Origin of the sequence: Rhodoferax sp. PAMC 29310 (genome assembly GCF_017948265.1) — a bacterium.
Taxonomy (GTDB): Bacteria; Pseudomonadota; Gammaproteobacteria; order Burkholderiales; family Burkholderiaceae_C; genus Rhodoferax.
In genome coordinates this window covers 3,193,923-3,308,839 of record NZ_CP072852.1, presented here as the reverse complement: position 1 = coordinate 3,308,839, position 114,917 = coordinate 3,193,923, and the positions used below count along the sequence as shown (strand labels likewise).

The 114,917-nt window shown below is 59.8% G+C and carries 103 protein-coding genes, 1 tRNA gene and 3 pseudogenes (2 of these 107 cut by a window edge); 51 read left to right on the top strand and 56 right to left on the bottom strand.

All coding sequences use genetic code 11. The features are described 5' to 3' along the window. Together J8G15_RS15420 and J8G15_RS15415 are read left to right on the top strand one after the other, a co-directional pair. Positions 1-678, top strand: the final stretch of a protein-coding gene (locus J8G15_RS15420; RefSeq protein ID WP_210543170.1) for a bifunctional diguanylate cyclase/phosphodiesterase. 1,467 nt of this gene lie to the left of the window's left edge; the window shows 678 of its 2,145 coding nt (coding positions 1,468-2,145); the start codon falls outside the window, past its left edge; its stop codon occupies positions 676-678. Between the two features lie 537 nt (positions 679-1,215). Continuing rightward, the gene (locus J8G15_RS15415; RefSeq protein WP_210542891.1) at positions 1,216-1,629 is read left to right on the top strand and encodes a GFA family protein; all 414 of its coding nucleotides are present in this window, start codon (positions 1,216-1,218) and stop codon (positions 1,627-1,629) included. 411 nt (positions 1,630-2,040) lie between these two features. Here the strand turns inward: J8G15_RS15415 and J8G15_RS15410 are convergent. Next, a tRNA-Met gene (locus J8G15_RS15410) sits at positions 2,041-2,117 on the bottom strand. A gap of 321 nt (positions 2,118-2,438) precedes the next feature. Continuing rightward, on the bottom strand, positions 2,439-3,641 hold the full coding sequence (locus J8G15_RS15405) for an ammonium transporter (protein WP_210543169.1): 1,203 nt from the start codon (positions 3,639-3,641) through the stop codon (positions 2,439-2,441). Positions 3,642-3,651: 10 nt separating this feature from the next. Here J8G15_RS15405 and J8G15_RS21890 point away from each other — a divergent pair, with 10 nt between their 5' ends. The 15 genes and pseudogenes from J8G15_RS21890 to J8G15_RS15340 all read left to right on the top strand — a co-directional run bounded on the left by J8G15_RS21890 (position 3,652) and on the right by J8G15_RS15340 (position 24,651). Beyond that, positions 3,652-3,786 (top strand): hypothetical protein, encoded by a 135-nt coding sequence (locus J8G15_RS21890; RefSeq protein ID WP_255555726.1) that lies wholly within the window; start codon positions 3,652-3,654, stop codon positions 3,784-3,786. 212 nt (positions 3,787-3,998) lie between these two features. Further along, positions 3,999-5,168 (top strand): homoserine O-acetyltransferase, encoded by a 1,170-nt coding sequence (locus J8G15_RS15400; protein ID WP_210543168.1) that lies wholly within the window; start codon positions 3,999-4,001, stop codon positions 5,166-5,168. Next, on the top strand, positions 5,165-5,746 hold the full coding sequence (metW, locus tag J8G15_RS15395; RefSeq protein WP_210543167.1) for a methionine biosynthesis protein MetW: 582 nt from the start codon (positions 5,165-5,167) through the stop codon (positions 5,744-5,746). Before J8G15_RS15400 ends, metW begins: the two co-directional genes overlap by 4 nt. Positions 5,747-5,824: 78 nt before the next feature. After that, positions 5,825-9,874 (top strand): response regulator, encoded by a 4,050-nt coding sequence (locus J8G15_RS15390; protein ID WP_210543166.1) that lies wholly within the window; start codon positions 5,825-5,827, stop codon positions 9,872-9,874. 367 nt (positions 9,875-10,241) lie between these two features. Further along, complete coding sequence (locus tag J8G15_RS15385) at positions 10,242-11,834, top strand: PAS domain S-box protein (RefSeq protein WP_210543165.1); 1,593 nt, start codon at positions 10,242-10,244, stop codon at positions 11,832-11,834. A gap of 14 nt (positions 11,835-11,848) precedes the next feature. Continuing rightward, on the top strand, positions 11,849-12,475 hold the full coding sequence (locus J8G15_RS15380; protein ID WP_210543164.1) for a response regulator: 627 nt from the start codon (positions 11,849-11,851) through the stop codon (positions 12,473-12,475). Between the two features lie 87 nt (positions 12,476-12,562). Next, positions 12,563-13,528 (top strand): annotated as a pseudogene (locus J8G15_RS21645) (IS481 family transposase); the annotation flags it as partial. A gap of 9 nt (positions 13,529-13,537) precedes the next feature. Then, complete coding sequence (locus J8G15_RS21640) at positions 13,538-15,196, top strand: response regulator (protein WP_240538572.1); 1,659 nt, start codon at positions 13,538-13,540, stop codon at positions 15,194-15,196. Beyond that, positions 15,187-16,848 carry a bifunctional diguanylate cyclase/phosphodiesterase gene (locus J8G15_RS15370; protein ID WP_210543162.1) on the top strand — a complete coding sequence of 554 codons (1,662 nt, stop codon included), beginning with the start codon at positions 15,187-15,189 and terminating at the stop codon, positions 16,846-16,848. Before J8G15_RS21640 ends, J8G15_RS15370 begins: the two co-directional genes overlap by 10 nt. 141 nt (positions 16,849-16,989) lie before the next feature. Then, entirely contained in the window at positions 16,990-17,817 is an 828-nt protein-coding gene (locus J8G15_RS15365) for a chromate resistance protein ChrB domain-containing protein (RefSeq protein ID WP_210543161.1), read from the top strand. Then, positions 17,814-19,229, top strand: coding sequence for a chromate efflux transporter (gene chrA, locus J8G15_RS15360; RefSeq protein ID WP_210543160.1), 1,416 nt, complete (start codon positions 17,814-17,816; stop codon positions 19,227-19,229). The genes J8G15_RS15365 and chrA overlap by 4 nt, the downstream gene beginning before the upstream one ends. 58 nt (positions 19,230-19,287) lie before the next feature. Then, positions 19,288-20,112 carry a 2-oxo-tetronate isomerase gene (gene otnI, locus J8G15_RS15355; protein ID WP_210543158.1) on the top strand — a complete coding sequence of 275 codons (825 nt, stop codon included), beginning with the start codon at positions 19,288-19,290 and terminating at the stop codon, positions 20,110-20,112. Positions 20,113-20,255: 143 nt separating this feature from the next. Beyond that, positions 20,256-22,274 (top strand): methyl-accepting chemotaxis protein, encoded by a 2,019-nt coding sequence (locus J8G15_RS15350; RefSeq protein ID WP_210543156.1) that lies wholly within the window; start codon positions 20,256-20,258, stop codon positions 22,272-22,274. Then, positions 22,271-23,755, top strand: a complete 1,485-nt coding sequence (locus J8G15_RS15345) for a M20 family metallopeptidase (protein WP_210543154.1) — start codon at positions 22,271-22,273, stop codon at positions 23,753-23,755. Before J8G15_RS15350 ends, J8G15_RS15345 begins: the two co-directional genes overlap by 4 nt. 35 nt (positions 23,756-23,790) lie before the next feature. Continuing rightward, on the top strand, positions 23,791-24,651 hold the full coding sequence (locus J8G15_RS15340) for an alpha/beta hydrolase (RefSeq protein WP_210543152.1): 861 nt from the start codon (positions 23,791-23,793) through the stop codon (positions 24,649-24,651). Between the two features lie 25 nt (positions 24,652-24,676). On the opposite strand, the gene J8G15_RS15335 is transcribed toward J8G15_RS15340, so the two are convergent. The 4 genes from J8G15_RS15335 to J8G15_RS15320 are packed head-to-tail and all read right to left on the bottom strand — an operon-like array spanning position 24,677 to position 28,570. Further along, positions 24,677-25,504, bottom strand: a complete 828-nt coding sequence (locus J8G15_RS15335; protein ID WP_210543150.1) for an ABC transporter permease — start codon at positions 25,502-25,504, stop codon at positions 24,677-24,679. A 5-nt stretch (positions 25,505-25,509) separates the two neighbouring features. Continuing rightward, complete coding sequence (locus tag J8G15_RS15330; RefSeq protein WP_210543148.1) at positions 25,510-26,319, bottom strand: ABC transporter ATP-binding protein; 810 nt, start codon at positions 26,317-26,319, stop codon at positions 25,510-25,512. 1 nt (position 26,320) lies between these two features. Beyond that, positions 26,321-27,346, bottom strand: coding sequence for an ABC transporter substrate-binding protein (locus J8G15_RS15325; RefSeq protein WP_210543146.1), 1,026 nt, complete (start codon positions 27,344-27,346; stop codon positions 26,321-26,323). Positions 27,347-27,403: 57 nt separating this feature from the next. After that, positions 27,404-28,570 (bottom strand): MFS transporter, encoded by a 1,167-nt coding sequence (locus tag J8G15_RS15320; RefSeq protein WP_210543145.1) that lies wholly within the window; start codon positions 28,568-28,570, stop codon positions 27,404-27,406. Positions 28,571-28,708: 138 nt separating this feature from the next. Between J8G15_RS15320 and J8G15_RS15315 the strand changes: the two genes are divergently transcribed. Then, entirely contained in the window at positions 28,709-28,948 is a 240-nt protein-coding gene (locus J8G15_RS15315) for a DUF2249 domain-containing protein (protein WP_210543143.1), read from the top strand. Positions 28,949-29,131: 183 nt separating this feature from the next. Then, a pseudogene (locus tag J8G15_RS15310) lies at positions 29,132-29,382 on the top strand (peptidase U32 family protein); the annotation flags it as partial. Positions 29,383-29,586: 204 nt separating this feature from the next. Here J8G15_RS15310 and J8G15_RS15305 read toward each other — a convergent pair. The 13 genes from J8G15_RS15305 to soxC form a co-directional block, all read right to left on the bottom strand. Beyond that, complete coding sequence (locus J8G15_RS15305; protein WP_240538318.1) at positions 29,587-30,021, bottom strand: DsrE family protein; 435 nt, start codon at positions 30,019-30,021, stop codon at positions 29,587-29,589. 84 nt (positions 30,022-30,105) lie between these two features. Further along, positions 30,106-30,480, bottom strand: coding sequence for a metalloregulator ArsR/SmtB family transcription factor (locus tag J8G15_RS15300; protein ID WP_210543141.1), 375 nt, complete (start codon positions 30,478-30,480; stop codon positions 30,106-30,108). Next, positions 30,468-31,049 carry a TlpA disulfide reductase family protein gene (locus tag J8G15_RS15295; protein WP_210543139.1) on the bottom strand — a complete coding sequence of 194 codons (582 nt, stop codon included), beginning with the start codon at positions 31,047-31,049 and terminating at the stop codon, positions 30,468-30,470. The genes J8G15_RS15300 and J8G15_RS15295 overlap by 13 nt, the downstream gene beginning before the upstream one ends. Next, on the bottom strand, positions 31,046-31,954 hold the full coding sequence (locus J8G15_RS15290) for an MBL fold metallo-hydrolase (protein ID WP_240538571.1): 909 nt from the start codon (positions 31,952-31,954) through the stop codon (positions 31,046-31,048). Before J8G15_RS15290 ends, J8G15_RS15295 begins: the two co-directional genes overlap by 4 nt. Before the next feature lie 38 nt (positions 31,955-31,992). After that, positions 31,993-33,075, bottom strand: a complete 1,083-nt coding sequence (locus J8G15_RS15285) for a YeeE/YedE family protein (RefSeq protein WP_210543136.1) — start codon at positions 33,073-33,075, stop codon at positions 31,993-31,995. A gap of 25 nt (positions 33,076-33,100) precedes the next feature. Beyond that, positions 33,101-33,514: a DsrE family protein gene (locus tag J8G15_RS15280; protein WP_210543134.1), complete on the bottom strand. Its 414-nt coding sequence runs from the start codon at positions 33,512-33,514 to the stop codon at positions 33,101-33,103. 38 nt (positions 33,515-33,552) lie between these two features. Next, entirely contained in the window at positions 33,553-35,295 is a 1,743-nt protein-coding gene (soxB, locus tag J8G15_RS15275) for a thiosulfohydrolase SoxB (RefSeq protein ID WP_210543133.1), read from the bottom strand. A 20-nt stretch (positions 35,296-35,315) separates the two neighbouring features. Continuing rightward, positions 35,316-35,960 carry a sulfur oxidation c-type cytochrome SoxX gene (gene soxX, locus J8G15_RS15270; RefSeq protein WP_210543126.1) on the bottom strand — a complete coding sequence of 215 codons (645 nt, stop codon included), beginning with the start codon at positions 35,958-35,960 and terminating at the stop codon, positions 35,316-35,318. A 12-nt stretch (positions 35,961-35,972) separates the two neighbouring features. After that, positions 35,973-36,671 carry a sulfur oxidation c-type cytochrome SoxA gene (gene soxA / locus J8G15_RS15265; RefSeq protein ID WP_370627550.1) on the bottom strand — a complete coding sequence of 233 codons (699 nt, stop codon included), beginning with the start codon at positions 36,669-36,671 and terminating at the stop codon, positions 35,973-35,975. Between the two features lie 117 nt (positions 36,672-36,788). Continuing rightward, positions 36,789-37,100 carry a thiosulfate oxidation carrier complex protein SoxZ gene (gene soxZ, locus J8G15_RS15260; RefSeq protein ID WP_210543124.1) on the bottom strand — a complete coding sequence of 104 codons (312 nt, stop codon included), beginning with the start codon at positions 37,098-37,100 and terminating at the stop codon, positions 36,789-36,791. A 48-nt stretch (positions 37,101-37,148) separates the two neighbouring features. Continuing rightward, the gene (gene soxY, locus J8G15_RS15255) at positions 37,149-37,616 is read right to left on the bottom strand and encodes a thiosulfate oxidation carrier protein SoxY (RefSeq protein ID WP_210543123.1); all 468 of its coding nucleotides are present in this window, start codon (positions 37,614-37,616) and stop codon (positions 37,149-37,151) included. Positions 37,617-37,698: 82 nt separating this feature from the next. Next, positions 37,699-38,805, bottom strand: coding sequence for a c-type cytochrome (locus J8G15_RS15250; protein ID WP_210543121.1), 1,107 nt, complete (start codon positions 38,803-38,805; stop codon positions 37,699-37,701). Next, positions 38,789-40,159 carry a sulfite dehydrogenase gene (soxC, locus tag J8G15_RS15245; RefSeq protein WP_210543120.1) on the bottom strand — a complete coding sequence of 457 codons (1,371 nt, stop codon included), beginning with the start codon at positions 40,157-40,159 and terminating at the stop codon, positions 38,789-38,791. The genes J8G15_RS15250 and soxC overlap by 17 nt, the downstream gene beginning before the upstream one ends. A 79-nt stretch (positions 40,160-40,238) precedes the next feature. Between soxC and J8G15_RS15240 the strand changes: the two genes are divergently transcribed. The 3 genes from J8G15_RS15240 (at position 40,239) to J8G15_RS15230 (ending at position 43,432) form a co-directional block, all read left to right on the top strand. After that, on the top strand, positions 40,239-41,360 hold the full coding sequence (locus J8G15_RS15240; protein WP_210543118.1) for a YeeE/YedE family protein: 1,122 nt from the start codon (positions 40,239-40,241) through the stop codon (positions 41,358-41,360). 439 nt (positions 41,361-41,799) lie between these two features. After that, positions 41,800-42,663: an SHOCT domain-containing protein gene (locus tag J8G15_RS15235; RefSeq protein WP_210543117.1), complete on the top strand. Its 864-nt coding sequence runs from the start codon at positions 41,800-41,802 to the stop codon at positions 42,661-42,663. 583 nt (positions 42,664-43,246) lie between these two features. Further along, the gene (locus J8G15_RS15230) at positions 43,247-43,432 is read left to right on the top strand and encodes a CsbD family protein (protein ID WP_210543116.1); all 186 of its coding nucleotides are present in this window, start codon (positions 43,247-43,249) and stop codon (positions 43,430-43,432) included. Positions 43,433-43,492: 60 nt separating this feature from the next. Here J8G15_RS15230 and J8G15_RS15225 read toward each other — a convergent pair whose 3' ends face one another. Continuing rightward, positions 43,493-44,722, bottom strand: a complete 1,230-nt coding sequence (locus J8G15_RS15225; protein ID WP_210542233.1) for an IS256 family transposase — start codon at positions 44,720-44,722, stop codon at positions 43,493-43,495. Between the two features lie 131 nt (positions 44,723-44,853). Between J8G15_RS15225 and J8G15_RS15220 the strand changes: the two genes are divergently transcribed. The 3 genes from J8G15_RS15220 to J8G15_RS15210 all read left to right on the top strand — a co-directional run bounded on the left by J8G15_RS15220 (position 44,854) and on the right by J8G15_RS15210 (position 49,607). Continuing rightward, positions 44,854-45,594 (top strand): transglutaminase family protein, encoded by a 741-nt coding sequence (locus J8G15_RS15220; RefSeq protein ID WP_210543115.1) that lies wholly within the window; start codon positions 44,854-44,856, stop codon positions 45,592-45,594. A 472-nt stretch (positions 45,595-46,066) separates the two neighbouring features. Continuing rightward, entirely contained in the window at positions 46,067-47,323 is a 1,257-nt protein-coding gene (locus tag J8G15_RS15215; protein ID WP_210543114.1) for an iron-containing alcohol dehydrogenase, read from the top strand. A 46-nt stretch (positions 47,324-47,369) separates the two neighbouring features. Further along, positions 47,370-49,607 (top strand): saccharopine dehydrogenase NADP-binding domain-containing protein, encoded by a 2,238-nt coding sequence (locus J8G15_RS15210; RefSeq protein ID WP_210543113.1) that lies wholly within the window; start codon positions 47,370-47,372, stop codon positions 49,605-49,607. A gap of 287 nt (positions 49,608-49,894) precedes the next feature. On the opposite strand, the gene J8G15_RS15205 is transcribed toward J8G15_RS15210, so the two are convergent. From J8G15_RS15205 to J8G15_RS15130, 16 genes are all read right to left on the bottom strand, one after another. Next, complete coding sequence (locus J8G15_RS15205) at positions 49,895-50,479, bottom strand: SDR family NAD(P)-dependent oxidoreductase (protein ID WP_210543112.1); 585 nt, start codon at positions 50,477-50,479, stop codon at positions 49,895-49,897. Continuing rightward, a complete protein-coding gene (locus tag J8G15_RS15200; RefSeq protein WP_210543111.1) occupies positions 50,479-50,640 on the bottom strand; it encodes a hypothetical protein in 162 nt (53 codons plus the stop codon). Before J8G15_RS15200 ends, J8G15_RS15205 begins: the two co-directional genes overlap by 1 nt. Then, positions 50,637-51,713, bottom strand: a complete 1,077-nt coding sequence (locus J8G15_RS15195) for a LacI family DNA-binding transcriptional regulator (protein WP_210543109.1) — start codon at positions 51,711-51,713, stop codon at positions 50,637-50,639. The genes J8G15_RS15200 and J8G15_RS15195 overlap by 4 nt, the downstream gene beginning before the upstream one ends. A gap of 5 nt (positions 51,714-51,718) precedes the next feature. Continuing rightward, a complete protein-coding gene (locus J8G15_RS15190; RefSeq protein ID WP_210543107.1) occupies positions 51,719-53,002 on the bottom strand; it encodes a TRAP transporter large permease in 1,284 nt (427 codons plus the stop codon). Between the two features lies 1 nt (position 53,003). Next, positions 53,004-53,537, bottom strand: coding sequence for a TRAP transporter small permease (locus J8G15_RS15185; protein WP_210543105.1), 534 nt, complete (start codon positions 53,535-53,537; stop codon positions 53,004-53,006). Between the two features lie 78 nt (positions 53,538-53,615). Beyond that, the gene (locus J8G15_RS15180) at positions 53,616-54,593 is read right to left on the bottom strand and encodes a TRAP transporter substrate-binding protein (protein WP_210543103.1); all 978 of its coding nucleotides are present in this window, start codon (positions 54,591-54,593) and stop codon (positions 53,616-53,618) included. A 319-nt stretch (positions 54,594-54,912) separates the two neighbouring features. Continuing rightward, on the bottom strand, positions 54,913-55,728 hold the full coding sequence (locus J8G15_RS15175; RefSeq protein ID WP_210543102.1) for an SDR family oxidoreductase: 816 nt from the start codon (positions 55,726-55,728) through the stop codon (positions 54,913-54,915). Then, positions 55,725-56,999, bottom strand: coding sequence for a trans-acting enoyl reductase family protein (locus J8G15_RS15170; RefSeq protein ID WP_210543099.1), 1,275 nt, complete (start codon positions 56,997-56,999; stop codon positions 55,725-55,727). The genes J8G15_RS15175 and J8G15_RS15170 overlap by 4 nt, the downstream gene beginning before the upstream one ends. A gap of 311 nt (positions 57,000-57,310) precedes the next feature. After that, positions 57,311-57,523, bottom strand: coding sequence for a hypothetical protein (locus J8G15_RS15165; RefSeq protein WP_210543097.1), 213 nt, complete (start codon positions 57,521-57,523; stop codon positions 57,311-57,313). Next, positions 57,502-57,897 carry a barstar family protein gene (locus J8G15_RS15160; RefSeq protein WP_240538570.1) on the bottom strand — a complete coding sequence of 132 codons (396 nt, stop codon included), beginning with the start codon at positions 57,895-57,897 and terminating at the stop codon, positions 57,502-57,504. The genes J8G15_RS15165 and J8G15_RS15160 overlap by 22 nt, the downstream gene beginning before the upstream one ends. 113 nt (positions 57,898-58,010) lie before the next feature. Continuing rightward, a complete protein-coding gene (locus J8G15_RS15155; RefSeq protein WP_210543093.1) occupies positions 58,011-58,403 on the bottom strand; it encodes a ribonuclease domain-containing protein in 393 nt (130 codons plus the stop codon). A gap of 155 nt (positions 58,404-58,558) precedes the next feature. Beyond that, positions 58,559-60,892, bottom strand: coding sequence for an NADP-dependent malic enzyme (locus tag J8G15_RS15150; protein ID WP_210543091.1), 2,334 nt, complete (start codon positions 60,890-60,892; stop codon positions 58,559-58,561). A 187-nt stretch (positions 60,893-61,079) separates the two neighbouring features. Further along, a complete protein-coding gene (locus J8G15_RS15145) occupies positions 61,080-62,288 on the bottom strand; it encodes an FAD-dependent oxidoreductase (RefSeq protein WP_210543089.1) in 1,209 nt (402 codons plus the stop codon). A gap of 2 nt (positions 62,289-62,290) precedes the next feature. After that, a complete protein-coding gene (locus J8G15_RS15140; protein ID WP_210543087.1) occupies positions 62,291-62,455 on the bottom strand; it encodes a rubredoxin in 165 nt (54 codons plus the stop codon). An 84-nt stretch (positions 62,456-62,539) separates the two neighbouring features. Next, positions 62,540-63,022 (bottom strand): rubrerythrin family protein, encoded by a 483-nt coding sequence (locus J8G15_RS15135; protein WP_210543085.1) that lies wholly within the window; start codon positions 63,020-63,022, stop codon positions 62,540-62,542. 134 nt (positions 63,023-63,156) lie between these two features. Then, entirely contained in the window at positions 63,157-63,996 is an 840-nt protein-coding gene (locus J8G15_RS15130) for a phytanoyl-CoA dioxygenase family protein (RefSeq protein ID WP_210543083.1), read from the bottom strand. 160 nt (positions 63,997-64,156) lie between these two features. On the opposite strand from J8G15_RS15130, the gene pip reads away from it, so the two are divergent. Continuing rightward, entirely contained in the window at positions 64,157-65,116 is a 960-nt protein-coding gene (gene pip / locus J8G15_RS15125) for a prolyl aminopeptidase (protein WP_210543082.1), read from the top strand. Between the two features lie 17 nt (positions 65,117-65,133). On the opposite strand, the gene J8G15_RS15120 is transcribed toward pip, so the two are convergent. After that, complete coding sequence (locus J8G15_RS15120) at positions 65,134-65,574, bottom strand: hypothetical protein (protein ID WP_240538317.1); 441 nt, start codon at positions 65,572-65,574, stop codon at positions 65,134-65,136. 205 nt (positions 65,575-65,779) lie between these two features. Further along, a complete protein-coding gene (locus J8G15_RS15115; protein WP_210543079.1) occupies positions 65,780-67,117 on the bottom strand; it encodes a glutamine synthetase family protein in 1,338 nt (445 codons plus the stop codon). A 326-nt stretch (positions 67,118-67,443) separates the two neighbouring features. On the opposite strand from J8G15_RS15115, the gene J8G15_RS15110 reads away from it, so the two are divergent. From J8G15_RS15110 to J8G15_RS15075, 8 genes are all read left to right on the top strand, one after another. Beyond that, complete coding sequence (locus J8G15_RS15110; RefSeq protein WP_210543077.1) at positions 67,444-68,448, top strand: tripartite tricarboxylate transporter substrate binding protein; 1,005 nt, start codon at positions 67,444-67,446, stop codon at positions 68,446-68,448. 94 nt (positions 68,449-68,542) lie between these two features. Further along, on the top strand, positions 68,543-68,974 hold the full coding sequence (locus tag J8G15_RS15105) for a tripartite tricarboxylate transporter TctB family protein (RefSeq protein WP_210543076.1): 432 nt from the start codon (positions 68,543-68,545) through the stop codon (positions 68,972-68,974). Between the two features lie 24 nt (positions 68,975-68,998). Beyond that, positions 68,999-70,543, top strand: coding sequence for a tripartite tricarboxylate transporter permease (locus J8G15_RS15100; RefSeq protein ID WP_210543074.1), 1,545 nt, complete (start codon positions 68,999-69,001; stop codon positions 70,541-70,543). Between the two features lie 62 nt (positions 70,544-70,605). After that, positions 70,606-71,277 (top strand): response regulator transcription factor, encoded by a 672-nt coding sequence (locus tag J8G15_RS15095; RefSeq protein ID WP_210543072.1) that lies wholly within the window; start codon positions 70,606-70,608, stop codon positions 71,275-71,277. Beyond that, positions 71,274-72,002, top strand: coding sequence for a sensor histidine kinase N-terminal domain-containing protein (locus J8G15_RS15090; RefSeq protein ID WP_210543071.1), 729 nt, complete (start codon positions 71,274-71,276; stop codon positions 72,000-72,002). The genes J8G15_RS15095 and J8G15_RS15090 overlap by 4 nt, the downstream gene beginning before the upstream one ends. A 135-nt stretch (positions 72,003-72,137) precedes the next feature. After that, entirely contained in the window at positions 72,138-72,539 is a 402-nt protein-coding gene (locus tag J8G15_RS15085) for a HAMP domain-containing sensor histidine kinase (protein WP_210543070.1), read from the top strand. Further along, the gene (locus tag J8G15_RS15080; protein WP_210543069.1) at positions 72,540-72,821 is read left to right on the top strand and encodes an ATP-binding protein; all 282 of its coding nucleotides are present in this window, start codon (positions 72,540-72,542) and stop codon (positions 72,819-72,821) included. Between the two features lies 1 nt (position 72,822). Further along, a complete protein-coding gene (locus J8G15_RS15075; protein WP_240538316.1) occupies positions 72,823-73,815 on the top strand; it encodes a tripartite tricarboxylate transporter substrate binding protein in 993 nt (330 codons plus the stop codon). Between the two features lie 193 nt (positions 73,816-74,008). Here the strand turns inward: J8G15_RS15075 and J8G15_RS15070 are convergent, their stop codons facing one another. The 5 genes and pseudogenes from J8G15_RS15070 to J8G15_RS15050 all read right to left on the bottom strand — a co-directional run bounded on the left by J8G15_RS15070 (position 74,009) and on the right by J8G15_RS15050 (position 81,651). Continuing rightward, positions 74,009-74,404, bottom strand: coding sequence for a hypothetical protein (locus J8G15_RS15070; protein WP_210543068.1), 396 nt, complete (start codon positions 74,402-74,404; stop codon positions 74,009-74,011). 137 nt (positions 74,405-74,541) lie between these two features. Then, positions 74,542-76,890, bottom strand: a complete 2,349-nt coding sequence (locus J8G15_RS15065) for a bifunctional diguanylate cyclase/phosphodiesterase (protein WP_240538315.1) — start codon at positions 76,888-76,890, stop codon at positions 74,542-74,544. Further along, positions 76,887-79,910: a chemotaxis protein CheB gene (locus tag J8G15_RS15060; protein WP_210543067.1), complete on the bottom strand. Its 3,024-nt coding sequence runs from the start codon at positions 79,908-79,910 to the stop codon at positions 76,887-76,889. The genes J8G15_RS15065 and J8G15_RS15060 overlap by 4 nt, the downstream gene beginning before the upstream one ends. A gap of 355 nt (positions 79,911-80,265) precedes the next feature. Then, positions 80,266-80,812: pseudogene (locus tag J8G15_RS15055) on the bottom strand (DUF2182 domain-containing protein). A gap of 236 nt (positions 80,813-81,048) precedes the next feature. Further along, positions 81,049-81,651: a DUF1326 domain-containing protein gene (locus tag J8G15_RS15050; protein ID WP_210543065.1), complete on the bottom strand. Its 603-nt coding sequence runs from the start codon at positions 81,649-81,651 to the stop codon at positions 81,049-81,051. A gap of 149 nt (positions 81,652-81,800) precedes the next feature. Here J8G15_RS15050 and J8G15_RS15045 point away from each other — a divergent pair, with 149 nt between their 5' ends. After that, on the top strand, positions 81,801-83,780 hold the full coding sequence (locus J8G15_RS15045) for a hypothetical protein (RefSeq protein ID WP_210543064.1): 1,980 nt from the start codon (positions 81,801-81,803) through the stop codon (positions 83,778-83,780). A 136-nt stretch (positions 83,781-83,916) separates the two neighbouring features. Further along, positions 83,917-84,537: a flavin reductase family protein gene (locus J8G15_RS15040; protein WP_210543063.1), complete on the top strand. Its 621-nt coding sequence runs from the start codon at positions 83,917-83,919 to the stop codon at positions 84,535-84,537. A gap of 174 nt (positions 84,538-84,711) precedes the next feature. Here the strand turns inward: J8G15_RS15040 and J8G15_RS15035 are convergent, their stop codons facing one another. Beyond that, entirely contained in the window at positions 84,712-85,140 is a 429-nt protein-coding gene (locus J8G15_RS15035) for a YccF domain-containing protein (protein ID WP_210543061.1), read from the bottom strand. 21 nt (positions 85,141-85,161) lie between these two features. Between J8G15_RS15035 and J8G15_RS15030 the strand changes: the two genes are divergently transcribed. Continuing rightward, a complete protein-coding gene (locus J8G15_RS15030) occupies positions 85,162-85,437 on the top strand; it encodes a hypothetical protein (RefSeq protein ID WP_210543058.1) in 276 nt (91 codons plus the stop codon). A 120-nt stretch (positions 85,438-85,557) separates the two neighbouring features. On the opposite strand, the gene J8G15_RS15025 is transcribed toward J8G15_RS15030, so the two are convergent. The 3 genes from J8G15_RS15025 to J8G15_RS15015 form a co-directional block, all read right to left on the bottom strand. After that, the gene (locus tag J8G15_RS15025) at positions 85,558-87,042 is read right to left on the bottom strand and encodes a CYTH and CHAD domain-containing protein (RefSeq protein ID WP_210543056.1); all 1,485 of its coding nucleotides are present in this window, start codon (positions 87,040-87,042) and stop codon (positions 85,558-85,560) included. A 30-nt stretch (positions 87,043-87,072) separates the two neighbouring features. Then, a complete protein-coding gene (locus J8G15_RS15020) occupies positions 87,073-87,297 on the bottom strand; it encodes a YdcH family protein (protein WP_210543054.1) in 225 nt (74 codons plus the stop codon). Positions 87,298-87,405: 108 nt separating this feature from the next. Beyond that, the gene (locus J8G15_RS15015; RefSeq protein WP_210547609.1) at positions 87,406-88,803 is read right to left on the bottom strand and encodes an aminopeptidase P N-terminal domain-containing protein; all 1,398 of its coding nucleotides are present in this window, start codon (positions 88,801-88,803) and stop codon (positions 87,406-87,408) included. Between the two features lie 254 nt (positions 88,804-89,057). On the opposite strand from J8G15_RS15015, the gene J8G15_RS15010 reads away from it, so the two are divergent. From J8G15_RS15010 to J8G15_RS15000, 3 genes are all read left to right on the top strand, one after another. Continuing rightward, a complete protein-coding gene (locus J8G15_RS15010; RefSeq protein ID WP_370627428.1) occupies positions 89,058-90,191 on the top strand; it encodes an ABC transporter substrate-binding protein in 1,134 nt (377 codons plus the stop codon). 9 nt (positions 90,192-90,200) lie between these two features. Beyond that, entirely contained in the window at positions 90,201-90,389 is a 189-nt protein-coding gene (locus J8G15_RS15005) for a hypothetical protein (RefSeq protein ID WP_210543050.1), read from the top strand. Positions 90,390-90,557: 168 nt separating this feature from the next. After that, positions 90,558-91,349, top strand: a complete 792-nt coding sequence (locus J8G15_RS15000; RefSeq protein ID WP_210543049.1) for a triacylglycerol lipase — start codon at positions 90,558-90,560, stop codon at positions 91,347-91,349. 73 nt (positions 91,350-91,422) lie between these two features. Here J8G15_RS15000 and J8G15_RS14995 read toward each other — a convergent pair whose 3' ends face one another. After that, positions 91,423-94,980: an L-glutamate gamma-semialdehyde dehydrogenase gene (locus tag J8G15_RS14995; protein WP_210543047.1), complete on the bottom strand. Its 3,558-nt coding sequence runs from the start codon at positions 94,978-94,980 to the stop codon at positions 91,423-91,425. Positions 94,981-95,244: 264 nt separating this feature from the next. Between J8G15_RS14995 and J8G15_RS14990 the strand changes: the two genes are divergently transcribed. Then, complete coding sequence (locus J8G15_RS14990; RefSeq protein WP_210543045.1) at positions 95,245-95,535, top strand: hypothetical protein; 291 nt, start codon at positions 95,245-95,247, stop codon at positions 95,533-95,535. Between the two features lie 207 nt (positions 95,536-95,742). Here J8G15_RS14990 and J8G15_RS14985 read toward each other — a convergent pair whose 3' ends face one another. Further along, positions 95,743-96,474, bottom strand: a complete 732-nt coding sequence (locus tag J8G15_RS14985; RefSeq protein WP_210547608.1) for a sugar phosphate nucleotidyltransferase — start codon at positions 96,472-96,474, stop codon at positions 95,743-95,745. Between the two features lie 80 nt (positions 96,475-96,554). Next, complete coding sequence (locus J8G15_RS14980; RefSeq protein WP_210543043.1) at positions 96,555-97,676, bottom strand: NADH:flavin oxidoreductase/NADH oxidase; 1,122 nt, start codon at positions 97,674-97,676, stop codon at positions 96,555-96,557. 168 nt (positions 97,677-97,844) lie between these two features. Between J8G15_RS14980 and tkt the strand changes: the two genes are divergently transcribed. The 3 genes from tkt (at position 97,845) to J8G15_RS14965 (ending at position 102,128) form a co-directional block, all read left to right on the top strand. Then, positions 97,845-99,905 carry a transketolase gene (gene tkt / locus J8G15_RS14975; protein ID WP_240538314.1) on the top strand — a complete coding sequence of 687 codons (2,061 nt, stop codon included), beginning with the start codon at positions 97,845-97,847 and terminating at the stop codon, positions 99,903-99,905. Positions 99,906-99,959: 54 nt separating this feature from the next. Next, positions 99,960-100,958 (top strand): type I glyceraldehyde-3-phosphate dehydrogenase, encoded by a 999-nt coding sequence (gene gap / locus J8G15_RS14970; protein ID WP_210543041.1) that lies wholly within the window; start codon positions 99,960-99,962, stop codon positions 100,956-100,958. A gap of 222 nt (positions 100,959-101,180) precedes the next feature. After that, a complete protein-coding gene (locus J8G15_RS14965) occupies positions 101,181-102,128 on the top strand; it encodes a mechanosensitive ion channel family protein (RefSeq protein ID WP_210543039.1) in 948 nt (315 codons plus the stop codon). Here J8G15_RS14965 and J8G15_RS14960 read toward each other — a convergent pair. The 3 genes from J8G15_RS14960 to J8G15_RS14950 form a co-directional block, all read right to left on the bottom strand. Then, positions 102,125-103,813, bottom strand: coding sequence for a TrkA family potassium uptake protein (locus J8G15_RS14960; protein WP_210543037.1), 1,689 nt, complete (start codon positions 103,811-103,813; stop codon positions 102,125-102,127). The genes J8G15_RS14965 and J8G15_RS14960 overlap by 4 nt on opposite strands. Beyond that, a complete protein-coding gene (locus tag J8G15_RS14955) occupies positions 103,810-104,190 on the bottom strand; it encodes a DUF6394 family protein (RefSeq protein WP_210543035.1) in 381 nt (126 codons plus the stop codon). The genes J8G15_RS14960 and J8G15_RS14955 overlap by 4 nt, the downstream gene beginning before the upstream one ends. A gap of 110 nt (positions 104,191-104,300) precedes the next feature. After that, a complete protein-coding gene (locus J8G15_RS14950) occupies positions 104,301-104,729 on the bottom strand; it encodes a CBS domain-containing protein (protein WP_210543034.1) in 429 nt (142 codons plus the stop codon). 179 nt (positions 104,730-104,908) lie between these two features. On the opposite strand from J8G15_RS14950, the gene J8G15_RS14945 reads away from it, so the two are divergent. From J8G15_RS14945 to J8G15_RS14935, 3 genes are read left to right on the top strand one after another with little or no spacing between them, the layout of a single operon-like run. Beyond that, entirely contained in the window at positions 104,909-106,480 is a 1,572-nt protein-coding gene (locus tag J8G15_RS14945) for a GGDEF domain-containing protein (protein ID WP_210543033.1), read from the top strand. Between the two features lie 13 nt (positions 106,481-106,493). Next, positions 106,494-107,072, top strand: coding sequence for an NnrU family protein (locus tag J8G15_RS14940; RefSeq protein ID WP_210543032.1), 579 nt, complete (start codon positions 106,494-106,496; stop codon positions 107,070-107,072). A 19-nt stretch (positions 107,073-107,091) separates the two neighbouring features. Beyond that, positions 107,092-109,767 (top strand): bifunctional acetate--CoA ligase family protein/GNAT family N-acetyltransferase, encoded by a 2,676-nt coding sequence (locus tag J8G15_RS14935; protein WP_210543031.1) that lies wholly within the window; start codon positions 107,092-107,094, stop codon positions 109,765-109,767. Here the strand turns inward: J8G15_RS14935 and J8G15_RS14930 are convergent. Both J8G15_RS14930 and J8G15_RS14925 read right to left on the bottom strand, forming a co-directional pair. Continuing rightward, the gene (locus J8G15_RS14930) at positions 109,760-109,972 is read right to left on the bottom strand and encodes a DUF2788 domain-containing protein (protein WP_210543030.1); all 213 of its coding nucleotides are present in this window, start codon (positions 109,970-109,972) and stop codon (positions 109,760-109,762) included. The genes J8G15_RS14935 and J8G15_RS14930 overlap by 8 nt on opposite strands. Further along, on the bottom strand, positions 109,972-110,832 hold the full coding sequence (locus J8G15_RS14925; protein WP_210543029.1) for a DUF2189 domain-containing protein: 861 nt from the start codon (positions 110,830-110,832) through the stop codon (positions 109,972-109,974). The genes J8G15_RS14930 and J8G15_RS14925 overlap by 1 nt, the downstream gene beginning before the upstream one ends. Before the next feature lie 127 nt (positions 110,833-110,959). Between J8G15_RS14925 and J8G15_RS14920 the strand changes: the two genes are divergently transcribed. After that, positions 110,960-111,334 (top strand): glutaredoxin domain-containing protein, encoded by a 375-nt coding sequence (locus J8G15_RS14920; RefSeq protein WP_210543028.1) that lies wholly within the window; start codon positions 110,960-110,962, stop codon positions 111,332-111,334. Between the two features lie 73 nt (positions 111,335-111,407). Here the strand turns inward: J8G15_RS14920 and J8G15_RS14915 are convergent, their stop codons facing one another. Then, positions 111,408-111,959, bottom strand: coding sequence for a Spy/CpxP family protein refolding chaperone (locus tag J8G15_RS14915; RefSeq protein WP_240538313.1), 552 nt, complete (start codon positions 111,957-111,959; stop codon positions 111,408-111,410). A 186-nt stretch (positions 111,960-112,145) separates the two neighbouring features. Between J8G15_RS14915 and J8G15_RS14910 the strand changes: the two genes are divergently transcribed. From J8G15_RS14910 to J8G15_RS14900, 3 genes are all read left to right on the top strand, one after another. Beyond that, entirely contained in the window at positions 112,146-113,057 is a 912-nt protein-coding gene (locus J8G15_RS14910) for a recombination-associated protein RdgC (protein WP_210543026.1), read from the top strand. A 100-nt stretch (positions 113,058-113,157) separates the two neighbouring features. After that, positions 113,158-113,772, top strand: coding sequence for a TetR/AcrR family transcriptional regulator (locus tag J8G15_RS14905; RefSeq protein ID WP_210547606.1), 615 nt, complete (start codon positions 113,158-113,160; stop codon positions 113,770-113,772). Positions 113,773-113,869: 97 nt separating this feature from the next. Then, positions 113,870-114,917, top strand: partial view of an iron-containing alcohol dehydrogenase gene (locus J8G15_RS14900; protein ID WP_210543024.1) — the 5' portion only. 113 nt of this gene lie beyond the right edge of the window; only the first 1,048 of its 1,161 coding nucleotides appear in the window; it begins with the start codon at positions 113,870-113,872; the stop codon falls past the right edge of the window.

Below are 114,917 nucleotides of genomic sequence, written 5' to 3'. Positions count from 1 at the left end.
GCCGAGGCCTTGGTGCGCTGGCAGCACCCGCGGCGCGGCTTTGTGTCACCGGTCGAGTTTGTGCCCTTTGCCGAGCAAACCGGCTACATCGGTCTGGTCACCCGCTGGATGCTTCAGCAAGCGATGCAAACACTGGCACAGTGGGCGCCAACGCAACCCTCCCTCAGCATCGCGGTGAATATCAGCACGCGCGACTTGCGAAACCCGCAGTTTTGCGCCGACATTCACGCCTTGATGAGCGAACACGGCGTGAACCCCGAGCGACTTCGGCTGGAGATCGTCGAAAGCGGACTGATGGAAGACCCCAAAAGCAGCATTGCCGTACTGCAAGGGCTGCGCGATTTGGGCGTGCAGTTGTCAATTGACGACTTTGGCACCGGCTACTCCTCACTGGCTTATCTGCAAACCCTGCCGGTGAGTGAACTCAAAATTGACCGCAGCTTTGTCGACCGAATTGACCAGCTGCCCGGCACCCAGCGCCTGTTCAAAACCATGGTGGAAATGGGCCACAGCATGGGCTTGATGGTGACGGCAGAAGGGGTGGAGACCGAGGCCGAGCGCGCCACCATCACCGCGCTGGGCTGTGACGTGATGCAAGGCTACTTGGGCAGCCGCCCCTTGCATGGTGCGGCGCTACAGGCTTGGTTTGAACAATTGCCTGCCCACCCCCTCCATTGAAGCTCCTGCGGTATTTTTGTATAGAAAAGGCCTCTAGACCCCGCAGAATAATCGCAAGTAACTATATAAAACATAGCAACCATGGCTTCAGGTTCAGCGTGACGCCTGTTTCGAGCAATTGAAGTCGCCAACACTCATTCAATTGATACCCGATCAATCTGCGGTCAAGCCCGGCAAGGTGCAGCTGGCTCAGGCCCAAAGCGAGTCCTCATAGACACCGACCGAACGGCGGGTCAGTGCCCGAAGCTGCCTTTCAGAAGTAGCTTTCGTAAGTCACGTGCGCAGGCGATACCGGTCAGTCGGGGAGGTGGTTCAGTTCGAGAAATAACCCGCGTGCCGCCTAGATTCGAGCAGAATCCGAGTGCGGGGTTTGTTGGATTTTTATACCTGTATAAAAAGGTAAAAAATTCGAAAAAACCTAAGCTGCAAGCCACTCTCAGGAGGAATCGAGGTCCAGCTTATCCGGCAGTGCCAAGATGTATCGACCGTCTTTGCCATCTACATTTCGTTATGCCCCATTTCAGGAAAACCCTTCCCATGTTTAGCGGTAGTTGTTTGTGTGGCGGCATTCGCTTTGAAATCCGCTCTTCGCTTGCGCCAATTCAGGTCTGTCATTGCTCTCTTTGTCGCAAAGCTCAAGGCGGGCCTTTTGCCACAAACATTCCTGTCGAGTTGTCTGCGCTTCATTTCTTGTCCGGCGAAAACCTGCTCACTTCTTACGAGTCGTCGCCGGGGAAACAACGTTGCTTTTGCAGCCGCTGCGGCTCACCAATCTTCAGCCGCAAAGATTCATTGCCAAATATCGTCCGGGTTCGCGCTGGTCTCATCAATGAGCCATTACTCGTCAAACCCGAGTTTCATGCATTCGTTGGTTCCAAATGTATTTGGTGGCAAATCAACGACACTCTCCCACAGTTCTATGGCCTTCGGGTTGCAACGCCAGGCGCATAACATTGCGATCAAAGCCGCTCCGGCTTTCAGCCTCCGCTGGACGTCCCGCAAGCGGGCCGCCCGTTACCTACAACGTTAACGACTGTTTTAAAGAGACGCGTCTGACCGCAATGGGCCACTTCCTATTTTTTTTCGAGTGCCGCAGCTGAACGTCCGCTCCTGGTCGGACATGACCTTTGCGGAGCAGCATCTACTGACAGCTCCCAGTCTCGGGACAAAACCACAAGCCGTGGGGCGAGACGCAGGCCCTGGACCGAGTGGATTGCGAGCTCTCAAGGCAGCATTTGCCGCAGCATGTGCTGGAGTTGACCGTTGCGCCCGCCCAGAGGAATCCATGTTACAGGCCGTCTATAAAAACTCAAAAAACAAAAAAGCGCTCCAGTCAACGACGAGAGCGCTTCAGCCAATTTTTGGTTGCGCGAGTAGGATTTGAACCTACGACCTTTGGGTTATGAGCCCAACGAGCTACCAGGCTGCTCCATCGCGCGTCAAGAGCTGGACTATAGCACTTTCTGCGACAGCATCAGGTCTTGCCGTTGTGCCAATGTGGCTATGAACAACGGCCGCCATACTGCGCAATCAAAATGCATGGACTTCGGCCGCGTTCGCAGGCGTCAATCATCGTCAAGTTCGACGTTGCCCGAATGCAAACTGACGCAGTTCGTTGGGTGTTCTCACTGTCTGCTTCTGGTCGGGAAGAGGCATTGGCAGTCGTAGACTCTATGACCGCCTCCGCCCGCATAGGAGTCAACTGTCGCGCCCCCTTTGAAGCGGGTTTACCACCTTAATTGTTCGGAACAGACGCCTGCTTACCAGTTGGCCTCGCGCTCAGGCGTGGCGCTAATGCGGTGGATTGACAAATCCGCCCCGTCGTATTCTTCTTCCTGACTCAGGCGCAGACCCATGGTGAGTTTCAGTACGCCGTAAACCAACAGGCCACCAAACACAGCCCACGCCACCCCCATGGTCGTGCCAATCAGTTGGGCACCCAAGGTCACGCCACCCAAGCCGCCCAGCGCCTTGCTGCCAAAAATACCGGCAGCAATGCCGCCCCAGGTGCCGCACAGGCCGTGCAGAGGCCAAACGCCCAACACATCGTCAATCTTCCATTTGTTTTGGGTCAAGGTGAACATGTAGACAAAAATGCCGCCTGCCACACCACCCACCACCAGCGCGCCCAGCGGGTGCATCAGGTCAGAGCCGGCGCACACGGCCACCAAGCCGGCCAGTGGGCCGTTGTGCACAAAGCCGGGATCGTTTTTACCCACCAACAGCGCCACCAGCGTGCCACCCACCATGGCCATCAGGGAGTTCACGGCCACCAGGCCCGAGATTTTGTCCAGGGTTTGTGCGCTCATCACATTGAAGCCAAACCAGCCCACGGTCAGAATCCACGCGCCCAGCGCGAGAAACGGAATGCTGGAAGGTGGGTGCGCCGAAATGCCACCGTCTTTACGGTAGCGGTTGGCACGCGCTCCCAGCAAGATCACGGCGGGCAGTGCAATCCAGCCGCCCACGGCGTGCACCACGATGCTGCCGGCAAAGTCGTGAAACTCGGCACCCGCCACCTGGTTGATCCAGGCTTGCACGCCGAAATGCTGGTTCCACACAATGCCTTCGAAGAAGGGGTAGATGAAACCGACGATCACGGCGGTGGCAATCAGCTGTGGCCAGAACTTGGCCCTTTCGGCAATCCCACCCGAAATGATGGCCGGAATGGCGGCGGCAAAGGTCAATAGAAAGAAGAACTTGACCAACTCGTAACCGTTCTTGGCGGCCAACTCCTCGGCTCCGACAAAGAAGTGGGTGCCGTAGGCCACCCCATACCCCACGGCGAAATAAACCACCGTGGACACCGAGAAGTCCACCAAAATCTTGACCAGTGCGTTGACCTGGTTCTTTTTACGAACCGTGCCCAGCTCCAGAAATGCAAAACCGGCGTGCATGGCAAGCACCATGACCGCGCCGAGAAGGATGAACAAGGCATCCATGCCCTGTTTTAGTGCTTCCATGAGAACCTCTTTGGATGAAATGAAATTAAATGGTGCGTTTTTCTCTATTTTGAGAAAAACGCACCAAGAAAAAGCAAAAATCGGGCCAGAAGCACCGCTTTGGTTCAAATGCCAGCGCGCCCGTGGCGAAGTGGCGCAAGGATGAGGGGTTAACGGTGTCCCGAATCTCCTCAAATGAGCTCATGAGCGCCGCTGAACCGGGGTTGATATACTGACCCAGCGCCGATTTGCCACAGCTTGCGGGCGCGTAACAAGTACAGCTAAAGACGCGCACCTACCTGGTCTCGCTTTTAGCGACGCCAGGTTTTTTGCTTTTTGGAGCCCTTGCAGGACCACCCGCCACCGGCCCTTACGCTTATGAACGCCACGCCACAGTCCATGCACTTTGCCGCCACCTTGCCTTTGCAAAGCGGCGCCTCTCTTCGCGACTATTCGTTGAGTTACGAGACCTATGGCACCTTGAATGCCGACCGCTCCAACGCGGTGCTAATTTGCCACGCCCTGAACGCCTCCCACCATGTGGCCGGGGTGTACGAGGGCCAAGACAAGTCCGAGGGCTGGTGGGACAACATGATTGGCCCTAGCAAATCGCTGGACACCAACCGCTTCTTTGTCATTGGCGTGAACAACCTGGGCTCTTGTTTTGGCTCTACCGGGCCCATGCACACCAACCCCGACACCGGCCACGTGTACGGCGCCGATTTTCCGGTGGTCACGGTCGAAGACTGGGTCAACTCCCAGGCACTCTTGCTGGACGCGCTGGGCATTCAAACCCTGGCCGCCGTCATGGGCGGCTCCTTGGGCGGCATGCAAACCCTGAGTTGGGCACTGCAGTACCCAGAGCGCGTGCGCCACGCGGTGGTGGTCGCCAGTGCGCCCAATCTGACAGCCGAGAACATTGCCTTCAACGAGGTGGCGCGCCGGGCCATCGTCACCGACCCGGACTTTCACGCCGGGCACTTTTACCAACACAACACGGTGCCCAAACGGGGCCTGCGCATTGCCCGCATGATCGGCCACATCACCTACCTGAGTGATGACGTGATGAATGCCAAGTTTGGCCGCCAGTTGCGCACGGCCGCCCAGCGCGATGTGGACGCGCCCCAAGCCGCGGGCAGCCATGTGCAGGACTATCTCTACAGCACGCAAGACGTGGAATTTCAGATTGAGAGCTACCTGCGCTACCAGGGCGACAAGTTTGCCGAGTACTTTGACGCCAATACCTATTTGCTGATCACCCGCGCGCTGGACTACTTTGACCCGGCCCGCCATCACGGGGGCGACCTGACTCGCGCCTTGGCGGGTGCCACCTGCAAGTTCCTGCTGGTGAGCTTCACCACCGATTGGCGCTTCTCGCCCAAACGCAGCCGGGAAATCGTCAAAGCCTTGCTCGACAACCGCCGGGACGTGAGCTACGCCGAGATTGATGCGCCACACGGGCATGATGCCTTTTTGCTCGATGACCCCCGCTACATGGGCGTGATCAGCTCTTATTTTGATAGCGTTGCAAAAGAGATGACTGTATGACCGATCAAGCAACCCAACACGCCATTGGCCAACTTGTGCCACAAGGCGCCCGCGTGTTGGATCTGGGCTGTGGCGACGGAGCCATGCTTCAGTACCTGCAAACCACACGGGGCTGCACCGGCTACGGCGTGGAGATTGACGATGCCAACCTGCAGGCCTGCGTCAAGCGCGGCGTCAACGTGATCCAGCTCAACCTGGACGAAGGCCTGGCGATGTTTGAAGACGCCACGTTTGATGTGGTGCTGCAGCTGGACACCTTGCAGCACCTGCGCAACGCCGAAGTGATGCTGCGTGAAACCGTGCGGGTGGGGCGCGTCGGTGTGGTGGCCTTTCCCAACTTTGCCCACTGGCCGAATCGCTTGAGTGTGCTGCGCGGTCGCATGCCGGTGACCCGCCGCCTGCCCTACCAGTGGTATGACACGCCCAACATTCGTGTCGGCACCCACGCCGACCTGGCCGTGCTGGCGCGCAACAACGGCCTGAAGGTACTGGACAGCTTTGGCCTGCAAGACGGACAAACTGTGCGATTTGCGCCCAACCTGCGCGCGGGCACCTCGGTGTACAAGCTTTCGCGCTAACGTACCCCATTAGCAAGGTGAGGCTGTCGGAATGAGCGCCACGTTTGCAATTCGACAAACACTAATTTCGACTGACCCATGGCAACAATAACATCTTGGCGGCGGGTTTTGAGTGGCTGGTACCTCAGCCCAGAGCGCACGATTGTTGTTTTGTCGGTGGTCGGACTCGTCTTGAGCGCACTGATCTTTGTCGATCTACAAAGCGAATACAGGGAACGGATCGAGGCCGCCAGCTCAAAAACCCAAAGCCTGACGCTTGTGCTGGCAGAGCATGAGCGTCAAACCATGCTGCGCCTTGAGCGCATCCTAAGGCAGGCAGCCGTCAATCTTTCCGGCGCCGTCAATGCTGGCTCGGCCGACCCCGTTTTGATGCAATTGCAGTTGCGGCTATTACTACCCCTGGATGGCCTGATTAGTGAGTTGACCGTGATTGACGCCAGTGGGAAAGTTGTACTGTCAACCGCCGCGATCGCGGTCCAGGAGCGGCCTTCCGAGTCCGAGCGGGACTATTTTGTGCAACATCAGGGCTCCCCGGATCATGGCCTGGTGCTCGGTGCGGCCTTCAAACAACCAGAAACTGGCAAATGGCACACACCCGCCAGTATCCGGCGGGAGACGCCCGAAGGTGGATTTGATGGCGTCATCTTGGCCACCATTGATCCTGCATTTTTTCAAAAATTCTTTGATGCCATCGACACCGGAAAAAATGGCTTCATCACCTTGTTCAACCGCCAAGGCTGGGTGCTGGCTCGCTCACCCTTCATTGGCGGACTTTTTGAACGCAGTTGGGAAAACTCGCCCATGTTCAAAGAGCACCTGCCCGGAGCGAGTGACAAGACGGTGCGTCAAGTCATCGCAGCTGATGGCGTCGAGCGCATCTATACCTACCGTGCACTGAGAGATTTTCCGGTCATCGTCGCGGTGGGCGTTTCACTGACGGACAGTCTGGCGCCGTGGCGCAGCCGCGCAATGGCCGAGGGCATTGCCTTGTTTCTGGTGCTGTGCGCGCTGGCCGCAGCCACTTGTACCCTGCTGCGTCAACTCGGACAACGTCGTCTCACAGAACAAGCCCTTAAGCTCGTAGAAATGTCCATTCAGAAAGCCTCTGTGGCCACACTGTGGATTGGGCCAGTTGGGGAAATCCTTCGCGTGAACCCGGCGGCTTGCGAGTTGGAGGGCTATACCGAAGAACAGCTGCTGAACATGACCGTCAGCGACCTAGATCCGGGCTTTCCTGCCGAACGGTGGCCGGCACACTGGCAGGAATTGCGCAGCCTCAAGAAGATGTCGTTTGAAACAACCCATGTGGGGGCCGATGGTCACCGCTTTCCGGTTGAGGTCGACCTTCACTGGATTGGGTTCGAGGGGCAGGAATACAACTTTGCATTTATTCGTGACATCAGTGCAGCCAAGAAAACGGAGGGCTTGCTGGAAAGCGAGCGCCGTCGGATGCAAAACATCATTCATGGCGCCAATGTCGGTACCTGGGAGATCAATTACCTGACCCAGGAGAGCTGGTTTGACGAGCGTTGGGCCGCCATGATTGGCTACCCGGCCGACGAGCTCTTGCCCATGAACGGGAAAAAGTTCAGCTCAATGATTCATCCGGACGATGTGCGTCTGGTCAACAGCCAGATGCTTGCGCATGTCATGGGCAGTGCGCCTCACGTTGAATGCGAATTCCGGATGAAGCACAAGGATGCTCATTGGGTTTGGATTCTTTCCCATGGGGCTGTATCTGCCTGGACCGCCAAAGGCAAGCCCGAGTGGATTTCGGGCACCCATCTCGACATCAGCCAACGCAAAGCGTACGAACAGTCATTGAACGAGGCCCGTGACAAAGCTGAGCAGGCGACCAAGTCCAAGAGCGAGTTTCTGGCCAACATGAGCCATGAGATTCGCACGCCCATGAACGCCATTCTGGGCATGCTCAAGCTGCTGCACAACACAGAACTCTCAACCCGCCAACTGGATTACGCCAGTAAAACGGAGCGCGCGGCGCAGTCGCTCTTGGGCTTGCTCAACGATATTCTTGATTTTTCAAAGATCGATGCCGACAAGATGGCGCTCGACCCGCAGCCGTTCAAGCTGGATCGCGTGATGCGCGACCTGTCAGTCATCCTTTCAGCCAACGTGGACCACAAGCCGCTGGAGGTGCTTTTTGACATTGACCCGGCAACCCCCAAAAACCTGGTGGGAGATTGGCTAAGGTTGCAGCAGGTGCTTCTCAACCTGAGCAGCAATGCCATCAAATTCACAGACCAGGGCGAAGTCGTCATTCAGGTCAAGGTGATCGACCACTCCGCCGGCAGTGCAACCCTTCGCTTTGCCGTGCGCGACAGCGACAGCGGCATCGGCATTGCGCCAGAGCACCAGAAGCACATTTTTGATGCATTCTCTCAAGCCGAGGCATCCACCACCCGTCGCTTTGGGGGCACCGGCCTGGGTCTTTCCATTTCCAGACGCCTGGTCGAGATGATGGGTGGAGAACTGGCGTTGGACAGCGTGCAGGGCAAGGGAAGCACCTTTCACTTTGCAATCACGTTGCCCGTGAACGAGCAGCTGTCCCACGGCGAGGAAGCACCCGCACCCCAACCATTGAAGTCGCTTGACGTTCTGGTGGTCGACGACAACCTGGTGGCACGCGAGCTCTTGGCAGGCATGGCGACCTCTTTGGGTTGGCGGGTTGAAGTGGCTGCCAACGGCGCTCAGGCGCTTGCCTTGGTCGATCAGCGCGTCAAAGCCACCCTGCCGCCTTTCGAGGTGATCTTCATGGACTGGGAAATGCCGGGTATGGATGGTTGGGAGACCTATGCCGCCATGCACAAGATAGGTCCAGAAGCGCGCTCGCCCATCCGGGTCATGGTCACCTCCCATGGCCGGGAGTGGCTTGAGCAACGCACGCAGCAAGAACAGTCGAGTTTGCACAGCTTTTTGGTTAAACCCATTACTGCGTCCATGTTGTTAGATGCTGTGGCGGATGCGCGGGCAGGCCTCAGCAACCTTCGCTCTCATCCAAGAACTGAAGCCGACAAACCCAAGCGTTTGCAAGGGTTACGCTTGTTGGTCATCGAAGACAACCTGATCAACCAGCAAGTGGCAAGTGAGTTACTCAGTGCAGAAGGTGCGTTGGTACAACTGGCAGGCAATGGTCGGCTGGGCGTGGACGCGGTGGCGCAGGCCAGCCCGTCTTTTGATGCCGTTCTGATGGACATTCAGATGCCCGTGATGGATGGCTATGACGCCACCCGCGCCATTCGCCATGAGCTGGGCTTGAGCACATTGCCGGTGATTGCCATGACGGCCAATGCCATGGCCACCGATCGTGAGGCCTGTCTGGCGGCAGGGATGAATGACCATGTAGGCAAACCATTTGATTTAACGAATTTGGTCAATGTTTTGCTGAAGCACACAGGCCGCAACAAGCAGGGGCCCGCATCGTCAGAGACATCCGCAGAAGCCCTGTCACCCATTGGGGCAGAGACTACCGTTGACGCCGCGGACACCCTTCCAAAACCAGACGCAGTTGACACGGAAGGGGCTCTGGAGCGTATCGGCGGCAACAAGGCGCTGTATGCCCGAATCCTGAAGTCTTATCTGGACGACATCGCTGCGCTGCCGGACCAGCTCGATGCGCAGATGCAGGTCGGGGACCGGACCAGTGCGACCCGACTGTTGCATACGGTCAAGGGCCTGTCCGCCACCGTGGGCGCGAGTTTTTTGACCGCTGTGGCGCGAATCGCTGAACGCTCTGTGGCGAATTCTTCAAACAACTTCCCAGACAAAGCGCTGGCGGACAGGTTTCGCGCAGCCGTCAATGCAACCGGGCAGGTCATGCGCCAAGTCGCCGACGATCTGGCCCAAGGAGCGCCAGTCGACAAACAACCGGCGCAGGTGTCTGGGAGGGATCTTGGGAGTCTCCTCTCCGATCTCCAAAAACTGCGGGTCTTGCTCAAGAACTCGGACATGAGCGCCATCGAGGCTCATCAACAGTTGACCGCCGCACTGGCTGAAACGCACCGCGGCCTGTTCAAGGATCTTGATCTGGCCATGACCTCGTTTGATTTTGCAGCGGGTGCCACACAGTGTGAAACGCTGATTCAAACGCTGACGCCAGCGAAAACCTAGCCACGACTCGCAAAGCCAGCAGCACTTGCGACGTCTTGGATCGGGTGAGATCTTTCTGCACCCGGGGTTCCAGCGGCCCGACATTGATTTTCAAGAAGTCCGAGACGGTCAACCCCTGCGTTTGCGCCACTCCAGCGCGCGGGCACCGAGACTTGCGAACTCTCTCGCTGAGGCCGGGGCAGCTTGATGCCCCTTGGGCGCCAGCGGCCCGTTCCTACCGTAGCCCCGCACGATGCTTCTGTTCGCCATTCATGAGGAGTAATATAGAACGAGCAGAAGTCAATGACTCATAAGAAGTCATGGCTTTATCCTTGCTGAAGAGATAGAAGAATAGAGGTTCTATGCTCACTCCCGTTGTACTGCTACCGTGAAAGCTGCATGGCCGCCCCAGGAGATCCAACGCATTCAGGCACTTCGGTCCTATGCGGTCCTGGATACGCCGAATGAGTCGTCGTTTGACGACTTGGTGCAACTTGCGTCCTTTATTTGTGAAACCCCGATTGCACTGGTCTCTCTGATCGACGAGCAACGCCAATGGTTCAAGTCACGGGTCGGGCTGGACGTGCCAGAAACGCCGCGCGAAATGGCCTTTTGTGCGCACGCCATTTTGAAACCCGATGAGGTGTTGCAAGTGTGTGACGCGCAACTGGACCCACGCTTTGCCGACAACCCCCTGGTCACGGGGGACCCCCATATTCGGTTTTATGCCGGCATACCGTTGGTAACCTCAAGCGGCCTCGCGCTGGGTACGCTGTGTGTGATTGACCGCACGCCCCGTGAATTGAATGCGTCGCAACGCCAGGCCTTGCGGACGCTGGGACGGCAGGTTATGGCCTTGTTGGAATTGCGGCTCACGCTGGCGCAACGCGACCATGACCCCTCGCTCAACCGTAAACTGGCCCGCGCGGTCGAGCAAAGCCCTGTCTTCATTGTGATTGCAAATGTCAAAGGTGAGATTGAATACGTCAACCCCCAGTTTGCAGCGCTTACCGGCTACGAGTTGCAGGAGGTCATAGGCCGCAATCCGCGCTTTCTTCAGTCTGGCGATAAAACGCCCGACGAGTACAAGGTGCTATGGAAAACCATCACCTCTGGCAACACTTGGCGGGGCCAGTTTCGGAACCGGAAGAAAAACGGCGCCATCTTTTGGGAACAAGCCTCCATCTCACCCATTACTGATGTTTTTGGAGAGATTTCTCACTATGTCGCGGTCATGGAAGACATCACGGAACGTCGCCAAATCGAGGCCCAGTTGCGCGCCAAAAATGAGGAGCTCAAGGGGTTTACTTATACCGTGTCCCATGACCTCAAGGCCCCCCTTCGAGGCATCACCGGCTACGCGCAGGAACTATTAAGAAAACATCAAGAAGGCTTGGGCGAACGCGCCCGGTTTTGTCTGACCCAAATTGAAACTGCAGCTGGCAATCTTGATACGCTGATTGAAGACCTGCTGAAGTACTCCCGGTTGGAGTCAGACACCCCCACACCCTCTGACTTCAATCTGGACACCATGGTGCTAGTCCTGCTGAATGACCGTGAATTCACTTTGAACGAATACGGAACGGTGATTACCAACGCTGTTCCCGCACTGCGACTGCGTGGCTGGGAACGCGGTTTGCAGCAGGTCTTGAGCAACCTGATCGGTAATGCCATCAAATTCAGCCGAAATGCCATACCGCCCAAAGTCACGGTGACGGCTCTCATGGAGGCAGGGTATTGCCACATCAGCGTCTCTGACAACGGCAGTGGTTTTGACATGAAATACCACGACCGAATTTTTGGCCTGTTCAACCGCCTCGTTCGCGCTCATGAATTCGAAGGCACCGGGGCTGGCCTGGCTATTGTGAAAAAGGTGCTGGATAAAGTGGGGGGCAGTGTCCGCGCTGAATCAGCGCCAGATCAAGGGGCTGTCTTTTATGTGAGCGTTCCCTGCCAATTGGTTGAAGAGGAGCGGCCGTGATTGCCTTGTGTGTTATGAATCCAGATTCACCTCTGCGCGCCATTTTGGTGGTGGAGGACAACGACATGGATCTTGATTTTTGTCTTCAGGCTTTTGAGGAGCATGCCATCACCAACCCGGTCTACGCCTGCCGCGACGGTGACGAGGCCATGGCCTACGTGGACACCTATCGGGATCCATCAGACCCGCATTTTCCCCTACTGGTTTTGCTGGACTTGCGCTTGCCCAAGATCGATGGCATTGACGTCCTTCGACACGCCCGTGCGCGCGCCCACTGGGACACGATACCCATCATCGCGCTAACCACCTCCACCCAAGATGATGACCGTCGTACCGCCTTTGAAAATGGTGTGAGTGCCTTTGTCACAAAACCAGTCAGTTTTGACGCTTTTTCAGCCGTCATCCAGCGTGTCAAGGCCGCCTGGATGGGGGGCGCCTGCAATGACCGCTCCTCTAGGCGAGGCGACACCGTGACAGCCGTGATTCGTCTTTTGTACGCAGAGGACAACGCCCTCGATGCGGACCTGACACGCACTTCTTTTGCGCACGCCGCGCCCGATATCAGACTGGAGGTGGTTGGAAACGGCGCAACCTGTCTGACCCGACTGGCCTTGGGTACTTATGTGTCGCGTCCCGTGTGATCATGTTCCCGTCCGCAGCTGGCCCTTATTCAAAGCTCGCCAGTTGATGCGGGGCGTGATTGCGTCCTTACAAGGAGAGAAGACGTCATGAGTCAAGTCCATCCCTGCGCCCGAACCACCCCTCGCACACGCGCTGAGATAAGGACCTCGCCCGCTGGTGCCAGTGCGCTGGCCGACCGATACAACATCACGCCCGCCACCGCTCGCAAGTGGAAAGAGCGCGAAGATTCAGAGGATCGCTCCCACCGCCCGCGTACGCTGAAGACGACGCTCAGTCCAGCGCAGGAGCAACTTGTTGTCGAGCTTCGGCGCACAGTTCTACTGCCCCTGGACGACCTGCTGGCGATCACCCGCGAGTTCATCAATGCCGCTGTTTCACGCTCAGGCTTGGACCGTTGTTTGCGCCGCCATGGCGTCTCCGATCTGAAAGGCCTGCTGCCACAAGTTGAGGGGGAGCCTGCGCCACTGAAAACCTTCAAGGACTACGAGCCTGGATTCATACACATTGACAGCAAGTACCTGCCGCAGATGCCTGATGAGACGAAGAGGCGCTACCTCTTTGTGGCCATTGATCGAGCGACACGGTGGGTCTATTTCCACATTTACAACGACCAGACTGACGTCAGCAGTACCGATTTTTTGTGCCGGTTGAGAAAAGTCTCGCCCATGAGAATTCAAAAGATTCTGACTGACAACGGAAGTCAATTTACCGACCGTTTTACAGCCAAGAGCAAACAAGCCACGGGCAAGCATACGTTCGACATCAGCTGTGCCGAGATGGGTATCGTGCATCGCCTGTCGCCCCCACGCCATCCGCAAACCAATGGCATGGTGGAGCGCTTCAATGGGCGCATCAGCGACTTGGTTAAGCAAACACGTTTCTCATCAGCGGCTGAGCTGGAGACGACTCTGACGCTCTATTTAAAGACCTACAACCACCATATCCCGCAGCGGGCTTTGAAGCACCAAGAACCTATTCAAGCTTTGCAGAAATGGCGCGCAGGAAAACCTGATTTGTTTGTCAAGCGAGTTTATGAACAGGCGGGACTTGACACTTATGACGTGTTGCTGCTGGACAACCGCCTGCCTGACATGGATGGACTGGAAGTTCTCGCCCAGATGCGGACGCTCGGCCTGGGGTTGCCGGTCGTCATGGTGACAGGTGCGGGCGATGACGAAACGGTCGCAAGCGCCTTGCGAGCAGGGGCCGCAGACTACATCTCAAAAAGTGGGGACTACCTCAGTGACTTGCCGGCTCTGCTGCGTACCTTGCTCACCGGTCGTCGCAAACGCTCTCGCATTGAAGGGGCTGAGGCCCCCCGGACGCAACGCATTCTCTATATTGAACCCAATGCGATGGATGCAGAGCTGACCCTGCATCACTTCTTGGTCCACGCGCCGCAACTGGAACTTCAGGTGGTGAGCAGTTGCTCTGACGCCCTATGGCTGCTGTCCGCACCTCACCACATTGATCTGGTCCTGACGGATCTGCGTGTACCTGGCATGGATGCACTCGAGTTTGTCCATGAATTCAATCTGCGCGATATTGATCTGCCGATCGTCGTGATCACGGGGCGCGGTGACGAGGCCACCGCCGTGGCCTTGCTGCGGTTGGGCGCGAGTGATTATCTGGTTAAGCGCAACGACTATCTGGTTCAGCTGCCGCACGCGATCGACCATGCGCTCATGCGCTACCGGCTCGAAAAGACTTCGCAGCGCTTATACGCCGAACTCGAGGAATTGAACAACACATTGGAAGTTCAGGTCGTCGAACGCACCGCGCAACTGCAGCTGGCGCAGGCCCAACTCAAGGCCACCTTTGATGCCATTCCCGACCTCATCTGGCAAAAGAACCTGCAAGGCAACTACCTGGCCAGCAATCCATCGATGGCCCGTCTCACTGGACTGACCCAGTCCGACCTGCTCGGGCGCATGGATGACTGTGTGTTTGACGCCAAAGTGGCCCAGGCGCTTCGCGAACACGACCGGGAGGTGGTTCAGGAGAAGCGCCCGGTGACCCGAGAGCATTGGCTGACCAGTGCCGAAACGGGGCAACGCATCCTCTTTGAGGTGGTCAACACGCCGGTGTTTGACCCGCAATACCAACTGACCGGCGTGCTGGCCGTGGCGCGCGACATCACGGAGCGCAAGGCCGCGCAGGAAAAAATCCGCCGCATGTCGCAACTCTACGCGGCGTTAAGCCAGTGCAACCAGGCCATTGTGCGCTGCGCCTCCTCAGACGAATTGTTCCATCAGGTGTGCCTGGATTCCGTGCGCTTTGGTGGCTTGAAAATGGCCTGGATCGGCCTGGCGGACGTACCCAACTCCCGTGTCAACGTGGGCGCCGGCTTTGGCGAGGGATCCGAAGGCTATTTGCAGGACGTCGCCGTGTCCCTGGACCCAACCAGCCCCCGAAGCGGCGGGCCGGTAGGCACCGCCGTTTTGACCGGCGAGCCGGTTTGGTGCCAAGACTTTATCAATGACCCCCGAATGGCCCCCTGGCGAGAGAGCGGCCTGCAGTTTGGCTGGCGCTCATGCGCCGCTCTGCCGCTGTTTCTCTCGGGCGAAACCGTGGGTTCGTTCAATTTGTACGCTGATGAAGCACATGCGTTTGACGACGCGACAAAACGCTTGCTGATCGAGATGGCGGACGACATCAGCTTTGCACTGAACAACTTTGATCGGGACGCGGCGCGCGCGCCGAAGATGCCTTGCGCCTGACGCGGATTAGTGTCGAGGCCGCCTCAGAGGCCTTGTTTTGGGTGACACCCGATGCGCGTATCGTTGACGTGAACCAGGCCGCTTGCCGATCACTTGGCTACGAGCGTCATGAACTACTCACGATGGAGATGTCCGCCGTGACGGTCGCTGGCGATTTGGCAGACTGGCGAGCCCATTTTGACGATGTTCGCCGCATCGGCTCGCTGACCTATGAAACCCACTACCAGACACGAGTTGGTCGCACCTTCCCCGTAGAGGTGGTCGCCAACTACGTCCAGTTTGGTGCCGACGAGCGAATTTGCGCCTTTGTTCGTGACATTTCAGAGCACAAAGCGCGAGAGGCCCGTATTCAACAGTTGGCGCACTTCGATTCGCTGACAGGATTGCCCAACCGGGTCTTGCTCAATGACCGAATCACTCATGCTCTGAGTACGGCCCAGCGTAGCCAAACGCCACTGGCCGTGCTGTTGCTGGACCTGGACCTGGATCATTTCAAGAATGTCAACGACACACTGGAACACCGCATAGGGGATCTGCTGTTGGTTGAGCTGGCAGGGCGCCTGAGTTTGGCAGTGCGGGAGGAGGACACGGTATCCCGCCTCGGCGGAGACGAGTTTCTGCTGCTGCTGCCCGGCAACAACGCTGCCGCAGCCGCGCACGTTGCGGAGAAGTTGATGGGCTTGCTGTCACGCCCCTGCCAGTTGGAGCAACACGAGTTAATCGTGACGCGCTCTATTGGCATCGCGATGTACCCCGGTGACGGCATGGATTTCGACACCTTGTCCAAGTGCGCCGATGTAGCCATGTACCGAGCCAAACAGGAAGGCCGCAATAATTTTCGGTTTTTCACGCCCGAGATGCAGGCCCTATCTGCCCGCACCTTGTTGCTGGAGAACGCCCTGCGCTTCGCGCTCCCCCGAGATCAGCTCAGTCTGAAATACCAGCCCCAACAATCGTTGGCTTCGGGCGCCATCGTCGGGGTCGAAGCGCTTTTGCGCTGGCGGCACCCGGAGATCGGTTCGGTGACGCCAATGGAATTCATTCCGGTGGCGGAAAGCAGCGGGCAGATCATCGAGATAGGGGAGTGGGTGTTGCGTGAAGCCATAGCGCAGCTCAGGCGCTGGATCGATGACGGCGTACCCCCCATCACCATGTCGGTGAATCTTTCAGCGGTGCAATTCCGTCACCCAAAATTCCCGGAACTGGTCACCCAATTGCTGGAGGAAGCCAATGTACCGCCCCACTTGCTGGAGCTGAAACTGACCGAGGGGGTGGCGATGGAAAACGCCATGGCCGCGATTGGGGTCATGGACGAGTTGCATGCGCATGGCGTTTCCTTGGCCATTGACGATTTCGGCACGGGGTATTCCTCATTGGCGTACCTAAAACGCTTCAAGGTCAGCAGGTTGAAAATTGACCAGTCCTTTGTGCGCGACATTGCACTGGACGATGATGACCGCGCTATCGTCGTCGCGGTCATCACCATGGCGCAAAGCCTGGGCATTGAGACCATTGCCGAAGGTGTGGAAACACAGGAGCAATATGACTTCCTTCGCAGCAAGGGGTGCGGGTATATTCAAGGTCAATTGCTCAGCCAACCCCTGCTGGCAGCCGAGGCTCGCACCCTCTTCGGAGCCGATATGGCGCAGTGAATTTGGGGCTGGGCAGCCTTGTCCGTCGCGGAAGTTTGCTGCTATATTCATCTGCTCGGGGTTTCAGCGCCCCGGTATCGGTTTTGCAAGAAACCCAAGACGGTGTCCCGTCCAACAGCTGCAACTTTCGATGGACTCATCATGGACACCACAAAACCGCCTGTTTTCTCCTGCTCGCCTGCCGAGTTGTCAGCACAACTCTGCTCCAACGACGCGCCCTTGCTAATTGACGTGCGTAAAAACGAGGCTTACCAGGCCTCGCCTCACTCGCTGCCTGGCGCTTTGCGGCGAGGGCCCTTTGAGGTTGAGGCGTGGGCTGCCACCCTGCCACCCGCCACCCAGGTGGTGGTCGCCTGCGTCCATGGTCACGAGGTGAGCCAGACCACCATGACGGCGCTGCGCAGCCGGGGCATCAACGCCATTTTTCTGCAAGGCGGCGTGGAAGCCTGGCGCGAGCAGGGCTACCCCACAACGGCCAAAGTAGCAGGCAGCGCCACCCGCTGGATTACGCGGGCCCGCCCCAAGATTGACCGCATTGCCTGCCCCTGGCTGATTCGCCGTTTTGTGGACACCCAAGCCCAGTTTCTCTATGTGCCCACTGAGCAGGTCGCTGCCGTGGCCCAACGCGAAGGCGCGGTGGTGTACGACGTCGCGCCAAGTGTGGCTGCGACCGAGTTTTCTCACGACGGTGACCTCTGCAGTTTTGATGCCTTCATCAAACACTACCGGCTGGGCAGCGATGCGGCGCTGGCGCGGCTGGCCTTGATCGTGCGGGGTGCGGACACGGACCGGCCGGATTTGGCGCCGCAGTGCGCCGGGTTGGTCGCGTTGTCGGTGGGCATGTCCCACATCCAAGCCGATGACCACATCATGCTGGAAACCATGATGCGGGCTTATGACGCGCTGTACGCATGGTGTACCCAAGCTGTGGCCGGGCAAGACGAAAAACACAACTGGAAACCGCTATGAGCGCTAACCTCAACACCGGGCCCGTCCCGGCACCCACGTTGACGCCCCCTGAGGCCGTGGCTGCCGTGCCTTTTTGGGAGGCGCTCAAATTCTGGCTGAAGCTGGGGTTCATCAGCTTTGGTGGCCCGGCTGGGCAAATTGCCATCATGCACCGCGAGTTGGTGGAGGAAAAACGCTGGATTTCCGAGCGTCGCTTTCTGCACGCGTTGAATTACTGCATGGTGCTGCCAGGCCCCGAGGCGCAGCAACTGGCCACTTGCATTGGCTGGCTCATGCACCGCACCTGGGGCGGCGTGGTGGCGGGCGCATTGTTTGTGCTGCCGTCCCTGTTCATCCTGACGGGGCTGAGCTGGATCTACGTGGTGTTTGGCAGTGTGCCGTGGGTAGCCGGTTTGCTGTACGGCATCAAACCGGCAGTGGCAGCCATTGTGTTGCAAGCGGTCCACCGCATAGGTTCTAAAACATTGAAGAAACCGGCCACAGCGCCCGTTCTATGGGCGGTAGCTACTCTGAGTTTCATAGCAGTGGCGCTGCTGAACATTCCCTTTCCCTGGGTGGTGCTGGGGGCTGCGCTTACCGGCTGGCTGGGCCAGCGCTGGGCGCCGGCGCAGTTTGCCGCCGGCGGCGGCCATGGTGCCAAGGGGGCCGCGCCAGCGGTGCGCGTCGCCTCGCTGATTGACGACGACACCCCCACGCCAGCGCACGCCCAGTTTCGCAAGGGCCGCCTGGCCGCCGTGGTGCTGGTGGGGGCCTTGCTGTGGCTGCTGCCGATGGCCGCGCTGGTGGGCTGGCAAGGCGCGCAAAGCACGCTGACGCAGATGGGTCTGTTCTTCACCAAGGCGGCGCTGCTGACTTTTGGCGGTGCTTACGCGGTGCTCCCTTATGTCTACCAAGGGGGCGTTGAGCACTTTGGCTGGCTCACCGGGCCGCAGATGATGGACGGTTTGGCGCTGGGGGAAACCACGCCGGGGCCGTTGATCATGGTGGTGGCCTACGTCGGTTTTTTGGGCGGATGGGTCAAGCAGGTGCTGGGGCCAGACAGCTTGTTTCTGGGCGCCGCGCTGGCAGCGACGGTGGTGACCTGGTTCACGTTTTTGCCGTCTTTTCTGTTCATTCTGGCGGGCGGGCCGCTGGTGGAGTCGACCCACGGCAAGCTCAAGTTCACAGCGCCGCTCACCGCCATCACCGCCGCCGTAGTCGGAGTCATTGCCAGTCTTGCTCTGTTTTTTATAGTGCATATCGCTCACCAACCGGGGGCTAGCGGCCTGTTTGGCCTACCCATCGACTTCGCTGCCCTGGCGCTGGTGGCTTTGGCTGCGTTGGCCTTGCTGCGCTTTAAGTGGGGGGTGATCCCCGTGATCGCCGCTTGCGCGCTGACCGGGCTGGGTTTGCGGCTGATGGGTTTGGCCTGAGCACCCAACTCCAGGGCTATGCGACACTGTTTTCCTCTTCAAATCCGGTGAATCGCCCATGCCCCGTTTTGCTGCCAACCTGTCCATGCTGTACCCGGAACTGCCCTTCATGGCGCGTTTTGAGGCGGCGAAAAACGACGGATTTGAGGCTGTAGAGTACCTGTTTCCCTATGCCTTCCCTGCCCATGAACTTGCGGCGGCCCTGAAGGCGAACGCGCTACAGCAGGTCTTGTTCAACGCCCCGCCCGGTGGCGCCGACCCAGTAACCTGTGCCCAGGCCTGGGACGCAGGCGAGCGCGGCCTGGCTTGCCTGCCCGGGCGTGAGGCGGACTTCCAGTTCGGTGTGCAATTGGCGCTGGACTATGCCCAGGCGCTGCACTGCCCGCGCATTCATGTGATGGCGGGTCTCGCGTCCATCGACACTGACCCGGCGCAGCTTCGCACCACTTATGTGAACAATTTGCGCTGGGCCGCCCGTCTCGCGGCCCAGCAGGGTGTGGAGGTGTTGATCGAGCCCATCAACCCACGTGACATGCCACGCTACTTTCTGAACCGGCAAGACCATGCCCATGAGATCGTGCAGGAGGTGGGCGCGCCCAACCTCAAGGTGCAAATGGACCTCTACCACTGCCAGGTTGTGGAAGGGGACCTGAGTCGCAAACTGCGCCAATACCTGCCCACCGGGCGAGTGACGCATATCCAGGTCGCGGGCGTGCCTGAGCGGCACGAACCCGACCAAGGGGAGGTGAACTACCCCTATCTCTTCGCGCTGCTGGACGAATTGGGCTACACCGGCTGGGTCGGCTGTGAGTACCGGCCCCGGCTGGGCGCAGTGACCGGCGGTACCACGCAAGGCCTGGGCTGGCGCCCACACCGGGAATAGCCTGTCATTTTGGAGCACTAAGCACCTCGAGTTCCGGCTAGACTGATGCGTCGTTGCAACCGGTGGATCAACGCCACCACCCGGTAAGGCCCTGCACCAAGACGGCATTCCGGGTTTTAAATAATTACGAATTGGACGCCCTGATGAATACACCAACTTCTCGAACCCAATCCGTCGCAGGCCGGCTGGCCTTGCTGTCCCTGGTGGGTCTGGCCCTGGTCTTGCTGACCGTCAGCGTGGCCATTGGTGTGATCGAACACCGCAGCACCCATGCGTTAATGGTGCGCTCGGTGGCAGACCGCTTGCAAAGTGTGGTGACCGTCGCAGAGGCGGCTGACAAGACCGGCCGGGAACTGGTTCTGCAGTCCTACAACAACAACTTTCGCCATGACTTTGACCCCACCCCGATGTGGAACAAAACCACCTCTGAGCTGCTCAGTTTTGGACTAGTGATCAACAACGATTTCAGCACCGTGGACCGGTTTTCCAAGGACACGGGCGGTGTGGCCACGGTATTCGCACGGGAAGGCGACGACTTCAAGCGCATCACCACCTCACTCAAGAAGCAGGACGGAGAGCGCGCCATGGGCACTTTGCTGGACCGCGCGCACCCAGCCTATGCCCGCATGCTGGCCGGACAGCCCTACACCGGGCCCGCCCTGTTGTTTGGCAAGTCCTATATGACCCATTACGACCCCATCAAGGATAGCGCAGGCGCTATTGTGGGCATTTTCTTTGTAGGTACCGACACCACTTTGCAAGTCGCCTCACTGGAGAAGCAGATTGCCGAGACCCAGTTTTTCGAGACGGGAGGTGTTTACTACATGAACGCACCAAGCGGGCCAGACTCCGCGGTGTTCAAAGTTCACCCGGCAGCACAAGGAAAAAAGGTCCTAGAGACCTACCCGGACGCTCAAGCTTTTCTCACCGCCATCTCCAGCTCAGCGGACAGTTATGTGCGCGACGCCCTGCCCCTTTTGAACACGAAAAAAGTAGACACCTGGGCGGTCATGCGCAAAACCAGTTCTGGCAGCGGGTGGTTTGTCGCCGAGGTACCGGAGGCCGAATCCATGGCGCAGTACTGGGCCAATATGCGCATCATCTGGGCCTTGATGGCTGGCACGGCAGTGCTGCTGGGCGTGGGCCTGTTTTTGCTTGTCCGACGTAGCGTGAGCCGCCCCTTGGGCGAGTTGACGGCGGCGGTCACAGCCGTTGCGCACGGTGATCTGACGCAGTCGTTTCATACCACGCGCCAGGATGAGATTGGCACTCTGGTGAACGAAGTCGAAGGCATGCGCCAACGCTATCTGAGCATCCTAGGTCAGGTGCGCGAAGCCGTTGAGAGTGTCGGTACAGCCAGCGCCGAGATCGCCAGCGGCAATCAGGACTTGAGCGTGCGAACCGAACAAACCGCCAGCAACTTGCAGCGCACGGCCGCGAGCATGGATCAGCTGACCGGCACCGTGAAGCAGTCGGCCGATGCGGCCCGCCAGGCCAACCAATTGGCCAATACTGCCGCCACGGTAGCGGCCCGGGGTGGTTCTGCCGTGGGAGAAGTGGTCAGCACCATGAACGACATCAACCAAAGCTCGCGCAAGATCGCGGACATTGTGGGCGTTATTGACAGCATTGCCTTTCAAACCAACATCCTCGCGCTGAACGCCGCAGTAGAGGCTGCCCGGGCGGGTGAGCAGGGACGCGGCTTTGCCGTGGTGGCCAGTGAGGTGAGAAGCTTGGCGCAGCGCAGCGCCGAAGCCGCCCGAGAGATCAAGACCTTGATCGGCGCCTCGGTGGAGAAGGTCGAATCGGGCTCGCGTCAGGTTCAAACTGCCGGTCAGACCATGGACGAAATCGTCGGATCGGTGCAGCGGGTGAGCGACATCATTGGAGAAATCACGGCGGCATCGCTCGAGCAATCCGAGGGCATTGACGCGGTCAACGGCGCCATCGGGCAGCTTGACCAGATGACCCAGCAAAATGCAGCGCTTGTGGAGCAATCTGCCGCCGCCGCCGAGAGCCTGCGCGACCAGGCCAACCGCTTGACGGAGGCCGTGGCGGTGTTCAAACTGGCAGGTCCGTCGACCCCTCGTCTTTCCAACCAAAGCAACCGCCAACCCGCGACCCAAACCGTGGGCCACACCCAAGCCAAGAGATTGTCATGAACGCACCCATCCCCGCCTCCCTGTTCAACGCAGCGCAAGCACAAGCCGAGATCAATCAGGCCTGGGACGACGACATTGTTCACCGCATCAAGGACTACATCCAGATTCCGGCCAAGTCACCCATGTTCGACCCCAACTGGGCGGCCAACGGTTTCATTGACACCGCGCTGTGGGACGCAGCCACCTGGGTTCAGTCACAAAAGGTAGAGGGACTGACGCTGGAGGTCATCCGTTTGGAGGGTCGCACCCCGGTGCTGTTCTTCGAAGTGCCAGCCTCCGCCGGCCAAGAGTCAGGGGTCGAAAAAGCGCCCTTCAGCCAGACGGTGTTGATGTACGGTCATTTGGACAAACAACCCGAATTCAACGGTTGGCGCAAAGACCTAGGGCCCTGGACCCCAAGTTATGAGGACGGCAAACTTTACGGCCGGGGCGGCGCCGATGATGGCTATGCGGTGTACGCCAGCCTGGCGGCCATTCAAGCCCTTAAAGCGCAAAAAGTCGCGCACCCGCGCATCGTCGGCTTGATTGAGACTTGTGAAGAAAGCGGCTCCTACGACCTGCTGCCCTATGTGGACGCCTTGCGGGCCCGCATGGGCGATGTGGGCCTGGTCATTTGCCTGGACTCGGGCGCCGGCAACTACGACCAACTGTGGCTGACCAGCAGCCTGCGTGGCATGGCCAGCGGTGTCTTGAAGGTGGAAATTCTGACCGAGGGTGTGCACTCTGGTGATGCCAGCGGGCTGGTGCCGTCGAGCTTTCGCGTCATGCGCCAAGTGCTGGACCGCCTGGAAGACAGCGCCACCGGGCGCCTGCTGCCCGCGTCGTTTCACTGCGAGGTGCCCGCCGAGCGGCTGGAGCAGGCCCGCGCCACGGCGGCGATTTTGGGCGAAGAGGTATACAAACGCTTTCCATGGGCGCACTACGACTGCGGCGGCTCCACCCAGTTCTCCCTGCCCACCACCACTGACCCGCTGCAAGCGCTGCTCAACCGCACCTGGCAACCCACACTAAGCGTCACCGGTGCAGAAGGTTTTCCCAGCCTTCAGGACGCCGGCAATGTGTTGCGGCCCTACACCGCGTTCAAGCTCAGCCTGCGGTTGCCCCCGTTAGTTGAGGCGGTAACCGCAGTGGCCCAACTTAAAACCCTTCTGGAAGACAACGCCCCTTACCAAGCCAGGGTAACGTTTGAAAACGCCGCCAGCGCAACTGGCTGGAATGCGCCCGCCACCGCGCCCTGGTTTGCGGACGCGCTCAACGCCGCCTCACGTACCTACTTTGGCGCCTCCTGCGGCCACATTGGCCAGGGTGGCACGATTCCCTTGATGAACATGCTGTCCAAGGGCTTTCCCAAAGCCCAAATGATGGTGTGCGGCGTACTGGGCCCCAAGAGCAATGCTCACGGCCCCAACGAGTTTCTGCATGTGCCCTATGCCAAGAAACTCACTGCAGCCGTCGCTCAAGTGATCGCCCAAGTGCCCTGAGTCCACGAATCCTTCAACCTTCACCGAGATTGACCATGCCCCCTCACCCCGTCGCAAACCCGGAAAGCACGCTGTCGCCCTTTGTGGCCCGTGACGGAGAAAACATTGCGGTCCAGGACTGGCCGCTGGCAGCAGACGTCCCCAACCGGGGAACGGTCTTGATCGTGCATGGACTTGGAGAGCATGCCGGCCGCTACGACGCCGTGGCACGCGGCTTGAACGACTCGGGCTTTGTGGTGCGAGGATACGACCAGTATGGCCATGGCCGCTCAGGTGGGCCGCGCGGGGCGTTGACCAGCGCCACCCGACTGCTTGACGACCTGGCTGACCTGGTGGACGACACCCGGGGCCACATGCCTGCCTCTGCCCCGTTAATCTTGCTCGGACACAGCATGGGCGGGCTGGTGGCGGCCCAATTTGTAGCCCATCAGATTCGCCCCGTGAATGCGCTGATACTGTCCTCGCCCGCGCTGGACGCCGGACTCAATATGGTGCAAAAGGCCTTGCTGGCGGTACTGCCCAAAATTGCCCCCGATCTGCGCATCGGCAACGGGCTCACCCACAGTTTCATTTCCCATGACCCCGCGGTGGTTGCAGCCTACAAGGCGGACAAGCTGGTGCACGACCGCATTTCGGCACGGCTGGCACTGTTCATTGCAGAAGGTGGACCCGCCGTCGTAGCCCAAGCCTCAAAGTGGAAGACACCCACGCTGCTTCTCTATGCGGGCGAAGATCGGCTGGTCAACCCAGCGGGCAGTCGCTCCTTTGCGGCAGCCGCCCCGCAAAATGTGGTGACGACCCAATGCTTTGACGCGCTGTACCACGAGATTTTCAACGAACTCAAGTCGGGCCCGGTTTTCGTGGCCCTGAAACGCTGGCTGGACGCGCGGTTTTAATCGGCGCCCACCCCACCCCGGTGGCTCAGAGTTTTTCAGTCTCGCCGTTGCGGGGCTGCCACTTCATCAGGTGTTTTTCAATGCGGCCCACCAGCGCGTCCAGCGCCAGAGCAAAAGCCGTCAACACCAGAATGCCCGCCATGACGGTGTTGATGTCAAAACTGCCTTCGGCCTGCAAGATCAGGTAGCCCACGCCTTGGCTGGACCCCAGATATTCCCCCACCACCGCGCCCACAAAGGCCAAACCGACCGAGGTGTGTAGTGAGCTGAACACCCAACTGGTGGCACTCGGCAAGTAGACGTGGCGCAACAGTTGACGCTGGCTGGCACCCAGCATGCGGGCATTGGCCAACACCACCGGGCTGACTTCCTTGACGCCTTGGTAGACGTTGAAAAAGACAATGAAAAACACCAGCGTGACCCCCAAGGCCACTTTGGAGCCCATGCCCAGACCGAACCAGACAGAAAATATAGGCGCCAAAATAATGCGCGGCATGGCATTCATGGCCTTGATGTAAGGCTCCAGAATGGCCGACGCCATGGGTGCCAGTGCCAACCAAAGACCGCCTCCCAGACCCAGCCCCGAGCCAATGGCAAAGGCCATCAGGGTCTCGGCCAGCGTCACACCCAAGTGCTGGTAAATGTCGGCATCGACCACAAACCAGTCCCAGATTCGCACCATCATCTTGAGCGGTTCGCCAAAGAAGAAGGCCGCCTGGCGGTCGTTCTCGAACATGAAAGGCGGAATCAGGCCCGGCACCGTCATCACATGCCAGAACACAAAAAGCAATATCAACAAGCTGAGCTGCCAAAGCCACAGCGTGCTGCGGCGAGGTTTGATCAAGTTCCACATAGGGGTCAGGCCACCTGAAGTTGTTGTTGATAGCCCTTGAGCACTTCACCGCGCAAGACGTCCCAAATGGCCGAGTGCAGCGCCATGAAACGAGGCGTCATCTTGACCTCCGCCACATCGCGCGGACGGGGGAGGTCGATGGCGAATTCGCCCATGGGGTGGCTGCCAGGACCCGCGCTGAGCACCACGACGCGGTCGCTCATGGCAATGGCTTCGTCCAGATCGTGGGTGATGAAGAGCACCGCCTTTTTCTTGGCCGCCCACAGTGCCAGCAACTCGTTTTCCATGAGTTGGCGGGTCTGGATGTCCAGCGCCGAAAACGGCTCATCCATCAAAATAATGTCAGGGTCCAGCACCAGCGTTTGGGCCAAGCTGACCCGTTTGCGCATGCCGCCCGACATCTGGTGCGGGTAGCGGTCGCCAAACCCGCCCAGGCCCACCCGGCGCAGCCAGTCCTGCGCCTCGCTGGTGGCCTGCTCGACGGGCATGCCGCGAAAGGACAAACCGGCCATCACATTGGCCAACGCCGTGCGCCAGGGCATCAGACTTTCCGCTTGGAACATGTAGCCGGCCCGGGCGTTGATACCCACCAAGGGTTGGCCAAACACCTGCACCGACCCCGTGCTGGGCGCCAACAAACCGGCCGCCACATTCAACAAGGTGCTCTTGCCACACCCAGTGGGGCCAACCACGCTGACAAACTCGCCAACACCCACGGTCAGGTCCACGTTTTGAACTGCCGTGTAGCGTTGACCCGGGTTGTTTTTGTCAATGAAGATGCAAGCGACGTCTTTCAGCTCAAGCGCAGCGCTCATGTCAGCCTTTAGGGTACTTTGCGTTGGCTATTTTCGCGAAGGCGTTGGTGTAGACCAACGACAGATCCAGTTTGGCCGCGCCCAGTTTGTCGTCCACACTGGCCAAGGCGTTGAAGGCGGTCTGAGCCCCCTTTTCGGGAATCAGCCCATCGGGCGAAAGCGCGCCCTTGGTTGCCAAAAAGGCGTCGATGTACACCGCCCGGTCGCCCAGCAAGTAACTCTCGGGAACGGCCTTGATGATCTCGGCCGCACCGGCTGCCTGAATCCACTTGTTGGCGCGCACGATGGCATTGGCCAACGCTTGGGTGGTGTTGGGATTCTTGTCGATGAAAGTTTGAGGCGCGTACAAGCAACCGGCGGGCATGGGGCCACCAAAAATCTTCTCGGACTGCGCCAGGATGCGGGTGTCAGACACGATCTTGAGATCGCCCGAGCGCTGCAACAGGGTGATCACCGGGTCCAGATTGCTGATGGCATCAATCTGGCCTGAACGCATGGCGGCCACGGCACCGTTGCCTGCGCCCACCCCCACAATGCTGACATCCGAGGGCTTCAGGCCCGCCTTGGCCAGCACAAAGTTGACCATGACATTGGTCGAGCTGCCCGGCGCGGTTACGCCAATTTTTTTGCCTTTGAGGTCTGCAATGGTTTTGAAGTTGGCCATGGTCTTGGGGTTAACGCCGAATACGATCTGCGGCGCCATGCCCTGCAGGACAAAAGCGCGCAGGTACTGCCCTTTGAACTGCATGTTGATCGTGTGCTCAAACGCACCCGACACGACATCGGCGCTGCCACCGACAACCGCCTGAAGCGCCTTGGAGCCACCGGCAAAGTCCACCACCGTGACGTCCAAGCCTTCTGCCTTGAAATAACCCAGTTGTTCGGCCACAGTCAATGGCAGGTAGTACAGCAAGTTTTTGCCACCGACCGCCAAGGTCACTTGTGTCTTTTCAAGTGATTGAGCGTGGGTCCAGAGGGGCAGAGCAGCGGCGGCCACGCCGCTGGCCAAGAGTTGTCGTCTTTGCATGGGTTTGTCTCCTGTCAGTTGATGAACGCGGGGCATACATGGCACCCCGTCTGTGATTCATCTTACTTCGGTTTGGCGTCGCATCTTCAGCCAGATCAAGGCAGATCCGGTGAGCGCGACCGGAACCAATGAGCCCCAGTTCAACAAGGCCCACCCTTGGGTGGTGACCAACATGCCAGAGGCAAAGGAGCTGACGGCCAAGGTAGCAAACACGAAGAAGTTCAACGCACCCTGGGCCTTGTCTTTTTCAGCAGAGGTATAGGTTGACAGGGACAAGGTCGTGCTGCCCGTGAACAGAAAATTCCAACCCACCCCGAGAAACAACAAGGCCAGCAGAAACTCCTGCAACTCGACGCCTGAAAGTGCCACGCCAATACACAACGCGAACAGCGCCACACCTACGCCCATGATGGGCAACGCACCAAATCGTTTGATAAGGTGTCCGGTGAAAAATCCCGGCGCGAACATGCCAATCACATGCCACTCCAGTACCAGCGCGGCGTCTGAAAACGGCAAGCCGCATTGCTGCATGGCCAACGGGGTGGCCGCCATCAACAGGTTCATCACGCCATAGCTCAATGCGCCCGTGGCGGCAGCCACGATGAAGGCAGGCTGGCGCATAATTTCGCTCAAAGGGCGGCCACCATCGAGCACATTTTTTGGTGGCGCTGGGGGAAACTCAATCTGGCTCAGCACCGCCATGGAAATCAATGCCACCATGGCCAGCGCAATGTAGGCACCGGCAAAAGGGACATCCATGATCGTGCGGGTGTATTGTGCCAAATTGGGGCCCAGCACGGCGCCAATCAGCCCGCCTGCCATCACCATGGACACCGCCTTTTCCCGCCATTGAGGAGTCGACAACTCAGCCGCCGCAAAGCGGTACAAGCCGGCGTTGGCGTTGTAGTAGCCGGCAATCAGCGTCGCCGTACACAGCAACCAAAAGTTATGAGACAGGGCGGCGTAAGCGCACAACAGCGCCGCCCCCATGGCGACCAGCAAGCCAAGCTGGAACGAGCGTTTGCGACCCAGGTGGTGTTGGGCTTTGGCCACCAGCCCCGTGGACAAGGCGCTGCCCACCACATAACCCATGACCGGCAAGGTGGCCATCCAGCCCAAAGGGGCCATGCTCAAACCCACCAAGCCATTGATGGCGATAAACGTAACGTTGTTGGTCAGGAACAAGCCCTGGCAAATGGCCAGCAGCCAAAGTTGTCGGTTCATGAGGTAAGTTTGATCCGGATTAAGGCCGCGCAAGATACCTTGCTCACGGCCCAAGTGTTGCATTACATTAAATAAACATCATAAATACATCTTTAAACTATTCCCGTGCACTTGTCACTCCCATTGAAAGACTTTGCCATGCCAACCCCTCTTGTCAGCAACATCGATTTGCGTCAAATTTCTCCCGCTAAGCGTCACGCCATGGTGTTCAGGCGGTTTGCCGATATGCAACCCGGTCAAACGCTGGAACTGACCAATGACCATGACCCCTTGACACTGAGCGCCCAGCTGGAAGTTCGTTCGCCCGGGCAGTTTAGCTGGGAGTATCTGGAGGCTGGCCCTCAAGTTTGGCGCGTGGCGATTGCCAAGCGGGCCTAGGCACCGGCCAAAGCAGGTGGTGGCTGCTGCGGCGGCTGAGCCTCAGGCGCTCATTGAAAAAGTGGCGTGTCTGTTTTTACTTTGATTGACCTGTGTCAGCGGGTTCGCCTGCGGCATTTGATGCCTTTGTCGCGCTATAGCCGGCTCCAGCCCACTGACCGAGTCCACCACCCTTGCCCCACCATGAATTCCATCGTCGATCGCTCTGTTGCTTCCGCACCGCCCATGGATCTGGTTTGCCCCGCGGGCAGCCTGCCGGCACTCAAAGCCGCCATTGACCATGGGGCAGATTGTGTCTACCTGGGGTTTCGGGACGCCACCAACGCCCGCAACTTTGCCGGACTGAACTTTGACGAAGCGGCGATCAACACCGGCATTCGCTACGCGCATGAGCGAGGCCGAAAGGTCCTGCGGCGCTGAACACCTATCCCCAAGCCGCCAGCGCCAAGATACCTTGGGCATCGAGAGGCAGTGCGTGCTCAGTGCTTGCGGTATTTTTTATGGGCAGATAGTGCTGTGCCGGCCCGTCGAACTCAGCACACCAACGTTCCCCGCCAAATGGGTCGCCTGCGCAAAAACAACAGAATCAACCGTGTCAGTAAGACTGCCGGACACCCGGCGGACATGGGTCTAGCTCATCAGGGGCGGATGTAGGCCCAACCTTCGGACTGTCGCTTCATCAGCTCCACCACGCCGGCGGGCACATAGCCGATTGACTTGTTCATATCTGCTTTTGTCAGCTTCAGGGCTGTCATCGTGTTTTCGCAGGCCACCACCTGAACCCCAGACTGCACCGCCTCGGAAACCCGGTTCGCCGTGGTGGCGTCGTCCTTGAGCATGCCGATGCCGGGCCCGTAGGCGACGATTTCAATCTGCACTTTAGAGGCACCGAGTTCCTGCTGCACGTTCTTCGCGTTGTTCAAGGCAAGGTTCCATTTGGCAGCATCGCCATCGCTCACCTGAAATACTACTTTCGCAGGGGGTGGGCTGGCCGTCTGTGCCATCGTACCGGTGGCGAGACTGGCACCGATGGCCAAAAGACCGGTTTGAAGAAATTTCCGCAATGTCATCATGGCTTGCTCCTGTTGAGTGACGGGTTTGCATGGCGCGCCATCGTCATCGGACGGCGCTGCGAGTGCTCGAGTGGGGGACTGCCATCAGGAGGCCTCGACGTCTGCCGACGTGGCCGTCTTTGTTAAACGGTCTGCCACATCAATCGGGGCGTTGTCATCCAGCTCGATCGCGACCTGCGTACACACGGCACGGCACAAAGTGGCGACTCGCTCACTTTGCAAGCCATAGAACACCTGGGCCCCTTCCTTGCGTCTTGACAGCACGCCTTTGCGGTACAGCGCGGAAAGATGCTGCGACATATTAGGCTGCGTCGTGTCAATCAAGGCCAGCAGCTCGGACACGTTTTTTTCTTTTTCGCATACCGCGCTGATGATTTTGAGCCGCAAGGGCGTAGAGAGCAGCGAAAAGAGCTGCGCTGCAGATTCAAAAACGCGGTCTTCGCTGCTTAACTCGCCCATATCAAGTCCCGTGTCAAAAGTGAAACAGCTTCAATTCTAGGTTTAGCCGCGCCCAAGGTCACAGCGAGCGACATCACGTCGTCTTCCTGCATCTCGCCAGCCATCGTCTGCATTAGACGACCATCTGCACCCACCAAGCAAGTCAGGGGAATAACATTGCGACTTGTAAACTGCGCCCGAAAACCGGGCTGTGCCATGGCGATCGGAAAATGTATCTGATTGGCCAGCACATGGTTTCTTATTTTTTCTCGATCGTTCTCGCTGCTCACCCCCAGCACCCGAAAAGCTTTGCCCCGGCTGAACTGGTACAACTTTTCAATGTGGGCATTGTGGCGTTTGCAGAACGGGCACCAAGTGGCCCAGAACACGACGACGACCGGCAATCCGACCCACCTGGCAGGGCCATCGCCATGCTCATCCAGCAAACGCAGTGCAGACCAATCGATCGGGGCAGGCAGCATGGCGGGAGCAGCCATTGCATCCTTTAGAGGCGTCGCCAGTGTGATGGCAGCGCCCGCCAGTACTTGTCGGCGCGACCACCCTGCGCGGGCGACGGCTTGTGGTTTCATTTGTCGCCCTGCTGTTCCATGAGCAAATAGGTGTTGTAGGCGTTCATGCGATTTGCTGCGCGGAACAGGGGCATGCCACTGAATCGGGACCAGTCGGCTTTCGCATAGGCCTCGTCAAAGGGCTCCAGGTTGCTGGCCGCCGCGCCCATGGTGGTACGCAGGTACGTCAGGTAGTCGCGGGTCACGGCCATGTCCGCCATGGGGTCGGTTGACGCCGGGCCATGTCCCGGGATGACGACTTTGGGCTGGTACTGCATCAGTTGAGTGATCGACGCAATCCACAAGCGACTGTCCGCCTGGCCGACGAATGGAATACGGCCCCGAAAAAATAGGTCTCCCGCAAAAAGTACACCGAGCTGCGGTACAAACACGACCAAGTCTTCCGGCGTGTGGGCGGGCCCGGCATGACTGATTTGAAAATCGTAGGAACCCACTTTGAGAGACGTTTTCGGCTGGACTAGCCAGCGGTCGGCTTCGACCAAGTGGGTCTCTGTGTTGATCCATGGCGCCAGTTCCATGCGACTGGCCTCCAGGCGTTTTTTGGCGGTGTCCGAGTTCAGGTACTCGCGACCTTCGGCATGCGCCCATATGGTTGCACCAGCCGCTTTGAAAGCCTGGAGGCCATAAATGTGGTCGGCGTGATAGTGGGTCGCAATCACATAACGTACCGGCTGCGGCGTCACCAACTTGATCTGCGCCAACAATTCCTCCGCCAGGGCAGGGGAGCCCAATGCGTCCACCACCACGACGCCGTCATCGGTCACAACAAAACCGGCATTCGAGATAAAGTTGCGGTTTTCCGGGGTACCAAGCGCCGCTTGGCCCTGGACAAACCAGACCCGATCGGCCACCTGCACGGCCTTGAGTTGCGACTCACCTGCCTGGGCCGCCCCACCCAACCACATCGTGGCTAGAAAAAGCAGAATAGCAGCGAGATGTTTTGTCATGGTTGATCCAATATTGCTGCCGCCGGACGTTGGTCCAACAAGCGATCCGTCAGCGCAGCGGCAATCCACATTGCCGTGAGTGTCGTGAAGGCGGTGATGGTGAAAACCGACGTGCCGGACAAACCGGCCCCCACTGCACAACCGCCAGCGAGCATGCCGCCAAACCCCATGCACATGGCGCCAATCAGATAGCGACGCATGCCCGCGCCGCCCTGGAAACCTTCGAGCTTTAATTCGCCGAACAAGGCGGCTGATAGGAATGCGCCCAGAAACACACCAGGCACCAGCCCCAGGTCAAATGTCAGCGGTTTGTCGGTGGTGAACAGCACGCGCGACAGGACGTCAGCGGAGGTGCCCGTAAAGCTCAGTGATTGAACGGGATGCGGGTCAAACGACACCAGGCTGATGACGTAAGTTGCCCACCATGCGCCCGCAATGGTCAGTCCGACACCAATGGCGCCCGCCCAGGCCCAAGTGGTCACGCATTGGCGTCGCGCCCACACGACGGCAGCGATGAGCCATATCAAGCCGAGACCGATGGCTCCGACGTGTCCGATACCACTGCGCGCAAGGATGTCCCTGGAGGTGCCGCCGTCCACCGTCCACCACGCCGAAATAATTTCACGCACAGGCGCCAGAAGACCGGTCCAGGCCGCTTGAGCCGCCACTGCGAACACCAAGCCGGACATCAGCGAGCGCAAATTACCCTGGGCGGCCAACACCAACAGGCGACTTGAACACCCCCGCGCCAGAATCATGCCCACACCAAACAGCGCACCACCGATGGCCGCGCCGGACAGGCTGCCGCGTGCGGCAATCTGCCTGGACACGCTGGCATCAAACCAGCCCAACTGCGCCAGAATTTGCGTGGCCAATATGGCAGTGGAAAACGCAAACAACCAAACGGTGAGCTTGCCACCGCCATGGTTGCGTGAAAATTCTATGACCGCAGAGCGCAGGCAAAACCGGGAGCGCTGGGCCAAGAAACCGAAGAGTGAACCAACGACCATGCCCGTCACCGCCAACGTCGGTCCCTCACCCAGGTATTCGGTACCGCGCTCCAGAATCGTGAGTGGCATGCAAGCCTTTCAGGCGATGGGTCAGTTACGGGCGTATGTAGGCGTAACCTTGCAACTGCAACTTGGTCAGCCGCACCACTCCCGACGGGGTGTACTCCGCGTCCAAAATAAACTTCTCGCGCTGGAGATCGCGCAATTTCAGCGTGATTTCGCACACCTCAAAGCGCACGCCTCGTCCCAGCAGCGCAGACACCGGTCCGGCGAAGTCACTTCCATTTTTGTCTTTTGCGCCTTCCATCAAAAAGTCGACACCATTGCCGATGGCAACGACCACGATTTTTGCGGTCGGATCGGTATCGAGGTGGTTGCGCACGCTGCGCAGGCCAGCCAGCGCCTGCGAATCTGTTTCACTGATGTGATAGACCACCTTGTCCTGGCTCCAGGCCACGCCTGAGACCAATAGCGCACACACAACGGCAAATAACCTGAAGCATTTCATGAGAACTCCTTCTGTGTGAAAAAGTGCAAGCCGCTCAATCAGCTGCGAGCCAATCCAGGGTTGCCCGCCATACCCAACAGGGTTGGCGTATTGATGGTTCGGGCTTTGACATGGCCGCCCGGCTGGGACTTGAGCCACGTCTCAACGACGTCCCAGATCGGTTTGTTGCCAGGTGCCGTGCGCGCCGCTTCCGCAACCGGTGCCCATCCGGCCACCTTGTAGGTTTTTGACGCCTCCAATGGCTTGCCGGCGACCGTCAACCGGGTGATGCGCTGCCCCATCTTTTGAGTGGGTTCACAGGTGTAGGAAAGGCCGCCGACCCGTACCATATCACCACCCTGTTGGTAATAAGGATCGGGATTGAAAAGGTTGTCGGCCACATCTTCGAGGATCGTCTTGATGGCCTCACCGGTCATCGTGGTCAGCGTGGCGTACGGGTAGGTAATGGCCAGTTGGTCCATCATCAATTCCCGGGTAATCGTGTCGCCCGGCAACAGCGTGGTGCCCCACCGGAAGCCCGGACTCAGCGCAATGTCTGCGCCCTGTACATCCATCAGCGCATCGCACACCAGCTGATCCCAGCTGCCATTGAAGTTGCCACGGCGGTACAGCAAGCCGTCGGTCACCGCCAGCTTTTCGGCCAATTGGCTGGCGTAGGGCAACCGAATTTTTTCAATCAGCGCGGTCATGGCCGGGTCTGCGGGAATTTGGTTGGAAAAGACCGGCAACAGACGGTAGCGGAAGTCGCTCACGCCGCTGCTTCCGACCTCGAAATCCATGACGGCCAAGAACTTGCCATTGCTTCCTGCATTGGTCACCAAGGTTTTTCCGCCCGCGTTGGAAACCGGCACGGCAATGGGTACACCGTCATGGGTGTGGCCGCCAAAAATGGCATCCACACCACGCACGCGCGATGCCATTTTCAGATCGACATCCATGCCGTTGTGCGACAGCACGACAACAAGTTTCGCGCCCTTGGCACGGACCTCGTCAACCATCTTTTGCAGGTTGTCGTCCTGAATGCCGAAGGTCCAGTCTGCCACCATGTAGCGAGGGTTGGCAATCGGCGTGTAGGGAAAGGCCTGTCCAATGATGGCAACCGAGACACCGTTGATCTGGCGCAGGATATAGGGTTTGAATACCGGGTCGCCAAAGTCATTGGTCTTGATGTTCTGGGCAATAAAGTCAATCGAGCCGGCAAAGTCTTTTTCGACAATTTCCTTGACGCGCTCCATGCCGTAGGTGAACTCCCAATGCCCGGTCATCACGTCCACGCCCAGCAGCTTGGAGGCATCAACCATGTCTTGCGCCTGGGTCCACAACGACGTGGCCGATCCCTGCCAAGTGTCGCCGCCATCAAGCAACAAAGCACCGGGGCGACTGCCTTTGAGCTGCTTGACCAAGGTCGCAAGATGGGCGAAACCACCGACCTTGCCGTAGCGGCGAGCCGCTTTGGCAAAGTCGATGTTCGTGAAAGCATGGGCTTGGGCCGTGCCAGGCCAGATACCGGCCGCCTTCAGCAGGTTGTCCCCCACAAGGTGCGGCAGTTGGCCCCGCATGTCACCTACGCCCATGTTCACGCTGGGTTCACGAAAGTGAATGGGCATGAGCTGCGCATGGCAGTCCGTCATGTGCAGCAGCGACACATTGCCAAACGACGGAATGTCGTACAAGCCCTTCTGTGCCGTGGCCGCATCGGCATTGGCAAAACGACTCAGCGGCAGGCCCGCCGCTGAGGCAGCGCCCAGCAACTGGATGAATTCACGTTTGGAAAGGTTCATGTCGCAGCGACCTGTTGAGCTTATTGGTTGACGGGCGACTTGGGGTCCAGCAACAGCGCCATCAAGTCTTTCATCTGAGTCTCATCCAGCAAGCCTGCGTGGCCAAACCGAGGCATGTTAGAGCAAGCATTGGTCGCCCGGGGGTTGTAGATCTTGCCCCAGGTGTATTCGACTATGGGACGTGCCTCAGCGCTTTGCACATCGGTCACGCCGCGGTTTTTGCCGAACTGGTAGAGACTGGGTCCAATCGTTCCAAACGAGATTTCCTCCTTGGTGACCTGGTGGCAATTCAGGCAGTTTCCACCATTGGCACTGGTTGCGGTGGATTTATCGGTCCAGGTCATGCCGCGACCGTTTTGCGCCAACTTCTCTCCTTCGCGCCAGTCGCCAATGAATTTCCCGTCTGCCGGAAAGCGAACGGTTTTCATCGCGTCCTTCTCGATCGAGCTCGCCACGTCTGCGGGCAAGTCTGCCCCCATCGCCTGAGAACAGGCCGCGTTGGCAGGGTCTTGCACCAAACGATCGGTCTTGGCGATGCCTTCATCGCGGAACGAGTTGCGCATCATTTCGGAAACCATGGCGCCATAGTCAGGCGCGGGCGCCACGGAGGCACAACCAGCCAGCACGATAGCCGCCGCACCCCAAACAAAAGTTTTTGATTTCATGACAGGAGTCCTTTAGCGTTTGAGGGCAGGTGCAACAGACTCTGCACCTTTCGCGTTGACGCCCATGAAGACACCCAAGGCAATGGTGACATCCGAGGCGAAACCAGGGTAAGGAAAGCGTTGCTGGCGGAAGCAGTCGTTCAGGCGCTGCTGCATGCCCCACAGCTGCCCGTTGCTCAGCCGGTAGGCGGGCCAGGCGGCAAAGCCAACCCCGTCGCCCGGGTTTCCAGTGAGGTTTGGCAGATCTTGCATGCGAATGCGTTTGTCCGACTCACCGTGGCAGGACGCACAAGAAAAGTCATGCGAGCCGCCGCGGTAATAAAACGCACGCTTGCCCAGTTCGTAGTTCTTTTGCTCTTGCGCATGGGCTTGTGGCAGATTGAAACGCATGCCTTTGGACTCGGCGGAAATCCAGGCCACCAGCGCAGACATATTGGCCTGCTCGCCTTTTCCGAATGGCGTGTTGGCTATGGCTTTGGCATCAAAGCCTTGAAAGTTCTCCATGCAGGTCAACAGCCGGGACTCCAGGTCTTGCACCTTGGCGGTGTCCGCGAACCAGCGTGGCAACTCCACGAAGGCCCCCTTGACGACGCCCGGTCCCTTGCCCAGGTTGCATTGCTCCAGGGTGGCGGCTTTCGGACCCCGTTTGGACTTCCACAACTCCTCCCCCTTGGCCTCAAAGAGCTCAGCGGGGTTGCCGTCGGCCAACATGGCACGGTATTCATTGATGGCGTCAGCCGCCGATTTTGACTGCGCAAAGACAACAGTTGAGATGGCACAAGCCGCAATGACAAGCAGTTTGAAGGGTGTTCGCATGGTCGTCCTCCTTTAGGAAACAGTGGCTTCGTCAGTGCGCTTGTCGCCTTTGTTATCGGTCCAGGATATGGTGACTTTGTCACCCGCTTTGGCGCCCCGAACGTTGAATTGCAGGAACGGATTTTTGGCCACAGAGGGCCCCCACTGGGCCGTCATCACGGTCTTCCCGTTCAGAGCCGCGACCACCTCCTGAATGTGCCAAGCGGGAATAATTTTGCCGGCGCCGTCTTTGCGTTGACCGGTCTCCATTTCGTGGCTCATCAGCACGCGAATGGTTGCCTTGTCACCTGCTGACTGTGCACGAATGCGCATCGGATCTGCCATGTTGTTCTCCTCAATGAATGATGAATGGAATAAGGGCGGGCGCCAGCGTTAGCCGCCACAGCCTCCCAAGGTGACCTTGATTTCTTTGACGGCGTAAAGCACTTTTCCGTCAGCCATCATGGCGACGGCAAACACGTTGGATGACTGCCCCATCTTGACGCGTGTCAAAAAATTAGCCTCCACGGCGTCGGTGACATCGAACATGGCAGACAGCATGGTCGGATTCTTTTCAACCAACAGCAACAAGCGCTTGACGCCTGGAAGCGCGGTGGACGCGCCCACTGGGACCACCGCACCGTTCTCGGCAATGTCAGGACCAGTGATAGTCACGTCCTTGCTTTCAGCAGGGGCACTGCCGCCTAGGGCCTTCATGAGATCGGCCATGTTTTTTGCATCGAAGGCCGCTGTGTTGTACCCCGCGACCTGAGCTTGCGCAGCACGGGGCAACAGGCTCAATGTCGCCATCATGGCGGTCAATTGGGCGGATTGTGATAACAGTTCTCTACGGTTTTTCATCAAAGTCTCCTGGGTCACTGAATGCGTTAATTTGAGCGGGTGATAAGTCGCGGAAAGAGCGGATGGCGAGGGATCGTCGAGGTCATTTGGGTGAGCCGGCGATCAACCACTTCGCGATCGCAGTGGCCTCCACACCTTTCAAGCTTTGGGGAGGCATGGGTATATCTCCCCAAACTCCAGAGCCACCCGCGCGTATCTTTCCTTCTAGGTAGGTCACCGCATCAGCGCGACTCTCATATTTCTTGCCAATTTCCTTGAATGACGGGCCCACAATTCGGGCATCCACACCGTGACAGGCCACACAGCTGTAGGTTTTGGTCAACGCAATGGCCGCCGCCGATGCCGTTTTTACGACAGGCAGCGCAGGCTTGCTACTGTCAGCAGTGGCGCGGGCCTGCGCCATGGTCGCTGCGGGCGCAAGGGTGGTATCCACGCCGTGTTGCGCACCCACTATCCGGTTTTGCTCTGCAAGGTTCCCGTGGGCGTTGCGCGCAAAATCCGGCAATGAGGATTTAATCGCCACGTCCGTGTTGCAATCCTTCATGCAGGCGACGGCCTTGACGTCGGGCTTGCCCCCGTTGCCGATCAACTTTCCTGGCCACAGGCCGTGGTCGGTCGTCATACCGTTCCTGTTGGGCAAAAGTTTTTGCACCTGTGCCATGTTGGAATTGGACAGCACCAAGTCCTCGGGGACGATGTTTCCCAGATTGAGCAGGTAAGCCACCACGGCATAGACTTCGTTCGTGGTCAAGGACTTTGGCTCAGTCCATGGCATGGCACGGTTGATGTAGTCCCACAAGGTCGACAGTGTGGACGCCTTCATCAACGTCGTGCGGCCCGGGTACGCGGGGTCGTTCAAACGCTGCACATGGCCACTCTGAATGTCTTGCGCCGTAGTGCCCCCCACCAAAGGGGAAAACGTCTGGTTGCTTTCGCCAAACACGCCGTGGCAACTGGCGCATTTTCCTTCCCAAACCACCATGCCCTGGGCGACCGAACCCTGGCCTGCAGGAAGCCCTTTGAAGTCGGGTCTGACATCAATGTCCCAAGCGGCTACTTCTTGCGGTGTCGCGGTCCGCCCAATGCCGGAAAAAGAGGTGTCGCCGAATGCGTTGAAACTCAGCAGGGCGCCCAGACACGCCAGGCTGACCACTGCTTGGTTGCGCGCCGAGTTAAGAGATCTGAACATTTTTCACCTCGCCGTTTTCCTGCACCAGCCAGGTCTGTATCGCATTGTTGTGATAGATCGAGCGGGTCCCGCGCACGGCGCGCAGTTGGCGTTTGTCCGGTTGCACATAGCCAGTGTCATCGGTGGCCCGGCTCTGGATGAGTGCCGGCTTGCCGTCCCACACCCAGTCCAGGTTGAAGCGGGTCAAGCACTTGTTCAACACCGGCGTCTCCTGCCGTGCCTTTCGCCAATTTCTCCCCCCGTCCACAGACACGTCAACCCGAGCGACCTTGCCGCGCCCGGACCAGGCCAGGCCGCTCACGTTATAGAAGCCCTTATCCATCAACAATTGACCGCCCGATGGCGTGGTCACCACACTCTTGCACTCCTGGGTGCTGGTGTACTGGCGATGCTGGCCGGAAGGCATAAGGTCAACATAGTGAATGGACTCGTCTTTGGCGCCGTAGGGCTGGTCGCCCACTTCGATGCGTCGCAGGTATTTGACCCAGCTGACACCTTGAACCCCTGGCACGACCAGCCGCAGGGGGTAACCATTTTCCGGACGCAACATTTCACCGTTTTGTCCGTAAGCCACGATGACCTCACCGCTCTCAACCAACTCCATGGGCACGGTGCGGGTCATGGAAGAGCCATCTGCCCCTTCGGCCAACACATAACGAGCGCGCTTGTAGTCCACGCCGGCACGATCCAGCAAGAGCTTGAGCGGCACGCCAGTGAACTCGCTACAGCTGAGCATGCCGTGGGTGTACTGGCAGGTGGGCACGGCCACATTGCCCCACTCCATGCCGGTATTGGCACCGCACTCGATGAAGTGAAAGCGGCTCACGGACGGCAAGCGCATCAGTTCGTCCATGGTGAACACCATCGGCGTGCGCATGATTTTTTCGTCGGAGCCGTTGAGCATCAGACGGTGCTTGGAGGGATCAATGTCCCACCAGCCCTGATGGTGGCGCTCAAAGTGCAGCCCACTGGGGGTCACGATGCCAAACAGCGACTGCAAGGGCGCAAACGAGACTGAAGCCTGCGTGGTTTGTGTCAGCCCCGGGCTGGTGCGCCGCTGCACATTGCCCTCGAAGGTGGACGGCTTGCCGTAGCCGTCATTGGCGACCGGCCGACCCAATCCGCGCGAGTGCTCCGGCAGGTTGAGGATGTTGGCATCGCCAGCAGAACTGGTTTGGGCCATGGCGGGCGCGGCAGCAGCCATGCCCGCAGCAGCAAATGCTTTGCGGAGAAAGTCCCGGCGCGCAGTGGCTGGTGCTTTAAAGACATGCTGAACGTCTTGCGGGGCAAGAAAATTTTCAGGGGCCTTGACCAGACGCCCTGCTTGGACATTTTCTGAATTTATCTTATTCATATTGGCTAATATAAATAGATACTGATATTTGCAATATAGGGAAAACCCTGCAACCGGCGCGCTGCGCTACAGTGCGCGGATGCAATTTCCACTCAATCCTCAAGATGCCACGCAAGCGGTTATTTGGGGCGGCCTCGTCTTGGGGCTGGCACTGGGTGCAATCGCTCAGGTCTCGCGCTTTTGCACCATGGGGGCATTGGCTGACTGGTTCGCCTACCGGGGCACCAGCCGTCTGATGATGTGGGCGTTGGCGGTAGCCGTCGCGGCCGTGGGTTCTTTGCTGCTGATGCAAGCTGGCCTGTTGGATGCCACGCACACCCTGGCGTGGAGCAATCGGCTTTTATGGCTGTCCTACCTGGTGGGCGGCACCTTGTTTGGGATTGGCATGGTGTTGGCCTCGGGTTGCCCGCAGCGCAATCTGGTGAAGCTTGGTAGCGGCAGCTTGAAAGCCTTGGTGACGCTCTTGGTGGCGGGGGTCACGGCACAAATGACCCTGCGGGGGGTCTTGTCCGAAGTGCGGGTGAACCTGTTGGACCCGACCAGCATTCTGTTGGCCTTTCCGCAAGACTTGGGGTCAATACTGGCCCATGTGTTGGGCCTGGGTGCGGCGGCGTTGCGGTGGCTGGTGCTTGCCGCAGCGCTGGCGTTGTCAGCGCCTTGGTGGTGGAAAAACCGCCACAGCATGGATCGCCAGCAATGGCTGGCCGGCGGCGCGATTGGGCTGCTAGTGGTGGTCGCCTGGTGGCTGACCGGCCACGTGGGCTACATCCCGGAGCACCCCGAGACGTTGGAGACCCTCTGGGCGGGCACCTACTCGCACCGGCCGGAGGCGTTCACGTTTGCGGCGCCCATCGCGCACAGCCTGGACCTGCTCACCCTGTGGTCTGACCGCAATACAACACTCAGCTATGGTGTCATGGTGAGCCTGGGCACCTTGCTGGGCAGTGCTGTGCTGGCGCTGGCACGCAAAGAATTTCGCATCGAGTCGTTTCAAAATTCCAGAGACATGCTGAACCACCTGGTTGGCGGCGCATTGATGGGATTTGGGGGGATCACCGCCATGGGCTGCTCCATTGGGCAGGGCGTAAGCGGCTTGTCGTTGCTGTCAGCAGGGGCTTGTCTTGCGGTCTCGGGCATTGTCTTTGGCACTTGGCTGGGCTTGCGTTTTCAGACCTGGCAAATGGAGCGCAACACGCCGTAACAGATCCGCTCGCGTCGCTCCGTTCTGAAAAAATAGCAGTCAAATTGACCACCAGCGCAGGCTGGGTATGCGCAAAGCACTATCAATACCATAGCAATTCGAGACAACCTGAGTGACGCGCACTGCGGGTGCGCGGATTGTCAGACCAGGTTTCGTCCGCCTGACATGGCCGCAGCGCATCACCGGCAGGTCTGGTTTTTGCAGTCGCCTTGCTAAATCGGCCACACGAAATGCTTGAAGGCGGACCAGCCCATTCAGTGACTCTGACGGTCCAATCACGGTGCTTGCGCGTGTCTTGATTCGCACCGCGCGACGTCGTCATTGAACCCAATAATCACCCAATGAAGCCCAAAAGTGGTGAATGAACTACATTGAAGGGGTCTCACGGTCGTGCAACGCGGTCGTTTTCTCTCCTTTTTTTGCTCAACCTGGGTTACTCATGGCACAACTCTCCCCCGCTGGCATCCGTGCCGTACAAGATATCGCCCAACGCCACGGCTTCAGCTTTGATGCGGTGCAAAGCATGCTCATCTCCGTCATCAACGGCAACGGCAGCATGGCGCAATTCAGCCACCCTGAGTTCGGTGGTTCCGGCCAATGGATGCAAGGGGGCATGACCATGGTCGGTGACATGTTCAACGGCTACCTCAAAGGCCGGGTCGACAACCTTTGTTCCGAGTTGTCCCGTTTGATCCAGAACCAGCCCGAGTTGATGCGCACCGGCAGCTTTCAGAGCCAGACCCAGAACGGCAACACGTCTTACAACAGCTTTGGCGGCGGCTCGGGCGAGAACACCAACGCCAACAGTCTGTTTGTCCCAGCGCCTGCACAGGCCAACTGGTGGGGCCCGGACTTGAAGTGGCCTAACAGTTCGGGTGGACAAAACGGCATGCGCTATGCCTGGTTTTCACAGGCGCGTCGCCTCGCCATGGAAGTCAACGGTCAGGTCATCATTTACGACACGCTGGATCACCAAATTGGCGGCGTCTCTCAGCAGCAAAGCGGCGGCTACTCGGTGACTTTTTCCAGTCAATATGGCTATGTGGATTTGTCGAGCTTGCCAGTGGTCAGCATCAATGGCCTGCCGCCCTTGGCGCCAACACCGCCGCCGCCCGCGCCCAGTTACAACAACCCGCAGAGTGATTTCGCACCCGCCAAAACTTCAGGGACCTCTGGGACCTCGTCGGTCAGTTCACACGATATTTTCGCCAGCATTGAAAAACTCGCCGCCCTGCAAAGCCGGGGGTTTTTGACTGAGCAAGAATACGCTGACAAAAAGGCGGAGCTGCTGAGCCGTCTTTAAGGTTTTGGACGGCCCACGCCTGCACGCTGACAGGAAAAGGCGCTCAGGGTTGCGTTGTTTACACCGCATCCAACCCCAACCTGCCTGTCAACCGGTCATTCAAACTCTCAAAGCAGGCGATCGATGCAGAGTTGACATACGGTAGTCATGACATTACTAGCGCCGCACGACACCTTGAACCGGATCGAATCACACGTGATGAAATGGAGCCCACCAAGGCCGTCGCCGGCAACGAGTGAACACTCGTCGTGAATGGTATCTGGCGGATATCAAGGCCACCGCAGTCTGAGCGAGACCTGCCGCGGTGCTCTCGACGGGGCCATCATTGTCAGCTTGTGGTCGTGCCCTGGAAGCGACCGTCTGCGGTTGGTCAAGGTGCGCTGAGAAGCCGGTCTCACGAGTGTGTGGACTGCCATTCACGCGAGTTTGGCAGTGGGGCGGTTCAAGCAGGGATAAATCGCACCCCCCTGGCAGTCAGTCGAGTGCGCTAGCGCACAGACACAGATAATCATCGGGGCTATCGTGACAGGAGGGGGGCCAGCGAGTCCCCCCGTGTCTTTTGAACAACCCATGAGGTCGCGCGATGAACAAAGATCAGATTAACGGTGCTGTCATAGAAGCGGCAGGCAAGGTGCAGGCGCAAGTCGGCAAGGTCGTCGGAAATACGGCGCAACAGGTGAAGGGGCATATCCGGGAAGCCGAAGGCAAGGCCCAGCATCTTGTTGGCAACGCGAAGACATTGGCCACGGATGCGACCCATAATCTATGAATGCAAATGTGATGGCGCCCAACGGAGGGTGTCCCGAATTTTGTGTAAACGGCGGTTAAGTTAGACGCGCGGCATGCGCTCGTCAAACTGAATGGTAAAGCGGTTCAGAGCAGCCTTCCAATCCCGAATCGGCATCGTCCATTTCTGGCTGATGTTGTTCAGTGCCAGATAGAACAGCTTGAACACTGCGTCCTCAGATGGGAACGAGCCGCGGGTCTTGGTTATTTTGCGCAGGCTCATGTTCACGGACTCAATGGCGTTGGTCGTGTAAATCACTTTTCGGATGTCTGGCGGGTATTCAAAGAACGGTATCAAGTGTGTCCAGTTGCGCCGCCAGGAGCGCCCAATCGGAGCGAAGGAATCGTCCCATTTGACCTCGAATGCCGTGAGTTGTCGCTCAGCTTCGGATTCAGTGGGCGCAGCGTAAATCAGCCGCAAATCCGCGGCGACTTCCTTGCGCTGTTTCCACCCCACGAAGTTCAGGCTGTGACGCACCATGTGAACAATGCAAAGCTGCACCGTCGCCTTGGGGAAGACTGCCTCAATGGCGTCAGGGAAACCTTTGAGCCCATCTACGCAGGCGATAAAGATGTCAGCCACGCCCCGATTCTTCAGTTCAGTCACCACCTGCAGCCAGAACTTGGCCCCTTCGGTTTGGGCCATCCACAGGCCCAGTACCTCTTTGAGGCCGTCCAGGTTGACGCCAATGGCCAAGTACAGGGCCTTGACCCGCACAGTACCGTTGTCGCGCACCTTGACGTGAATGCAGTCCATGTAGACGATGGGGTACAGCGCCTCCAAGGGGCGCGACTGCCAGGCTTTGACCTCGTCCATGACGGCGTCGGTCACGGATGAAATCAGGGTAGGAGACACTTCGGCGCCGTACATCTCCTGCAGATGGCCTTGAATCTCGCGTACCGTCATGCCTCGGGCATACAGCGACAGTATCTTGTCGTCAAAGCCGCTCCAGCGGGTCTGGTGTTTGCCAATCAGTTGGGGCTCGAAGGTGCCGGCGCGGTCACGGGGGATTTCTATGGGTAGCTGGCCAAAATCGCCTTTGAGCGTTTTCTTGCTGCACCCGTTGCGGGTGTTGCCCGCTTCATTGGCAACCAACTGGTTCTTGCCGTGACCCAGGTGGCCGGTCAATTCGGCTTGCAAAGCTCGCTCGACCAAGGCTTTGGTGAGCTGCGTCAAGAGGCCATTCTGGCCAATCAGGTCTTCGGGCTTTTTGTAGTCGGCCAACAGGGCGTCAATCAGCTCGGCGGGTAAGGGTTTCATCTCTACGGTCATCTCGGCTCCATGCAAGACAGCAGTTTCCTGCCAAATAACCGTTTACACAAAACTTCTTACACCCTCCGCCCACTCAGGCCGGCGGTCAGGAATTCCTGGTCGATTGCTTGCTCACCTATGAGGTTAACGGCATGACTGACTTCGTGTTTCAGATTCACGCGCTGAATGGGCGTGACCAGGTTGTGTTGTCTGAGTCGCTGACCCTGACGCCGCCCATGCCCGTGCATATCTACAACGACCCGGCAGAATTGCACCGCTGTACTCGGTTGCAGGTGGCGTCGGGAATCTTCCAATTGCACTACCAAGCCAGCGTGCGCCGTACCGTCGAAGCCAACGACCTAAACGCGGGCGAAGTGCCGATTTGGCAATTGCCCGACGAAGTGCTGCAGTACCTGATGCCGACGCGTTATTGCGAGTCGGACTTGCTCTCGCATGCGGCGCAAAAGCTGTTTGGCAGCATGCCACCCGGACACGCGCGCGTAATTGCTATCTGCGACTGGATTCACGCCCATATTGACTACCAGGTTGGTACCTCGACGGCCACGACCACTGCACGCGACGTGTTTTCGCAGCGCGCCGGTGTCTGCCGGGACTTCGCCCACTTGGGGGTGACCTTCTGCCGTGCCTTGAACATCCCTGCGCGGCTGGTCGCTGGCTATACAAATTTCGACACGCCACCGCCCGACTTTCATGCCGTTTTTGAAGCCTATTTGGGTGGTCGATGGGTGATTTTCGACGCGACGCGCATGTCAAATTTAGACGACCTGGTGCGCATCGCCAGCGGACGGGATGCCAAGGACGTCGCCTTCGCGATGATTTATGGCCCGGCCACGATGACGTCGATGAACCCAACCGCGACGCCGGTTCGATGAATACGGGTGGTCACGCTGTGAGAGAAAACATGCTCGGCAATGCAGGGTGATGGACACTTGGCGCGCACGGATGGCCCTCTGCAGCCGGGCTCAAATAAACGGTGCAACCCACAGATGCCCATGCCTGCAGAAGGTATTTGGCCAAGCAAACACTCAGCTGGCGGTCTACCATGCCTGCATGTTTGGGTACGCCGTCGAATGCCCAGCGGCAGCCTGGCCAGAGCGGCGATTCACTGATGTAAACCGGCCTAGCCGATATGCTCTTGCGGCACACCAGCGCGACAGTCGCCTAAACAGAACCGCCGCATGTCAAAGAGTTATTGCGCTTGCGATTTCTACTCCCCCTAAAAACCTCTTCCCCCAAAGCTTCAATCATTAGTTAAGGTGAAACCTCAAACCTCTTTCTTGCAGCCATAGTATCCTGAAAGAATTGGCAAAATTACCAAGGAGAACGTTCTTGATATCCGACCTGATGAGTGATTCCGTCCGTGCGACTGGCTTGAGTGCATTGATGCGTGGCGCAGGCCTAGTGACCCGTTTCATCCCGATACCCCAGCCGACGCTGCTGGTAGGCCCCGGCTCCAGCGCTCGTCTAGGCCAGGCAATTGCCGGCTTTGGTCATCGCAAGATACTGATAGTGACCGACAGTGTTATCTCCAAACTCGGCTTACTCAAACCCTTGACCCATGCCCTCGAAACTGGCGGCGCGCAGTTCGTGGTGTTTGACGAGATAACGCCTGACGCCCCAATCCCCTTGATTGAAAAAGGCATCGAGTTCTTCAAGTTACATGACTGCGACGCCATTGTGGCGTTTGGTGGCGGCTCCTCCATGGATGCATCCAAAGCCATCGCCGTCGCGGTAGCCAACCCCAAACCCCTGCGCCAGTTGGCGGGCTATTTCAAGGGATTGCGTACTCCGATCAAAATTTATGCGGTTCCGACCACCGCCGGAACGGGCTCAGAGGTGACCGTGGCCGCCGTCATTTCAGATCCTGAAAATCACACGAAGCTGGTGATCGTCGACCCGCGCATGGTACCCAAGATGGCCGCGCTGGATCCGCTGCTAATGACCGGATTGCCACCACATATCACAGCCGCGACGGGAATTGATGCGTTGACCCACGCGGTGGAGGCCTTTGTCGGCAACTGGAAAACGTCCTATTCCGACGGCATGGCGCTTTCGGCCGTTGGGCTGATTTTTGAGAACCTGCGGGTCGCCTTCGGCGATGGCAAGAACGTGGAGGCGCGCGAAAAGATGGCGCTGGCCTCAACTTACGCGGGCTTCGCGTTCACCCGTGCCAATGTGGGCTACGTGCACGCAATCGCGCATCAGTTTGGCGGTAAGTACCACACGCCTCACGGACTGGCGAATGCCATCATGCTGCCGTTTGTGCTGAAATACTCGGCGCCCGCCATTGCCCACAAGTTGGCCCATTTGGCGGTGGCCGCCAGGCTAGGTACTGATGACGAAGACACGGATGTTCTCGCTCAAAAGTTCCTCGACGGGGTCGATCAGCTCAATCGCGACCTGGACATTCCAGCTTCGCTGGAAACACTGAAGGAGGCTGATATTCCGGCACTGGCCAAAGCGGCCTGTTGGGAAGCTCACACCGGCTACCCGGTTCCGCGCTATATGTCCCAGCAAGTTTGCGAAAACATAATTCGCCAAGCCTTGCCGCCCAAGACAGCGCAGGCCAAGACGACACTGCGACGGCGCAAAGCAGCCTGATTGATAAAGTAGCCAAACACAAACAATTTAAAAAGAGGAGTCGGATATGAAGAAGGTGGTGACGGTATCGCTTGGTTCATCCAAGCAGGATTTTGAGTTCAAGACCCAATTTTTAGGTCACTCGTTTTCAGTGCGGCGCCTGGGTGCCGACGGCGATAGCGGCAAGGCCTGGGAGTTGATGCGCCGCCAACAAGCCAGTGCCGATGCGATCGGCCTGGGGGAAAGCAGCGACCACTATCAGGTTGGCCTGCGCACCGTCGTCAACAAGGAAACCGAGCGTCTGACCAATGTCGTTACCCGCGTTCCGGTGACCACCGGCGCCACCCTGCGCCGGTTGCTACAGGTACGCGCCGTGCGGCACGTACAAAAAGAGTTGGGCAGCTACTTCAACAACAACATGGTCCTTTTTCTCTCGGGTATGCGCAACTACGACATGGCCGTGGCCATGTCGGACTACACCAAAAACCTGAGTTTTGCCGACGCAATTTTTCAGACGGGTACACCGGCATTGCTCGGGTCGATTGAGCAGCTTGAGCTGTACGCCAAAGGCAGTGAACTGGTTTTGAACAACCGCACTGGCCAAATGCTGGAAGCCGCGCTGAGCAGTTTCAAAAAGGGTCGCGTCCGCGCCGCCGTGGCGAAGTCACATGTGGTTGTCGGCACGTTTGAGGAAATCAAGGCGGTGGGCAACCTCGCCAATCTCAAGGGTAAGACCTTGATTACGTCAGCGGTGGATGACGAACGTTTGGAATTTTTCAAGGAGTGCAAGGTCAATTTGGTTGTCGATGTGTCACCCCGGCTGTTTCAAAATGTCGTGGGCATCAACACGCTCGAAGCCATGATTCTGGCCGCGCTGGAGAAGTCGCCCGAAGAAGTCTGCGACGACGACTTCGATGAGATCCTCAACGAGCTCAAGATCACCCCGCAGCTGCTTCACCCGACTGGCAATTTCCGGAATATCCGCCGCTTCGCATTCGTCGTTCACCCGCTTAGCCAGGACTACATTCGCAAGGGTTTTCCCATTCCAAAGGCGACTCCCCAGTTCGTCATGGACAAGGTCGAGATGCTGGCAGCCCACATGCCACCCATGGTGTATTGCAAGATGGAGAACATCATTTCACCCAGTGGCGCCGAGGCCGAAGGCTGGCTGATATCGGTGGGGGGTACTCCCAAGGAAATGCTCGCACGCAGCCCAGAATTCACCTACCGTCGTCTGCTTCATGCCAGCAGAATTGCCGAAAAACTGGGTGCGCAAATTATGGGCTTGGGTGCATTCACCAAGGTGGTCGGCGATGCTGGAGTGACGGTTGCTCGCCGGTCCAGTCTGCCCATCACCACAGGTAACAGTTACTCGGCATCGGGCGCGCTGTGGGCCGCAGCGGATGCCATGCGGCGTATGGGTCTGGTCGACCTCAGCGCACACGGCAAGAAAGTGGCTGCCAAGACCATGGTAATTGGCGCCACCGGCTCCATTGGTTCGGTGAGCGCGCGCTTGCTGGCGATGGCTTTCGAAGAAGTGGTGCTGGCAGGGCGTGACCTGAAAAAGCTCGAAGAACTCAAAGCGTCGATCCTTGAAGACTCGCCGGGCGCCAAGGTCACGACCTCAACCAACTATGACGAGTTGCTCGGTGACATGGACATGATCGTGACCTCCACCTCGGGCGCGGGCAAAAAGATTCTTGACATCATGAAAGTCAAGCCCGGCTGCGTCATCACCGACGTGGCGCGCCCACTTGACTTGCCCCCCTCCGAAGTCGCGAAACGTCCCGACGTACTGGTGATTGAGTCGGGCGAAATCGAGCTGCCGACCAAAGTCAAGGGCATGAAGAGTATCGGGCTGCCGACCAACGTGATTTATGCCTGTTTGGCCGAAACCATTGTGCTGGCACTAGAAGGTCGATTCGAGGTGTTCACCGTCGGGCGAGACACTGAGTGGGAGAAGGTCAAGGAAATCTACAAGCTCGGGCTCAAGCACGGCATGAAACTTTCCGCGATTTCTGGTGTCAAGGGTGTCTACACCGACCGGGACATTGCCAAGGTGGTTGAGCTGGCCCAAAAAGCCCGCCTGACCTGGAACGCGCCGAGCGCGGTCAAGGCGAAGGCAAGCAAGTCGGCAGTGAAGAGTTTGTCAACTGACGCTTCCGGCACCAAGAAGACTCCCGCCAAGAAAGTCGTTGCGAAGAAGGCGGTTGCCAAAAAAGTGGTGCCGAAGAAGGCCACCGCCGCCAAAGCGCCCGCCAAAACCACTTCTACTCGGCGCCAGAAATTGGCAGCAGTGGTCTGATAAGGTGCCAAGCCCGATGGACTAGATCCCGTCGGGTGTAGTGATTGTGTGACGCCGTTAGGTTGTCGTTCTGCTAAAAAACCTTGGGCCCAATGCGGCCGTCATGCCCGCTTCTTTCGCCAAGTCGGGCACACCCACATCCCATCGGCGCGCATGCGGGCTGAATAGTCGGCATCAACCATTTGCCCAACATTCCGCCCTGGCACCCCGGTGGTTGGTCACGTCCAAATAGATATGCTTCTATGTTGCACTGCGATTTTCGTGGGCCTGACCAAGCACCCTAGTTCTTAGTACAGCCCCATACCGCCGTTCACCTCAATCACCTCGCCGGTGATGAACGAGGCGCCCGGTGAGGTGAGGTACAGCGCGGCGTTGGCCACGTCTTCAGGCTGGCCTTCGCGGCGCATGGGTGTGCGTTCGACGCGAGCTGCGCGCCCTGCCGGGGTGTTGAAATCGTCGTGAAAGCGGGTGGCAATCAAGCCAGGCGCAATGGCGTTGACGCGCACACCGTGTGGACCCACTTCTTTGGCCAAGGCACGGGTGTAGGTCAGCATGGCGCCTTTGGCGGCGCTGTAATGGCTGGCACCCGGGCCGCCGCCGTCGTGCCCCGCCAGGGACGACATGATGACAATGTTGCCGGAGCCACGCGGCAGCATGTGGCGCAGCGCTTCGCGGCAGCTCAAAAACACGCTCGTCGAGTTGAGCGACATGGCTTTGTTCCAGAAATCCAGGGTCATGTCAACGCACTTCACGCGCTCGAGCAGGCCGCCGGTGTTGGCCACCAGGCAATCTACCTTGCCAAACTTGTCCACGGCCTGCGCAAACGACTGGGCCACGGCGACTTCATCATTGGCGTCTGATTTGACCGCCATTACGCGCTCACCCAGCTCTGCGACGAGGGCCGTGGCCTCGCTTCACTGGACCAGTAGGTGAATGCGACGTTGTCACCACGCGCCGCGTGGGCGCGAACGATGGCAGCGCCAATACCGGAGGCACCACCTGTCACAAAGGTGGTTGAGATTGATTGCGTCATGTGAGTTTGCTTTCTGGGTTTGAGTTGTTGACCGGGCCCTTTGCCGCGGTCGATTCACGAACAACCAGCTCGGGCGTGAACACCAGTTCATGCGCGGGCTCGTTACTGTCTTTCAGGCGCACCAATACCCGCTCGACGGCGGCGCTGGCCATTTCCTGCATGGGTTGCCGCACGGTGCTGAGCGCCGGGCTGAGATAGGCCCCCAGAAACATGTCGTCAATGCCCATGACCGACACGTCGTCAGGCACCCGAAGCTTGCATTGCCGCAGTCCGGCCAGCAAGCCAATGGCCAGCATGTCGTTCATGGCAATGAAGCCTGTGGCTTTCGTGCCCCTGGCGTGAAGCGCCACGCCGCCCGCCCGTCCCAGTTCAGCGATATCCATTTCAGTCTGGCCCGGAGTTACCTCCCGAACATGACTCTCAAATTTGACCTTGTGGGTGGCGCAGGCGTCCCGGGCGCCTTCCAACCGGGCCACTCGGCTCACCGAACGCAGGGGGGCGGACACGTAGACAATGTCGCGATGCCCCAACGCTATGAGGTGTTCGGCCGCCATAGCGCCGGCGCGGAAGTTGTCCAGGCTGACGTAGTCCATTGCCAAGGGCTTTAGTTGTGCCGTGCGGTCGAAGCTAACCACCGCCAGCCCCTTGCTGATCAACGGGGCCAAATGGTCCTGGGCCTGCAAGGACGAGCCCAAAATCACCCCTTTGATGCCTTGGGCCATGAAGGACTGCGCATAGGCCTGCTCCCGCTCAGCACTGCGCTGGGTATTGCACAGCAACACGCCGTAGCCGCGTTCGTTCGCCGTCTCTTCAACCCAGCGCGCCAGCGCGCCAAAGAATGGGTTGGCAATGGACGGAACCAAGAGACCAATCATCGCGATATGGCCTGTTTTCAGGCGCCTGGCCGATTGATTGGGCCGGAAATCAAGTTCCGCAATGACTTGCTGAACGCGCTCCAGCGTCTCTGGCCGCATGCGGGCCTGGCGACCATTAAGGACGTTGGAGACCGTGCTGATCGACACCGCCGCGCGTCGCGCGACATCTTCTATGGTGGCCGTTGTACTTCTTGTCATCTGTCTCAAACCCCCATCAATCTTGGTAACCATAGCGAGATGCTTGGCACATAGGTGACCAGCAACAAAACTGAAAACAGAATGATGAAGAATGGCCACATGGATTTCACTACCTGCTCGATCGGGAGCTTGGCCACAGCGCTGCCCACAAACAACACCGCACCTACCGGCGGCGTGATCAATCCGATGCCGAGGTTCACAAGCATGATCATGCCAAAGTGCACCGGGTCAATCCCGATCGAGGTGATTACCGGTAACAAAATTGGTGTCAAGATCAGGATTAGCGGCGCCATGTCCATCAGAGTGCCCAAGACGAGCAACATGACATTGATCAATCCCAGAATCACATAGCGGTTGTCGCTTAAAGAGGTCATGGCTGTGGTGATCTTCAGCGGGATCGGCATCAAGGTCATGATGTAGCCAAAGCTGGCCGCAAAACCAATCAAAATCATGACGATGCACACCGTGTTGACGGTGCGGTGCATCAGTTTGGGCAGGTCACTCCATTTGTAATCCCGGTAGATGAACATGGTCACAAAAAAGGCCCACAACACGGCAATGGAGGCCGACTCGGTGGCGGTGAACACGCCCGACAAAATGCCGCCCAGGATGATGAACATGGTCATCAATCCCCACAAGGCATCCGTACAAATGTGCAGCGCCTCGCGCATTGGAATCCTCCGCCCTTTGGGGAAGTTCTTCTTGCGCGCAACATACAGGCAATAAATGCACAAGCTCAAACCCAACAACAAGCCCGGCAACACACCGGCCATAAACAAGGCGGCCACCGACACCGAACCGCCTGCCGCCATGGAGTAAATCACCGCGTTGTGGCTGGGCGGAATCAGGATGGCCTGAACCGAGCCACTGACGGTGACTGCGGTGGCAAAGGAACGCGGGTAACCGTTCTTCTCCATTTCGGGAATCAATACCGACCCAATCGACGCCGTGTCGGCCACCGAGGAGCCGGAAATGGTGCCGAAAAAGGTCGATGCCAGAATGTTGACCAGCGACAAACCGCCCCGCACAAATCCCACCAACACGCCGGCAAAGGCCACCAGCCGGCGCGCCATGCCGCCCTCTGCCATGATGGCGCCCGCCAACACAAAGCAAGGAATGGCCAGGAGAGAAAATTTGTTCACCCCACTGGCCATTTGAATGGTCACGGCGTCCAGCGGCAGATCAATCCACCACGCACAAATCACGGCCGACAGGCCCAGCGCAAACGCCACTGGCATACCGACCAACATGAGGAAGGCAAAACTGCCCAGGAGTACAAACGCGTCCATGTCAGAGAGCCTCGTTGAGGGGTTGTGAGGACTCATGGTCATACGTGACCACGGCGCGATCTTTCTGAGAACCGAAGAAGGTGTTCTCAAGTACAAACAACAGCGTTAAAAAACTGCCGATGGGAAGCGGCAGATAGGTGACGCCCACGGCCAACCACGGCAGCTCCGCCAAGCCTTGACGCATCATCTCCATGGACAACTTGCCGCCCCAAATCATGACAAACAAGCAGATGGCAATCATCAACAAGTCCACCAGTTTTTCACACAGATACCGCGCCTGCGTGGGCAGCATATTGGTAAGCATTTCAACGGCGATGTGACCGCCCGCCCGGTAAGTGGCGGCGGCACCAAAAAAGGTAAAGATCACCATGAGCAGCACCGCCAGGGGCTCAGGCCAACTGGAGCCCGCTCCGAGCACATACCGTGCAAAGATGCCCCAGGGAATGATCAAACTCATCAAGAGAATGGCCATGCCTGAAATCCAGATGCATGCCAAATAAACGGCATCAAGCCAACGGTGAATTTGTTCTGTCATGGTGTGTCCTGCAGCTTCATGGGCTGACGAGAAAGAGAACGGGCTCGACTGGTCGGCCGAGCCCGTTCGGGCGATTGTTTACTTGACGGCTTCAATCCGCTTGATCAAGTCGGCGAACTGCACACCGTACTTCGCACGCATTGGCGCTGTCGCGTCATAGAAGGGTTTTTTGTCGAGCGTCACAAACTGGATGCCATAAGCCTTCAGCTTGGCCGTGTAATCACCGACCGACTTGTCCCACAATGCACGTTGCTCCATTTGTGCCTCGCGCGACAACTTCATCATCAGCGCCTGCTCATCCTTGCTCATCTTGTCCCAGGTGATCTTGGACATCACAAACAGTTCGGGAATGATGAGGTGAGTGGTTTGCGAGTAGAACTTTGGCCCGGCGGTGTACTGGTTGCTGGCGAAGAATGTGGGCGGATTGTTCTCGGCGCCGTCAACCACTCCGGTCTGCAGGGCACTGAACGTGTCCCCGTGACCCATGCTGATGCCGTTGCCGCCCATGGCGTTCATCATTTCAATGAACATCGGGTTGCCCATGACACGAATTTTCTGACCCTTCAAATCTTCAGGAGATTTGATGGGGTTCTTGGTGTACATGCTGCGGGAGCCGCTGTCCATCCATCCCAGGCCAACCAGGCGTGCCGAGCTGGCAGTGATTTTGTCCAAAATTTCCCTGCCAATGGGGCCGTCAATCACGGCACGCATGTGGGCCTCGTCGCGGAACAAGAAGGGCAGGTTGAACACATTGACATCTGGCACCACGGGGCCCATTGGGCCAAGCGAGATGCCGGCAATCTGCAAAGCACCAATCTGCGCCTGCTCAATCATTTCCTTCTCGCTACCCAGCACGCCACCGGGGAACATTTGCCACTTGTATTTGCCATTGGTCGCTGTTTCGAACTTCTTGCCCAAGTTCTCCAGGGCGACGACATTGGGATATCCAGCCGGCTGCACGTCGGACATCTTCAGTGTGGTTTGGGCCATCAATACGGCCGGCAAGGTGAGGGCGGCGCAAAGAGTGGCGCGACGCAAGTTTTTCAATGACTTCATGGTTGTCTCCTGGTCTGTTATGACGGTTAGCTCGGCTGGGAAAATTCCCGGTATATCCGGGGCGGTGGCACATCCAATTCTCACTGGTGTACCGTTTTACTAAATTCAGTGTAAGGGTACACAAATTGATCTCTATGAGTATTTACCCTGCATACCGAGTCGCGCATGGCACCACGGTTTCACGGTGGCTAATAGACGCCAGGGCTCTCCAGGCAACCAGGAATTGATGGCTGAATCGGCTTATTGCCTAGAGCCAGTATGTGTCAGTTGCCATGATTTTTGGTGATTGCTGTCAACCCGCAACAAGTTTCCCGAATACCTACATCGCCTTGCGCCCCAAGAGGCCACCCAGACGGCGTACCAGCCACTTGGGCGTCGCACGGGAGGCCACCATGGCGACGCTATTGACCATGCCGGGGACACAAATCGCGTCGCCCCGCATGCAGGCCGCAAATCCGTTGTCTGCCACCTGCCCGGCGTCACCCACCAGGAAATCAGGCAGCTCGCCGAGCTTGCCATTGCTACCCGCCGCCTGGGCCAACATCGCGGTCGCGGTGATGCCTGGGCACAAGGCCGTCACGGTCACACCGGTGCCGCGCAACTCCTCCGCCAACGACTCGGACAGGGACAGTACATAGGCCTTGCTGGCAGCGTAGCTGGCCAGCGACGGCACCGGCTGAAAAGCGGCGACCGACGCCACATTGAGCACCCGCCCCTGTCCACGAGTCACCATGCCCGGCAGGAACGCATGAAGCATGGCAGTGAGGCCGGAGATATTGAGGTCGATGATTTGTTGATGGCTGGGCGCATCGATGGCAGTAAACAAGCCCTGCTCCAACACCCCGGCACAGTTGACCAGCACGTTGACCGGGCACTTTTGCCGGGCCAGTTCGCTGTGAAGGCGAGTCGCCGCGCCAGGCTGGGCGAGGTCGGCGGATACCACCTTCACAGAGATGCCATGTTGGTCTGCCATCTGCTTGGACAGTACTTGAAGTTTGGCTTGGTTGCGGGCCACGATCACCAGGTCAAAGCCCGCCGCCGCAAAACGTTGGGCCAAGGCCTCACCGATGCCCGACGACGCGCCCGTGATCAGCGCGCTGCCGTGGGAGTTGGTGGCTTTTGAAGTGCGTTTCATGACTCTCTGCCCTTGTGTCGTTTGGGTTGATTGGGTTGACCGGAATCGCTCTTCAGCATCATGCCTGCCGCCCGCAAGCGCCCCACCAGAACGTCGCCCAGACCACTGGCCGGGGTCAACAGACCGCCGAGTTGGCGCCCGCCTGGCAGCTCGTCCTGCTGCAAGGCCAAGCACAAGGCCGATTCACACAGCATCTTGGTGGTCGCGCGGTTGCTGGGGTCGCCCTGGTCGGCGATTTCGCCGCGAACTTTGTGACCACTGGCGCTCTCACCGACCCAACGCGCGCGAAACGAACCGCTGTCCATGCCCGCTTCGCTGGGGCCTTCGCCCGGCGCAGGCGCCAATTTTTTCGCCAACCAGCGCACTGGTCGCAAGCGCAACACCGCCTGCGTTGTGGCGGACCCCACGCTCAGGGTTGTGGCCGCCAGTGCGGCGGCCAGACCACGGCCCAGGCGCAGGTATTCCTGATAGCCATAGTCATTGCCATAACCCAGCAAGGCAGCGCTGCGCCGCACCACCCGGGTGTTAATGGTTGACATCATGAAGGGACCCAGCCAAGCAGAAAAGTCGCCGTCATGGCGCGGGGCCACCGGGTCGGCATGCATGCCGCCCGCCGCTGGGCGGGATCCAGGTGGATTGAGTAAAAAGGGGTCAGCCATCTGGGCCATTTGGCCCTGTTCCAACATATTGAACATGGACGCCAGCGTGCCGCCGTTGAAGCCGCCCCGCAGGCTGAACGCCACTTTGACCCTCACGCATTCCTCGTCAAATTGCTCCCGCATGGCTCGATGGGCCAGCCAAGCGCTCAGGTCTGAGGGAATCGAGTCGAAGCCGCAAAAGGGAATGATGCGGGCGCCATTTTTTTGAGCCTGCACATCGTGCTGGTCAATCAGGCCCTTGACCCAGGGGGTTTCTCCGGTGATGTCCACATAGTGCGTACCGTGGCGAACACAGGCCGCCACCAACTCGCTGCCATACAGCGCAAAGGGGCCTGCCGTGCTCAGCACCACCCGGGCGCTGGCCGCCAGCGCGTCCATAGCCGCGGTGTCGTGGGCTTCAGCCACCACAATACCTGCCTTGTTGGCACCTGAAATGGATGCTCGAACCGCTTCCAGCTTGGGCCTCGAACGGCCCGCCAGAGCCCATCGCAGACGGCTGGTCTGCACATCTGGGTGAGCTGCGAAATAGGCCACGGTCTGGCGTCCCACAAAGCCACTGGCCCCGTAGAGAATCACGTCATATTTCTTTTTGGGAGTCGATGTTTGAGTCATGGGTGTGTTCCTTTTGACCCAGCATAGACGCAACCCGCGTCCGTTGCGGTCATTCTTGCGACGGGACGCCCGGTGGGTTCGAGGAAATCTGTGACGACCTCAATTAAACCGACCGCTAGCGCCCTATTGATCTACGCATGACGCTCTTAAAGTTCCAGCAATTGAGATCAAGACGCTTACGGTTACTCACTCACTAGATTTTTAGCTGTTGTGATGTGAAATCGACGCCACACTTTGAGACGGCGGAAACAAAAAAGCCTTCAAACCGTGAAGTTTGAAGGCTTTTAAGCGACCCACCGGGTGCGTGACTATCAGGCCGAAGCCGTCCAGTAGCCCGCGTTGAACGGGCTGCTCATGCGCAGCGCGAAGGGCGACACGTCCAATAGTTTGTCGGTTGGCATCCGCTCACCGGAGTCGGTGGTCAGGTCAATGCCGGGCACAGTCGCGCTGGTGCCCTTTGCCTCGTTCGCCCGTTCTGCTTGGCTGGTGTGTGCAGAACGGGCTACAGAAAAGAATAGAAACACCTGAAGGGTATCTTTCGGTCCCCCCAGTAGTCTGCGGTGTCACGGAAGATGTCGAGCAATTGCTCGCGCGCTTCCTTGTCGAATTTGACGTTGGCTGGAATGTGCTCCAACACGGCAATGAAGCCAGGCTGAGGGCCCGACTTGTAAACCGGGTCAGTCATGCTGTCATACAGCGCATCAAAGTTCTTGCCGCCTTGGGTGACCAACTTGAACTGCTGGCCAATCAGGTCCATGACGTCTTGCTTGGTCTGGGCGGTAGCCAGATTGGCGTACAAGAAATGGTGGCCCAAGGCCTGCGCCGACTCCTGCAACTCAGGCACGCGAAACGCGCGAATGGATTGGACGATATTGGGGCGAATGCCTTTCAGCGGCATTTCAGCTGGCGGGCGTTCTGACGCCTCGGCGGCGGCACGTTGCAGTGCCGCATTTTCTTGACTAAGTGACATATTCATTCTCGGCGCGCTTTTCAATAGAAAAATAAACGGTCTCAGGGCACGATCTTGCGAAAACTGTCGTAATGATCGGCCGTGTAAAAACAAGTATCCGGCGTTCTAGGGGGGCCGCCACAGACAATGCGACGGGCACCCCGGTGACTCAAGCCGGGTGTTGCGACGGTGTATTCACGGTAGTAGCCCCGGGTTTGCCCCGGCAACAAGCGCTCACGGTTCCCGAAAACCGAGCCATCCTTGTCATACTTGAATGGCCCACCTTGGGGAATCTGTCGATAAACGGAGGCGCCTTCAGCAGGCAGCTCAGCGACGCTGACCGTGGTCGAGCTGTCAACAGAAACCGGCCCTTTGGCCTGCACCCATAAAGCTGCGGACGCCGCTGTCAATAGCAAGCCGGCCAATACCGCCTCCAAGCGCCCAGAACCCACCATGAAAAAATACTCTCACAACACTCCGGGTTTACCCGGAAATTTCAAGGTCGCTAGTGTCGTGTATTTGCAAACAAAATGCAAGTGATTGCCCATTAAACAGGCAATCCTTGCGTTGATTATTTGAAGTCAGCGTGCGCCAACTTACCCGCTGGCGCTTATCGGGTCGCGTTTGCGTCTGCCACGGTCAAGGCCGTCATGTTCACAATCCGGCGCACCGTGGTGCTGGCCGTCAGAATATGAACAGGTTTGGCTGCGCCCAACAGCACAGGGCCAATCGCAATATTGCCGCCCGCTGCGGTTTTGAGCAGGTTGTAGGCAATATTGGCCGCGTCAATGTTGGGCAACACCAACAAATTGGCGTCGCCAATCAGGGAACTGTTGGGCATCAGGTTCGCACGGGCGGCGCCGTCCAGGGCCACATCACCATGCATTTCTCCGTCCACCTCCAGCCACGGCGCATGCAATTTGAGCAACTCCAAGGTGCGACGCATCTTGACGGCGCTGGGCATGTTGCTGCTGCCGAAGTTGGAATGGGACAGCAATGCCGCTTTGGGGTGGATACCAAAACGCAGCATTTCTTCGGCCGCCATAACGGTAATTTCGGCCAGCTCTTCGGCAGTTGGGTCGTAATTGACGTGGGTGTCAACCAGGAATACCTGCCGATTGGGCAGCATCAAGCCGTTCATGCAGGCATAGATTTTCACACCTTGCGGCGTGGAGGGACTGCCACCCGGGCGCTTGCCGATCACCTGGTCAATGTAGGTCAGGTGCATAGCGGTGGTGCCCCACGTGCCGCAAATCAGGCCATCCACATAGTCTTTGTGCAGCAACATGGCGCCAATCAGGGTCAGTCGCCGGCGCAATTCAATTTTGGCGTACTGGGCGGTCATGCCTTTTCGCTCGGTCATCTGGTGGTAGGTTTGCCAGAAGTCGCGGTAGCGGGAATCCTGCTCAACGTTGACCACGTCATAGTCCAGCTCCTCGCGCAGGCGCAGACCAAATTTGGCAATACGCTGGGCAATGATGGCGGGTCGCCCAATCAGCGTGGGGCGGGCCAAGCCCTCGTCAACCACGATTTGGCAGGCGCGCAGCACGCGCTCTTCTTCGCCTTCCGCATAGGCGACCCGCTTTTTCGCGGCGAGTTTGGCCGCGTTGAAAATGGGTTTCATCACGGTGCCGGACGCGTAGACAAAGCTCTGCAACTTCTCGCGGTAGGCGTCCATGTCCTGGATGGGGCGCAACGCCACACCGCTGTCAGCGGCCGCCTGGGCGACCGCAGGTGCGATTTTCATCATCAGGCGGGGATCGAAGGGCTTGGGAATGAGGTACTCGGGACCAAAGGCGAGTTGCTCACCCTGGTAGGCGGCGGCCACCACCTCGCTTTGCTCGGCCTGGGCCAGCTCGGCAATGGCATGCACCGCAGCGATTTCCATCTCCAACGTGATGGTGGACGCCCCCGCGTCCAGCGCGCCCCGAAAGATATAGGGGAAGCACAGGACGTTGTTCACCTGATTGGGGTAATCGCTGCGACCGGTCGCAATCACCGCGTCATCACGCACCGATTTCACGTCTTCTGGCGAAATCTCCGGATTGGGATTGGCCAGCGCCATGATCAGCGGCCTGGCGGCCATTTTGGCCACCATGTCTTTCTTCAGCACACCGCCAGCGGACAAGCCAAGGAAAACGTCCGCGCCCTCGATGATTTCGCTCAATGTACGTGCTGACGTCTTTTGCGCGTAAACGATCTTATCGTCATCCATCAGCTCGGTACGCCCCTCGTACACCACACCCGCCAGGTCGGTGACATAGATGTTTTCGCGGGGAATACCCAGCTTGACCAATAATCCCAGACAGGCCAGTGCAGCCGCGCCCGCGCCGGAGGTCACCAGCTTGATCTTGGCCGGGTCTTTGCACACCACTTTGAGGCCGTTCAGGATGGCCGCACCCACGCAAATGGCGGTGCCGTGCTGATCATCGTGAAAGACCGGAATTTTCATACGTTCACGCAGTTTGCGTTCCACATAGAAGCAATCCGGCGCCTTGATGTCTTCCAGGTTGATGCCGCCAAAGGTCGGCTCCAACGAGGCAATGATGTCCACCAGTTTGTCGAGGTCGTGCTTTTCGTCGATTTCAAGGTCAAACACGTCAATGCCGGCAAACTTCTTGAACAGCACGCCCTTGCCCTCCATCACCGGCTTGGAGGCCAGTGGGCCAATATCGCCCAGGCCCAGCACGGCCGTGCCATTGGTAATGACCGCCACCAGATTGCCTCGGCTGGTGTACTTGTAGGCGTTGTTGGGGTCTTTGACGATCTCTTCACAAGGCGCGGCGACCCCAGGCGAGTAGGCCAGGGCTAGGTCATGCTGGTTCACCAACTGCTTGGTGGCGGCGATGGAGACCTTGCCGGGCACTGGGAACTGGTGGTATTCCAGAGCGGCTTGGCGCAACTCGGCGCGCTTTTCGTCGGTGTTGATCGATGATTGAGGCATGAAGTACTCCTGAGGCAAGCCAGTATGACCGAAACGGCCAAACGGTCCGCATGGGCGGGATCAGGATTGTAGGCTGCCCCTCCATTTTTCTGGTGGGTGGAAGTCGCTTTCATAATGCGCAATATTTATGAAAATATGCAATCGGCGCATAAGGCAATGCCTGAAATACGATGCCAACTCCGGCGTTTTAAGGTGCCTGAACCAAGCTGGATTGCTCAGCACGCCGGTTTGTCGCACCGCCAGCCAGCACAAAGCCACGTACGGCGTCGCTGGCGTCCTTGTACTGCCAAACACCTGCCTCCACAGCGTGCCATGCCCCGGACGCACCGGGCGCGGGAGACGCGGCCACCAAAGGCAAGGCCGGCGTCTTGATGGCCACCGGCATCAGCGGAAAGACCACCGGCGTTGGCGTGCCTGCCAAGGTCTGCGCCAACGCTTTGGCGGCGTTCATGATGGGCATCACATAGGGCAGCACTCGCCCTCCCGCGTATTGAGCCGCGTCGCCCAGCGCGTAAATTTGGGATGCGCTGGTTTGCAAGAGATCATCGACCACGACACCCCGTTCACAGCGCAACCCTGCTGCACTGGCCAGCGTCAGGTCAGCGCGCAGGCCGATGGCGCTGAGCACCACATCGGCCTGCAGCGTCGCGCCACTGGAGAGCGTGATGTCCAGACGTTGACCCAGTTCCATCTCGTGGGCTTGATTGACCGCACTGGCCGTGCTGCCAAAGTGCCACTGAACGCCCAAGCTGCTGAGTGCGGTTTTCAGTTGTTCACCCGCCTCGGCCGGCAGCAGCGCTGCCATCGGGCCAACGGCCGGGTCGGCCACGCTAACTTGATACCCGGCACCGATGAGGTCATTGGCGAACTCGCAGCCAATCAAACCGGCGCCCATGATCATCACGTGTTTGGGTTGCGCGCCGCTGTCAGCCGTCAAGCGAGCATGAAAAGCGGTGAAGTCGTCCAGCGAATTCACAGACAACACCTGGTCGGCCGCGTCCCCGCCCAGCGGCACGCGGATCGCCTGCGCGCCGCTGGCCAGCACCAGTTGGCGGTAGGGGTGATCGCCCTGTGACGTGCGCACCACCTGAGCTTGTGAATCAATGCTGATCACCCGCGTATGAGGCAACAGCGTCACATTCTGTGTCGACGACATTTTGGCGGCTGCGGAGCTAACCAGCTGGGTCGGCGCGCGGCCTTGAGCAAACGCATTGGACAAGGACGGTTTGGCGTAGAAGTCGCCGCTATCCAAGGTGATCATCAGCACCGGCGTGTCGGCGTCGAGTTTGCGAAACTCGCGTGCCACGCTCCAGCCCGCCAGACCGGCGCCAATGATGATGAGAGGCAACTGGCCATGGTTGGCCTGTGCATCGGGGGTCGGTCCGGCGGTATTCATGCTCAGACCTCCACGACTTCGAAGTCGGCTTTGGCAACGCCGCAGTCGGGACATTCCCAACTCTCGGGCACATCGGCCCACAGAGTGCCGGGTGCAATGCCGTCTTCCGGGCGGCCGGCGGTTTCGTCATAGATAAAGCCGCAAACAATGCAAAGATAAGTTTTCATGAGGTTCTCCGATAAATATGAGTCATTTCAGCGTCTAGCCCAGGTGAAATTGGCGCTAGTCGCTATTTAATCAATAGCAAATAGTTAGGCCGAGACTTTGGCCAACTGGGCTTTGTAGTGGTTGGCGTGGCGCTCTTCCACCTTGGCCAGTGCCGCAAATCGCTTCTGGGCTTTTTCCAGCGTGGCCTTGAACTCGGCCGCATGCACTTTGCTTTCTTCAATCTGATCGTCCATCTCGGCAACCGCCGCGGCGTTGCCTTCCAACTCGGCGGTTTTGCGAAAGCCAGGGTACATCTCGGTGTACTCGTAGGTCTCACCGTCGATGGCGATTTGCAAAGCCTTGGCCGGGGTCATGGTCGCTTTGGGGTAAAGCAAGTCCAAGTGACCAAAGGCATGCATCACTTCCTGGTCGGCCGTGGTCTCAAAAGCGCGGGCGGTATCTTCGTCGCCCATCTCGCGGGCCAGTTTGGCGAAGTAGCGGTACTTGATGTGCGCCATGGATTCGCCCGCAAAAGCGGCTTCCAGGTTGGCGATGGTCTTGATCTCGGGGCGTTGGGCAGTGGTCATGGTGGGCTCCTGTGAGTGAACTTGTTGGTTGACGTTTTCAATCAATATGGAGCCAATGATAGTTTTAATTGATAGTCAGGGCCAATTGGAATTCCCTAAGCCATTGATAGGGACTATTTGATGCCTTCTTGGGCCTAGGTGAACCCGCGCGCCGGGAAGGTGTCCGGTCGCTGCAACCAGTTGTTGGGCGAGTAGTGTGAGGACGCGTCGGTGGCATGCAGCGTGTAGGCGTGGCGCGACACGGCCGAGCGATTGGGTGCGCTGTAGTGCGGCAGCAGCCCATGAAACACCACCAGCGTTCCGGCCTTCACCTCCACCGGTACAGCGGTTCGGTCGTCCGGCCACGGCGTGGTGTCCAGCACCTCCATGCCGGCGCCCTCACCGCGCTTCACAAAGCGCTCGCGCAAGGGGCCCCGGTGGCCGCCCGGCTCCATCCACAGGCAACCGTTCTCACGCGTGGCGTCTTCCAGCGCGAACCAGAAGGTGGTCACGGTGATGGGTGTACTGTCAAAAAAGGTGGCGTCCTGGTGCCAGCGCACTTCGCCGCCAATGCCGGGCTGCTTAAAGATGTACATCGACTGCCAGACCTGCGCCCGCGCCAGCCCCAAATCTGCCGCCAATTCAGCCAGCGCCGGCCCGCGTGAGAACTGCTCAAACTCGGGGTCCAGGTCATGCATCGCATGGCCAATTTTGTTGATTGACAAAGACTTGTCCTGCTTAAGCGCCCCATCCGCACCAAACGCCTCTTCTTCAAAGAAGCAACGCACGGTGTTGGCCGACTCCATGAAGTAGCCATCCGTCTGACGTACCTGCTCGTTGGTGGTGAAAATGCCGGAGCGCTCAGTCGGGTCAAAGGCATGCACTATGGCTTGCGCCCGCTCGCGCAAAGCGGCCAGCTCGCTGCTGGCTTTGAAACCGGGCAGCACCAGGTAACCGTTTTGTTGGTAGTCGGCTTGTTGTTGGGCAGTGATCATGGGGTTGACAAGAAAATCGGTTGGTGCATTGGCATGGCGTTCTTTATAGCAGTCTCGGACCGCTGCGGCGGCGCTTCAAGTGACGGCTGAAATCGACTGCGGTAAGCTGGTCGCCCGCTGCCGGCTATGGCAAGCATTGATCTTGTTGAAAGTGAGCCCCATGACTGACACGCCGCCGGTTTACCCGCCCCTTGAGCCCTACCGCACGGGCCGCCTGCCAGTGGACAGCGTTCACACCCTTTACTGGGAAGAGTGCGGCAACCCGAATGGTGTGCCCGTGCTGTTTTTGCACGGTGGTCCAGGCTCTGGGTTGTCCCCCAAACACCGCCAGTTTTTCGACCCCGCCTATTACCGCATCGTACTGTTCGACCAACGCGGCGCCGGTCAATCGACGCCGCTGGGGGAATACCGCGACAACACCACTCCGCTGCTGATTGCGGACATTGAGCGCTTGCGCGAGTTGATGGGCATTGAACAGTGGCTGGTGTTTGGGGGTTCCTGGGGTTCCACGCTGGCCCTGGCCTACGGGCAGGCGCACCCCGAGCGCTGCACCGGCTTTGTGCTGCGCGGCATCTTTTTGTGCACGCCACCCGAGATCGATTGGTTCTTGAACGGCATTGGGGGATTTTTCCCCAAAGAACACGCCGCCTTCCTGGCGCCCATTCCCGAGGTTGAACGACGCGACTTGCTGGCGGCCTACTGCCAGCGCCTGTTCAGCGACGACCCGGCCACTTGCGCCGAAGCAGCCCGTACCTGGAGTCGTTACGAGGGCAGCTGCCTGCACCTGCTCCCGCACCCCGAGGTAGCGGATGAATTTGGGTCGGACGCCGTCAGTCTGGGTGTTGGCCGGCTGGAGGCGCATTACTTTCGCCACCAGGGCTTCCTGAGTGATGACCAGCTGATTCGTGGCGTGGACCGCATTCGCCACCTGCCCGCGGTGATTATTCAGGGGCGCTACGACGTGGTCTGTCCGCCGACCTCAGCCTGGCGCTTGCACCAGGCGTGGCCAGAGGCCAGCTTGGAGATCATTGAAGACGCCGGGCACGCCGCTTTTGAGCCGGGCATTGCCAGCGCGCTGGTGGCGGCCACCGAGCGGTTCAAGCGAACCGGCTCGCTTTAAGGCCGCACAGGCTTGGGTCAATCGTGGCCGTGGTCTTTGTCTTTGTTCTTACGGTGTTTGTCATTGCCATGGCCCCGGTTGCCCCGCTGGTCCTCATCACGGTCATCGCGCTCGCGGTAGTCCCGGTGCTCGGTGCGGTAACGGGGGGCGTAATCCTGCTCGTACCAGTCGTTTTGCACAAAGTAGACCGGCTGGCCGCAGGCGTTGTACTTGCTGCAATGCTTGCTCCATTTCTTCTCGTGTCCATAGGGCACACGCAGATAAATGGGTTGGCCCACCACCGTTCTTTGCCGAATGATCACGGGCTCGGTGTAAATCACCCGGGGTGGCGGCACATTGCCAAGCACGATGCGGCCGTAAAAACCCGGCTCGCCAATCGTGACAGAGACGCCGACATCGGCGGCCAGCGCCGCATTAGCAGTCACTGCCAAGGCTGCGCCAGATAGAAGTTTTTTCAAAGTAAGGGAGTTCATTGCTTGCATCAAATGAGTGAGTGAGAGGAGCGCGTCCTGGAAACCACACGGACGGATCCGTCGGGCGTCGGGCCAAGGGCGGGCGGGCGGGCGCGCTGATACTTGGGCGGATTATGCAGGCCCCCCCATCTCTTCACCGTAATCACATGTAACAAGCGCCGCTCGCCACAGCCCCGCAGCACGAGGCGCCTCAAACCTGAGGCAGCAGATATCGGCGCTCCCAGGCGCTGATCTCGTTTTGGTAGCTCTCGTACTCCACGCTCTTGACCGAGGTGTATCCCGTTACAAATGAATCCCCCAGCAGCCAGCGCGCGCTGGCGCTGTGGGTCATGGTGTCCAGCGCTTCGGGCAGGCTGCGTGCCAAGGTGCGCGCGTGCTCATAGCCACTGTCGCCGATAGGCGACGTGGGCACCAACTGCTCGTCCATGCCCGCCAGCCCGGCGGCCAGTGAGGCGGCAAGCGCCAGATAGGGATTGGAGTCGGCTCCGGCGACGCGGTTCTCGACCCGGCGGGCGGCTGCGTGACTTGCCGGCACGCGAAGCGCCGTGGTCCGGTTGTCGTAACCCCATTGCAGGTTGACCGGCGCCTGGCTGCCCGCCACATAGCGGCGAAACGAATTGGTAAAGGGCGCAAACATCAGCATGAGGTCGGGCAGATAAGTTTGCAGGCCGCCAATAAAGTGCTGAAAACAGGGCGCCTCAGTGCCATCCTCATTGCTGAAGATGTTTTGGCCCTCGGCGTTCACCACACTTTGGTGCAAGTGCATGGAGCTACCCGCCGCGCCGGCAATGGGTTTGGCCATGAAAACGGCGTTCAACCCATGCTTGAGGGCGATCTCTTTGGCCGCATATTTGAAAAGAAAGGCCTGGTCAGCCACGGCGACCGGGTCGCCATGCTGGAGATTGATCTCGTACTGTGTCGGTCCAACCTCGTGAATCCAAGTGTCGGCCTGCACACCCAGAACGCGCAGCGCGGCTCGGAACTCGTCCCAAAACGGCGCCAACTCGTTGAGCATGTTCAGGCTGAACGCGCTTTGCCCCACCTCAGCACGGCCGCCACGCACAACGGGCGCTTGTAAAACTTGGCTGGGGTCCGTGTTGGGGGCGGTCAGGTAGAACTCGATTTCGGGCGCCACAACCGGAATCAATCCTTGCGCGGCGTAGCGCGCCACCACGGTTTTCAGCAGGCTGCGTGGCGCGAAGGCACACAACTCGCCGGAGAGCTCCACACAGTCATGAATCGCCAAGGCACGCGGCACGCTGGCCCAGGGGGACAGCTTGAGTGTCGCGTGGTCCGGCACCAGCCGCACATCAGGGTCGGCATCAGGAAACACCGGGTCGTAAGAGTAATCACCCGTCACGGCCTGCATCGGTATGGCTTGGCAGATGCGCAACTCGCCCCCGGCGGCAAAGCTGGCAGCGGGCATCAGCTTGCCGCGTGGATAGCCCGAGATGTCGGCAAAAAGGCACTCCACATCATGAATCCCGTGTTGCGTGAAAAAGGCGTTCAAAGCGTTGGTGTCAGGCATAAGGACTCGGGTACAAGGCAGGGATGCGGATTAATTTTAGAGTGAATTGACACACAGCCCTTGATCAACAAGCGCAGACAGATATCAATTATGTAGCGCACCGAATGCGAACTCGGAGCAACCGCCCTGGCCTGCACTTTGTGATCAGTGTTTACCCGCAGTTTGCGCACAAGCCGAGGTTTTGACAGATGACTGACAGAAAGCCCTCAGTAGCATCCGATCGACCCTGCCGTCTTTTGCCTTGGCAAAGGCTGCAAGGGCCGGACCCCGCTTCAGGCGGGCTCACAGCGAAGCCCTTTGACTTCGCATCAATAACTGGAGCAAGCATGAAACAAACTTACCTAACCACTCAACTGCTGCGCTGGGCAGCCCCCGTGGGCTTGGCCCTGGCCACATTGACCACACCCGCCTCGGCGTTTGAAGCCTCCAACACCGAGTGCATTGCACCCGCTGGCGCTGGCGGCGGCTGGGACTTCACTTGCCGTCAAGTCGGCAAAGCCTTGCAAGACCTCAAACTCATTCCAGGCTCCATGCAAGTGGTGAACAAGGCCGGCGGCGGCGGCGGCGGCGTGGCTTACGCCGAAGTGGTGAACAAGCGCAACACGGAAAACAATGTGATCGTAGCCGCCTCGTCTGCCACCTCCACCCGTTTGGCGCAAGGCGCATACCCTGGCAACACCATGACGCAAGTGCGTTGGTTGGCGGCCGTGGGCGCGGACTACGGCATCATTGCCGTGGCCAAAGACTCCCCCATCAAGAACCTGCCTGACCTGATCAAGCAAATGAAGGCCGACCCCAAATCGGTGTCGTTCGCAGGCGGCTCGGCCGTGGGCGGCTGGGACCACCTGAAGGTGCTGATCACCGCTAAAAAAGGCGGCATCGCGGATGTGCGCACCGTGAAATACGTCGCTTTTGACGGTGGCGGCGAAGCCGTGACCCAGTTGCTGGCGGGCAAAGTGCAGGCCTTCACCGGTGACGCGTCTGAGGCCAAAGGCTTTGTGGACGCTGGCAGCATCAAGGTGCTGGCCGTGTTGGCGCCCGAGCGTCTGGCCGGCGACTTCTCCTCGTTCCCCACCGCCAAAGAGCAGGGCATTAACTCCGTGGGTGCCAACTGGCGCGGTTTCTACGCCCCCGGCGGCATGTCGGATGACGCCTACAAGTTCTGGGTCAAGCAAATTGGTGCGGTGTATGACTCTGCCCAGTTGAAAGCCACCATGGCCAGCAACGGCCTGGCGCCTTTGAACTCCCGCGGCGCTGACTTCACGGCCTTCGTGAAGGAATCCGTCGAAGAGATTCAGACCATTTTCAAAGAAATTGGCCTGATCAAGTAAGTTGACATGAAGCGGGCCGTCGGTGCAATTGCGCCGGGCCCGTTTTTTGGCTGCACGGGCTGTCACCGGCCCATCAGAAGAAGAAAGATTCACCATGAGTGACCGTCTATTTGGGGTGGCTGCCCTGTTCCTGGCTGGCTTGATGACCTGGGGTGCCAGCGTCATTGAAGAGAGCTTTATTCAAGACCCACTGGGTCCCAAAGCGTTTCCCTGGGTGATTGCGGCCGTGCTCGCCATCACCGGCATCGCCATGATGCTCAAACCCGACGACGAGCCCGAGTGGCCCGCGCGCGCCAAACTGCTGCGCATCGTCTGGTCCGTGGCCGTGATGGTGTTGTACGCAGAACTACTGCCTATCGTGGGCTTTGTCATCACCACCGCTGCTGCTGCTGCCTTTCTGTCCTGGCAACTGGGCGGCACTGTGCGTCAGGCCGCCATCGGCGGCGCCCTGATTTCAGGCGGTATCTACCTTGTATTTCACCTGGTGCTGGGCCTGTCGCTGGCCCGTGGCCCCCTGGGCTTCTAAGCCCGCTCAAAAGGACTTCGAGTCATGGACGCACTATCCTCTCTTGCCGATGGCTTTGCCATCGCCCTCACCTGGCAGAACCTGGCGCTGGCCCTGTTGGGCTGCTTTCTGGGCACCCTGATCGGTGCTTTGCCGGGCTTGGGCCCATCGAATGGCGTGGCCATTTTGATTCCGCTGGTGTTCAGCATCGGCCTCAAAGCCACCCCCGCCCTGATTTTGCTCACCAGCGTCTACTACGGCGCGATGTACGGTGGGCGCATCTCCTCCATTTTGCTCAACATTCCGGGTGACGAACCGGCCATGATGACCACGCTGGACGGCTACCCCATGGCGCAAAAAGGCCAGGCAGGGGAAGCCCTGAGCATCTCCGGCTTGGCGTCGTTTGTCGGCTCGTTTTTTGCCACCTGGGGTCTGGTGTTTCTGGCACCCCAATTGGTGAAAGTGGCCTTGCTGTTTGGGCCCGCTGAGTACTTTGCCCTGTTTACCCTGGCCTTTGCCACCTTGGGCGGTTTGTCCAGTAAAAACCAGGCCAAATCGGCCATTGCGGCGGCCTTGGGCCTGGCGATTGCCATGGTGGGTGTGGACGGCCAGACGGGCGTGCCCCGCTTCACCTTCAACAATGTTCACTTCTATGACGGCATTGACTTCCTGGTGGCCATCGTCGGCTTCTTTGCGGTGTCTGAGGTGCTGGTGTTCATTGAAAACCACGCCACGGGTCCGAGCGCCAAGCCTGCGCCCAAGCTGGGCCGCATCATCCCGCCTTTGTCGATGATCAAGGCGACCTCAGGGGCCATGGGCCGCGGCACGATTCTGGGCTTTATCGCCGGTGTCTTGCCAGGCGCAGGTGCCTCACTGGGCTCTTTCATTGCCTACGCGCTGGAGAAGAAAGTCTCTAACAAGAACGACACCTTTGGCAAAGGCGACCCACGCGGTGTCGCCGCACCCGAAGCGGGCAACAACGCCGCGGCCGGTGGTGCACTGGTGCCCATGCTAGCGCTGGGCGTGCCGGGCTCCGGTACCACCGCCGTGCTACTGGCCATGCTGCTGGCGCTGGACATCACGCCCGGCCCGTTGCTCTTCACCAAGAACCCTGACGTGGTCTGGGGCCTGATTGCGGCGCTGTTCATTGGCAACTTCATGCTGCTGGCCATGAACATTCCAATGATGGGCATTTTTGTGCGCTTGTTGGCCATTCCCGCCAAGTACCTGATGCCGGCCGTCGCCATGATCTCCTTTGTGGGCATTTACGGCATTTCGGGGTCCACCTTTGACCTGGAAGTCATGATCGCCTTTGGTGTGGCCGGTTGGGTGCTGCGCAAGCTGGACGTTCCCCTGGTCCCGGTCATTCTGGGCATCTTGCTGGGCAACCAGATGGAGAACAACCTGCGCCGCGCCATGACCATCTCGGACGGCAACCTCTGGGCCCTGGTGGAGTCTCCTCTGGCCATTGGCTTGTGGATCATGGCCATTGTTGGCTTCATCCTGCCGCTGGTCGTGGGCCGCTTTGTGCGCATCAGCGCGCTGAAGAAGTCTAAGATTGAGGCGGGTGACGTCGGAACCGCCGACTGAGCCTGACCCCCGGCCCACCTTTTCACGGTGGGCCGCATCACCTTACCGAGGAAGGCCCTACTTTGTATTTGCTGCTGGTTGAAGATGAAGCAGCGCTGGCCGAAAGCCTCAGCGGGGTACTTACCGCGCGGGGTCACCGGGTGGACTGGGCCAGTGATGGCCTGATGGCCCTGAACCTGATTGCACACCAGCAGTTCGATTTGGTCATCCTTGACCTGGGCCTGCCCAAGCTGGAAGGCATGCAGGTGCTGCAAAAACTGCGCGAACAAAGCGTGGACCTGCCGGTGCTGATTCTCTCGGCGCGAGACCAGGTGCAAGACAAGGTGGCGGCCATTCATGCGGGTGCCGACGACTACCTCAGCAAACCCTTTGACACCCATGAGCTGGAGGCCCGCCTGTTTGGCCTGATGCGCCGCCGCCACGGCGTCGCCTCGGCCCGGCTGGAATGGGCGGGTGTGGCTTATGACGCCGGCCAGCGCAGCTTTGCGTGCGCGGAACAGCCGCTTCAATTGAGTCCTCGCGAACATGCCACCCTGCTGGCGCTGGTGGAGGCCCAAGGTAGCCCGCTGGCCCGACAGGCCTTGTTTGACCGCGTGTTTGTGGATGACACCGACATCGCCCCAGACGCCATGGATGTGGTGCTGTACCGGCTGCGCAAGCGCCTGGGCGAACTGGGTGTGGCCATTCGCAATGTGCGCGGCATTGGTTTCTACCTGGACCCAGACCGCCCATGACCGGCGCGGCCGGTGTGGGTCAAGCCTGGCGCTCTTTCTGGCGGGCGCTGTCCCTCCGCCGGCGCTTGCTCACGCTGCTGCTGCCCTCGCTGGTCTTGATCACGCTGGTGGAGTTGACACTCTCTTACCGGCTGGCGCAGCAAACCATAGACGAAGCCTATGACCGCGGCCTCAAAGGAGCGGTGCAAGCGCTGAGCTTGGCCACCAACATGGACGAGGGTGGTTTTTCCGTGGACCGACCCTTCAAGCTATTGAGCTACGTGCAAAGCAACTCACGCGGCACGGTGTTTTTTCATGTGCGCACCAGCGACGGCCTGATGGAGGCCGGCTTTGCAGGGCTCGAATTTCCCTGGCCCAGCTCGATCAATTTCGACACGGTGTACCTGGCGGAAGGCCTGTACTTTGACCAGAACCTGCGCATGGCGGCCATTCGCCGTGAAGTCAGCCACAGTGCAGGTGATTCTGAGTCCGGCGCCAGCCCCATTTATGTAGATTTGCTGGTGGCCGAAGACTTGGCGCCGCGCCAAGCCTATCTGCGCAGTTTTTTGTTGCGCGCCGCAGTGCGTGACGGCGTGCTGCTGCTGTTCACCATGGCGGTTCTCGTGTGGATGGTAGGCCGCGGTCTGGCGCCGCTGGGCCACTGGTCGCGCCTGGTGCGCCAGCGCCCGGTGTCTGGCGCCGCTGGGCCACTGGTCGCGCCTGGTGCGCCAGCGCCCGGTGCATGACCTGACCCCGCTGCCCATGGACCAGGGCTTGCCCGAGGAAGCCCGGCCCTGGTCGAAGCTCTGAATTTTCACCTCTCGCGCAGCGCCCAGGAGCAAGCCACCCGTCAACGCTTCCTGGAAGACGCCTCGCACCAGTTGCGCACTCCACTGGCCGTTCTCAAAACCCAGATTGCCTGGCGACGCGAGCAACAGAAGAACAATGTCATTGAACCCGGCTTCCTCACCAAACTGGAGGCTCAGGTGGACTCGGCCACCCGCCATACCCAGCAAATGTTGCAACTGGCGCGTGTTGAACACCACAACGCGATTCAGGTTGAAGCCGTGCCGGTTCTCGGGGTCGTGCAAGCGGTCGTCCTGAGCCTGCAACCCTTTTCTCAGCGCCGACACATGGACATGGGTCTGGCGCAGGGCGCAGGCATTGACGCCGCTACCCGCGTCTGGACCGATGCCGGCCTGCTACAACAAGTGCTGGAAAACCTGCTGGACAACGCCATCAAGTACGGGCGCACTGAAGGCGTGATCACCGTGCACCTTTAATTGGGCCCGCACACCGACGGCGTGCGCCCCGGTGTCTGGCTGGAGGTGGAGGATGACGGCCCTGGCGTCAGCGATGAAACTTTGTCCCACTTGGGCGAACGCTTCTACCGTGCCGACCAGGCCAGCCAGCGCGGCAGCGGCCTGGGCTTGTCCATCGTGAGTGCCGTGCTAGCCCGTCTGGGCAGCCAGATCGAGTTCTCCCGGGGTGCTGGTCAACAGGGTTTGCGGGTGCGCTTCTGGCTACCCCTCAACGCCCCGCCTGAGCCACTGCTGGATCATTGACATGAAAGGGAAACGCCGAATGTTCACCGTCAAAAAACTGCTCGCCGTGGCCTTGGGCGGGCTCAGTCTGCTGGCCAGTCTGCCCGGCGGGGCTGAGCCCCTCAAGCCCGTTTGTGTGGTGCCTGCCAAACTTGGCGGCGGCTTTGACCTCACCTGCCGCATTGCCGCCGCCGCCCTGGAAGGCACCCTGAAAACCCCCATGCAAGTCATCTACCTGCCCGGTGGCATTGGCGCAGCCGCGTACAAGCAGTTTGCAACCACCCGCAGTCGTGAAGGCAACGCCTTGGTGGCGCATTCCTCGGGCTCGCTGCTCAATATCGCGGTGGGGAAATACGGCCACTTCACGGCCGACGACGTGCGCTTTGTCGCCTCCGCCGGGGCCGACTATGGTGCCGTGGTGGTGCGCACCGACTCCCGCTTTGACAAGCTGAGCATGCTCATGCAAGCCCTTAAAACCGACCCTGGCGGCACGCTCATTGGCGCCGGCGGGTCGATTGGCAGCCAGGACTGGGTCAAAGGCGCCCTTCTGATGCAGGCCGCCGGTGGCCTGCCCAAAAGCATGCGCTATGTGGCCTTTGACTGCGGTGGCGGAGCCATCACCAACCTGATCAACGGCAACATCGACGTCTACACCGGCGACATCTCAGAGCTGCGCGCCCATGTGAACGGCGGCAAGATGCGCGTGCTGGCCGTGCTGGCCGACAAGCGCCTGCCAGCCCCGTTTCAAAACGTGCCCACCGCCAAAGAACAGGGCGTCGACGTGAACTGGACGCTGTTTCGCGGCTTCTACATGGGCAAAAACGTGAGCGACGCCGACTACCAGTTCTACGCCGACGCTTTTGCCAAAGCCTACAAAACCCCCGAGTTCGCCCGCATCCGTGAGGAACACGGCCTCTACGAGTTCTCACTGTCCGGGCAGGCGTTTCACGACCACGTCAAACGCCAGGTCAAAGTGCTTCGCGACCTGGTGAGCTCAGCGGGACTGGTGCGCTAATGGGCCTGGAAAAATATATGCCAAATCGGCCTCTAGCCCATATTTAACCTGCGGTAGGCGCTATCAATTTGGATGTATTTCTGGTCCACCTGATGTTCTTCACCCGCATCGCCAAACCGACGTAGGCTGCTGTCAAGTCACCAGGCCCTAGAAGGTTGCGCATCGCGTGTGATGCTGGCCGGCGGCAACCGGCCTACTGCTCAGGTGTCACGGTTGTGCTTTGGCGCAGAACGCCACCGGCCTGCACGCCGCTGGTGATATCACTCTCGTTAGTGATCCGCGCCTCGCAGACCACGCGGTCATCCCCCTGATGCACGGCGCAGCGTTGCAAGGCGTTGTTTTGGTACTGGGCCGGATTGCTGCCGGTCGTGCCGCGTTGGGCCTCGTCCAGTGCACTGGCGGCTTCCCGCCGGCAAGTGGCAACACTTTGGTTCGATTGGCCGCTATTGCATACCGCCATATCGCGCTGGTAGCGCGCCTGCGCCTGGGTCGCGGCGGCTGGGAAGGCTGTTTGCGCATAGGCAGCACACGCCAAGGTGGTCAACGCCACCAGCGTGAGTTGACGAAGGGTTGACGAAGCGATAGTCATGGGGGGGGGTTTTCCAGAGGGTGGTGGGAAGTCTCAGACTAACAAGCCCTGCGGCGGTTGTCGGTGCGCTCACGCACAAAGGAAAGTTGCTGACCGCCCGCAGCCAATGAGGCGACTGCCAGTTTTACGACAAACTGTTACCCGACAGCCCGCGACGCCGTGCCGGCTTTCGGCGTCGCACACCACGCGGCATCGGGCTGCCAGGTGGCGACCCAGGTTGGCATCTGCTCAGGTGGCATGGGCCGGGCAATGCCATAGCCCTGTGCCAGCTCGCAGCCCAGTTGCAGCAGCACGGTGCCGTGCGCCACCGTTTCAACGCCTTCGGCAATCACTTCACGCTTGAAGGCGGCCGCCAGACTGATCACGCCCTGCAAAATGGCGCGGTCATCCGGGTCGTCGAGCATGTCGCGCACAAAGCTCTGGTCGATTTTGAGCTGTGCTACCCGTAAGCGTCTGAGGTAAGTGAGGGATGAGTAGCCCGTGCCAAAGTCATCCAACGCAAACATGACACCCATTTTTGCGCAGTCTTCAATCACTTGAGACACTTGTCCAATATCTGCCATTGCGCTGGTCTCCAGGACCTCAAGCATCAAATGCGCCGAACTCACTTTCGGGTGCTTTCCCAGCAAGAATTGCAGGCGCGCCACAAAGTTGCTTTGCTGCAACTGGCGTGCGCCGAGGTTGACGCTCACGGCAAGCTCCAGCCCGACCGCTTGCCACAGGCCGATCTGGGTCAGGGTTGCGTCAATGACCCACTCACCCACATCCACCGCCAGCGGGTGGTCTTCGATCACGGGCAAAAATGCCGCCGGCGCCAACAAACCCTTTTCCGGGTGCTGCCAGCGGATCAGCGCCTCGGCGCCAATCACCTGCCCGCTGCGCATATTGACCTTGGGCTGGTAGTGCAGCACAAACTCGCTTTGCGCCAGCGCCAGACGGATGCGATCCAGAGTTTCGTGGTGGCCGCGAATACTGGTGTCTTGCTCCGCGTCAAAGAGGTGATAACGATTTTTACCCTCCATCTTGGCCTGGTACATCGCCTGATCGGCCTGGCGCATGAGTTGATCGGCCTCAATGCCCCTGGACTGCGGGTAGAAGGTCACGCCCATGCTGGCAGAGCCTTGCAGCAACAGCGCGCCCAGTTGCACCGGCGCGGCGGCGGCCTCCAGCAATCGGGCCAGCATTGACACGCAACTCTCCGCGCTAGCCAGGTCGATGAACAAGGCAACAAACTCATCACCGCCGATGCGCGCCAGCGTGTCGCCTTCGCGCAAGGTGCCATGCATCGCCGCGGCCACGGTAATGAGATATTGGTCGCCCACGCCGTGCCCATGGCGGTCGTTGATGCTCTTGAATCCGTCCAGGTCCAGGTAAACCACGGCGACCTGTTGGCCGCGCCGCTGCGCTTGCACCATGGCCAGCTCCAGTCGGTCGGCCAGCAGAACGCGGTTGGGCAATTGGGTCAGGGCGTCAAACTGGGCCATGTGTTCCAACTGGGCTTGATGTGCCTTGGCCGCGCTAATGTCGGAAAACACCGCCACGTAATGCTGCGTCATGCCCTGCTCATCGCGTACCGCGTTGACCGTGGAAAGTTGGGCGAACAACTCGCCGCTCTTGTGTCGGCTCCACATTTCACCGCTCCAGTGGCCCTTCTCGGTCAGGTCGCGCCAAATCGATTCATAAAACGCGGCGTCCTGACGATCGGACCTGAGCATGTGCGAATCCTGACCGATGGCCTCGGAGCGGCTGTAGCCCGTGATGCGGGTGAAGGCGTCATTGACATCCATGATGTTGGCATCGGCATTGATAATCATGATGCCTTCGTGGGTATTGCCAAAGACGCTGGCGGAAAGCAGCAGTTTGGCTTCGGCTTGTTTGCGCGCACGGATGTCGCTCACCGCGATATGCAACATCGGCGCCCCGATGTCGTCTTCGGCCGCTGTGACGGACAGTTGAACCCAGAGGAAGGCGTCGTCGACAGCGGTGGAGGCAGGGGCTTGGTTCAGGCGCAGACGCAATTCGCTCGTCTGCAGTGCGCCGCTCTCCCGCGCCAGTGTGCGCAGCTTGTACCAAGTGTCCTGGTCCTCTCTGTGCACAAAGTTGGTGAACGGGGGCTGCTGGCTGAGTGCCTGGCGTGTCACGCCCAGCAAGGTGGCCAGTGTCAGATTGGCCTGAACGACGCATCCAGCCTCGTTCACGCTGCAATAGCCCACCGGCGCCAGGTCGTACAGGTCCACATAACGCGAGCGAGAGACTGCCAGCGCCTCGTGGGCTTGGCGCAACTCTTCGTTCTGCATCTCCAACTCAATTTGGTGCACTTGCAGGTCGTGCAGCAGGATGCTGGTTTCTCTCGGTGTCAGTTCCTTCGATGGACTCTGCGACTTCTGCTGGGCTTCCCGCCATATGGACTCGGCCTTTTGGTGCAGCGTGGGTGTGTCAGGCACACCGACTGCCGAATCGGCGCGGGGTGGCTTTTTGGGGTTCACACGGCGTCTCCGGCGGCGATACCGACCGGCTTGGCTCGCTCGGTGGTGGCAATGGCATACATCTTGTCGTCTTCATCGATCAAGGCGGTGGAAATGATGGAGACATCCAACACCGCTCCCGTTGAAGTCAAGCGCTGAGTCATGTAGGGCTCAAGCACTTCGGCGCGGCTGAGCTTGGTCAGGGTTTCCAGCGCGCCGGCTCGCTTGGCTTCAGGAATGCGCTCGCGCACATTTAGTTGCAGCGCCTGCGCCTCGGTCCAGCCATACAAACGCACCGCGCCGGGGTTCCAGGCCAGGGTACGGCCGGTCAGATCTTGCACGGTAATAGCGTCATGCGCGTCCCGCACCACCACCGCCAGACGCATCAGGTCGTTGGCACTTTTTAGCGCCTGGCGCGTACTCACCACCTCGGTAATGTCCACAAACGAGATTACAGCGCCCTCGATCACGTTGTCCAGCGTGCGGTAGGGCTGGATGCGCAGGGTGTACCAGCGGCCGTCAGGGGTTTGCACTTCGCGCTCAATCGGCACCAGATCGGCCAGCACAGCATGGATGTCAGCCACCATGTCGGTGTAGCCCACCAGGTTGGACACAATGTGCCCCACAGGGCGGCCCACATCCGACAAAATCAGGTTGATGATGGCGCTGGCCGCCGGGGTAAAGCGCAGAATGCGCAGCTGAAAATCGACAAACACCGTACCCACGCCGGTGCCCGCCAGCAGGTTGTTCATGTCATTGTTGGACCGCGACAGGTCCGTCACCTTGATTTGCAGCTCGGTGTTGACGGTGCTCAGTTCCTCGTTGACGGATTGCAACTCTTCTTTGGAGGTCTCCAGTTCTTCGTTGGTGGATTGAAGCTCTTCGTTGACCGACTGCATTTCCTCGTTGCTGGACTTGAGCTCTTCGTTGGAGGTCTCCAACTCTTCACGGGCACTTTGCAGGTACTCGTCTTTGGCGCGCAGCTCTTGCGTGAGCGCGTTGATGCGCTCCTGGGCGTCGGCGCCGCCACTTTTTGGGGCGACCTCCGCTGCCGCTGGCTCGGGCACATCTTGCAGCATCACCAGGAACAAGGGGACATCCGGCGCCGCCGCGGCCACCGGGTGCACGCTCAAGTTCACCAAGGTGAAGTGCCCGTTGGTCTTGACCCGAAGGTTGGGCGCAAAACTGGTCGCCAGCGTGGCCACCGCCTGGTGCAGCGCGGTGCTCAAGGCCGGGCCCAGTCCTTCCCGTGCCATTTTGAGGATGTTTTGAATGCCGGCCTCACCCGCAGCGGGCTCCAGGTACATGCCGGTGCGTCCATGCAAATAGACAATGTCTCCGCTGGCATTGACAAGCGCACTGGCTGGGGCAATGTGGCTGAGCAGTGCCTGCTCCATCAACTCGCGCAGCGGCGGCCTGACGGAGGTGGTCTCTTTCTGCACACTGCGACTGGGCAAGGACGCATCGGCCGCGTTTGCAGGACTCATGAAACGATTCAATGCGCTGCGCCGCACACCCAACTCATCTTCTGTGCGCAGATAAATTTTGGCCTTGCGGTCCAGCACGGCAAAAAGGCCGTCGAACTCGCCCACACCCTCGGAGCTGCCCAAAAACAGCATGCCGGTAGGGTTGAGCGCGTAGTGGAACAACGGAATGATCCTTTTTTGCAGTTGGACATCGAGATAAATCAGCAGGTTGCGGCAACTGATGATGTCAAGCTTTGAGAAGGGCGGGTCTTTGATCAAATCTTGCTCGGAGAACACCAACAGGTCACGAATGGCCTTGTGAATTCGATAGGCCTGTCCACCCGGTTCCAGTGTAAAAAACCGCGCCAATCGCTCCGGACTCAGGGCTGCCGCGATGCTGGCCGGAAACAGGCCCAATCGTGCGCTCGCAATGGCGCGGCTGTCAATATCCGTAGCAAACACCTGCACGGTGTAGCTTTGTTTGAGGGCTTCCATGTGCTCGACCAGCAAAATTGCCAGCGAATAGGCCTCCTCACCGGTGGAGCAGCCCACCGACCAGGCCCGCACGGTGCTACCTGCGGATTTGCCCGCAAACACCTTGGGGATCACCTGCTCTTCGAGTGCCTTAAAAGCATCAGGGTCGCGAAAGAAGTTGGTCACGCCAATGAGCAAGTCCCTGAACAAGGCCTCGACCTCGGGCGCCGTTTGTTGCAGGCATTTCACGTACGCATCAATGCTCTCCAGCTGGTGCACCGCCATTCGCCGCTCAATGCGCCGAAAAATGGTGTTGGGCTTGTATTGCGAAAAATCGTGACCGGTCTGGGTGCGCAGCAGCACAAATATTTTTTGAAGAGCATTTTCGACCTTGGAATTGTTCGGAACGCCCACACAGGGCAGCTTTCCAAAAGCGTGTGCGGCGTACGCCAGCAATTGCGCGGGCATCTCGGCCGGGGGAAGCTGGTAGTCCACCAGCCCGGTGTCAATCGCGCTGCTGGGCATGCCGTCAAATTCGCTCGACGCGATGTTTTGTGCCATCACCATGCCACCCGCGCCTTTGATGGCGCGCACACCCAAGGTGCCGTCACTTCCCGTGCCCGAAAGCACGATGCCGATGGCCATCTCGCGCTGGTCCTCGGCCAGGGAGCGGAAAAAGTAATCAATCGGCAAACGATGACCCCGTGCGGCGACTGGATCCAGCAGGTGCAAGCTGCCGTTCAGAAAGGCCATGTCGTAGTTAGGCGGGATGATGTAGACGCAATTGGACAGGACCTGCACGCCGTCCTTCACCTCAAACACCTTCATGCGGGTATAGCGGCGAATCAGGTCTGCGAGCATGCTTTTGCGGTCTGGCGCCAGGTGCTGAATCAGCACAAAGGCCATGCCGGGGTCAATGTCTGCGGGCATGCCGGAGAAAAAGGCCTCAAACGCGGCCAGCCCTCCGGCGGAGGCGCCTATGCCGACAATGGGAAAGGCGGGGGAGAGGGAGACTGCTGTGTCGGGGACCGCGGCAGTTTGTGCGAGCGTGGCGCCGGCTTGGCTTTGGGCGGCTCGACTTCTTTTTTGACTTTTTGTCATCATAGTGGCCATGAATGGTATCGCGATGGCTGTCGATCGGCCACGGAGGCGAAAGGCTAGTCTAACGACATTCCCACCCATTGTCATTGCCACCAGCAGTGACGAATGGATGCTGCGATGGCAGTGCTGAGTTCAGTGGTGCTGGCTGTGCAGGCGAACGCCTGCGGGCTGGAATGGCTGGTCTGGAGCAGCCAGGTCAAGGTACGTTGAGACAGGTGGAGTCGGAGGGAAGTTGGTGCCTTGATTGGCTTATAAAATAGTTGCCAAATCGGCTTCTGGCCCTTTGAATACCTGCGAAAGACGCTATCAATTTGATAAAGATGGCGCTTGTTGTCTCACCGTTTCATTGGCGTGATCACATTCCCAGCCATGCGCTCGCAGCCACCCACACACTCGACGTGACGAGCGCAGCGCCAACCACCTGGTCGAAATGCCAAGCCGGCGGAATAACTTTCTCGCCCAGTACAAGGGCGGTGAGAAGCCCCATCCAGGCCAAGTTCATGGCGCCCACGACAAACATGACCGCCATCAGCGCCCAGCAACAGGCCACGCAGTAGCCACCGTGCGCCAGGCCAAGCACCAGCGCGCCACTTGGCCATGAAGAAGGCGAGCGGCGAGCGGCATTTGGACAAGCAGGCGGTTTTCAGTGGCGTGAACTGGTAGAGACCTGCGCCAAGCAGTAGGGCCGCGCTCAACAGCGCACTCGTGCTGCGGGCCATGGGGTCGAGCAGCAGGGAATGGGTCAGCGCCCACTGCAGCAGGGCGGCGGGGGCCGCGAAGGCGATCCACGGCGTCACGTAGGCAGCGATATAGATGGCGGTGGCGCGGCTGCTGCGCAGCGGATCTCGCCGGGCCGCCAGGCTGGAAAACACCGAGGCCGAGGGTGACACCGTGGGCAGCATCATGGCGATCATCATGACAGCCCACATGGCGAACACCGCCACCAGCGGGGGCGCGCCCGCATCCCCCATGGCCATTCCCGCATGCGCCGAGGCGCCGCCGCCCATCGCCCACATGCTCCCGCTCATCTGGCCGAGGTAAAGCCAACTCACGGCGATGACCGCCGCCATGCCGATCCACACCGGCGCATGGCGCAGCACCGCGCCGGGGATCAAGTTGCTTGGAGCGCGCATCGTGCTTACTCCGATTGGTAGGCGAAGTCCGACATCAAGCCGCTGCGACCCGAGAATTGCCAGCCCCAACCGTGGTCTTTCAGGCTAAAGCGACTGGCCCGCGCGACCGTGGCCGCTTTGCCGGGGGCAATACAAAGGGGGTGGCCTTCGATCGTGATTGGCCCACCGCCCTGGCCGTCGAGTTGCTCAATGTCGGCCTCGGCAATGCCGGGAATGGACAGGCTGCTTTTGCGACCATCGGCGCGGTAGACCATGGGCACATTCTTGGCGCCCACCATCTCGCCGATGAAGGAGGCCAGAACGGCCGGGTGGCCACCGGCTTTGCCGCCAAAAATAGCGTGCAGTGCGTCGTTTTGTGCCGCGCTGGCCTTGTCGTCAAAATAGGCGGCCACCTGCCATTTGGTCGCCACCATGGTGCCCGGCGCATGCACGGCCAAGGCGACATTCAAACCGTCCAGCGAGGTGCCGTTGTACTCGCCCTTGTTGATGTGCCAGGCGACAAGGGCTTTGCAGTCGCCCTCGGTGGGCGGACTGGTGAAAATGCAGGGACAGGCAGCCTCGCAGTTGCAAGCTTCGAAATAGGTTCCATTGAGATTCCACTGGGTCATGATGTTTCTCCTTGTCGAGGTTGATTGAGATGAGCCGGATAGACAGAATCGCCAATGTGCCCATAATGAAAGCCCGGTGTTTGCATCAGCGTTTGAATGGCCGTTGTAGTTTTCTTCAATGGGTTTGATACTTCACTGCCGACCGCCTGATGTTCATGGGGGCCGGATCCAATAAAAAAACCATGGCTAGCCACGCTAAACCGCTGCTTCTGCACCTGCTGGGCGACACCGCCCTGCTGTGCAACGGCGCCCCTCGCGCGCTTCCGAAGTCGCGCAAGACGCGGGCCTTGCTGGCCTACCTCGCGATTGAGGCGCGCCCGGTTCGCCGCGAGGCCTTGTGTGAGTTGCTGTGGGAGTCCGCCGCCGACCCACGAGCGGCCTTGCGCTGGAGTCTCAGCAAACTGCGTCCACTGCTTGAAACACCGCGCGGTCAGGCCTTGCAGGCCGACGCACAGGGCATCGCCCTCGATTCGACGCTCGTCACGGTCGACGTTGTGGAGGCCAAGGCGCTGCTAGGGCTCAACGCCTCTGACGTGAGTGATGCGCAGCTGAGTGCGCTGGAAAAAACCCTCGCCTCAAACTACCCCGCCGACTTGGATCTGGCGCTTGGTAACAATTTTCAACTCTGGATCGACGGCGAGCGTGAAACGGTGCGCCAGCTGTATCGCCAGGTGCTCGACGAGCAGAGCGCCCGCGCCAGCAATCCCGACGTTGCGCTGGCAACGGCGCGCAAACGCGTGGTGCTCGACCCCTTCGACACCGAGTCGAATGCCCAGTACCTCGCCCGCTCGGTCGAAGTCGACGGCCAAACGCGTGCGCGCGATGCGCTTGAGCGCATGCGGACGCGCTACCGGGCGGAAGGCCTGTCAGACCATGCCTTGGTGGCCAGCTGGCGCGGCCTCGCTCCGGCTTCGGCACTCGAACTCCCTGACAAGCCGTCGGTCGCCGTGCTGGGGTTCACCGATCTCGGCGGGCATGGCAGCGGCTCGGTGCTCGCCCTGGGCCTGGCCTCCGACCTGACGCTTTCGCTCGGCCGCCTGCGAGGTCTGTTTGTGACAGCGCGTGCCTCTGCAGCCCGGTTTTCAGCCAGCACGACCGATCTGGCCCGTGCCGGCCAGATGCTGGGCGTGCGCTATCTGGTGCATGGCACGACACAGCGGCTCGACCGGAGGGTGCGCATCACCGTGACGCTGGCCGACTCGCTGCGCAACACCGTGCTTTGGAGTGAGCATTTCGACCGGCCACTGGGCGATCTGTTTTCGGTGCAGGACGATGTATCGACCGCCATCGCCTCGGCCATCGAGCCGGAAATCGCGCGCGCGGAGGTGGAACGGGCGCGGTCGAAGGCACCCGAAGACCTCAGCGCCTGGGAGTGCTATCACCGGGCGATGTGGCACTGCTTTCATTTCACGGCCCAGCATACCGAGCAGGCCCATGCTCTGCTGCTTCGTGCGCTGGCGCTTGACACCCGCTTTGCGCGTGCCCATGCCGGGCTTTCGTTCACCCATTACTCGCGCGCGTTTCTCAATGCCGTACCCGTGCCAGGGGCTGAGGTCGCCTTGGCGCTTGAGCATGGGCTACAAAGCATCGAACTCGACCCGCGGGACGCGATGGGGTACTGGACATTGGGGCGGGCGCAGTTTTTGGCACGCGAACACGACCAGGCGCTGCAATCCGTGAGCCGCTCACTCCTCATCAACCCGAACTTTGCGCAGGGGCACTACGCCCTCGGATTCATTCAGGTGCATGCGGGGGTGCCGATGCAGGCACTGCCCGAACTCGCCGCCGCCGAGCGGCTGAGCCCGCTCGATCCGCTCCTCTTTGCCGTTGAGGGCGCGCGGGCGGTATCACTTGCGATTGAGGGTAAATACGACGAGGCGGCCGCCTGGAGCGTTCAGGCCACGGCCGAGCCCAACGCGCATTTCCACATTCATGCCATCGCGGGCGCCTGTCTGGCACTTGCAGGACGTCCGGCCGAGGCCCGGGCCTTCGCACAACGCGCCTGCAGCGACCACCCCGGCTATTCAGTCCGCGTCTTCGAGCGCAGCTTCCCTCACAAGATGGCGCCTCACCAGGCGTTGATGGCGCAGGCATTGCTCAGTGCCGGCATCCCCAGTAACCGAACTTGACCGCCGCCACTCAACCTTGAGGCCGTGGTTGAAACAGGGCGACCAGGATGGGCGCTTTCACGTCGGCTTTGTCCGCGTCGCAACTTCGCCTTTCTGACTTTGGTATCTTCCAAGCTGATTCATTTGGGAACAATCCATGTCTGATTCGATTCACTTTTACGAACCCCGCCACGGTCATGGGTTACCGCATGACCCATTCAACGCCATCGTAGGACCACGCCCCATCGGCTGGATTTCGTCCAAGGGAAGCAATGGCTCGGTCAACCTGGCGCCCTACAGCTTTTTCAACGCCTTCAACTACACCCCGCCCATCGTGGGGTTTGCCAGCATTGGCGCCAAGGACACGCTGCGCAATGTGCAGCAGACGGGCGAGTTTGTCTGGAACCTGGTGACGCATGATCTGGCCCAGCCCATGAACCAGACCTGCGCGGCCGTGCCGCCTGAGGTGGATGAGTTTGTGCTGGCCGGGTTAACGCCCGTGGCCTCACGGCTGGTGAATGTGCCCCGCGTGGAGCAAAGCCCGGTGAGCTTTGAATGCCGTTGCACGCAAATCGTGCAGTTGCAAAGCATCAGCGGCGACACCGTGCCGACCTGGCTGGTACTGGGCGAAGTGGTGGCGGTGCACATTGCCCAGCGCCTGTTGAAAGACGGGGTGTACGACACGGCCCGCGCCGGGCATCTGCTGCGCGCCGGGGGCCCGGGAGACTATTTCACGGTGGGGCCGGAGCAACTGCTGCACATGCGTCGCCCGGCATAAAGCACAGCCCATTGCACCCGGTCCAGTGACAACGGGCGAGCCGAGGGCGACAAAATAGATGCCAAATTGGCCTTTAGCCCAATAAACACGGGCGTGAAAAGCTATTTATTCAGGAGCAATTTAGGTTGACCTGGTCTAACTTGCCAAACCATCCATCTCAACGCATCCATTCCGTCAAATCCCTGTGTAACCAGCGCCGGCAGCAGTGTCCTTGTCCACGATGGTTTTGCCAATTGGCGCCAGCGCGATGCCTGCCAGCTTCAAGTGCTGCAAACCAAAGGGAATACCAATGATGGTGAGAAAACACAGCAGCGCGGAAAGCAGATGCCCAATGGCCAGCCAGATACCCGCAAAGATGAACCAGATGACATTGCCTAAAAGCCCCAAGGTGCCGGTTCCAATATCATCCCGCCTGGACAGATTTTTTCTGCTTATGGCAACTTTGCCAAACGGAAAAAACGTAAATTGACCGATCACGAAACAGGCTTTGGCCCAGGGAATGCCCACGATGGTGAGCAACGCCAACAGCCCAGCCAGCCACCAGCCCAGACCCATGACAAAGCCGCCAAAGACGAACCAAAGCACGTTGCCAATCAACCCCATATCCATTCTCCCTACTGAATCATGTTCAAAATTTACTGGACCGCCGCCCTTGACGAACCCTGCGCCCAAAACGAGGAGCTGCTCTCCCATGCGCTAGCCCTGGTCAAAGAGAAACGCGACGCGGGATTCTCCTTTGTGAGCATGGTTGCAGAAGACCCGAACCAGGTTGGAAAACCGGGGGTGGATGCCGTTGTGGATGGAAAAACACCGGACGGCCAAGTCTACGACTGGTCCAAGACCGGTCGTGCCGGAACGCCCCGTAGAAAAGACAAAATTGTGACCCGCAAAGACAACTGACGGACGGGGCGGTTCTGGGCTTTGACCTGCCCAATGGCGCTAGTGCTTGTTCCTGTCGAGCCCAAAATAGACAGCCATCCAGCGCCAGACTTGACCCGTGACCAGCCACGTCAAGCAGCGTCAGCCTGCACGGCCTACGGCCACACCACGCAGAAAAGCCAGCAGCCCGGCGTCAATATCCAACCCAGCCAACAAAACTGGAACAAGGGCAACATCGCGGTTGTTGCCCAGCCGGTTTTGCAGCGCCACGGCCTGCTCGCGCCAGCGCCGGGTGTGTGCTTTGGGCAGCAGGGATTGCAGAGCCTCCAGGCCGTAGCGCAGGCGCTTCGCCAGCAGACGAGTTCGGTGAATTTGCTCCAGCGTGGTGGTGCGCTTGCGCGCGCGCTTCAGATGGTGGTGCAAATGATCCATTTGCTGACGCGCCCAAGGCTTCAACTTTGAGCTGGAAGCTGGCGTGCCCGCCAGACCCGCCAGCCACTGTGTCGTGAGCAGCAGGCAGGCGCCCACGCTGGGGTCTTGCAGGGCGTAACGCACGGTTTTTCTTTGCAAAGTAGTGGCCGCATCCAAAGACGCTGCCATGCTTTGCCAGACCTCGGACCGACGCGGGTCGCCGGCCACAAAGGCGTTAGCCAGTGGGGGCAGGGTGTCCAGCCGGGCCACGTCCAGGTCACGCAATGCACCCAGGCAGTCGAGCAGGGGTTGCAGCGCGGCCCAAGACGGGCGGGCCTCTTGTCCCAGCACGGGCGACCACAGCCGCAGTGTGCTTTTGAAGCGGCGCCAGCCAATACGCGCCTGGTGCGCCAACTCGGGGTCGTCGTTGTGGCTCAAGGCAATCAGATTGGTGGTGAACTGGTTGAACATGTCGCGCAACAGCAGGCCGGCGGCATCGGTCAGGCTTTGGCATGATTTGAGCCGAGCGGGCTGTGCGGTAAGTGGCGCGTCCAGCGTGCCCTGCGCCAGCGCATAACCACGCTGGGCTTTGCTGATGCTGGCAGGGACCAGCGCCACCGTGCGGGCCAACTCCTGCGCCAACTCAAACAGGGCTTCGGGCGGGCCGGCTTTGAGCTCCAGTTCCAGCTCAAAAATGGGCGCGCGCTGGCCACCGGCAATGACTTCGCCCTGGTCAAGCGCCACTTCGACCACACTGCCGTTGCGCCGGCGCACAGTCCACAGCGTGCGTTCAAAGTCAGTGGAAAAAGCGGGTGCCAGGCCTTTGAAAACGGCGCCGTCGGGGTCCAACGACGTCCAGGGAGTGGCTTTCAGCGCCTTGCGCGACAGGGCTGCACCGGGCACGGGGCTTTCCCACTCACCCCGTTGGCTCAGGGCGGAGTCGCTGGTGCCGGCCATTTTCAGGGTTTGCAGCCACTGGGTGGCGCCCTCGGTGCCGACCTGGCGCGTGCGCAGAGCCACGCGTTGCCCGCGCAGTTGCTGGTCGGGCGTGTCGTAGTACACATTGCGCAGCATCTGGCGTGTAGGTTTGCGCCGCGCCAACAGGGGCGAGCGGGCCAGCCGCTGCGCCACAAGGGCGGTGTCGGCGCCAGGCAAAGCGAGCTTGAGCTCGATCTCGACAAAGGACGGGGAAGTGCGGGTGTGGGCTGATGTCATAAACAGCTCCCGCTGGCGACTGACTCGCCTTCAGGCACCGCTGGCGCTGGCCTTTTTGAGGATGGCGTAGAGCTGGTCCTTGAGCAGGAGTTTTTCCTTTTTGAGGGTTTCGATTTCTTCGGGGGTGGCCGGCTCCATATGCGCTTCCTTGTGCCGGATAACGCGGTCCAGATCATTGTGCTTGTCAAACAGGCGGATGAAATGATGGTCGCTGGTCTTCAATTCGGTGATCAGGTCGCGGAACTCAGGGAACATAGGGACTCCTCAGGTGAGGCAGGGACACGCCCTGCACAAGGCTTCAGGCCGGCCACTTTAACCCGCGAAGCCGTTGGCGTCCATGTTTGAGATCAAGCACCGCCGGGCTTAGGCCCGCATCAGCGCCTCGATTTCAGCCACGGTCACGGGCACACCCCGGCTGATCAACTCGCAACCAGTCTCGGTGACCAGGGCGTCATCTTCAATGCGAATGCCGATGTTGTGAAACTGCTCGGGCACACCCTGGGCGGGGCGCACATAGAGGCCAGGCTCAATGGTGAGCACCATGCCGGCTTGCAGAATTCGCGAGGGGCGGTCGACCACCGTTTGGCCGGTGAGCGGGTCGGTGCGCTCCTTGGTTTTGGCCAGCTCAGAGGGTTCGTTGTAGCTGCCGCAGTCGTGCACATCCATGCCCAGCCAGTGGCTGGTGCGGTGCATGTAGAAAGGAAAGTAAGCGCGTTTCTCGATCACGTCGTCACGCTTGCCTACCTTGTTTTTGTCCAAGAGGCCCACGTCCAGCATGCCTTGCGCCAGCACCTTGATCGTGGCGTCGTGCGGGTCAGTGAAGCGCGCGCCAGCACAGGTGGCGGCCACGGCGGCTTCTTGCGAAGCCAGCACCAGCTCGTACAAGGCGCGCTGCGGGCCGGTGAAGCGGCCATTGGCGGGGTAAGTGCGGGTAATGTCGCTGGCGTAACCATCCAACTCGCAGCCGGCGTCAATCAACACCAGTTCACCGTCTTTGACGGCGCCCGCCTCCGCGCGGTAATGCAGCACGCAGGCATTGGCACCGGCGGCCACGATAGAGCCGTAAGCGGGGTACTGCGAGCCATGGCGGCGAAACTCGTGCAAGAGTTCGGCGTCCAGGTGGTACTCCCGCACGTCTTCGCCCCGGCGCAACATGCTGGCGGTGAGTTGCATGGCCCGAATATGGGCGCCAGCGCTGATCTGCGCGGCGCGGCGCATGGTGGCCTGTTCATAGGGGTCTTTGATCAGGCGCATCTCGTCGAGCACGCTGCACACATCACGGGTCTGTTCCGGGCACAGTGCGCCAGATCGCTGACGGCCACGCACTTTGTTCAGCCAGCCCTCCACCTGGGTTTCCAGCCCTTTGTGGGTGGCAAACGGGTACCACACGGTGTTGCGCCCGTCCAGCAGCTTGGGCATTTCGGTGTCGATATCGGCCACGGAAAACGATGCGTCTACACCCAGTTGGGCAGGCGCGGCGTCAGGGCCGACACGGTAGCCGTCCCAGATTTCTCGCTCCAGGTCTTTGGGTTGGCAAAACAGCGTGCTCTTGCCGTCGCCTGTCACCACCAACCAGCCCTTGGGTTCGGCAAAGCCGGTCAGGTAGAAAAAGTAGCTGTCCGGGCGGTACAAAAAGTCAGCGTCGCGGTTGCGCTGCTGCTCGGGTGCGGTGGGAATGAGGGCAATGCCGCGCGGGCCCAGCAGGGCGGCCAGCTTGGCGCGGCGTTCAGTGTGGGGGGCGGTGGTGGCACGTTGGGTCATGGTGGCGTGAGGCTGCATTGGGACAAGCAGACATTAAAGCGGAAATTGTCACCCCCCCAACGAGACAGGGGCAACGCCGGGCAAAAAATCGCCTCCTTGTCGGGTGCCCGGAGTAACCCTGAACCGACAATCTGCGGGTACGATCTCGACCCAGTGAGACGCCTGACCCCCTGCATATTGAACTGGGGCCATGTCTCAACATTTGGGCCCGGGTGGCAAATGCCATGCGGCTACTCACCAGAAAAAGGATGAACATGGTCGATCGTCGTCAGGTACTTGGCAGCGCCGCTGCGTTGGGTTGGACCATGGGGCGCCCCGCCTTTGCCCAATCGGAAAAAAATATTGTTTTGGGCCAATCCGTCCCCTTAAGCGGGCCGTCCCTGCTGCTGGGCAGCCAATACAACCAGGGCGCCCGCCTTTACTTTGACACGCTGAACGCCAAAGGTGGCGTCAACGGGCGGCTGATTGAACTCAAGCGCCTGGACGATGCCATGGACCCGGTTCAATCCGCCGCCAACACGCGCCAGTTCATCAAGGATGGTGTGGTGGCCCTGTTTGGCTATGTAGGCGCACAGCCCAGTCTGGCGGCCGTGCCGCTGGCCACCGAGGCCAAGGTGCCGTTTTTCGCGCCGCTCTCGGGCGCCCAGTCGCTACGTGACCCCTTTAACCGTTATGTGTTCCATGTCCGGGCGTCGTACTTTGAGGAAACCTCCGCCATCATCCGGCAGGCCAGCACGGTCGGCATCAAAAAGATTGCGGTGTTTTACCAGGACAACGATGTCGGCCAGGCCGGTTTGGAGGATGTGGTGCGCGCCCTGGCGCCTTTGAGCCTGAAACCCGTTGCCACCGCCAAGGCCGATGCCAACTCCACCGACGTGGGCCCCGCGCTCAAAACCATTCTGGCGGCCAACCCCGAGGCGATCATTCAAATTGGCACCTTCAAAAGCAGTGCCACGTTTGTGCGCCTGGCCCGTCAAGCAGGCTTCAAAGGCAATCTGTACAACCTGTCCCTAGTGGACACGCAGGCCTTGAGCGACGAGTTGGGCGCAGTGGCGCGCGGCGTGGTGGTCAGCCAGGTCATGCCTTTTCCCTACGCCTCGGCCTCGGCAGTGTCCACCGAATACCTGCAGGCCCTGCAGGCGTCCGGGCTGACCGCCAGCACGCCCAATTACACGAGCATGGAAGGCTTTGTGGCAGCCAAAGTGTTTACAGAAGCTGCGCGCCGCGCCGGCAAAGGCCTGACCCGTGAAAGCCTGATCACTGCCCTGCAAAGCATGCAAGGCTACAACGTGGGAGGCATGAGTTTCGAATTTGGACCGGACAAGAACGCGGGCTCGCGATTTGTGGAAATGACCATGTTGACCGAGGACGGCAAAGTCCGCCGCTAGACATTGGGCGTGCCTACATCGGTCCCCACCCGGCGCACGACGCTGCAGACACCCGCCCTGCGGTATGAACGCGTGCAGTCGCGGCGCGCCAAGGCCTCCTGCGACCCAGGCATGAGCGGCTTGCCACCCACCGACTGGAGTCGACGGGGTTTCCGAACTATCCTCCGGGACATGACAAAAATTACCCTGCTGCTTTGAACTGCCAGCCTGCTGGCTGACTGCGCGTCCCACGACCCCATCGTCGCCCGCGACCTGGACCCCGGACGCCTGCCGCCGCCCGACCGCGCGCTCAGCATTGCCGGCCTGGGCCCCTGCACCGACAACCCGGACCGCAGCCTGCAACTGAAGGCAGGCGAGCCGGTCACGGTGCTGGTCCACGGCTGTTTCGGGTCCTCGGGACAGTTCCGCGCGCTGGCGCAGGTGCTGGCTTTTCAGGGCCAACAATCGGCCTGCCTCACCTACGATGACCGCGCCGCGCTGGACGACAGCGCAGCCGCTCTGCGCCGCGCCGCCACACTGCTCGCCGGGCAGGCCGGCAACCCGCCCGTTACCGTCATCGGTCACAGTCAAGGCGCACTGATCGCGCGCTGGGCGCTGACCGACGCACTGGACCCGACACCGTTGTTGCCGGCCACCCAGGCTGTGGACTGGCGCCTGGTGACGATCTCCGTGTCTTTCTCAGGCATCGCTGCAGCCAGCACCTGCGGCAAGAGCTGGCTCTACTCCTTGACCTTGGGACTGTTGCCGCTGAGTTGCAATATCTTCACCGGCGCCAAGTGGAAAGACATCACGTTTTCTTCCGACTTCATCACCCAGCCCGGACAGTTGTTGGCGGGGGTCAACTACCTGAAGATTGACACTGCTGAAAAGGGCAGTTGCCGCCGTGAGGCCGACGGCCGCTGCCTGGAAAGTGATGATATTTTTTCGCTGGCCGAGCAACGCAACACCCAGGTCGAAACCGGCGTCACGGTGGACCGCGTGCAAGTGCAGGCCGGCCATGTTGAGATCATGGGCGACAAGCTGCAAGCGCCGACCAAGCTGATCACCGTGCTGCAGGACAAGGGGGTGCTCCGCCCACTGGTCGCGAGCCGCAGGGCGGAGTTTGACCGGATGCTGGCCCGGGTGTATGGCCAGGAAGGCGACGGCTTGCGCAAGTAGGCAGATGGGTCGCCGAACACCGTCATGCGGGGGACAGGGCTCAGCCACTCATTCGCTCAACGACCAGGCCTCTTCAAAGAGCCGACAAACCGGCAAACAGCGCCACGTTGCCACCCGCTGCGGTGGTGTTGACGGTCAGGGTTTGCTCGGCGCACAGCCGCCACAAACAACCCAGTAGCGGTTCGGTGATCAGCGGCACCACCGCGCCATCGCGAGCGGCCATGCGGCGGTTGAGCTCAGTGGCGTAGGCGGGCTGCGCCACGATCGCTTCGATGTCATCGCTGCCGGCCAAGGCCACGGCACCGGCTTCGAAAGGCGTGTCCAACACATGCACGGCAGCAGCCGAAAGCCCTGCGCTGACCCATTGGCTCAGCGCCGTCCGGGCGGACTCACGGGCTTCGCTCGGCACCGCCACCACCAAGGCGTTGCCGCCGGCCAGCGCGCCCAACCATTGCGCCAAGACGGTGTCATCCACTCGGTCGGCAATCACCGCCACCACGCCCCGTGGGTGCAAGCGCAGGTCGTTGGTCTCGCCCGTGGGGCCGGGCAGCACCCGGTCAGCCAACTGCTGTTTGGCAGCCGCTGCGAGCGCTTTCTCGCCCAACTTCCCCAGCCAAGTGCAACGCTGCTCCAGTGAACTCTTCAACCAGCCGCTGTTGCGCACCGCCAAAGCAGCGGCTTTCACATTCACGCCCTGCCCTTGGCCGTGCAGTTTCTGAGCGACGGGGAGGGCTTGCGCCTCATGCACAAAACGCTGCAGGTAGTGCGGACCCCCGGCCTTGGGACCGGTGCCGGACAGGCCTTCGCCACCAAAAGGCTGCACGCCCACCACGGCACCAATGATGTTGCGGTTCACGTAAATATTGCCCACGTTCGCCGAGGCGGCCAAGGCCTGCGCACGGCTGTCGATGCGGGTCTGGATCCCCATGGTCAAGCCGTAGTTCAGGGCGTTGATGCTTGCGATCACCTGGGCCGGGTCACCCTTCCAGCGCACCACTTGCAAGACCGGGCCAAAGATTTCCGCCTTCACCGAAGCGATGCCTTTCACTTCGAACATCTGCGGTGAAATCATGTGCGGCTGCTCGCTGGCCAAGGCCGCATCCACAGGCAAATTCAGCCGCGATTTCGCTTCGCCATTCAATCGCTGGACGTGGCGCTGAATGTTGTCAAACGCTTCCTTGTCGATCACGGGACCCAAGTCGGTCGTCAGGGCGCCCACGCGGCCCACACCCAGCTCTTTGGCAGCACCTTCAATCATTTCAAGCATGCCGTCGGCCACGGATTCGTGCACGCACAACAGTCGCAGCGCCGAACAGCGCTGGCCCGCGCTGCGAAAGGCGCTTTGCATCACGGCGTCGGCCACTTGCTCGGGCAGGGCCGAGCTGTCGACCAACATCACATTGATGCCACCGGTTTCAGCGATCAGTGGTGCCACGGGGCCCTCTTTGGCCGCCAGTGCGCGCTGAATGATCTTGGCCACTTGCGTGGAGCCGGTAAACACCACGCCCGCGACGCCCGGCTGTTCCACCAGCGCCGCACCCACGGTTTCGCCGGGACCATGCAGAAGTTGCAACGCATGGGGGGGGATGCCGCTGTCGTGCATCAATTTCACGGCCATCAAGGCGATGGCCGGGGTTTGCTCGGCCGGCTTGGCCAACACGGTGTTGCCGGTGGCCAAAGCCGCCGCCACCTGGCCACAAAAAATGGCCAACGGGAAGTTCCAGGGGCTGATACACACCCACGGGCCAAGGGCCGACAACTGGGGCGAGGTCGCCATGATGCGCTCGGCTTCATTGGCGTAATAGCGCAAGAAGTCCACTGCCTCGCGTACCTCGGAAATCGCGTCGGCCCAGGTCTTGAAGGCTTCCTTGACCAGCATGCCGCACAGTTCCGGCAGCTGGGCTTCCATGGCATCGGCCGTCTTGCGCAAGGCTTGGGCGCGCGTCGCCACGGGTGTGGCGCTCCAGGCGTTGAAGGCGTCATGTGATGACTGAGCCGCGGCGCCTACCTGTGTCACATCAAAGACCGGCACGGTGGGCACCGTGGTTTTTTCCAACGCCTCCAACAGCGGCTGGCGCATGGGCACCACGGCCATGTCCAGACCCATGCTATTGCGGCGTGCCGCGCCGAACATGTCAACCGGCAGGGCCATGGCCGGTTGAGGACTCAGACGCAACGGGGTGGTGAACAAAACATCCATGCCCACGGATTCATCCGCCAACTGGTTCACGAACGACGAGTTCGCGCCGTTCTCCAACAAGCGGCGCACCAGGTAGGCCAGCAAGTCGCGGTGGGCGCCCACGGGCGCATACACACGGCAGCGGATCTTGGGGTTTTTCAACACTTCGCGGTAAACCCCCTCACCCATGCCATGCAAACGCTGCAGCTCGAACGGGTAAGCAACCCCATCAGGGCCGTTTTCCGCCATTTGCAGCACCGCAGCAATGGTGCCGGCGTTGTGCGTGGCAAATTGCGGAAAGATGACATCAGATGCCGCAAACAGGGCCTGGGCACACGCGAGGTAGCTCACATCGGTGTGGTGCTTGTGTGTGAACACGGGGTAGCCGGGCAAGCCCAGCTCTTGGGCGCGTTTGATTTCCGCATCCCAGTAAGCGCCTTTGACCAGGCGGCACATGAGTTTGACCTTGTAGCGGCGCGCCATGGCAGCCAGGTGTTCGATGAGCTCGACACCGCGCGTCTGGTAAGACTGCAAAGCCAGGCCAAAGCCCGTCCACTGGGGAAACTTTTCGGCAACCCGGGCAATCAAGGCCTCAAAAACGTCAAGAGACAACTCCAGGCGATCCACCTCTTCGGCGTCAATGGTCAAGTTCAAGTTGGCCTTGGCCGCGGCTTCGCACAGTGTCCAGACGCGGGGCAGGAGCTCGCTCATCACCCGCTCGTATTGCAAATCTTCGTAGCGCGGGTGCAGCGCGCTGAGTTTGATGGAAATGCCGTCGTTGTGCGCTGGTGAACCCTTTGCATCGGCGGTACGTGAAATGGCGGCGATGGCATTTTGGTAGCTGGCCAGGTAACGCAGTGCATCGGCATCGGTGCGCGCGCCTTCGCCCAACATGTCGTAGCTGAAACCCAGATTCGGTTGTTTCTTGCGCGCAGCAACGGCTTCTTTCATGCCTTCATCAATCGTCTGGCCCAACACAAACTGGCGGCCCAGCAATTGCACGGCGCGCAGCGTCGCAGCCACCACCGATTTCGCGCCCAGCTTGGTCATCAGGCTCGACTCGCCATCGTTCCCCGGCAAAAACTTCTTCGACATCGCAATGGCCGAAGACGACAGGCGCGCCATGGTGGAATCCGCAGTGCCATCGAAATTGGCCCGCCCCAATTGGTCAGCCGTCAGCGCCACCGCCGTTTCAACGTCCGGCACCCTCAACAAGGCTTCGGCCAGGCGCATCAGAGCCAGGCCTTCGGCACTGGAAATCGGGTACTCCTTGAGCAGGCTTTCCATGGCCCAGAACGGCGGGGGATTGTCGCGCACCGACTGCACCCATGGCGTCGCCATGTGCGCGGCAGCGGCCCAGTTCAACGCCCCCTCCAACGCAAGCAAACGGCTTGACACCACATCGTCCTCCGGCAAATAGGGGAACGGCAAGCGGTCGATTTGGCGAGGCATAAGAGGTCCTTTGAAAGCTACGAGGTGGTTAGTTCGCTGATGATCGGCCTTTTTTCGGTGAATAATTCACCGTATTTTTTCATTTAACCGAATGATTAACCACTCTATACCTGCAACGCAGTGCTGCGTGCTGCGCTTAGGGCTCGCTTGAATTGGCTACTGGCCCCAATGGCCAACCCGGCCGCGTACCGGGACGTTGCCAGCAGCGCAAAGTCATCGGTTTTGCCAAGCGTGCGGCATTGAGATGGGACAGGAAGGTGGCCTATGGCGCTGAGCCTTGATCTCAAACGCGCCATCTGCGACACCGGCAAGGCGCTGCAGTTCAGCCCGACAGAGTTTTCCCAGCTTCTGCGCGAACAATTGATGCTCCGAAGGCCGGGCATTGCTTGTCAACAATGGCTGCCCCACCGCCATGTCGACGCACCCCGTTCGGATGATCCTCAAATACCGCGGCAACTGGGCCAAGGCATCCCAGGCGCGCAGCTCGTTAGCCGATGCTTTCGGATACCGGACACGCCAGGTATCCCAAAGTTGACCCGTGTGGCCAATCGGTAGTCGTTGTGGTGGTGGGTACGCAGCAGGCGCGCTTCTATCCGACGCAGTCAGCTGCTTCGGTGCCTACCCGGCCATGCACCCAGCGAATCAGCGGCCTAACTCGCACGGGCGGCGGGTGGTTTGACATTCCAAGCACGAAGCCGCGATGTACCACCCGTCGAGGGGGTGGATAGCCACCCGGCCCTGATCAGCCCGGGGGATTGTCAGTTACCGGTTCAGCGCCAGCAGCCGCTCGGGCGTGCCCACATCGGTCCATGCCCCGGTGTACAGCTCGGCCGACACCCGCCCCTGCGCCATGGCCGCGCGCAGCAGCGGCGCCAGCGCAGCCTTCACGCCCAGCGGGTTGCCCAGTGGCACATCACACCAAGGCGGCGCAAACAGGGCGGCGCGGTACAGGCCGATGGTGCTGTAGGTGAATTTCTCAGGTGCGTCGTTCAGCGCCAGCGCGTTCGCCAAGCCAAAATCGCCCCGCGGGTTGTGCGCCGGGTTGGGCACCAGCCACAGATGGGCCAAGTGGTCGCTGGCCCTGAAACGTGCCACGGCCTCGGCATCAAACACAAAGTCAGGCGCAAACACATCACCTGCCAGCACCCAGAACACCTCCCCCAGCTGCGGCAGCGCCCGCGCAATGCCGCCCGCCGTTTCCAGCGCACCGCCAAAGTCCACGCCTTCGTGGGAGTAGCGCAATGGGAGTTGCTTCTGTATTGATAGCTTCTCCCGCTCGCTGGATAGAGGCTGAAGCACGAAAATATTATGAAACGTGTCGCTGATTTTCTCCCCCAGCCAGGCCGTGTTCACCATCACCTCGGCACAACCACCGCGCGCCAAGGCTTCGAGCGGCCACTGCATCAGCGGCTTGCCGCGCACGGGCAGCAGAGGTTTGGGAATGGTGTCGGTCAAGGGGCGCATGCGCTCGCCCCGCCCCGCCGCCAGCAGCATGGCTTTGATGGGGGTCGTCGACGGCGAAGTCTGGGGAGGCGGCGTGGGTGCTGAGCTCATGGGGGGGTCTGGGTTAAGGATCAACGCATGCCGACACTCACTTTGCCAAATGCCGCTTGCGCCTCACGCGGCAGACAGCGCCAGTAGGCGGGGGTGGCCTGCACCGTGCCACCCAGCGCAGCCGCCGCCAGCCAGCCCCAGCGGGGTTGGTACAAAAACGCACGGGCCAGAGCAATCAGATCGGCATCCCCGGCCTGCAATATCGCCTCGGCCTGGGCCGGCTCGGTGATCAAGCCCACCGCCATGGTCAGCAAGCCACTGGCGTCACGCACCTGGCGCGCCAGCGGCACCTGGTAGCCCGCGCCCAAAGGGATTTTTTGCTGGGGAGAAACGCCGCCTGAAGAGACGTGAATGAAGTCGCACCCCACCGCCTTCAGCCGCTGGGCGAGCACCCCGCTTTGCTCACCGTCCCAGCCGCCCTCGACCCAGTCGGACGCTGACAGGCGCATACCCAGCGGTCCTTTGAACACCGCCCGCACCGCGGCAAAGACCTCCATCGGGAAGCGAATGCGATTCTCGAAACTGCCACCGTACTCATCGTCCCGGTGGTTGGCCAGCGGGGACAAAAATTCATGAATCAAGTAACCATGGGCGCCATGCAGCTCCACCGCTTCAATGCCCATCGCCTGGGCGCGCTCGGCGGCCCGCACAAAGGCCGCTTTGATCTCAGCCATGCGGGCCAGACTCAGGGCGGTGGGTGGCGGCTCGCTTGGCAACTGAGACTCTGCTGACGGGCCAAACGTCTCCCAGCCACCCGACTCGGCTGCCAACAATTGGCCGCCCTCCCAAGGCAGGGCGCTGGAAGCCTTTCGGCCGGCGTGCGCCAGCTGAATACAAACCGCGGTATGCGGTGCCAACCGGCGGGCACGCTGTAGAGTGTCGGCCAACGCCGCTTCGGTGCGCTCGTCCCACAGGCCCAGACAGGCGGGGGTGATGCGGCCCTCAGGCAGCACGGCAGTGGCTTCAATCGTGAACAAGGCTGCACCACTGTTGAGCAAATTGCCCCAGTGCATCAGGTGCCAGTCGGTGGCTTCGCCATCGTGGGCGTTGTACTGGCACATGGGGGCCACCACAATGCGGTTTGGCAGGGTTAATCCGCCGTTGGGTGAGGGCAAGGTCAGTGGGGAGAAGAGGAGACTCATGGGAGTGACTTTGTTGTGGATTTTTGACGGACAGAAACAGCGCTCTCGGCGGGCGAAAACAGCGTGTTTTGTAGCACACACGCCTTCCAAAAAATCGCCGTGAAATCACGCCCCCTTAAAATACCGGGTTTTCCCCCCTCACCCCAGAACTACCCGGAGTTGGCAGCCATGTCCGAAACACAACAAACAGAACAACCAAGCAGCGCCACCGGCGTGAGCCGCGCCGACATGGCCAACGCCATTCGCGCCTTGTCGATGGACGCGGTGCAAGCTGCCAACTCGGGCCACCCAGGCGCGCCAATGGGCATGGCCGACATGGCCGTGGCTTTGTGGGGAGACCACCTCAAGCACAACCCCGGCAACCCCAACTGGATCGACCGCGACCGCTTTGTGCTGAGCAACGGCCACGCATCCATGATGCTGTACTCGGTGCTGCACCTGACTGGCTACAAGCTGCCCATGGTCGAGTTGAGAAACTTCCGCACCCTGCACAGCAAAACCGCCGGTCACCCCGAGCATGGCGTGACACCGGGCGTGGAAACCACCACCGGCCCTCTGGGTCAAGGCATCACCAATGCCGTGGGTTTTGCCCTAGCTGAAAAGCTGCTGGCACAAGAGTTCAACCGTGACGGCCACGACGTCGTCAACCACAACACCTACGCCTTCATGGGCGACGGATGCCTGATGGAAGGTATCAGCCACGAGGCCGCCGCTTTGGCTGGCGCGTGGAAGCTGAACAAGCTGATCGCCCTGTACGACGACAACGGCATTTCCATTGACGGCCAAGTGGCCCCCTGGTTCATTGACAACACCGCCCTGCGCTTTGTGGCCTACGGCTGGAACGTGCTCGGCCCCATCGACGGCCATGACGCCGAATTGGTAGCCAAAACTATTGCTGAGGCCAAGACTTGCGCTGACAAGCCCACACTGATCATCTGCAAAACCGCCATCGGCAAAGGCAGCCCGAACCGCGCCAACACCGCCAAGGCTCACGGCGAGCCTTTGGGCAACGACGAGATTGCCCTGACCCGCGAAAGCCTGAACTGGCCGCACGCGCCGTTTGTCATTCCAAAATCTATTTACGCGGCTTGGGACGGCAAGACGGCCGGCGTGGCCGCCGAGAAGGCATGGAACGCCAAGTTTGCAGCCTACAAAGCAGCGCACCCCGCGTTGGCCAAAGAACTGGTTCGCCGCATGAAGGGCGAATTGCCCAAGAACTTCCACCAAGTGGCTGTGGACACCGCCGTGGCCGCCCACACCAAGGCTGAAACCGTGGCATCGCGCAAAGCGTCGCAGATCGCTCTGGAAGCCTTCACTGCCGCCCTGCCGGAAATGCTGGGTGGTTCGGCCGACCTGACTGGCTCCAACCTGACCAACACCAAAAGCACGCCCAACCTGCGCTTTGACTCCCTGAGCGGCATGGGCAATGGCGGGCGCCACATCAACTACGGCGTGCGCGAGTTCGGCATGGCAGCCATCATGAACGGCGTGGCCCTGCACGGGGGTTACATCCCTTACGGCGGCACCTTCCTGACCTTCAGCGACTACAGCCGCAACGCCATCCGCATGGCAGCCCTGATGAAGCTACGGGTGGTGCATGTGTTCACCCACGACTCCATCGGTCTGGGCGAAGACGGCCCCACCCACCAGTCGATCGAACACGCAGCCTCCCTGCGTCTGATTCCCAACCTGGACGTGTGGCGTCCGGGTGACACGGCTGAAACCGCCGTGGCCTGGGCCGTGGCTCTGCAAAACAAGACCAAGCCAACCGCTTTGCTCTTGTCACGCCAGAACATCAACTACGCCCCCAAATCCGGCATGGGTGACATTAGCAAGGGCGCTTATGTGCTGGCTGAGCCGTCCGAGGTGGGCATGAAGAAAAAAGCCCAGGCAATCATCATTGCCACCGGCTCTGAAGTGCAGCTGGCTTTGAAGGCGCAAGAAATTCTTGCTACCAGAAAGATAGCTGTTCGCGTCGTTTCCATGCCCAGCAACACCACATTTGACCGACAAGATGCGGCTTACAAGAGCACTGTTTTGCCGGCTGGCACACCGCGCGTGGCGGTGGAAATGGGCGTCACCGAAGGTTGGTGGAAATACGGCTGCGCGGCTGTAGTCGGCATCGACACTTACGGCGAATCCGCCCCCGCACCGGTGCTGTTCAAGCACTTCGGTTTCACGCCTGAAAACGTGGCCGATACCGTGGAAAAAGTGTTGCGCAAAAAGTAATTGAGCGGGGCCTTCGGGCCCGGGTTTCATGTTTTAACTAGTGGAGAAAAGCAAATGACGATCAAGATTGGTATCAACGGCTTCGGCCGCATTGGGCGCATGGTGTTTCGTGCTGCCATCCAGAACTTCAAGGACATTGAAGTCGTGGGCATCAATGACCTGCTGGAGCCAGAGTACCTGGCTTACATGCTGCAGTTTGACTCGGTGCACGGCCGCTTCAAGGGCGATATCGCCGTTGAGGGCAACCACTTGGTCGTCAATGGCAAGAAGATCCGCCTGACCGCCGTCAAAGACCCCGCCGAGCTGAACTGGTCTGAAGTCGGCGCTGACGTGGTGATCGAGTCCACCGGCCTGTTCCTGACCAAGGAAACCGCTCAAAAGCACATCACGGCGGGTGCCAAGAAGGTCATCATGTCCGCGCCCTCCAAAGACGACACTCCGATGTTTGTCTTCGGCGTGAACGACAGCACCTACGCGGGCCAGGCCATCATCTCCAACGCCTCGTGCACCACCAACTGCCTGGCCCCAATTGCCAAGGTGTTGAACGACAGCTTCGGCATCAAACGGGGCCTGATGACCACCGTGCACGCGACTACCGCGACCCAGAAGACCGTCGACAGCCCGTCCAACAAAGACTGGCGCGGTGGCCGTGGCATTCTGGAAAACATCATTCCTTCCAGCACCGGCGCTGCCAAAGCGGTGGGCGTGGTGATTCCTGAGTTGAACAAAAAGCTCACCGGCATGTCCTTCCGCGTGCCCACCTCCGACGTGTCGGTGGTGGACTTGACCGTGGAGCTGCTCAAGGAAGCCAGCTACGCTGACATCTGCGCCGCCATGAAGGCCGCCTCTGAAGGCCCCATGAAGGGTGTCTTGGGCTACACCACTGACAAAGTGGTGTCCACCGACTTCCGTGGCGAGAGCTGCACCTCCGTGTTTGACGCCGACGCCGGCATGTCTCTGGACAGCACATTTGTGAAGGTCGTGTCTTGGTACGACAACGAATGGGGCTACTCCAGCAAGTGCCTGGAAATGGTGCGCGTGGTCGCCAAGTAAACGCATCCTTTGACGCACCCGGCTTGCGGGTGATGTCAGCGAATGCCGAGGCCTGACTCAGTGACTGAGTCAGGCCTTTTTTGTGGGCGCGTGGTGGGTAGACCCAGGCAATGGGACTCAAAAAGCCCCGTTTTCATGGCGAATACACGACCTACAATTCGCGCGTGGTTGGCCCCCTGCCGTTCTGTGACGGTGTCGTGGCGGCCGGTATCCGGGGATACGATGATGAATCAGGACTATTTGGGATTTCTGGCCGCGGCCCTGGGCTTGCGGCTGTTCAGCGTCGGCACGACCAGCGTAACCGTGGGCGCCCTGTTGTTGGCGATCATCTTCATTGTCGGCATCTGGTCATTCGCGAGTCTGCTGGAGCGCAGCCTGCACCGCCTGACCCAACGTTATGAGGACGAGCCCTGGAAGTTCGCCCGCATCCATATGCTCAGCCGTTTGCTGCGTTATAGCGTCTGGGTGTTTGGCACCATCATCGGCATGAACTACCTGGGCATCGACCTCACCAGCATTGCGCTGCTGGGCAGTGCCTTGGCGGTGGGTCTTGGATTTGGCCTTCAAAACGTTTTCAGCAACTTTGTTTCAGGCGTCATCATTTTGCTGGAGCGCAGTCTGAAGGTCGGCGATTTTGTGGAACTTGAATCCGGCGTGCGCGGCCATGTGCGGGAAATCGCCATGCGCTACACCCGCGTCAGCAGCAATGACTCGCTTGATGTGCTGGTGCCCAATTCCGAATTCATCAATGGCCGGGTCGTGAACTGGACACTGGACGACTCCTACCGGCGCATGCACATTCCCTTTGGCGTGGCCTATGGCACGGCCAAGGAGTTGGTGCGGGAGGCCGGCATCGCCGCCGCGCTCAAGGTGCCCGGCGTGGTGCACCACAAGGAGATGCAGACGGCGGTCTGGCTGGTGGCGTATGGCGACAGCTCAGTGAATTACGAGCTGATTGTCTGGGCCGACCGCGATCTCACGACCCGACCCGCTTCCACCCATGCCAAGCTGATGTGGGCACTGGACGATGAGTTGGCAGCGCGCAAGATTGAGATTCCCTTCCCGCAGCGGAACTTGCATGTGCGCTCCGGCACGCTCAACGTACGCATGGACACCAGCGCGCCGCAAACGAACCCCACATCAGCACCACCCGGTGAGACCCAGGCTTAAGCGCCGGTAACCGGCCGCTCACTGGCCTGATAGTTCATGATGGGCAGCGAATGGCCCACCAAGTTGTGGCGCATGGTGGCCCGCGCCGAATTGCTGCCACAACACAGGATGCGATCGTCCAGTTGCAAGGGCGTATCCAGGGCGGGACGCAGCATGCGCTCCTGGCCGCGTTGCAAAAGAAGCGGCACGGCTTGGAGAGGATCGCCGCTCCCGTCGGCACGTGTCAATAACTGCCCAAGAGTCACCGTCTCCGAACCCGCCATAGCGCGGCAAACCGTGCGGGCTTGCGCGGGGCTGATGGTCACCGACCAGGACTCAACCACTTCTTTGCCAATGACGTCGCGCATGGTTTGCAGCAAGTCAGCCGCCCAAGCCTCGTCCTCGTCGCGTGCTCGGCGCAAAAAGGTGGCCAACTGGGGGGCACGAATCACCCGCAACACCTCGCCCGCCAGCACATAACCCGACAGCATGACCAGGTCCACCGGCGCCGCACGGAAGATCAAGCTGTTGCGACGCTGGGTTTGGCGGGCGACGATGAAGAGGTCCTTGTTCATGCCCCGGCCCGCCAGCGCAATGGCCAGGTTGTCAATATCAACCGCTGTGCCGCCCACGAGTGCGCTGGCCTCTTCGGCACCGGCTTCGCGCAACACGGCGGGATCCGTGGGGTCACCCTTCAGGTGATGCGCATCGACCTCATCCTCCGTCAACTCCGGGTCAATCACGACGCTGTCAATCTTCAGCCGCTCAAGCTGGCGGTGCAACGTACGGGTAAACAGGCCAGTGCCACACAAAATCCAGCGCCCGGTGGGCAACTGCGGGGGCTCGTTCATGGCTGTGCCGGATTGGGTCGTCAAGCTCTCGTAGATCACATGCAGACTCGGCGTGCGAATGGAGAGTGCCACCCGTTCGGCAAAGGTGTCATAGGGGTTGATGATGTGGTCCGCACCGGCCGCTGCCATGCGGGCATGGGCGGCGTGATAGCGAACCGCACTGAGCACAGGAATGTCCGGGCTCAATAGTCGCGCCGTCAGGGCAATTTTGGTATTGACGAAATCGTCACCGGTCAAGGCCAGCACGCCTGCGCAGTAGCCGCTCGTCAAACCGGCCAACACCAGCGTTTTGGGGTCACTGGCATCGCCACACAGGGCAGGCACGGCCAAAGAGAGTTCGTCCACCTCGACTGAATCCACACGGGCTGACTCCGTGTCAATGACAACAATGTGAGCGCCGTCCTGCGCCAACTCACGGGCCACCCGGTTGCCGGCGTCGTCGTAGCCGCAGATCAGATAAAAAGGTTGGCTCATGTGCCGCACGGCGCGCGCCACCGCATTTTCATCCGCAATGCGACGAAACAAGGGGTCCTGCAACACGCTGAACAAACCACCAATGGCATACAACCATGCCACCACCGTGCCATAAATCGAGGCCGTGGCCCACAAGCGCTGTGCGTCCGAAAAAGGGTAAGGAATCTCCCCCAGTCCAATGGTGGTGCCCAGAAAGCTGACAAAGTAGAACGAGTGAAGAAAGCTCATCGTCCACGGCTGCCCCTCTGGGTCTACGCCGGGAACCAACGTAAACCCCAACACAGCCACCGCATACACACAGATCAGGATCGTCAATGGCTTGCGCAAACGGCGCAACAAGATGAAGATGCCGTGGCGGGTCCGCGAAGCGGGGTAGCTCATCGTCTCAGGTTGGCCATCTCAATAATCAACAACACCACCGAGACGACATTGGCCACTGCCGCGCCGATGGCCAAAGAGATCACCGTCACCGTTTGGTGCTCATTCAGTTCGACTCCTGATTGGCTGTACAGACCCCATGCGACGGCCGCAGCGATCAGTTGCAAATCGGCAATCAGGCTGGTGGCCAGCATGGTCGACCCCAAGGGGGACCGGTCGCCAAACTTCATCACCGTGGCGATCAGGCTCACAACCACGGCGGCAAACAGTTCGTAAATGTTGTGATGCTGAATGTTGGCAATGTCGCCGACGATGAAACCCACGTTCAGCGTCAGCGCCAGAACAATGACAAAGGCAAACAGGACACGTTCAGTGCTCATGGATCAGTCCGATAGGTGTAAGAGGTCCGCTCCGGGCGGATCTTCTATGGATTTGGCAAACAACAGGCGCCACCACCGGCGGTGCGGCTGCGCAAACATCAATTCGACGCTTAACTGTTGATGTAGTGGGTTAATTGGGAGATGGTTTGCTCGTGCTCGGCAATGATGTCGTCCATCAAATCGCGCATCGAGATCAAGCCCAACACAGTGGCGCCGTCCACCACCGGCAAGTGCCGGATTTTCTTTTGGCTCATCAAGGCCATGCAGTCGCGGGTGCCGGTTTTCGGCGTGACGGTGAATGGGTTCCCCGTCATGATGTCTGCGACTGTGGTTTCCTTGGAATTTTTCCCTTGCAGGGCCACTTTGCGTGTGTAGTCCCGCTCGGACACCACACCCACCAATTTGTCCTGGTCCATCACGAGCATGGCGCCCACACCGTGATCAGCCAGAAGTTGAAGCGCGACAAACACCGTGGTTGACGGGCTGACCTGATAGGCGGTCGATTCGCGCCCTTTGAGCAATTCCTGTATGGGTTTCATCAAAACTCCCTTCAATTGAGTCAAGCCGAATGCACAAAGTGATTAATCTGTAATGTAACGCCAAGCAGCGGGGTGCAAGTAGCCCAACCACTCGATCCCCACGAACTCTTGTCGCCATAATACGCCTGTAGCTTAGTCAATCAAGCGAAATCAGCTATCTTTTGTATAGCAACATGCCAATGACCGAAATGAAACCATTCGAAATTGCCCGTGAGACCCTTAAACAGCTCACGGCACGGAAATTGACCCCAACCCCCGCCAACTACCAGTTGGTTTACAGCGAGGTCTCGGGGATTCCGCTCGAGCCCCCTTTTCCCCAAGACCGGCTGCGCGACATTTCCCAGGCCTTGCCAACCAAGACACCCGGGCAGCAACGCCAAAAGGGCTTGCTGGACTCCGCCATTGGCAACCTCAATTGGGAAGGAGTGAAGGCCGCCCTGATGGCATACGGTGGATTCAGCCCTGCCGCGGTCGCCCCCGCAGAGCCCGTCAAACCGGCCGTTGCCTCCACACCGGAGCCTGCCACAACCGCAGCAACCACAGCGACGGCGCCTGCGCTCACCACCGACTTTTTTGAACAGATCGCCCGCATGGTGGAGTACGCCTTGCCAGCCCTGGGCACCGACGACGCCCGTTTCAACGAACAGGCGACCAACCTGTTGACCGCCATGCGCCAGCCCGGCGCCAGCCCGGTGACTTTGAAATTGATGCTGGCCAACTTTGGGCACCGTGTGTCCTTCGCCGCCGAAGAGCAGGTTGCAGTACACAAAACCTTGCTGAAACTGCTGAACCTCATCATCAAAAACATTGGCGAGTTGAGCATCGAAGACAGCTGGCTGACGGGCCAGATCGGCTCACTGCTGACGGCCTGCGCGCCACCGATGACCTTGCGCCGCCTGGACGAAGTGGAGTCGCTGCTCGTCGACGTCATCATCAAACAAAAGGAGACCATGGGGCAGACCCTGCAGGCGCAGGAAGAAATGCGCCTTTTGCTCGCCACATTTGTGGGGCGATTGACGACCATGACAGAGACCACCGGGGAGTTCCGCAACACCCTGGAGGAAAACGGCCGTCTGATTGAGCAGGCCAAAACCATCTCGGACATTGCGCCTGTATTAAAGACGGTCATTGGGGCAACGCGGGCTATGGCCCGCGACAGCCAGGCCATCCGGGACGAGCTCAACGGCATGCGTGAGAAAGCACTCGCCACCGAAGTCGAGCTCGCCACCCTTCATCAGGAACTGGACCGGGCCAGTACCCAGGCTCGTCATGACCCCCTCACGGGCGCGTTGAACCGAAAAGGGCTGGACGAGGCTCTGGAGCGTGAAGTGTCCAAGGTACGTCGCACCAACACGCCCCTGTGCATGGCCTTGCTTGACATCGACAACTTCAAAAACATCAACGACAAGTTGGGCCACGCCACTGGCGATGCAGCGCTCACCCACCTGGCCAAGGTGGCACGAGACGCCATGCGGCCTCAAGACACGCTGGCCCGCTACGGCGGCGAAGAATTTGTACTTTTACTGCCAGACACCGCGCAAGACAAGGGCATTGAGGCCATGACCCGGCTTCAACGTGAACTCACCAAGCACTTCTTTATGGCCGGAGCTGAAAAGGTGCTGATCACCTTCAGCGCGGGGGTGGCGCAAATGAACAGCGATGAAACGGGCATTGAGGCCATTCGCCGAGCCGATCAAGCCATGTACCTGGCCAAGCGGTCGGGAAAGAACCGCGTGCTGGGCGCCTCATGAAAGGAGTACCAACATGAGCTATTTGCTGCTTGGATTGCTGATTTTCCTCGGCATTCATTCGGTTCGCATCGTCGGCGACGACTGGCGCACCCGCACACGCGAGCGCATGGGCCCCTTGGTCTGGAAGGCGATTTATTCGCTGTTGTCGGTGCTGGGCTTCGCGCTGATCGTCTGGGGCTTTGGCCGGGTCCGTCAAATGCCAACTCAACTTTGGAGTCCGCCTTTCAGCCTGCGTCATGTGGCCGCTGCGATCAATCTAGGCGCTTTTGTATTGCTGGCGGCCGCCTACGTGCCGGGCAACAGTATCAAAGCACGAACGCACCATCCCATGGTGCAGGGAGTAGTGATGTGGGCAGTGGCACACCTGATGGCCAACGGAAATCTAGGCCAAATTTTGCTTTTTGGTTCATTTCTGGCCTGGGGCGCACTGGACTGGATCGCATCTACTCGGCGGGACCAGCGCCAGGGCATCCATTACCCGTCCGGCACGGCGGGCGCAACCGCAGTGACCGTTGCATTGGGCGTGGGAGCCTGGGTTATTTTCACTTTATGGCTGCACGGCCTGTTGATCGGCGTGCGGCCCTTGGGTTGACGGCAAATATTGGAGAACCATGAGCATACGCAATCTTGACGCCCTGTTTGACCCCGCATCGGTGGCCGTTTTCGGGGCCTCCCAACGCATCGGCAGCGTGGGGGCCACGGTTTGGCGCAACCTGAGTTCAGGCCAGTTCAAGGGCAAACTGTATGCCGTCAATCCCAAACACAGCAACCTGGGCGACGCTCCGGTGTGGGCTCGGGCCGCTGACCTGCCCGAAGCGCCGGCGCTGGCCGTCATCTGCACGCCTGCGGCCACAGTGCCGGGCTTGATCGAGGAACTCGCCGCCTTGGGAACCAGGGCCGCTGTGGTGCTGACGGCGGGCATGGACGCCTCACAAAAGAAGGCCATGCTGAAGGCCGCCAAGCCTCATCTTTTTCGCATTCTCGGCCCCAATTGCATTGGCCTGCTGGTGCCGCACCATGGCGTCAATGCGAGCTTTTCGCACGTCGATGCTTTGCCGGGTGAGCTCGCGTTTGTGTCGCAATCTGGCGCGCTGGTCACCGCCATGCTGGATTGGGCCAAAGGACGGGGCATTGGCTTTTCTCACTTTGTGTCCCTGGGCGAGCATGCCGACGTCGACTTTGGCGACATGCTGGACTATTTGGCCAGTGATGCCAAGACCCGGGCCATTCTTCTGTACGCCGAGTCGCTGGATTCGCCCCGCAAGTTCATGTCGGCGGCCAGAGCCGCAGCGCGCAACAAACCAGTCATCCTGGTCAAGGCAGGACGCTCGGCTCAGGGGCAGTTGGCAGCGGCGTCCCACACGGGCGCGCTGGCAGGCTCGGACATGGTCATCGACGCGGCCATTGACCGGGCCGGCATGCTGCGGGTCAACACCCTGGACGAACTGTTTCTGGCGGCGCAAACCCTGTCGCGGTTTCGCACTAATACCAGCGAGAGCATCACCGTCTTGACCAACGGTGGCGGTGCGGGTGTCATGGCGGCGGACGCCGCTGCCTTCGCCAACGTCAACCTCTCGGTATTGAGCGAGGCCACTCAAAGGAAGTTAAGCGAGGTGCTGCCAGCCAATTGGTCTCACGCCAACCCGGTAGACATCATTGGGGACGCGCCCGTGTCGCGCTACGTTGATGCAATGAAAATCCTCCTTGCCGACCCCAACGCGGGCGCCATTTTGTTCATTCACGCACCCACCGCCATTGTCCCCAGTGCCGACATCGCGCACGCCCTGGCGCCACTGGCACAACCAGGACCGGGGGAGCAACCCCGGGTGATGAGTTGCTGGCTGGGTGACGAGGCGGTGGCAGAGGCTCGCCAGTTGTTTCAAGACGCGGGCGTGGCCAACTTTGACACGCCCGAGAAGGCCGTCCGGGCTTTTTCCATGCTGACGCGCTACCGGCGCAACCAAGCGGAACTGACCGAGGCGCCTCCGGCCTTGATCGGCCAGGGCCCACCCCCAGACTGGGCCCAAGTGCGTGCAGTGGTGAAATCCGCACTAGACAACGGGCGCGACATGTTGACCGAGCTTGAAGCCAAAACCGTGCTGGCCGCCAGCGGCATACAAGTGGTCCCCACTCAACGGGTTGACGCGAACGCGGATGCCGCCAGCGCCGCCGCGCTGGCCATGGGTTTCCCGGTTGTGCTGAAAATTCTGTCTGACGACATTTCTCATAAATCGGATGTGGGTGGGGTGGCCTTAAACCTGCTGGACGAAGCCGCTGTTCGGACCGCCGCCAACACCATGCTGGCCCGCGTTGCCCAGCAATTGCCCACGGCGAGGATTCAGGGCTTCACCGTGCAAGCCATGGTTCGGCGCGAACACGCCCAGGAGTTGATTGTGGGCAGCACCATTGACCGGGCATTCGGACCCGTGATTCTGTTTGGCCAAGGAGGAACCGCAGTTGAAGTCATGGCAGATCGGGCGGTGGCATTGCCCCCTTTGAATGTGTCACTGGCCAAGGCCCTCGTCGCCCGAACCCGGGTGTCCCGACTTTTGGCCGGGTGGCGCGACACCCCGGCAGTGGACGAGGCCAGCGTGCACCAGGTTCTGGTTGCCCTGTCTCAATTGATCGCGGAAATTCCCGAAATCGCCGAGTTGGATATCAACCCTCTCATTGTCAATTTTGAAGGCGCGGTGGCGTTGGATGCCCGCATTCGCCTGAGTGCCCAGGCCCCCGCAGGGGCTGAGAATTTCGCCATTCGCCCTTACCCGGCCAACCTAGAGGAGCAGCTGGACTGGCAGGGGCGTCAAGTGTGCTTGCGGCCGATTTGCCCCGAGGATGAAGCATTGCATATGGAGTTTTTACAGGCGCTGAGCCCCGAAGACATTCGAATGCGGGTTTTTTACAGCAAACGCACGATGGAGCGCAGTGAGCTGGCCCGGCTGGTGCAGATTGACTACGCCCGGGAGATGGCATTTGTGGCGGTGGCCACTGACGAAAATGGCAACCGACAAACGCTGGGAGTGGTGCGCGCCCTGTCGGACCCGGACAACGAAGAGGCCGAATTTGGCGTCATCGTGCGCTCCGAGCTGAAAGGCGGGGGACTGGGCCTGCTCTTGATGCGCAAGCTGATTGCCTACCTGCGGAGTCAGGGCACCTCTCGCTTGGTCGCCCATGTCCTCGACCAAAACGACCGAATGCTGAAGCTGGCCAACGCGCTGGGGTTTAAAGAAATCACCCAGGAGCGACACGACGACGGCACGACGCGCATCACCCTGCCTCTTACTTGATGTCCATGGCCCACTGAATCAGGTATTTGGCCAAGAAACCGACCATGCCAAAGGCCAGCCCCAGAAAGATGACAAAAGTGCCGAACTTGCCGGCCTTGGACTCCCAGGCCAGCTGTCCGATGATGAACAGTATATAAACAATGAAAGCACCAATGCCAAAGGACAGGCCAAACGCGGCAATCTGTTCCTCACTGAACCCCCACATCAGCCATTCTCCCGACCGGGTTCATCGCGCTCAGGCACGCCTGACACATCAACCAAATCACGGTAGGCGTGCCAACTGGCATGACCCAGCATGGGAACCACGGCGATCAGCCCCAACATGGCCGAGCCCAAACCCAGCAAGGTGAAGCCCATGATGAGGGCCGCCCACAGTGCCATCGGCAAGGGGTTGGCGAGTACAACGCGCCAGCTTGTCAGCACCGCTTGAAGCAAGGTCACCCGACGATCCAGCAGCAGCGGAATCGCAACCGCAGTCGACGCAAAAATGGGGGCGGCCAGCAGGCCGCCCACGGCCAGCCACAATTCAAACAAGAAGCCGTTGCGCGCCAAGATGATGTGCTGGACAAACTCCATGGGCGTACCAATGTGCACAGGCGTCAACAACGTGATCAACGCCGCCGATGTCAGCATCCAGCCCGTACCAGCCAGCCCCAGCAGGGCACCAAACTGCACCAGACACCAATAGTCGTTGCCCCACTTGCTGAAATGGCCGTTCTGCCAGCTCAACCATGTTTTCAGGACCACATGAAAGCCCACTTGTTCGCCCCGCTCAATGGCACGACTCAGCGCATACAGACTGGTGGCCAAAATGGGCGCCACCACCAGAAACCCTGAAAAAGCACCGGCGAGTAGCCAAAAACGGTCATGAGCTAACGCCACAATAACCAAGCCCCCCAGCGCCAGTACCAACCCGTGCGCAAAACTCACCCATCCGCAGCGGGCAATGTCGCGCCAGGCCCGCAGCAACCAGTCCAGGGGCTGAGCCAGCGTGATCGTGTGCACGCGCAGCTCTCTCGATGCGGGAGTCGGGTGCGGGGAGACCGGAGACGGGGAAGCGGGCATGGATGATTCCAGTTTAAAGCGGAGCGGCCGGTGGGCGCTTGACGCACATCAAGCACCGGTCGGGCAAAACCAACCCGGCCCAGAGTCGCCAAGCATAATGCCAGCTTTCCATGCTGAGGTCCCAGTCATGTCACGCCCTGTTCTCGATGAAAACCAGATTCACCCGGCCATTCGGGAAAAGGTGGCCGGCCACGAGCAATCGATTGTGAGCGAGGTTAAAGCTGCCGTAGTCACCCACGCGGTCGTGGTGGTGGGCATGGGCATGAACCCCGCGCCCAAATCAGCGCGCAAAGCGCTGGACGCCGCCGGTGTGGCCTACCACTACATGGAATACGGCAACTATTTCAACACCTGGCGTCGGCGCAATGCGCTGAAAATGTGGACCGGCTGGCCCACGTTTCCCATGGTATTTGTGAACGGGTCCCTGGTTGGCGGTGCCAGCGACCTGGTCAAATTGATCAATAGCGGTGAGTTGACTCCCTTATTGGCCACCAAAAAATAAGCCGAACCTCGCTGTTCGCAAGGCCCGGCTCATAGAGGGTTGGCTTTAGGGGGCGTGCCCCCCAGGCCCAAGTTTAAGAGGCCTCTTTCTTGGGGTGCATCATGCCGCCCTTGCCATCACGGTGACCCTTTTGATCGCCTCGGCCATGGTCTTGGCGCATGGCTTTTTCGTCAAACACCTTCTTCTGCTCAGGCGACAGCGTGGCGTAAAAAGCCTTGGTGGCGTCAGCGCGCTGATCCATGGCGGCGCTCATCACTGCGTGTTGCTCCGTGCGCATGGTCTTCATCTTGTCAATGCGCTCGGGCGTGGTCAATTTGGCCATGTCTTCGCGGCTGGGGCGCTTAATCATGCTGTCGGCAGGCGGCGCCATCGTAGTGGTGAACTTGGTCCAGTCGGACTCTTGAGCCGCCGTGATCTTCAGGGCCGTCTTCAACTCTGCTTGGTGCTTGGCCATGCCGGCCTGCATTTTTTCAGGGTTCATGTGGCCCATGCGGCCTTCACTTTGGTGCATGCCCTGACCCATCATGCCGCCCTCATCGGGACCGTGGCTGCCGCCTGAGAATGCAGAGAACCCAGCCGTTGCCAACAAAGCTGCGACCAAAACAGGCTTAAACATCGATTTCATATTCATTTCCTTCCGTTAGGACTGACGCTCCGAACTGGCATCAGCTTGGGGACAAGTGTGCGTGGCCTGTGTATCGGGGGAATGACATGCGATGAAGGCTATGTAAAGTTGCGTCAATTTTTTGATACCCGCATTTGATGGGATGATTGCACGCTCTGAAGTAGCAGCAATGAATAGAAGGGTTCCATGTTCAAGAATGTGATCGTGTATCGAATCGGGCCAGATTGGTCCGCCACCGTGGCGCAAATCGAGGCCAGCCTGGACGCTGAGCGCTTCGTCCCCTGCGGTGCCTCCCAGGAAAAGGCCATTGGCTGGACTGAGCCACGCGGTGAGGCCCATGGCCCACTGGCTGAGTCCGTCGGAGGACAGGTCATTTTGAGGTTGATGGTGGAAACCCGCTCCCTGCCCGGCACCGTCATTACCAAAAAGGCCAAAGAGCGGGCCGCCCAGATTGAAACCACCACCGGGCGCAAGCCGGGTAAAAAAGAGCTGCGTGACATCAAGGAAGACATCAAGCTGGAATTGATGCCACTGGCTTTTACCAAAGAGTCCTCGATGCTGGTCTGGATTGACCCCGAAGCCCGCCTGCTGGTGCTGGGCGCCGGTAGCCAGGCCCGCGCGGACGAAGCCGTGACCCTGCTGGTCAAGGCGCTGGCAGGCTTTGCCGTGACGCTGATCAACACCAATGTGTCTCCCACCGCCGCCATGTCGGAGTGGCTGATCTCGCAGGAACCACCCCCTGGCTTCACAGTGGATCAAGAATGCGAGCTCAAGGCCGCCGACGAGACCAAAGCCGTGGTGCGTTATGCCCGCCACCCCTTGGACACGGAAGAAGTCAAACAGTACGTAGAAGCAGGCAAACTCCCCACGCGCCTGGCGATGTCCTGGGACGACCGCGTCTCTTTCATGCTGACCGAAGGTATGCAGATCAAGAAGATCTCGTTTCTGGATGTGGTGTTTGAAGGCAACAAGACCGGCAAAGACGACGGGTTCGACGCCGACGTGGCGATTGCCACCGGTGAGCTGAGCAAAATGATTCCCGACCTATTCGAAGCCCTGGGCGGCGAAGTGGCGCTGGGACAGGTCGCCCCCCTGTAAAACTCGGACCTCCTCTGAGGAGTCCTTAAAACCCTGACCCAGTCGGGGTTTTAAGGATAAGTCATTAGACGACCGGTCTATTTCAGCCATAATGCAAACCATGGTCACCGAACAACTCAGCGCCAAACACCACATTCTTGACTGCGGAGAGCGTCTGATCGCGACCAAAGGGTTTGTGGGTGTGGGCCTGTCCGAGATTCTGAGCACTGCCAACGTGCCCAAAGGCTCGTTCTATCACTACTTCAGCTCCAAGGAGCGGTTTGGTGAGGAATTGCTCAATCGCTACATGGACGGTTATTTGGCACGTCTGGACAGTTTGCTCAGCGATGACGGCACACCGGCCCGCGCGCGCTTGATGCGCTACTGGTCGTACTGGAACGTCCAGCAGTGCGGCATTGCCGCTGACGGCAGCGCCATCAATGCCAGCCCCAAGTGCCTGATCGTCAAGCTCAGCGCCGAGGTGGCGGACATTTCTGAAGCCATGCGACTGACCCTGCGAGACGGCACCGACCGCGTGGTGCAACGCATTGCCCAGTGCTTGGAAGAAGCCCGCACCGATGGGTCTGTGCCCTCCACGCTGGCGGCCGATGACACCGCGTTGACGCTGTATGAGCTGTGGCTGGGTGCCAGTTTGCTGGCCAAACTGCGCCGCGACAGCAGCCCGTTTGACCATGCCTTGCGCAGCACCGACGCTTTGCTGGGACCGGACGCGTAAGCCATGCAGGCTTTGGTTTTGAAACCATTGCACCTCTAGTTGACCGGTCTATTTTTAACCTTTTCGTTTCTCCGTCACCTCAACCCTAAGGACTGCCATGTTGAACTTTGATTTCCACAACCCCACCCACATCGTGTTTGGCAAGGATCGCATCGCCGATATCGCCAAACTGGTACCCGCCAACGCGAAGGTGCTGATTCTGGTCGGTGGTGCCAGTGCCGAAAAGACAGGCACCCTGGGCGAAGTACGCCAAGCGCTGGGTGCGCGCCAACACGCAACATTCAGCGGTATTGAGCCCAACCCTAGCTTTGACAACGCCATGCTGGCCGTTCAGCAAGTACGCGACGGTGGCTTTGACTTTCTTCTGGCTGTGGGCGGAGGCTCGGTCATTGACGCTACTAAATTTATAGCTGCTGCCGCACTGTTTGAGGGCGATCCTTGGGATATTTTGATGAGCTGGGGTGGCAAGATCACCCAGGCTCTGCCGTTTGGCACGGTGTTGACCTTGCCCGCCACCGGCTCCGAGATGAACAATGCCGCCGTCATCACCCGCCGCGACATTGGTGCCAAGCGGCCGTTTCGCAGCCCCAAGGTCTTTCCCTTGTTCTCGGTGCTCGACCCCACCAAGACCTACACACTGCCCTTGCCGCAAATAGCCAACGGCGTGGTGGATGCCTTTGTGCACACCATCGAGCAATACCTCACCTACCCGTCCAACGCCCTGGTGCAAGACCGCTTTGCCGAGAGCCTGCTGCAAACCCTGATCGACATCGGCCCGCGCCTCTTGAGCGCCCCGGAGCCGGTGTATGAAGACCGCGCCAACCTGATGTGGACCGCCACCCTGGCCCTGAACGGCCTGATTGGTGCCGGCGTGCCACAGGACTGGGCCACCCACATGATTGGCCACGAGCTGACCGCGCTGCACAACATCGACCACGCCCGCACGCTGGCCATCGTACTGCCGTCACTGCTGCAAGAGCGTCGTGTGCAAAAGCGCGAGAAGCTGTTGCAATACGGCGAACGGGTGTGGGGCATCACCACGGGCACGGAGGAGGAGCGTGTCACGGCCGCCATTGAGAAAACCCGTGCCTTCTTTGAGCAAATGGGCATACCCACCCGCCTGAAGGACTACGGCCTGGGCGCCA

Bases quoted from the DNA above. Each gene is read 5' to 3' on its own strand.
- J8G15_RS15415 (WP_210542891.1), top strand. From the start codon at position 1,216: ATGTTTAGCGGTAGTTGTTTGTGTGGCGGCATTCGCTTTGAAATCCGC.
- J8G15_RS15405 (WP_210543169.1), bottom strand. From the start codon at position 3,641: ATGGAAGCACTAAAACAGGGCATGGATGCCTTGTTCATCCTTCTCGGC.
- J8G15_RS15400 (WP_210543168.1), top strand. From the start codon at position 3,999: ATGAACGCCACGCCACAGTCCATGCACTTTGCCGCCACCTTGCCTTTG.
- metW (WP_210543167.1), top strand. From the start codon at position 5,165: ATGACCGATCAAGCAACCCAACACGCCATTGGCCAACTTGTGCCACAA.
- J8G15_RS15390 (WP_210543166.1), top strand. From the start codon at position 5,825: ATGGCAACAATAACATCTTGGCGGCGGGTTTTGAGTGGCTGGTACCTC.
- J8G15_RS15380 (WP_210543164.1), top strand. From the start codon at position 11,849: ATGAATCCAGATTCACCTCTGCGCGCCATTTTGGTGGTGGAGGACAAC.
- J8G15_RS15365 (WP_210543161.1), top strand. From the start codon at position 16,990: ATGGACACCACAAAACCGCCTGTTTTCTCCTGCTCGCCTGCCGAGTTG.
- chrA (WP_210543160.1), top strand. From the start codon at position 17,814: ATGAGCGCTAACCTCAACACCGGGCCCGTCCCGGCACCCACGTTGACG.
- otnI (WP_210543158.1), top strand. From the start codon at position 19,288: ATGCCCCGTTTTGCTGCCAACCTGTCCATGCTGTACCCGGAACTGCCC.
- J8G15_RS15350 (WP_210543156.1), top strand. From the start codon at position 20,256: ATGAATACACCAACTTCTCGAACCCAATCCGTCGCAGGCCGGCTGGCC.
- J8G15_RS15345 (WP_210543154.1), top strand. From the start codon at position 22,271: ATGAACGCACCCATCCCCGCCTCCCTGTTCAACGCAGCGCAAGCACAA.
- J8G15_RS15340 (WP_210543152.1), top strand. From the start codon at position 23,791: ATGCCCCCTCACCCCGTCGCAAACCCGGAAAGCACGCTGTCGCCCTTT.
- J8G15_RS15335 (WP_210543150.1), bottom strand. From the start codon at position 25,504: ATGTGGAACTTGATCAAACCTCGCCGCAGCACGCTGTGGCTTTGGCAG.
- J8G15_RS15330 (WP_210543148.1), bottom strand. From the start codon at position 26,319: ATGAGCGCTGCGCTTGAGCTGAAAGACGTCGCTTGCATCTTCATTGAC.
- J8G15_RS15325 (WP_210543146.1), bottom strand. From the start codon at position 27,346: ATGCAAAGACGACAACTCTTGGCCAGCGGCGTGGCCGCCGCTGCTCTG.
- J8G15_RS15320 (WP_210543145.1), bottom strand. From the start codon at position 28,570: ATGAACCGACAACTTTGGCTGCTGGCCATTTGCCAGGGCTTGTTCCTG.
- J8G15_RS15315 (WP_210543143.1), top strand. From the start codon at position 28,709: ATGCCAACCCCTCTTGTCAGCAACATCGATTTGCGTCAAATTTCTCCC.
- J8G15_RS15305 (WP_240538318.1), bottom strand. From the start codon at position 30,021: ATGATGACATTGCGGAAATTTCTTCAAACCGGTCTTTTGGCCATCGGT.
- J8G15_RS15300 (WP_210543141.1), bottom strand. From the start codon at position 30,480: ATGGGCGAGTTAAGCAGCGAAGACCGCGTTTTTGAATCTGCAGCGCAG.
- J8G15_RS15295 (WP_210543139.1), bottom strand. From the start codon at position 31,049: ATGAAACCACAAGCCGTCGCCCGCGCAGGGTGGTCGCGCCGACAAGTA.
- J8G15_RS15290 (WP_240538571.1), bottom strand. From the start codon at position 31,954: ATGTGGTTGGGTGGGGCGGCCCAGGCAGGTGAGTCGCAACTCAAGGCC.
- J8G15_RS15285 (WP_210543136.1), bottom strand. From the start codon at position 33,075: ATGCCACTCACGATTCTGGAGCGCGGTACCGAATACCTGGGTGAGGGA.
- J8G15_RS15280 (WP_210543134.1), bottom strand. From the start codon at position 33,514: ATGAAATGCTTCAGGTTATTTGCCGTTGTGTGTGCGCTATTGGTCTCA.
- soxB (WP_210543133.1), bottom strand. From the start codon at position 35,295: ATGAACCTTTCCAAACGTGAATTCATCCAGTTGCTGGGCGCTGCCTCA.
- soxX (WP_210543126.1), bottom strand. From the start codon at position 35,960: ATGAAATCAAAAACTTTTGTTTGGGGTGCGGCGGCTATCGTGCTGGCT.
- soxA (WP_370627550.1), bottom strand. From the start codon at position 36,671: ATGTTGGCCGACGGCAACCCCGCTGAGCTCTTTGAGGCCAAGGGGGAG.
- soxZ (WP_210543124.1), bottom strand. From the start codon at position 37,100: ATGGCAGATCCGATGCGCATTCGTGCACAGTCAGCAGGTGACAAGGCA.
- soxY (WP_210543123.1), bottom strand. From the start codon at position 37,616: ATGAAAAACCGTAGAGAACTGTTATCACAATCCGCCCAATTGACCGCC.
- J8G15_RS15250 (WP_210543121.1), bottom strand. From the start codon at position 38,805: ATGTTCAGATCTCTTAACTCGGCGCGCAACCAAGCAGTGGTCAGCCTG.
- soxC (WP_210543120.1), bottom strand. From the start codon at position 40,159: ATGAATAAGATAAATTCAGAAAATGTCCAAGCAGGGCGTCTGGTCAAG.
- J8G15_RS15240 (WP_210543118.1), top strand. From the start codon at position 40,239: ATGCAATTTCCACTCAATCCTCAAGATGCCACGCAAGCGGTTATTTGG.
- J8G15_RS15235 (WP_210543117.1), top strand. From the start codon at position 41,800: ATGGCACAACTCTCCCCCGCTGGCATCCGTGCCGTACAAGATATCGCC.
- J8G15_RS15230 (WP_210543116.1), top strand. From the start codon at position 43,247: ATGAACAAAGATCAGATTAACGGTGCTGTCATAGAAGCGGCAGGCAAG.
- J8G15_RS15225 (WP_210542233.1), bottom strand. From the start codon at position 44,722: ATGACCGTAGAGATGAAACCCTTACCCGCCGAGCTGATTGACGCCCTG.
- J8G15_RS15220 (WP_210543115.1), top strand. From the start codon at position 44,854: ATGACTGACTTCGTGTTTCAGATTCACGCGCTGAATGGGCGTGACCAG.
- J8G15_RS15215 (WP_210543114.1), top strand. From the start codon at position 46,067: ATGAGTGATTCCGTCCGTGCGACTGGCTTGAGTGCATTGATGCGTGGC.
- J8G15_RS15210 (WP_210543113.1), top strand. From the start codon at position 47,370: ATGAAGAAGGTGGTGACGGTATCGCTTGGTTCATCCAAGCAGGATTTT.
- J8G15_RS15205 (WP_210543112.1), bottom strand. From the start codon at position 50,479: ATGGCGGTCAAATCAGACGCCAATGATGAAGTCGCCGTGGCCCAGTCG.
- J8G15_RS15200 (WP_210543111.1), bottom strand. From the start codon at position 50,640: ATGACGCAATCAATCTCAACCACCTTTGTGACAGGTGGTGCCTCCGGT.
- J8G15_RS15195 (WP_210543109.1), bottom strand. From the start codon at position 51,713: ATGACAAGAAGTACAACGGCCACCATAGAAGATGTCGCGCGACGCGCG.
- J8G15_RS15190 (WP_210543107.1), bottom strand. From the start codon at position 53,002: ATGGACGCGTTTGTACTCCTGGGCAGTTTTGCCTTCCTCATGTTGGTC.
- J8G15_RS15185 (WP_210543105.1), bottom strand. From the start codon at position 53,537: ATGACAGAACAAATTCACCGTTGGCTTGATGCCGTTTATTTGGCATGC.
- J8G15_RS15180 (WP_210543103.1), bottom strand. From the start codon at position 54,593: ATGAAGTCATTGAAAAACTTGCGTCGCGCCACTCTTTGCGCCGCCCTC.
- J8G15_RS15175 (WP_210543102.1), bottom strand. From the start codon at position 55,728: ATGAAACGCACTTCAAAAGCCACCAACTCCCACGGCAGCGCGCTGATC.
- J8G15_RS15170 (WP_210543099.1), bottom strand. From the start codon at position 56,999: ATGACTCAAACATCGACTCCCAAAAAGAAATATGACGTGATTCTCTAC.
- J8G15_RS15160 (WP_240538570.1), bottom strand. From the start codon at position 57,897: ATGCCGCTGAAAGGCATTCGCCCCAATATCGTCCAATCCATTCGCGCG.
- J8G15_RS15155 (WP_210543093.1), bottom strand. From the start codon at position 58,403: ATGGTGGGTTCTGGGCGCTTGGAGGCGGTATTGGCCGGCTTGCTATTG.
- J8G15_RS15150 (WP_210543091.1), bottom strand. From the start codon at position 60,892: ATGCCTCAATCATCGATCAACACCGACGAAAAGCGCGCCGAGTTGCGC.
- J8G15_RS15145 (WP_210543089.1), bottom strand. From the start codon at position 62,288: ATGAATACCGCCGGACCGACCCCCGATGCACAGGCCAACCATGGCCAG.
- J8G15_RS15140 (WP_210543087.1), bottom strand. From the start codon at position 62,455: ATGAAAACTTATCTTTGCATTGTTTGCGGCTTTATCTATGACGAAACC.
- J8G15_RS15135 (WP_210543085.1), bottom strand. From the start codon at position 63,022: ATGACCACTGCCCAACGCCCCGAGATCAAGACCATCGCCAACCTGGAA.
- J8G15_RS15130 (WP_210543083.1), bottom strand. From the start codon at position 63,996: ATGATCACTGCCCAACAACAAGCCGACTACCAACAAAACGGTTACCTG.
- pip (WP_210543082.1), top strand. From the start codon at position 64,157: ATGACTGACACGCCGCCGGTTTACCCGCCCCTTGAGCCCTACCGCACG.
- J8G15_RS15115 (WP_210543079.1), bottom strand. From the start codon at position 67,117: ATGCCTGACACCAACGCTTTGAACGCCTTTTTCACGCAACACGGGATT.
- J8G15_RS15110 (WP_210543077.1), top strand. From the start codon at position 67,444: ATGAAACAAACTTACCTAACCACTCAACTGCTGCGCTGGGCAGCCCCC.
- J8G15_RS15105 (WP_210543076.1), top strand. From the start codon at position 68,543: ATGAGTGACCGTCTATTTGGGGTGGCTGCCCTGTTCCTGGCTGGCTTG.
- J8G15_RS15100 (WP_210543074.1), top strand. From the start codon at position 68,999: ATGGACGCACTATCCTCTCTTGCCGATGGCTTTGCCATCGCCCTCACC.
- J8G15_RS15090 (WP_210543071.1), top strand. From the start codon at position 71,274: ATGACCGGCGCGGCCGGTGTGGGTCAAGCCTGGCGCTCTTTCTGGCGG.
- J8G15_RS15075 (WP_240538316.1), top strand. From the start codon at position 72,823: ATGAAAGGGAAACGCCGAATGTTCACCGTCAAAAAACTGCTCGCCGTG.
- J8G15_RS15070 (WP_210543068.1), bottom strand. From the start codon at position 74,404: ATGACTATCGCTTCGTCAACCCTTCGTCAACTCACGCTGGTGGCGTTG.
- J8G15_RS15060 (WP_210543067.1), bottom strand. From the start codon at position 79,910: ATGACAAAAAGTCAAAAAAGAAGTCGAGCCGCCCAAAGCCAAGCCGGC.
- J8G15_RS15050 (WP_210543065.1), bottom strand. From the start codon at position 81,651: ATGACCCAGTGGAATCTCAATGGAACCTATTTCGAAGCTTGCAACTGC.
- J8G15_RS15045 (WP_210543064.1), top strand. From the start codon at position 81,801: ATGTTCATGGGGGCCGGATCCAATAAAAAAACCATGGCTAGCCACGCT.
- J8G15_RS15040 (WP_210543063.1), top strand. From the start codon at position 83,917: ATGTCTGATTCGATTCACTTTTACGAACCCCGCCACGGTCATGGGTTA.
- J8G15_RS15035 (WP_210543061.1), bottom strand. From the start codon at position 85,140: ATGGGGTTGATTGGCAACGTGCTTTGGTTCGTCTTTGGCGGCTTTGTC.
- J8G15_RS15030 (WP_210543058.1), top strand. From the start codon at position 85,162: ATGTTCAAAATTTACTGGACCGCCGCCCTTGACGAACCCTGCGCCCAA.
- J8G15_RS15025 (WP_210543056.1), bottom strand. From the start codon at position 87,042: ATGACATCAGCCCACACCCGCACTTCCCCGTCCTTTGTCGAGATCGAG.
- J8G15_RS15020 (WP_210543054.1), bottom strand. From the start codon at position 87,297: ATGTTCCCTGAGTTCCGCGACCTGATCACCGAATTGAAGACCAGCGAC.
- J8G15_RS15015 (WP_210547609.1), bottom strand. From the start codon at position 88,803: ATGACCCAACGTGCCACCACCGCCCCCCACACTGAACGCCGCGCCAAG.
- J8G15_RS15010 (WP_370627428.1), top strand. From the start codon at position 89,058: ATGGTCGATCGTCGTCAGGTACTTGGCAGCGCCGCTGCGTTGGGTTGG.
- J8G15_RS14995 (WP_210543047.1), bottom strand. From the start codon at position 94,980: ATGCCTCGCCAAATCGACCGCTTGCCGTTCCCCTATTTGCCGGAGGAC.
- J8G15_RS14990 (WP_210543045.1), top strand. From the start codon at position 95,245: ATGGCGCTGAGCCTTGATCTCAAACGCGCCATCTGCGACACCGGCAAG.
- J8G15_RS14985 (WP_210547608.1), bottom strand. From the start codon at position 96,474: ATGCTGCTGGCGGCGGGGCGGGGCGAGCGCATGCGCCCCTTGACCGAC.
- J8G15_RS14980 (WP_210543043.1), bottom strand. From the start codon at position 97,676: ATGAGTCTCCTCTTCTCCCCACTGACCTTGCCCTCACCCAACGGCGGA.
- tkt (WP_240538314.1), top strand. From the start codon at position 97,845: ATGTCCGAAACACAACAAACAGAACAACCAAGCAGCGCCACCGGCGTG.
- gap (WP_210543041.1), top strand. From the start codon at position 99,960: ATGACGATCAAGATTGGTATCAACGGCTTCGGCCGCATTGGGCGCATG.
- J8G15_RS14965 (WP_210543039.1), top strand. From the start codon at position 101,181: ATGATGAATCAGGACTATTTGGGATTTCTGGCCGCGGCCCTGGGCTTG.
- J8G15_RS14960 (WP_210543037.1), bottom strand. From the start codon at position 103,813: ATGAGCTACCCCGCTTCGCGGACCCGCCACGGCATCTTCATCTTGTTG.
- J8G15_RS14955 (WP_210543035.1), bottom strand. From the start codon at position 104,190: ATGAGCACTGAACGTGTCCTGTTTGCCTTTGTCATTGTTCTGGCGCTG.
- J8G15_RS14950 (WP_210543034.1), bottom strand. From the start codon at position 104,729: ATGAAACCCATACAGGAATTGCTCAAAGGGCGCGAATCGACCGCCTAT.
- J8G15_RS14945 (WP_210543033.1), top strand. From the start codon at position 104,909: ATGACCGAAATGAAACCATTCGAAATTGCCCGTGAGACCCTTAAACAG.
- J8G15_RS14940 (WP_210543032.1), top strand. From the start codon at position 106,494: ATGAGCTATTTGCTGCTTGGATTGCTGATTTTCCTCGGCATTCATTCG.
- J8G15_RS14935 (WP_210543031.1), top strand. From the start codon at position 107,092: ATGAGCATACGCAATCTTGACGCCCTGTTTGACCCCGCATCGGTGGCC.
- J8G15_RS14930 (WP_210543030.1), bottom strand. From the start codon at position 109,972: ATGTGGGGGTTCAGTGAGGAACAGATTGCCGCGTTTGGCCTGTCCTTT.
- J8G15_RS14925 (WP_210543029.1), bottom strand. From the start codon at position 110,832: ATGCCCGCTTCCCCGTCTCCGGTCTCCCCGCACCCGACTCCCGCATCG.
- J8G15_RS14920 (WP_210543028.1), top strand. From the start codon at position 110,960: ATGTCACGCCCTGTTCTCGATGAAAACCAGATTCACCCGGCCATTCGG.
- J8G15_RS14915 (WP_240538313.1), bottom strand. From the start codon at position 111,959: ATGAAATCGATGTTTAAGCCTGTTTTGGTCGCAGCTTTGTTGGCAACG.
- J8G15_RS14910 (WP_210543026.1), top strand. From the start codon at position 112,146: ATGTTCAAGAATGTGATCGTGTATCGAATCGGGCCAGATTGGTCCGCC.
- J8G15_RS14905 (WP_210547606.1), top strand. From the start codon at position 113,158: ATGGTCACCGAACAACTCAGCGCCAAACACCACATTCTTGACTGCGGA.